Genomic DNA, 113,830 nt, shown 5'->3' with positions numbered 1-113,830 from the left:
CCTGGAGCGCTGGCAGGACGCCCGCGAACAGCTCCGGCTGAACGGCCCGTACGCCACCTCCTTCCCCTGGGACCGGGTGTCGGAGGACCCCCTCGGCCACTTCCTGGCCGTGCGCGAGCAGGTCCGGGCCGCGGCGGCCGGGAAGCCGTCCCGGCATCCACAGGGTGAACGGGGCGGCTTCGTCCGCGGCGGCGACCATTAGGCTCTTGCGTCGTGACCACCGTCCGGCTCCCCCTCTTCCCCCTGAACACGGTGCTGTTCCCGGGGCTCGTGCTCCCGCTCAACGTCTTCGAGGAGCGGTACCGCGCCATGATGCGCGAGCTGCTGAAGACGCCCGAGGACGAGCCGCGCCGGTTCGCCGTCGTGGCGATCCGCGACGGCCACGAGGTGGCCCCGAGCTCACCCGGCCTGCCCGATCCGACCGCCCTGCCCGAGCGAGGGCCGCTGGCGGGCTTCGGCCCCGACCCCGTCAAGGCGTTCCACAAGGTCGGCTGCATCGCGGACGCGGCGACCCTCCGGGAGCGCACCGACGGCTCCTTCGAGGTGCTGGCGACCGGCACCACCCGGGTGAAGCTGCTGTCGGTCGAGGCGTCCGGCCCCTTCCTGACGGCCGAACTGGAGCCGCTGGCCGAGGAGCCCGGCGACGAGGCTCCGCCGCTCGCGGAGGGGGTGCTGCGCTCCTTCCGTCAGTACCAGAAGCGCCTGGCGGGCGCGCGCGAGCGGTCCCTCACCACCGGTACGGAGCTGCCCGACGAACCGGGCGTGGTCTCCTACCTCGTGGCGGCCGCGATGATGCTCGACACCCCGACCAAGCAGCGGCTGCTCCAGGCGCCCGACACGGCCTCGCGCCTGCGCGACGAGCTGAAACTCCTTCGCGCCGAGACGGCGATCATCCGTAACCTGCCGTCCCTGCCGGCGTCGGAACTGACGCGCGGCCCGATGAGTCTCAACTGAGCGGACCGGCATGGCGAAGAAGGCGAAGAAGCAGCAGCAGGGCGGCACGCCCGCGACGGTGGCCCTCACGGCGGCGGGAGCGCCGTTCACGGTCCACGCCTACGATCACGACCCCGCCCATCCCTCCTACGGCGAGGAGGCCGCCGAGGCGATGGGCGTCTCCCCCGACCGGGTCTTCAAGACCCTGGTCGCGGACGTCGACGGCACGCTGACGGTCGCGGTGGTCCCGGTGGCGGGCCAGCTGGACCTCAAGGCCCTGGCGGCGGCGGTGGGCGGCAAGCGGGCGGCCATGGCCGACCCGGCGCTCGCGGAGCGCACCACCGGGTACGTCCGGGGCGGCATCTCCCCGCTGGGCCAGCGCAAGCGGCTCCCGACGGTCCTCGACGCGTCGGCGTCGGCCCACGCGACGATCTGCGTGTCGGCCGGGCGCAGGGGCCTGGAGGTGGAACTCCCGCCGCAGACCCTGGCGGACCTCACGCAGGCGGTCCTGGCCCCCATCGGCCGCCCGTCCTGACGGGCCGCACCCGACCCGGACCGCGGGCGAACGCCCGGCGCGAGCCGCGCTCCGCTCAGACGCCCTGACCGGCCGCACCCGCCCCGGCTTCCGGGCGAACGCCCCCGCCGGGGCAGCGCACGGACGAGGTGCACGGCGACCCCAGCCGCCCGTCCAGACCTGGCCGCACCCGACCCCGTTCGCGGGCGAAGTCCCGGCGCGGGCCACGCTCCACCGAGACGCCCTGACCGGCCACACCCGACCCCGTTCGCGGGCGAAGACCCGGCGCGGGCCGCGCTCCGCCGAGACGCCCTGACAAGCCGCACCCGGCCCGTTCACGGGCGAAGGCCCGCGGGGGCAGGGGCACCGCCGAGACGCGCGGTGGCCGGCAGCGGCCACGGCACGTGCGGACGGGCGGCGGCGCGGGGGCCGGTGGCCTCCCGCCCGGGTCGACGGCGGCGGCTACTTGGCGGGCGGCGGCGCCCCGTACGGCCCGTCCGCGAACTCCGGCTCGGGGTCGCGCGGGCCGAACAGGGCGGTCAGCCCGAGGTGCACCACCAGCGCGGCGAGCGGCCAGGCCAGCAGCGCGCCCTTCGCCCCGAGTTCCAGCGGCGCGGAGAACGTCACCCCCTTGCCCACCTCGCGCGCGTGCGCGATCACGTCCTGCGCGGGTCCGAGCCAGACCCCGACCCGCCAGGCGAGCAGCGAGCCGAGCAGCCCGCCGACGGCCAGCCCCACCACCAGCGGCACGCCGCCGCGCCGCCGCAGCAGGAACACCACCAGGGCACTCACCAGCCCGAAGCCCAGCGCCAGCAGCACGAACGTGCCGTCGACGCCGATCGCCTGCTCGCCCTCGGTGTCCTTGAGGTAGACGACCCAGTTCCCGCCCGTCACGTCCCCGACCAGCGGGACGTGCGGCGCGAGCCACCACCACAGCAGGCCCAGCAGCACGCCGCCGAGCGCCACGGCCACGGCCACCACACCGGCCTCGCGTACTTCCGTCCTCATCCCGGGGCCGTCCTGTCCGTACCAGCCGCCTCCGGCGTGCTCGGCGTGCCCGGCGCCCGGTGCCGCGGGTCCGGCGGCCGGCGGCTGCCACGGGCCCTGGGAGGAGTGCTCGTGCGGTGGAGGCGGCGGAGTCAGCGGTGCGGTCACCCTGTCATCGTGCCAGGTGCGCCTGTGTGCCGCGTCACCGGACGATCCGTTCCGACTCACCGCACGGCCGCCCGGCGGTACGCCCAGGTGGCCACCGCCAGCGAGACGACGCCCACGGCCCCGCACACGGCGAGGTCCCCCAGGACGAACGCCCAGTCGGGGTCCGGCCCGAAGGTCCGCGCGAACGCCTCCACCCCGTAGGTCGAGGGCAGCAGGTCCCGCGCGAACCGCACGAACTCCGGCATCCGGTCCGCCGGCAGCACGCCCAGCAGCAGCGCCGCCGACATGCCCAGCTGCCCGAGCAGTGTGGCCAGCTCCGGCCGGGGCGCGAGCAGCCCGAGGGCCGCCCCCAGACCGGCGAGCGCGGCGCCCGCGAGCGGGATGACGGCCATGAGGATCCACAGATGGGCCAGCGGCAGCCCGAACAGCACACAGCCGAACACCGCCGTGACGACGGTCCCGGGCACGGTGAAGGAGGCGTACGCGCCGGCGGCGCCCAGCACCACGGCCGCCGGCGGCACCGGCAGGGTCGCGTAGTGGTCGAGCCCGCCGCTGGCCCGCAGCTGCCCGAAGTACTGCGCGAGCAGGTTCAGCGCGACGAAGGCCACGACCAGGACCGAGGAGCCGGCGACGACCGCCTGCGCCTCGGCGCCGTCGTCGACGACGCCGCGCATCAGGATCATGATGCCGACGGACTGGAAGGTCGCCACGAACAGCAACGGGATCCGCGCCACCCGCGCCCGCGACAGCTGCGCCCGGTACACGGCCGCCAGCGAGGGCCACAGCCGCGCCCGGGGGGCCAGCTCGGCCGCGCCCGCGGCGGTCTCCTCGGCGGCCAGGGCGCCGCCCGGCAGGACATCGGCGGGTACGACAGTCACGTCGCGCTGCTCCCCTTCGTCGGGTCCACTGCGGCAGTCGGTACGTACGCGGACGGCATGCTGCTCAAGCCGGCCACGTCCGGAGCCCCCCGCCCCCGGAGCACAGGCGCCCGGGGCCTGGGCGCCGGAGGCCGGTGCGCCGGGGGCGTGGGCGCTCGGCGCCCTGGTGTCGCTCACGTCCTCACCAGCCCCTGCTGTGCGGCCCCGCCCAGCGCCAGGTAGACGTCCTCCAGGCTGGGCGTGGTCAGCGTGAAGTCGTCCAGGGCGGCGAAGGCGGCCCCGCCGGTGACGGTCGCCACGACCGCCCGGGCCTCCTCGGGCCCGAGCCGCAGCGTCCAGCGCCGGCCCGACTCGGCGGCGCGGTCGCGCAGCGCGGCCACTTCCGGGACGTGCAGCGGCGCGCTCTCCCGCCACACCAGGTCGACCCGCACCTCGCCGGCGACCCGCTCCTTGAGCCCGGTCGGCGTGTCGCAGGCGATGACCCGCCCCCGGTCCAGGACGGCCACCCGGTCCAGCACCGTCTCGGCCTCGATCACGTTGTGGGTGACCAGCAGCACCGTCGTCCCGTGCTCCGCCCGCCGCCGGTCGACGGCGGACCAGACGGCCCGCCGCGCCACCGGGTCCATGCCGGTGGTGGGCTCGTCCAGCACGAGCAGCGGCCGCTCCCCCACCAGGGCCGCCGCGAAGCACGCCAGGCGCCGCTGGCCCCCGGAGAGCTTCTTCAGCGGCCGTCCGGCCAGGGGCGTCAGTGCGAGTTCGTCCAGGACGGCGTCCCGTTCGGCGCGGGCCCGCCCGGCGTCCAGTCCGCGCAGCCGCCCGGTGGTCTCGGCGGCGAGCGACACGGTCAGTTCGTCCAGGGCCGTCGACTCCTGCCCCAGGTAGGCCAGGATGCGCGCGGCCCGTTCGGGATGGCGCACGATGTCGTGGCCGAGGATCTCCACGCTGCCGCTGTCGGGGCGCATCAGTCCGGTGAGCTGCCGGACGAGGGTGGACTTGCCGGCGCCGTTCGGCCCGAGCAGGCCGAAGATCTCGCCGCGGCGGATGTCCACGTGCACGTCGTCCGTGGCCCGGACCTCTGCCGCGGCGGGCACGCCGCGCCGGCCCCGCACCGCGGGATAGGTCTTGGTCAGCCCGCGCACCGCGCACACGATGTCCCCATCGTGCCGAAATGCCTGTGCCGCGCGCGTACTCACAAAGGACGAGACTACGGGGTCGGCGACCCCGGCCGGTTCCCGGGGCGGCGGACAGCGGGAAAATCCGTCCGCGCGATCCTCAGTCGCCGGCCGGGGCGTGCTCCACGCCCGTGCGGACGCCGATCTCCTTCCAGAAGCCGCCCCGGATGGCGTAGCGGTCCCGCTCGTCGATCTGGTCGTCCTTGTGGGCGAGCAGGCCGAAGCGGGCCGCGTAGCGCAGCAGCTCCCCGTCGACGCGGTGCGGGATCCGGGGGTACATCCCGGACAGTCTCTGCAGGTGGACGGGGTCCCCGAGGCGTTCGACCCAGCGCCGGGCGAAGACCTGCCCGACCTCGTGGGGGTCGCCGCCGACCGTGGTGATGTCCTCCTCGCGGTCGGCCCACCGCTGCTCGGCGGTGGTCAGCTGGGCGAGCGTCGGCATCGAGGCGGCCTCGGGGGGTTCGGGTGCGGGCCGGTCGACCCACCCTTTGTCGGAGGACCAGCGCAGGGTGGCGGAGGCGGGCTGCTGCCGCTCGTGCTGGGTGCCGGGGGCCCGCAGGGCTGCCAGGTCCTTGGGCGTGGGGACGCCTCCTTTGGCGGCGGCGGGCACCCGCTCGCCGGTGCCGTTGGAGACGGGGGCGGCGGCCTGGTGGTCGGGTTGCGGGGCGGGCCGCTCGGGCGGGGCGGACAGGGCGGAGTCGGGCAGGGGCGCGGAGAGGATCGCGGCGATCTCGGGCCGGGGCACGGGCTGCGGGGCGCACGCCCCGGTCTGCTCCTTGGCGCGGACGGCCTTGGTGATCCACGTCCGGTCCAGGACGCGCCGCTCGTCGGCCTCGGCGACCAGGTCCTCGGACTGGTTGTAGTCGCCGTCGGCGGCCTGCACGGCCCACAGGTGGACCGCCACGCCGTGTTCCTTGGCAGCCATCATGCCGGGCAGCAGATCACCGTCGCCGGTGACCAGGACGATGTCGGAGCAGGCGCGGTTGCGGGCCAATTCGGTCAGCTCGGCGTGCATCGCCGCGTCCACGCCCTTCTGCGCCCAGCGGCCGTCACTGCGGGTCAGGGCGCCCAGGCGGACGGTGACCCGGGGCATCACGCGCAGCCGGCGGTGCTCGGGCTGCGGGACGCGGTCGGGGGCACCGTCGAACCAGTAGATGCGCAGCAGGGGCTGCGCGGTGTCCGACTCGGCGCGCTCGCGCAACGCCTGGATGAGGGCGGCGTGGTCGACGGTGATGCGGGATCGCGAGGGCTCCCCGGCGAGGAGGCTCGCCGCGGCTCCCAGCAGATATCCGGCGTCCACCAGGACGATGCAGCGGTCCACGCGACTCACCCGCTTCCCAGGAGGTTTGCTTCGGGGCTCGCTTCGAGTCTGCCCGACGGCGCGGAGGTTAACGGCCGGAACTCGATCTTCGGCGTGGCGTTTCGCCCCGCCCTTCTCCGACTACCCCTGTCACGCACGGTGATTGCCCGACATGCGGTGCGTGTCGGCGTGTGTGAATCTGGTCCCGGCCCTGGCCCCTAGATCCCCCACAGGAGGCATCACCATGGCCAAGAACAAGAACCGTGACCGCAAGCAGCAGCGCCCGACCGACCGCGGACAGCGGGCGGACCGCCGTCCGGCGGCCGAGGCGGAGGCCCAGCCCGAGGTCGAGTTGACCCCCGGCGACGTGGCGACCCGCAAGCGGAAGCGCAGCTTCGGCCACAACTGACGTCTGTGTGAAGGGTTTGCCGACGCAGGTCCGCCGACCCCCACGCACGTGCACGAGGGGCGTACCAGGTACCGGGTACGCCCCTCACGCGTGCCGGGAGACCGGGCCGGGCCCGGCTCAGCCCGCCAGGCAGGACGGGCCGAGCAGCACCTTCAGGTCGCCGAAGAGCGCCGGGTCGGGCTTGACCCGGTGCCGGTCCAGCCGCAGCACGGTGGTCTTGGTCGGCCCCTGGAGCCGGATGCGGACCTCGCTGTCGCCCTTGTGGTGGCTGAGGACCTCACCGAGGCGGCTGACCAGCGGCGGGGTGACCCGGGTGGCCGGGATGGTGAGGACCACGGGCGCGTTGGTGCCGGCGTTGGACAGGTCCGGGACCATCAGCTCCATCGCGACCAGCCGCGGCACGTCCTCGCGCTTGTCGAGGCGGCCCTTGACGAACACCACGGCGTCCTCGACGAGTTGCGTCGAGACGAGCTGGTAGGTCGCGGGGAAGAACATGCACTCGATGGAGCCGGCGAGGTCCTCGACGGTGGCGATGGCCCAGGCGTTGCCCTGCTTGGTCATCTTGCGCTGGAGGCCGGAGATGATGCCGCCGATGGTGACGACCGCCCCGTCCGCGTGCTCGCCGCCGGTGAGCTGGGAGATGCCCGCGTCGGCCTTGTCGGACAGGATGTGCTCCAGCCCGAACAGCGGGTGGTCGGAGACGTACAGACCGAGCATCTCCCGCTCCTGGGCGAGCAGATAGGTCTTGTCCCACTCGTCGGTGGAGAACTCGACGTCGAGTCCGAAGCCCGGCTCGCTGGTCTCCGCCTCGCCCATGCCGCCGAAGAGGTCGAACTGCCCCTCGGCCTCCTTGCGCTTGACCGCGACCACGTTGTCGATCATCGGCTCGTACTGGGCGGTGAGGCCCTTGCGGGTGTGGCCGAGGGAGTCGAAGGCGCCGGCCTTGATCAGGGACTCGGTGGTGCGCTTGTTGCAGACCACCGCCTCCACCTTGTCGAGGTAGTCCGGGAAGGACGTGTACTTTCCCTTGGCCTTGCGGCACCGGATGATCGCCTCGACCACGTTCGTGCCGACGTTGCGGACGGCGGAGAGGCCGAAGAGGATCACGTCGTCGCCCTGCGCGGCGAAGTTGGACATCGACTCGTTGACGTTCGGCGGGAGCACCTTGATGCCCATGCGCCGGCACTCGTTGAGGTAGACGGCCGACTTGTCCTTGTCGTCCTTCACCGACGTGAGCAGGGCGGCCATGTACTCGGCGGGGTGGTTCGCCTTGAGGTAGGCCGTCCAGTACGAGACGAGTCCGTACGCGGCGGAGTGCGCCTTGTTGAACGCGTAGCCGGCGAAGGGGACCAGCACGTCCCACAGCGCCTGGATGGCCTCGTCGCTGAAGCCCTTCTTGCGGGCGCCCTCCTGGAACAGGACGAAGTTCTTCGCCAGTTCCTCGGGCTTCTTCTTGCCCATCACGCGGCGGAGGATGTCGGCCTCGCCGAGCGAGTAGCCGGCGATGATCTGGGCGGCCTTCTGCACCTGCTCCTGGTAGACGATCAGGCCGTAGGTGACGTCCAGGACCTCCTTGAGGGGCTCCTCCAGCTCCGGGTGGATCGGCGTGATCTCCTGCTGCCCGTTCTTGCGCAGCGCGTAGTTCGTGTGGGAGTTCATGCCCATCGGGCCCGGGCGGTACAGGGCCGACACGGCGGAGATGTCTTCGAAGTTGTCCGGCTTCATCAGCCGGAGCAGGGAGCGCATGGGTCCGCCGTCGAACTGGAAGACGCCGAGGGTGTCGCCGCGCTGGAGCAGTTCGAAGGTCGTGGGGTCGTCGAGCGGCAGGCTCAGGAGATCGATGTCGATCCCCTTGTTGGCCTTCACCATCTTGACGGCGTCGTCCATGATCGTGAGGTTGCGCAGGCCCAGGAAGTCCATCTTCAGCAGGCCGAGCGACTCGCAGCTCGGGTAGTCCCACTGCGTGATGGTCACGCCGTCGGTGTGCCTGACCCAGACCGGGACGTGGTCGGTGATGGTCTCGCTGGACATGATCACGCCGGCCGCGTGCACGCCCATCTGCCGGACCAGGCCCTCCACACCGCGGGCGGTGTCGATGACCTTCTTCACGTCCGGCTCGTTCTCGTACATCCCGCGGACCTCGCCGGCCTCGCTGTAGCGCGGGTGGTTCGGGTCGGTGATGCCGGAGAGCGGGATGCCCTTGCCGAGGACGTCGGCGGGCATGGCCTTGGTGATGCGGTCGCCCATCGCGTACGGGTAGCCCAGCACGCGCGCGGAGTCCTTGATCGCGTTCTTGGCCTTGATGGTGCCGTACGTGCCGATCATGGCGACCTTGTCGGCGCCGTACTTCTCCGTCACGTACCTGATCACCTCGACGCGCCGGCGCTCGTCGAAGTCGATGTCGACGTCGGGCATGGAGATGCGCTCGGGGTTGAGGAACCGCTCGAAGATCAGGCCGTGCGGGATGGGGTCGAGGTCGGTGATGCCGAGGGCGTAGGCGACGATCGAGCCGGCCGCGGAACCACGGCCGGGGCCGACCGCGATGCCCTGCTTCTTGGCCCACATGATGAAGTCGGCGACCACGAGGAAGTAGCCCGGGAAGCCCATCGAGATGATGGTGTCCATCTCGTACTCGACCTGCTTCATGCGGTCGTCCGGGATGCCGTCCGGGAAGCGGCGGTGCATGCCGCGCAGGGTCTCCTCGCGGAACCAGCTGACCTCCGTGTAGCCCTCGGGGATGTCGAACTTCGGCATCAGGTCGCGCTTTTCGAACATGCCGGTGGTGTCGACCATCTCGGCGATCAGGCGCGTGTTGGCGCAGCCCTCCTGCCAGGCGTCCGAGGAGTCGATGGCGTACATCTCGTCCGTGGACTTGAGGTAGTAGCCGGTGCCGTCGAACTTGAAGCGGTCCGGGTCGGAGAGGTTCTTGCCGGTCTGGATGCACAGCAGCGCGTCGTGGGCGCCGGCCTCGTGCGCGTAGGTGTAGTGCGAGTCGTTGGTGACCAGCGGGGGGATGCCGAGCTTCTTGCCGATCTCCAGCAGGCCGTCGCGGACCCGGTGCTCGATGTCGATGCCGTGGTCCATCAGCTCCAGGAAGTAGCGGTCCTTGCCGAAGATGTCCTGGTAGTCGGCGGCCGCCTTCAGCGCCTCGTCGAAGTGGCCGAGGCGCAGCCGGGTCTGGACCTCGCCGGAGGGGCAGCCGGTGGAGGCGACGATGCCCTCGGACCACCGGCTGATGGTCTCCTTGTCCATCCGGGGCCACTTCTGCAGCCAGCCCTCGGCGTAGGCGTCGGAGGAGAGCCGGAAGAGGTTGTGCAGGCCGGTGCTGTTCACCGCCCACATGGTCTTGTGGGTGTAACCACCGGAGCCGGAGACGTCGTCCCGCTTCTGGTGCGGCTGGCCCCACTGGATCTTGCGCTTGTTGCGGCGGGACTCGGGCGCGACATAGGCCTCGATCCCGATGATCGGGGTGATCCCGGCCTTCTGCGCGGAGTGGTAGAAGTCGTACGCCCCGTGGAGGTTGCCGTGGTCGGACATGGCGATGTGCGACATGCCCATCTCGTTGCACGCGTCGAACATGTCCTTCAGCCGCGCGGCACCGTCCAGCAGCGAGTACTGGGTGTGGACGTGCAGGTGCGTGAACGGCGGCTTCGACACGGCTGCGGCCTCCAGGGAAGACGTGGGCGGACGGGGCCCGACAGGCTGCGGACAGTCTGGGGGACAGCGTCGAAGTCTATGCCTCGGCACTGACACGCGGAGGGCTGACCCACGTACCTTCTCGGGGTGGTCGCGGGCACTCCCGCCGGCCGCCGCACGTTAGGCAAGGGGCGGACCGGCCGCCCGCAGACGTCCGCACCAGGAGGCACCCAGCGATGTCGTTCCCGCAGGTCAGCGACGAGCGTCGCGGCGAGGAGATCCTCGCCGTCTTCGACACCGCCTTCGGCCGGCTGCTGGCCGCCGACCCGGCCGCGTTCCGCGTGAAGTTCCGCAAGATGGCCGCGTCGGCGTTCGCCTTCTACCGGGGCACGGCGTGCCTCTTCTACCACGACCTGGACGAGGAGAAGGACGGCGGGCGGACCGGGAGGACGCTCGGTCTGCCCTACCTGGACGAGCGCACCTCGCGCGTGTGGATCCACGGCGACCTGCACGCGGAGAACTTCGGCACCTACATGGACGCCACGGGCCGCCTGATCTTCAACGTCAACGACTTCGACGAGGCCTACGTGGGCCCCTTCACCTGGGACCTGAAGCGCTTCGCGGCCTCCGTCGCGCTGATCGGGTACGCCAAGGCGCTCAGCGACGAGCAGATCTCCGAGCTGGTGACCGTCTACGCGGTCGCCTACCGGGAGCGGATCCGCGCGCTGGCGACCGGCGCCAAGAGCGACGAGGTGCCGCCCTTCACGCTGGACACCGCCCAGGGCCCCCTGCTGGACGCCCTGCGCGACGCCCGCTCGCTGACCCGGTTCGGGCTGCTGGAGTCGATGACGCAGATCCGCGACTTCGAGCGCCGCTTCGCGCCCGGCGGCGGCTCCGTGGAGCTGGACGCGGCCACGCGGTACAAGGTCCTCGCCGCCTTCGACGGCTATCTGGAGACCCTCCCGGACAGCTCCCTGGCCCGCCCGGACTCCTACCGCGTGAAGGACGTCGTGGGCCGGCGCGGCATCGGCATCGGGTCGGCGGGGCTGCCGTCGTACAACATCCTGCTGGAGGGGCACAGCGACGCCCTGGAGAACGACGTCGTGATCTACATCAAGCAGGGCCAGACCCCCGCGGTCGCCCGGCACATCACCGACCCGGCGATCCGCGACTACTTCCGGCACGAGGGGCACCGCACGGTGATCTCCCAGCGGGCCCTGCAGGCGCACGCCGACCCGTGGCTGGGCTGGACCGAGCTGGACGGCGCGGGCCAGCTGGTCGCCGAGGTCTCGCCGTACGCGGTGGACCTCGACTGGAGCGACATCGACGAGGCGGAGGAGATCGCCCAGGTGGTGGCGGACCTCGGGCGGGCGACGGCCGCGATGCACGCGGCGGCCGACGACCAGTCCGGCGAGTCCCTGGTGCCGTTCTCCACGGAGCGGGCCATCGACGCGGCGATCGCGGCCGACGAGGAGGGCTTCGCGCCCCTGCTGGTGGACTTCGCGCACGGCTACGGCGCCCGCGCGCGGGCCGACCACCAGATCTTCGTGGACCTGTTCCGCAACGGCCGCATTCCGGGGCTGTGACGAACGGCACCTTTCACAGGCACCCTTTAGGAGCCTCTTACCGGACCGCGTGACACACTCTCCTATCGCTATGGACATATCCGGGATCCCGCTCAGAGCCGTACGCGCGGCGCTGTTCACGGCCGTGGTCGTGACGCTCAGCACCGCGTCGCACGTGCTGCTGTCGCGGGTCCCGCTGCCGGTGGGCACGGTGACCGCGGTCGCCGCCGCAGTGTTCGCCATCGCGTTCGCCCTGGCGGGCCGCGAGCGCTCCTTCCCGCGGATCGCGGCTCTGCTGATCCCGCTGGAGCTGGCCGCCGACACGGTGTTCACCACGGGCCAGCACGCCTGCTACGGCCGGGCGGGCGGCCCGGTCGCGGGCCCGCTGCGCTCGGTCGGCCTGGAGGTGCTCTGCGGCGGCGGCGAGATCGGCGGCCCGCTGGCCCGCGTCGCCAGCGCCACCGGCACCGAGCGGCTCGCCGCCGCGATCGCCCACGCCGACCCGGCCACGGCCTGGCTGCTGCTCGGTGCGCACCTCGGCGTCGGCCTGACGGCCGCGCTCTGGCTGCGCCGGGGCGAGCGGGCCCTCGCGCAGCTGCTGCGTGCCGTGGCGGCGACGACCTTCCGGCCGCTGCTGCTGGCGGTCGCCGCGGTCACGGTGGAGGAGGCCCTGGCCGGGCGCCGGCTGCCCGTGCCCGCGGCTCCCCGCGGGGACGGCGCGCGCGGCCGGATCCTCGCGTACTCCTTGGGACGGCGTGGACCGCCGTGCTCGCCCGTCCTCGTCTGAGGCTTCAGCCGAGCACCCGCAGTCCCCCCTTTTCGTAGTCCGCGCACCGGCGTGTGCGCGTCCCCCACTGGAGAACACCACCATGAGCAAGCGGAACAGCCAGGCGGCCAAGACGGCGGCCCGCGAGCGGCTGCGCGTCGAGCGCGAGCGCGAGGCCAAGCGCGCGAAGACCAAGCGGCAGGTCGTCGTCGCCGGTTCGATCGTCGCCGTCCTGGCGGTGGCCGGCGGCATCGGCTACGCGGTCGTCCAGGCCAACCAGCCCGACGGATGGGACGCCGCGAAGAACGCCAAGCTCGTCAAGCCGGCCAACACCTCCGGCAAGGACGGCACCACGGTCGTCATCGGCAAGGACAGCGCCGAGAAGACCCTCGTCATGTACGAGGACCCGCGCTGCCCGGCCTGCGCCGCGTTCGAGCAGTCCGTCGGCCCGACCGTCGACAAGGACGTCGAGGACGGCAAGTACAAGGTCCAGTTCGTCGGTGCGACGTTCATCGACCGCAACGTGCCGGGAGTGGGCTCCAAGAACGCCCTGAGCGCGCTCGGCGCCGCCCTGGACGTCAGCCCCGAGGCGTTCCTGAAGTACAAGACGGCCCTGTACTCGACGAAGTACCACCCGAGCGAGACCGAGGACAAGTTCAAGGACGACGACTACCTGATCGAGGTGGCTAACTCCGTCGACGGCCTGAAGGGCAACAAGGCGTTCCAGGCTGCGGTGGAGAAGGGGACCTACGACAAGTGGGCCCTGGTCATGAGCGAGAAGTTCGACGCCGACGGCAAGAAGTACGGCTTCCAGGGCACGCCGACGCTGCTCATGGACGGCAAGAAGGTCACCGGCAGCGACGGCAAGAACACCCCGATGACCCCCGCCGACTTCGACAAGGCGATCGACGCCGCGCTGAAGAAGTAGCCGGGCCCTCCCGGCCGGCCCGCGTACCCGGCCCGCCCCGGCACGGGGCGGCTCCGTGCGGGCCGGCCGGCTGGATGTGAGCGGCCACTGCTGGAACAGCGGGCGAACTTCCGGAGTTCGCCCGCCACCGGTCATACCGACCGGTAACCTGATCGGCCGTGAAAAGTCGATACAGATCATCGAACACGTCCGAGGGCCTCAACTCCCTCACTCCGCGCCGCCGTACGGTCGTCAAGGCCGCGGCGGCGACTGCTGTCCTGGCCGGGCCGCTGGCGGCGACCCTGCCGGCGCGCGCCGTCGACCAGGCCCCCGCCTTCCTGCACGGCGTCGCCTCCGGTGACCCCCTGCCGGACGGCGTCCTGCTGTGGACGCGCGTGACGCCCGTCCCGGAGGCGATACCGGGCTCCGGTGCCGGCCCGGACACCGAGGTGAGCTGGACCGTCGCCAGGGACAAGGCGTTCACGAACGTCGTCGCCAAGGGCTCGACCCTCGCGACGGCCGCCTCGGACCACACGGTGAAGGCCGACATCCGCGGTCTGGAGCCGGCCACCGACTACTGGTTCCGCTTCTCCGCCGGCGGCACCGACTCCCCCGCCGCCCGGACGCGCACCGCCCCCGCGCACGACGCGGCCGTCACGGGCCTGCGCTTCGGCGTGGTCTCCTGCGCCAACTGGGAGGCCGGCTGGTTCTCCCCGTACCGGCACCTCGCGGCGCGCGGCGATCTGGACGCCTGGCTGCACCTGGGCGACTACATCTACGAGTACGGCACCGGCGAGTACGGCACCCGCGGCAAGGTCGTCCGCCCGCACGCCCCGGCGCACGAGATCGTCACACTGGCCGACTACCGCACCCGGCACGCCCGTTACAAGACCGACCCGGACCTGCAGGCGCTGCACGCCGCGGCCCCGGTCGTGGCGATCTGGGACGACCACGAGTTCGCCAACGACACCTGGTCGGGCGGCGCGGAGAACCACACGGAGGGCGCCGAGGGCGCCTGGTCGGCCCGTCAGGCCGCAGCCAAGCAGGCCTACTTCGAGTGGATGCCGGTGCGCCCCGCCCTCGCCGGCACCACCTACCGCCGGCTGCGCTTCGGCAAGCTGGCCGACCTGTCGCTGCTGGACCTGCGCTCGTTCCGCTCCCAGCAGGTCAAGGTCGGCAACGGCGAGGTCGACGACCCGGACCGCACCCTCACCGGCCGCGCCCAGCTCGACTGGCTCAAGGCGGGCCTGAAGGCGTCCGACACCGCCTGGCGGCTGGTCGGCAACTCGGTGATGATCTCGCCATTCGCCATCGGCTCGCTCTCGGCCGACCTGCTCAAGCCGCTGGCCAAGCTGCTGGGTCTGCCGCAGGAGGGCCTCGCCCTCAACACCGACCAGTGGGACGGCTACACGGACGACCGCCGCGAGATCCTGGCGCACCTGCGCGCGAACGCGATCCGCAACACGGTCTTCCTCACCGGCGACATCCACATGGCGTGGGCCAACGACGTGCCGGTCGACGCCGGCACCTACCCGCTGTCCCCGTCGGCCGCCACGGAGTTCGTGGTCACCTCGGTCACCTCGGACAACCTCGACGACATCGTGAAGGTCCCGGAGGGCACGGTCTCCGCCGTCGCCTCGCCGGTGATCCGCGCGGCCAACCGGCACGTCCACTGGGTCGACACCGACCGCCACGGCTTCGGCGTCCTGGACCTCACGGCCGAGCGCGCGCAGATGGACTACTACGTCGTCTCCGACCGCGCCCGGCGCGATGCGACCGCCAAGTGGTCGCGCTCCTACCGCACCCGCAGCGGCACGCAGAAGCTCGAACGCGTCTACGACCCGGTCTGAGCCGTCCCTCAGAGGCTGTCGAGGAAGCCGAGTGCCACCCGCCAGGTGGTCTCGGCGGCCTCCGCGTCGTAGTCGGGCAGGTCGGGGTCGGTGTAGAGGTGGCCGGCCCCGGCGTACCGGTAGACCTCGACGTCGGCGCCGGTGCGGCCCATCTGCAGGTACCAGGCGCTGAGCCAGTCGTCCGTCTCGAAGGGGTCGGGCTCGGCCACGTGCAGCTGGACCGGCAGGTCCTCGGCCGTCACGCCCGGGGCGATGTCCGACGTGCCGTGCAGGAGCAGCAGGCCGCGCGCCTTGTCGTCGCCGAGGGCCAGGGTCTGGGCGACGGAGGCGCCGAGCGAGAACCCGGCGTAGACCAGCCCGCGCTCCGAGTAGGGCGCCGCGGCCAGCACCGCCCGCTTCAGCAGCTCGTCCTTGCCGATCCTGTCGTTGTGCTCCATGCCCTCCTCGACCGTGTCGAACGTGCGTCCCTCGAAGAGGTCGGGCGTCCACACCTCGTGCCCGGCCGACCGCAGCCGGTCGGCGGCCTGGTGCACGGCGGGCCGCAGCCCGTACGTCGAGTGGAAAAGCATGATGTTCATGGGGCCATGGTGCCAGCCGGGTGTGACGGCCCGGGATCACGGCAGTACCCACGACGCCGTGGAAGTCACATGTTCATGTTCCCGGGGAGCCGGTTAGGTTCGGTGGCATGGAGAACCTGCTACGACCGCTGATCGTGGTCGGTGGCTCGGTCGTGCTCACGCTGGTGATCGGCTGGGCCACCGACTTCCTTCTGCGCAAGGCCGACCGACGGCACCACGACACCCCGCTGTGGGGTCTGCTCCGCCGTGCCCGCATCCCGTACCAGCTCGTGCTGTGCGCCGCCCTGCTGAGAGGGTCCTACGAGCAGGCGCAGCTGCTGCAGAGCCGTGAGGAGGCCGTCGGCCGGACGCTGACCCTGGTGCTGATCGGGTCCACCGCCTGGCTGGTCATCCGGATCGCGGCGGCGATCGTCGAGACGTCCTACAGCCGCTACGCCCACGCCCGGGCGCACCGGGACCCGGCCCGGGTCCGCCGGGTGCGCACCCAGGTGACGCTCATCATGCGGGTGGTGTCCGCGGTGGTCGGCGTGGTGGCCGCGGCGAGCATGCTGCTGACCTTCCCGGCGTTCAAGGCGGCCGGCGCCTCGCTGCTGGCCTCGGCCGGAATCCTCGGCATCGTCGCCGGTGTCGCCGCGCAGTCCACGCTGAGCAACATGTTCGCGGGCTTCCAGATCGCCTTCGGCGACATGGTGCGCATCGGGGACACGGTGGTGGTGGACGGCGAGTGGGGCACGGTCGAGGAGATCACCCTGACGTTCCTGACCGTCCGCACCTGGGACGAGCGCCGGATCACCATGCCGGTGTCGTACTTCACGTCCAAGCCGTTCGAGAACTGGTCGCGCGGCACTCCGCAGATGACCGGCATCGTGTTCTGGCACGTGGACCACTCGGCGCCCGTGGAGGCGATGCGCGACAAGCTCCGGGACATCCTGCGCGAATGCCCGGCCTGGGACGGCCGCGCCTTCAACCTGTCCGTCACGGACAGCACCCCCAGCACCATGGAGGTGCGGGCGCTGGTGACGGCCAAGGACGCGGACGACATCTGGACCGTCCGGGTCACCGTCCGCGAGGAGATGATCCGCTGGCTGACCGCGGAGCACCCCTACGCCCTGCCCCGGGTGAACACCGCCGACGCGGTCCTGCCTCCGTCCCGCAACGGCCACCGCCATGCCCACGACTCCGTGCCGGCGCAAGCGCGCCGCTTCCACGGCGTGAGCCGCACGGAGCGCTGACAGAGCCGTTCCGCCCGCACCGCGGGAGGGCCGCCCGCGAGCGCGGGCGGCCCTTTCGCGCGTACCGGGTCGGTGTCCCCGTCAGTGTCCCCGTTCGGCGCCGCCGTTGACCTGGATGATCTGGGAGGTGATGTGCCGGGCCCCCGGTGAGGCCAGCCAGTGCAGGGTCCCGGCGACGTCGCCGGGCGTCCCGGCCCGGCCGGTGGAGGTCTCGGCGATGAGCCGCTCCCGCCGATCGGCGGCCATCGCGTCCCCGAAGAACTCGGTGTCCTCGACGTACCCGGGCGCGACGACGTTCACGGTGATGCCGCGCGGGCCCAGCTCCCGCGCCAGCTCGTGGGCGTACGGGTGCAGTCCGGCCTTGGCGGCCGCGTAGGCCCCGCTCCCCGATCCCCGGTAGGCGGCGATCGACCCGAGGAACAGCACCCGTCCGCCGGGCTCGGCCAGGCGCGGCTTCAGCGCCTCGGTGAGCAGGACGGCGGTCAGCAGGTTGAGCCGGAAGTTCACGGTCCAGGTGCGGGCGACGCCGTGCAGCGGGTCGTCGTCCCTCCCGGGGTCCGGTTCGAGCAGTCCGCTGCCCCCGGCGCTGTGGACGAGCACGTCGACGGCGCCCAGCTCCTGCTGCACGAAGGCGGCCACCGCGCGCACGTCGTCCGGCTCGGTGAGGTCGGCCCCGTACGTCAGGGCGCCGGGCACCCCGGCCTTCTCCAGGACGTCGGCCCGCCGGCCGAGCAGCAGCACCCGGTCGCCGTCCGCCGCGAACACCCGCGCCGCCGCGCGTCCGATCCCCGTGCCGCCGCCACTGATCACCACGTTGCGTGCCATGCCGACGACCTTACGACCCGTCAGGCGGCGGGCGCGACATCAGCGCAGGCTGCGCACGTCCAGGTGCCGCAGCACCCGGTCCACCACCTCCGGGTCGGCGCCCGGCTCGCTGCGCGCCGACAGCACCTCGTGGCGTGCCGCGCTGAGCATCTGCTGCTGGATCTGCCGGACCCGCTTCACCCGCCGGGCCCGCTCCCGGTGGGCCTCGCGCCGCTCGTCCTCGGCCAGTTCCGGGCTGATGCGCACCGCGATGTCCGTGGCCCGGCGGAACATCTGCTCGGACAGCTCCTCCGGCAGCTCCTCGTCCTCCTCGATCTCCCGCAGCCGCTGCTTGGCCGCCTTGGCCGCGCGCAGCGCCAGGGCCTTGGCGAACTCCTTCTCGTGGTCGGTGTCGGCCTTCACGCCCAGGCGCCGCACCAGCCAGGGCAGGGTCAGTCCCTGCAGCACCAGCGTCGCCATGATCACCCCGAAGGCGATGAAGATGATCTCGTCGCGGCTGGGGAACGGGGCGCCGCTGTCGGTCTCCAGCGGGATCGCCAGCACCAGCGCCACGGAGGCGACCCCGCGCATCCCCGCCCACCACATCACGACGGTCTCGCGCCAGCTGACCGGGATGTCCTCGTCGTAGTCGCGCCGGGCGTGCAGCCGTTTGGTCAGCCAGGTCGCCGGCAGCAGCCACAGCAGCCGGACGAGCACCACCACGCCCACCACGAGCGCCGACCACCCGAGCAGTTCGCCCCACCGCCCGGACGCGGTGTTGATCGCGTTGTGCAGCTCCAGGCCGACCAGCCCGAAGGCGACACCGGTGACGAGCGTGTCGACGATGTTCCAGAAGGTGTGCCCGGCCAGCCGCGTCATGACGTCGTCGGCGTCCGAGCCGTGCTCGGCGAGGAACAGCGCGGTGGTGAGCACGGCGAGCACGCCGGAGCCGTGCAGTTCCTCGGCCATCACGTAGGAGGCGTACGGCACCAGCAGGGTGAGCCCGATCTGGAGGGTCGCGTCGCCCAGGAGGTCCATCAGCTTGTTGGCGCCCCAGCCCAGCACGAGCCCCACGGCCACCGCCACGACGGCCGACAGCACCAGGTCCAGCCCGGCCTGCCAGGGCGAGAACGTCCCGCTGACGGCGGCGGCGATCGCCACGTGGTAGAGCACGATGGCCGTCACGTCGTTGAACAGCCCCTCGCCCTCCAGGATCGACACCAGCCGGCGGGGCAGGCCCAGCTGCCCGGCGACGGCGGTCGCGGCGACCGGGTCGGGCGGTGCCACCAGCGCCCCGAGCGCGAAGGCGGCGGCGAGCGGCAGGCCGGGCACGATCGCGTCGGCCGCGGCGGCCACACAGGCCATGGTGACGAACACCAGCGCCACGGCCAGCAGGAAGATGGGTCTCTTGTTGGCCGTGAACTGCCGCCAGGAGGTACGCCGCACGGCCGCGTACAGCAGGGGCGGCAGCAGCAGCGGCAGGATGAGGTCCGGCGGGATCTCGACGTTCGGCACGAACTCGAGCAGCGCCAGGGCGATGCCGAGGAGGGTCATGAGCACCGGAGCGGGGACTCCGAGCCGGTCCCCGACCGGCACACTGATCACGGCCCCCAGCAGCAGGACGAACAGCAGGGCCAGCTGATCCACGGTCGGCGCTCCGGGAGGTCAGAGGTGCACACTGATCTCAAGACTGCCACGCGACTGCCTGGGCAAACCGTTGCCGCACCCGCCGCGGCACGGCCCGGGACGGCTCAGAGCGAACGCCGCATCCCCTGATGCGGAATCCCGGCCTCCAGGTACTCCGGCCCGTACGGCTCGTAGCCGAGCCGCGCGTAGAAGCCGAGCGCGTGCGTCTGCGCGTGCAGGTCCATGGCCGCCAGTCCGCGCGCGCGTGCCGCGTCCTCGACGGCCCGCACCAGGGCGGCCCCGACCCCGAGCCCGCGCGCGGGGGCCGCCACCGCCAGCCGGCCGAGGCACCCCACCGAGGGGTCCGCGCCGGTCTGCGCGACGGCCGCCGCGCCGGTCAGCAGCCGCCCGGTGCCGAGCGGCACGCCGTCCTCCCGGACGGCCAGCACGTGCACGGCGCCGGCGTCGTACGCGTCGTACTCGAGGTCCTCGGGCACGCCCTGCTCGCCGACGAAGACCTCCTTGCGCACCGCGAAGCACGCCTCGAGGTCGGCCGGGTCCTCGGCGACCCGCACCGCGTAGCCCGGGGTGCTCACGCGTACGTCTCCTCCCGGACCTGGTCCAGGGCCTGCTGCAGGTCCTCCGGGTAGTCGCAGGAGAACTCGGCCCACCGGCCGTCGCCGGGGTGCTCGAAGCCGAGGCGCACCGCGTGCAGCCACTGCCGGGTCAGGCGCAGGCGCTTGGCGAGCGTCGGGTCCGCGCCGTAGGTCAGGTCGCCGACGCAGGGGTGGCGGTGGGCGGCCATGTGGACGCGGATCTGGTGGGTGCGGCCGGTCTCCAGCTTCACGTCCAGCAGGGACGCCGCGCGGAACGCCTCGATGAGGTCGTAGTGGGTGACCGACGGCTTGCCCTCGGCGGTGACCGCCCACTTGTAGTCGTGCTGGGGGTGCCGGCCGATGGGCGCGTCGATGGTGCCGCTGGTCGGGTCGGGGTGGCCCTGGACCAGCGTGTGGTACCGCTTGTCGACCGTGCGCTCCTTGAACTGGCGCTTGAGCGAGGTGTAGGCGTACTCCGACTTGGCGACGACCATCAGCCCGGACGTGCCCACGTCCAGGCGGTGCACGATGCCCTGGCGCTCGGCGGCCCCGGACGTCGAGATCCGGTACCCGGCGGCGGCGAGGCCCCCGATGACGGTCGGCCCGGTCCAGCCGGGCGAGGGGTGCGCGGCCACGCCGACCGGCTTGACGATGACGACCACGTCGTCGTCGTCGTGGACGATCTCCATGCCCTCGACCGGCTCGGCCACCACCTGCACCGGCGCCGGTGCCTGCGGCATCTCGACCTCCAGCCAGGCGCCGCCGTGCACGCGCTCCGACTTGCCGACCACCGACCCGTCGACCGTGACCTTCCCCGAGGCGGCCAGCTCGGCCGCCTTGGTGCGGGAGAAGCCGAACATGCGGGAGATGGCGGCGTCGACGCGCTCGCCCTCCAGGCCGTCGGGCACGGGCAGGGTACGGATCTCGGGAAGCGTGCTCACCCGTCGAGTATGCCGGACGGGTCCGGCAGGGCCGTACGCGCGCTCAGTCCTTGTGGACGGTCCCGTCGGGGTCGAGCCCCTTGAACGACAGCAGGACGATCAGGATGCCGCCGCACACGATCGCCGAGTCGGCCAGGTTGAAGACGGCGAAGTGCTTGGGCGCGATGAAGTCGACGACCGCGCCCTCGAAGACGCCCGGCGCCCGGAAGATCCGGTCGGTGAGGTTGCCCAGCGCGCCGCCGAGCAGCAGGCCCAGCGCGATCGCCCAGGGCAGGCTGTAGAGCTTGCGGGCCAGGCGGGCGATCACCACGATCACGGCCGCCGCGATCACCGTGAAGATCACGGTGAAGGCCTCCCCGAAGCCGAAGGCCGCGCCCGCGTTGCGGATCGCCTCGAACTTCAGCCAGTCGCCGATGATCTCGATGGGCGGGTGGTGCTCCAGCTTCGCCACCACGATCAGCTTGCTGACCAGGTCCAGGGCGTAGGCGACCGCGGCCACCGCGAACAGGACCGCGATGCGGCGCTTGCCCCGGGGCCGCTCGGAGGCGCTCCGCGGCCCGTCGGCCCCGTCGGCCGCCGGGGCCGAGCCGGTGCCGGCGGCGGGAGCGCCCTCGGAGCCGGCGCGCCCGCCGGGCGCCGCGTCCTCGCCGGGCCGCTCCCGCCCGCTGCCGGCCGCGTCCGGAGTGTCCGGCGTACCGATGATGCGCTCCGCCTCTGCCACGTGAGTCCCTCGCCTAGGTGCCTGACTGAGGACGAGGGTACGACACGCCCGGCGCGATCCACGTGCTCAGGAGGCATTCGGCCCCGGTCAGTACCTGCGCTCCTGCTTCTGCTTGCACTCCACGCAGAGCGTGGCCCGCGGGAAGGCCTGCATCCGGGCCTTGCCGATGGGGTTGCCGCAGTTCTCGCACAGGCCGTAGGTGCCCGTGTCGAGGCGCTCCAGCGCGCGCGTGGTCTGGTCGAGCATCTCGCGCGCGTTGGCCGCCAGCGCCAGCTCGTGCTCGCGCGTGATGTTCTTGCTGCCGGTGTCGGCCTCGTCCTGCCCGGCGCCGTCGCCGGAGTCCCGCATCAGACCGGCCAGCGACCGCTCCGACGACGTGATCTCCTCGCGCAGCCGCGTCTCCTCCGACATCAGCTCCGACCGCGCCTCGTCGACCTCCTCCGCCGTCCACGGGTCCTCCCCCGGACGTACCGCCAGCTCACCGGGCTCGGCCGCGCCGCGCGCCTTGGGCACCGCGGTCTTGGCCGCCGTCGCCGTGCCAGGAGTCTTCTTCGCACCCACCGTGGTCGCTCCCGTCTGCTGCGCGGCGTGGGCCGCGCCCGCCTTCTTGGCCGTGCTGCTCCCGGCCGTGTCCTGTGTGGCCGCGCCGGTCCGGGTGGTGCCCTTCCCGGTCGCGCCCTTCGTGGTGGTGCTCGCACCCCGGGCGTCCTGCTCGGCGACGCCCCGGGCTCCCTTCTCCGCGACGGCCTCCCCGGCCTCCGCCGCCCCCGTGCCCCCCGCGGCCTTCCCGCCCGTGGCCTTCTTCCCCGCCGTCTTCCGGGCGGCGGGCCTCTTCGCAGCGGGCTTCCCGGCCGTGAGATCCCCGGCGTGCTTGGGTGCCGCGGCCTCCCCGGTGGCGGCCCTGCGGTCGGCGGCCTCGCTGCCGGCGGACTCCCCCGAGGACGCCCTCGCGGACGCCGTCCCCCCGGCGGCCGGCCCGCCCTCCGCTGCGCCCGCCGTCGTGGCGGCCGCCTTCCCGGCCGCCGCCTTCGTCGTGCGGACGACCTTCTTCGCACCCTCGGTCGCCTTCCGCGCCGCCCCCTTCACCGCCCGCCCCGCCGGGCCCGTCTGCGCGGACTTCTTCCCGCCGGCGTCCTCGGCCACGCCCTCGGAGGCCCCTGCGGACGCGCCGGACGCCGGCTGCTGTACGGCGGACTTCTTCGCCACCATGGCCGCGGCCCCTTCACATATTGTGATCTTGCTCGTGAATCGTGCTGGGACGATAAATCGACTCGAGTCCCGCGGCAACGGGGCACACCGCCCGATTCGCCCGCCCGCGCACGCCGCGCGGCGGACCTGCATCCGTTGTGCCCAGCTCCCCGCCGGGTAATCCGCCGGTCAGGGCGTCCCAGGATCCGAACACCCATACCCTCTCCAATCGGGTCATCAAACCCATCTCGCCCGCGCGGCGTCTCCCGGTCTCCGCCCGGCCCGGAAAGCGGTCGGCCCGGAAAGCGGTCGGCCACCGGCGGCGCGGCGCCGTACACTGGGCGGAGCGAGAAGCGTGGATGGGGACGAGTAGCGGCGTACGCAGCCCAGAGCGACCCGGGGACGGTGGAAGCCCGGGGGCGAGCGCGACGTGAAGATCACCCCGGAGCCGCCGGAAGAACGCCGCAGCGAGGGCAGCGGCCAGTAGACCCGGCATCGCGACCCCAATGAGGGGGCTCACCGGCGCACACCCCGTGCCGGGGGGCCAAGGAGGGTGGTACCGCGGGAGCGCGCCGAAGGCGGCGCAGGCAGACGTAGCTCTCGTCCCTCCGGACGGAAGGCAGCAAGTCCGCCGGAGGAAGCCCGCTGATGACATCGCCGACGTACCGCCAGGTACCCGCCCAGGTCGACCTGCCCGCCCTCGAGCACGCCGTGCTCGACTTCTGGCGCGAGCAGAAGATCTTCGCCAAGAGCCTGGAGCAGTCCGAGGGCCGCCCCGAGTGGGTGTTCTACGAGGGCCCGCCCACCGCCAACGGCATGCCCGGCGCCCACCACATCGAGGCCCGCGTCTTCAAGGACGTCTTCCCCCGCTTCCGCACCATGCGCGGCTACCACGTCGCCCGCAAGGCCGGCTGGGACTGCCACGGCCTCCCGGTGGAGCTCGCCGTCGAGAAGGAACTGGGCTTCTCCGGCAAGCAGGACATCGAGGCGTACGGCATCGCCGAGTTCAACGAGAAGTGCCGTGAGTCGGTGACCCGGCACACGGACGCCTTCGAAGAGCTCACGACCCGCATGGGCTACTGGACCGACCTCAACGACCCGTACCGCACGATGGACCCCGAGTACATCGAGTCGGTCTGGTGGTCGCTGAAGGAGATCTTCACCAAGGGCCTGCTGGTCCAGGACCACCGCGTCGCCCCCTGGTGCCCCCGCTGCGGCACCGGCCTGTCCGACCACGAGCTGGCGCAGGGCTACGAGACGGTCGTCGACCCCTCGGTCTTCGTCCGCTTCCCGCTCACCTCGGGCCCGCTCGCCGGCGAGGCCTCGCTGCTGGTGTGGACGACGACCCCGTGGACCCTGGTGTCCAACACCGCGGTGGCCGCCCACCCCGGGGTCACCTACGTCGTCGCGACCAAGGGCCCGGAAGGGACGGAGAAGCTCGTCGTCGCCGAGCCGCTGCTCGGCAAGGCCCTCGGCGAGGGCTGGGAGGCCACCGGGCAGACCTTCACGGGCGCGGAGATGGAGCGCTGGACCTACCGGCGCCCCTTCGAGCTGGTGGAGTTCCCGGAGCCGGCGCACTTCGTCGTCAACGCCGAGTACGTCACCACCGAGGACGGCACCGGTCTGGTCCACCAGTCCCCCGCCTTCGGTGAGGACGACCTCAAGGTCTGCCGCTCCTACGGCCTGCCCGTGGTCAACCCGGTCCGCCCGGACGGCACCTTCGAGGAGGACGTCCCGCTGGTCGGCGGCGTCTTCTTCAAGAAGGCCGACGAGAAGCTCACCGCCGACCTCGACGAGCGCGGCCTGCTCTTCCGGCACGTCCCGTACGAGCACAGCTACCCGCACTGCTGGCGCTGCCACACCGCGCTGCTCTACTACGCCCAGCCGTCCTGGTACATCCGCACCACGGCCGTCAAGGACCGCCTCCTCGCGGAGAACGAGGGCACCAACTGGTTCCCGGACACGGTCAAGAACGGCCGGTACGGCGACTGGCTGAACAACAACATCGACTGGGCGCTGTCCCGCAACCGCTACTGGGGCACCCCGCTGCCGATCTGGCGCTGCGAGGACGACCACCTCACCTGCGTCGGCTCCCTCACCGAGCTGACCGAGCTGACCGGCACCGACCAGTCGGGCCTGGACCCGCACCGCCCGTTCATCGACGAGGTCACCTTCGCCTGCCCGCAGGGCGGTTGCGGGAAGACCGCCACGCGCGTGCCCGAGGTGATCGACGCCTGGTACGACTCGGGCTCGATGCCGTTCGCGCAGTGGGGCTACCCGTACAAGAACAAGGAGCTGTTCGAGGCCCGCTACCCGGCGCAGTTCATCTGCGAGGCCATCGACCAGACCCGCGGCTGGTTCTACACGCTGATGGCGGTCGGCACGCTCGTCTTCGACAAGTCGTCGTACGAGAACGTGGTCTGCCTCGGTCACATCCTCGCCGAGGACGGCCGCAAGATGTCCAAGCACCTGGGCAACATCCTGCAGCCGATCCCGCTCATGGACCAGCACGGCGCCGACGCGGTCCGCTGGTTCATGGCCGCCGGCGGCTCCCCCTGGGCGGCCCGCCGCGTGGGCCACAGCACCATCCAGGAGGTCGTCCGCAAGACGCTCCTGACCTACTGGAACACGGTGGCCTTCCAGGCCCTGTACGCCCGTACGTCGAACTGGGCCCCGTCCGCGGCCGACCCGGCCCCGGCGGACCGCCCGGTCCTGGACCGCTGGCTGCTGTCCGAGCTGCACGCACTGACCGACCAGGTCACCCGGGCACTGGACAGCTACGACACCCAGCGCGCCGGCAAGCTGCTGTCCGCGTTCGTCGACGACCTGTCCAACTGGTACGTGCGCCGCTCCCGCCGCCGCTTCTGGCAGGGCGACAAGGCGGCCCTGCGCACGCTGCACGAGGTCGTCGAGACCGTGACGCAGCTCATGGCCCCGCTGACCCCGTTCATCACCGAGCGGGTCTGGCAGGACCTGATCGTCCCGGTCACCCCGGACGCCCCCGAGTCGGTGCACCTGTCGTCCTGGCCGGAGGCGGACCTGTCCGCCATCGACCCGGAGCTGTCGAAGCAGATGGTGCTGGTGCGCCGCCTGGTCGAGCTGGGCCGGGCCACGCGCGCGGAGTCGGGCGTCAAGACGCGCCAGCCGCTGTCCCGCGCGCTGATCGCGGCGACCGGCTTCGAGGCGCTGGACAGCGAACTGCGCGCGCAGATCACGGAGGAGCTGAACGTCGAGTCCCTGGCCACGCTCAGCGAGGTCGGCGGATCCCTGGTGGACACCACGGCCAAGGCCAACTTCCGCGCGCTCGGCAAGCGGTTCGGCAAGCGCGTCCAGGACGTCGCCAAGGCCGTCGCGAACGCGGACGCGGCCGCCCTGTCCCTGGCCCTGCGCGAGGGCACGGCGTCGGTCGAGGTCGACGGCGAGACCATCACGCTGGCCCCCGACGAGGTCATCATCACCGAGACCCCGCGCGAGGGCTGGTCGGTGGCGTCCGACGCGGGTGCGACGGTCGCCCTGGACCTGGAGATCACCGAGGAGCTGCGCCGTGCGGGCCTGGCCCGTGACGCGATCCGCCTGATCCAGGAGGCCCGCAAGAACAGCGGCCTCGACGTGGCCGACCGCATCGCGCTGCGCTGGACCGCCGCGGACCGGGCGACCGTGGAGGCCCTGACCGACCACGCCGGTCTCATCGCCGACGAGGTGCTCGCCACCGACTTCGCCCAGGGCGAGGCGGACGGCACCTACGGCGAGCCGTTCACCGACGAGGGCCTGACCCTCACGTTCCGCCTGCGCAAGGCGTAGCCACCACCGACCGAAGGCCCGGTCCCGCCAAGGATCTTGGCGGGACCGGGCCTTCGGCGTCGCCGGCGCGGAACAGGGGTGCGTGCGCACCCGCCCGGTGCGCGGGACGCGGAACGCGGAACGCGCGTAGCACAAGGGCGAGGCCCCGGGAGGGATCCCGGGGCCTCGCCCTGAACGCTGCCGACCGCTACGCCGTACTACGGGCCATCAGGCCGTCAGTTGTCGTCCTCGTCGATCAGGAAGCCCCGCATGGGCGAGGGCGCCTGACCCATCGGCGACGGGCCCTGCGGGCGCACCGGCGCCATGGGCTGGGTCATCGCCGGGGACATCTGCTGCTGGCCGCCGTAGGACGGAGCGGACGGCGAAGGGGCGCCGCCCATCGTCTGGTTACCGCCGTACGACGGAGCGCTCGCACCGGCCGGAGCCATCGAGGGCGCCGGGGACGGCGGCAGGGACGCGGTCGCCGGGGTGCGCGGCGGGGCCAGCGAGTCGTCGGCCTGGGTCTCCAGCTGGCGCAGCTGCGACTCCAGGTACGACTTCAGACGCGTGCGGTACTCGCGCTCGAAGCCGCGCAGGTCCTCGACCTTGCGCTCCAGCGTGGCGCGGGCGGACTCCAGGGAGCCCATCGCGACGCGGTGCTTCTCCTGCGCGTCCCGCTCCAGGGCGTCCGCCTTGGCACGGGCGTCCCGCTCCAGACCCTCGGCACGCGAACGGGCCTCGCCGACGATCTTGTTGGCCTCGGAACGGGCCTCCGCGATCGCCTGGTCGGCGGTCTGCTGGGCCAGCGACAGGACACGGGCGGCGCTGTCGCCACCGGGAGCCTGCTGACCGGGGCCGCCCATCGGACCGCCCATGGGGCCGCCCATCGGGCCGCCCATCTGCTGCATCGGGGGCTGGCCCATGGGACCCGGACCCTGGCCCATCGGGCCGGGACCCTGGGGGCCGCCCTGACCGCCGGGACCGGCGGGCAGCTGCGGGGCACCGCTCGGCAGCTGGGGCGGACCACCCATGGGGCCACCCATCTGCTGCTGCGGCGGGCCCGATATGCCGGCGGGCACGGGACCACCCGGACCGCGCATGCCCTGCTGCTGTTGCTGCTGGTCCTGCTGCTCCGGAGGCTTGCGCATGTTCTGCTGGTTCTGCGCGGCGGCGCGCGTGGCCGCGGCCAGCTTGGCGCGCAGGTCCTCGTTCTCGCGGAGCAGGCGGGTCAGTTCGGCTTCGACCTCGTCGAGGAAGGCATCGACCTCGTCCTCGTCATAGCCTTCTCGGAGGCGGACGGTCGTGAACTGCTTGTTCCGCACGTCCTCGGGGGTCAACGGCATCTCTTCACCTCAACGTAGTCGTCGGCAGTCGGCAAGACCGTATCTGTCACATCGCTCACATCGCGTTCCGCACGAGTGTGATCAGGATGTAGACGATGATCATCAGTACGAAGAAGGACAGGTCGAGCGCCACGCCCCCGAGACGCAGCGGCGGAATGAACCGCCGCAGAAGCTTGAGCGGTGGATCGGTGACAGTGTAGGTGGCCTCCAGAACGACCACCATCGCCTTGCCGGGTTGCCACGAGCGGGCGAACTGGAAGACGTAGTCCATGACCAACCGGAAGATGAGCACGATGAGGAAGCACATCAGCGCGATGTAGACGACATCCAAGACCACGCTCATGACCTCTTGCTTCCCTCTCCCCTGTGCCCTGCTGTGTTGCGATGTGTACTGATGTTTCCGGTGGTGCGTCTCAGCTCTGGTTGAAGAACCCGCCCTCTGCGATGCGGGCCTTGTCCTCCGCCGTGACATCGACGTTAGCAGGCGACAACAGGAACACCTTCTGCGTCACCCGCTCGATACTGCCGTGAAGACCAAACACCAAACCGGCCGCAAAGTCGACAAGTCGCTTCGCGTCTGTGTCATCCATCTCAGTCAGATTCATGATCACCGGGGTGCCCTCACGGAAGTGTTCCCCGATGGTACGGGCCTCGTTGTAGGTCCGCGGGTGAAGTGTGGTGATCCGGTAAGGCTCTCGTTCGGACACGACCTTGGGCATGATCACCGGTGCGTTCTTCTCCAGATTTGGGCGTTCTTGTGTGATGGATGCCACGGGCGCGATGCGCGCCGGGCGGCTGGATTCCGCGGGGAGCGAAGCGGAGCGGGCGGCCGGTTCGCGAGGGGCGGGCGGCTGTACGACTCGTACCTCTTCGTCCCTTTGGGGCTGATGTGAGACATGCGGCTGGTGGGACGGCTCGTGCCGTCGGTGGTCCCGCTCGGGCTCCGGGTCCAGTTCGGGTTCGAAGTCGTCGTCGGGGTCGAATCCGCGGCCGTCGTACCCATCGTCCTCCACGAGGCCGAGGTAGACCGCCATCTTGCGCATCGCGCCGGCCATGCTCTGAGTCCTCCGCTCTGTGGTGGATCGGCTGACGACTGCCAAGTGCCTGCGATCCACGTGGTCCTTGAATCCACCTTTCGGCGGCAATGACCATATTTTCTGCTGTGGTCCGACTTCTTGGCGACGTTACCGGAGCCTGGGGCGGACTCCGAGTACCGCGCTGCCGACGCGCACATGTGTCGCTCCGGCCGCCACGGCCTGCTCGAGGTCCGCACTCATCCCTGCCGAGACCATGGTGGCAGCCGGATGACTCCGGCGCAGGTCGGTCGACAAATCCATCAACCGCCCGAACGCCGCCTGTTCGCGTCCCGCGTACTCCCCCGTGAGCGGCGCGACGGTCATCAGCCCGGCGAGCCGGAGCCCGGGGGCGCCGGCGACCAGATCCGCCAACTCCCCGATGCCGTCGGGTGCCACGCCGCCGCGCTCGCCCCGGGCGCTCTCCCCGGCGTCGAGCGCGACCTGGAGCAGGCAGCCCGGTTCACGCCCGGACCGGACGGCCTCCCTGGAGAGCGCGCCGACCAGCTTGGCCCGGTCCACCGACTGCACGAAATGCGCGTAATTCACCACGGAACGTACCTTGTTGGTCTGGAGTTGACCAACGAAGTGCCAGGTGAGCGGCAGATCCGAGCAGGCGGCGGCCTTCGGGGCGGCGTCCTGGTCACGGTTCTCGGCGACGTGCCGCACGCCGAGTTCCGCGAGGAAGCGGACGTCGCTCGCGGGGTAGGTCTTGGTGACCACGATCAGGGTCACCTCCTCGCGTGCCCGCCCCGCGGCCGCGCACGCCTCGGCGATACGCCGCTCCACCTTCGCCAGATTCGCGGCGAGTTCGTCCTTGCGCTCGGTCATGCCCTCAGTCCAGCCACACATAGCCCGCGAGCCGACCGGTGGTGCGGTCGCGGCGGTAGGAGAAGTGGTCGCGCGATTCCAGCGTGCACACCGGCGACTGCTCGCGGTCGCGCACCCCGAGCCGTTCCAGCTGGGCGTGCACCCCGGCGCTCACGTCGACCGCCGGCGTGCCCCAGCGCGTCTCGGCGTACGCCGCCGGCTCGACGGCGGACACCTCGGCGCGCATCTCGCCGGGCACCTCGTAGCACCGGCCGCAGACGGTGGGTCCCGTGCGGGCGACGATCCGGGAGGGCTCGGCGCCCAGGTCGGTCATCGCGCGCACCGCGGCCGGGACCACCCCGGCGACCATGCCCGGCCGGCCCGCGTGGGCCGCGGCGACGACCCGGGCCACCGGGTCGGCGAGCAGGACCGGCACGCAGTCGGCGGTGAGCACGGCCAGGGCGAGGCCCGGGCGCACGGTGACGACCGCGTCGACCGGCGGGAGGCCGGCCGACGCTCCCGGGGGGCCGTCGACCACCGCCACGTCCGCGCCGTGCACCTGGTTCATCCAGACGACCCGGCCGGGTTCGACGCCCAGGGACTTGGCGGCCAGTTCCCGGTTGGTGCGTACGGCGCCGGGGTCGTCGCCGACCGCTCCGCCGAGGTTGAGCTCCTCATACGGAGCGGCGCTCACCCCGCCCCACCGGTCGGTGAAGGCGAAGTGCGCGCCGCTCACGCTCTCGCGCTGTCCTATCACGTCAGAAGGATCACTTGAGGAAGTCCGGTACGTCCAGTTCCTCGGCCGCGCTGTCCGAGTAGGACCGCGGCGCCGGCGGCACCGGCGGAGCCACCGGGATGTCCTCGACCGGCTTCGGCGCGGGCTCCGGGTCCTCCTTCGGGGTCACGCTGCCGAGCGACCCGAAGGACGGGCGGCTCTCCGCCTGGCGGACCGGGGCCGGCTCCTCGCGCTTGGCGGCGGAGGACCCGAGGACGTTGTCCCGGCGGGCCGGGGGCTGGCCCCCGTCGAAGCCGGCGGCGATCACGGTGACCCGCACCTCGTCGCCGAGGGCGTCGTCGATCACCGCGCCGAAGATGATGTTGGCCTCGGGGTGGGCGGCCTCGCTGACCAGCTGGGCGGCCTCGTTGATCTCGAACAGGCCGAGGTCGGAGCCGCCGGAGATGGAGAGCAGGACGCCGCGGGCGCCGTCGATGGACGCCTCCAGCAGCGGCGAGGAGATCGCCATCTCGGCGGCGGCCACCGCGCGGTCGTCGCCGCGGGCCGAGCCGATACCCATCAGGGCCGAGCCGGCCTCGGACATGACCGACTTGACGTCGGCGAAGTCGAGGTTGATCAGGCCCGGGGTGGTGATGAGGTCGGTGATGCCCTGGACACCGGAGAGCAGGACCTGGTCGGCCGACTTGAAGGCGTCCAGGACCGAGACCTGGCGGTCCGAGATGGACAGCAGCCGGTCGTTCGGGATGACGATGAGGGTGTCGACCTCTTCGCGGAGCTCGGCGATGCCGTCCTCGGCCTGGTTCGCGCGGCGCCGGCCCTCGAAGGTGAACGGGCGCGTGACCACGCCGATGGTGAGGGCGCCCAGCGAGCGGGCGATGTTGGCCACGACGGGCGCGCCGCCGGTGCCGGTGCCGCCGCCTTCACCGGCTGTCACGAAGACCATGTCGGCCCCCTTGAGGACCTCCTCGATCTCCTCGCGGTGGTCCTCGGCCGCCTTGCGGCCCACGGCCGGGTTGGCGCCTGCGCCGAGTCCGCGGGTGAGTTCCCGGCCGACGTCCAGCTTGACGTCGGCGTCGCTCATCAACAGAGCTTGCGCGTCGGTGTTGATGGCGATGAACTCGACGCCCTTGAGACCGACCTCGATCATCCGGTTGATGGCATTGACACCACCGCCGCCGACACCGATGACTTTGATGACTGCGAGGTAGTTCTGCGGTGCTGCCACGTCGAAGGCCTCTCGCCTCGAGTTACGTGTCGCCCGGTCACCGTGGCGCCCTGCGCCCCGCGACCCGACGACTGATGCCGAATGGGACGGTCCGTATCGCCGACCCGAACCCTAACCCTGAAGTTTAGGGTTACCAGTGTGTCTGTTCCTTGGAGTCTTCTGAACAGGACACTAAGTCGACAAGTGGCGCACGTTCAACGAACACGCCGAACCTCCCGTTTTTCTTTTCACCCTATGTGATCAGCCGTAGCAGTGCCCAACCAGGGTGCTGGCCTGCGCGGATGTGCGTCAACTCCCCGATGACGCCGGGGCGGTGGGCACACTCACATCGAAGTACCCCGCTTCGGGCGTTGCTTTCATCAAAGCGGTGAGGGTACGGGCCTTCGCGGCACCCTTCTCGCTGCTGCCCCACGCGACCGTGCGCCCGTCCCGCAACTCCAGCGAGATGTCGTCGTAGGAACGGACCTTGACGGTTCGCGTGTCGCGCGCGACGGCGGCCGGAACGGCGCGTGCGACGGCGACGGCCTCGCGCACCAGCCGGGACTCGCCGAAGCGGCGCAGGCTCGCGGCGGCGGAACCCGACCTGGACAGCGTCAATTCCAGTGCGGGTACACCTTTTGGCGCCTCGGAAACCGTGGCGAAACGGACACCTTCGTCGTCCACTTCGACGAACTTGCCGCCTTTGCGGACCATCAGAACGGGAGTCCGCTCGACCACTTTCAGGTCGATTCCGTGGGGCCAGGAACGGACCACGTCGACCGAGTCGATCCGGGGCAGTTCCCGGCGCAGCCGCGTCTCGATCGCGTCCGTGTCGACGGAGATCAGCGGATCGCCGAGCGGGACGCCCGCGGCCGATCTGACCTGAGCCGGTGTCAGCACCCGGGTGCCGGACACCGAGACGTGCTCGGCGCGCAGCCAGTCGGAGCCGTAGAACAGCCAGACGCCCGGGATGCCGAGGAAGACCAGGGCGAGACCCAGAATGACGATCACACGAACGTGGCGCCGCCGCAGGCGCCTTGCGGGCGGCGGGCCGGACGACCTCTGCTGGCGTTCACCGCGCTCGGCGGTGGTCGATCCGGCCACGCTCCCCTGCCTTCCGTCATACGGTCCTAGCGGTGTGCACGCGCGGCGGCGATCGCCTCGTACACCATGCCGACGAGCAGGTCGTCGGCGTCCCGGCGGCCGAACTCGGCGGCGGCACGGGACATCTGGTACAGCCGGTGCGGGTCGGCGAGCACGGGCAGGACGTTGTGCTGGACCCACTCGGGGGTCAGCTCCGCGTCGTCGACCAGCAGTCCGCCGCCGGCCTTGACCACCGGCTGGGCGTTGAGCCGCTGTTCGCCGTTGCCGATGGGCAGCGGGACGTAGGCGGCCGGGAGCCCGACGGCGGAGAGTTCGGCGACGGTCATCGCGCCCGCCCGGCAGAGCATCATGTCGGCCGCGGCGTACGCGAGGTCCATCCGGTCCAGGTAACTTACCGGGATGTACGGGGGCATTCCCGGCATCTGGTGGACCTGCGGCAGTTCGTTCTTCGGTCCGACCGCGTGCAGGATCTGGATCCCGGCCTGCTGCAGCCAGGGCGCGACCGTCTGCACGACCTCGTTGAGGCGGCGCGCGCCCTGGGAGCCGCCGGAGACCAGCAGCGTGGGCAGGTTCGGGTCGAGCCCGAACGCGGCGCGGGCCTCGGGGCGTACGGCGGCGCGGTCCAGGGTGGCGATGGAGCGCCGCAGCGGGATGCCGATGTACCGGGCGCCGCGCAGCTTGCTGTCCGGGGTGGACACCGCGACCTGGCTGGCGTACCGCGAGCCGATCTTGTTGGCCAGGCCCGGGCGGGCGTTGGCCTCGTGGATGACGATCGGCACGCCCAGGCGCTTGGCCGCGAGGTAGCCGGGCAGGGCCACGTAGCCGCCGAAGCCGACGACGGCGTCGGCCTTGGTGCGTTCCAGGATCTGCTCGGTCGCCTTGATGGTGCCGCGCAGCCGGCCCGGGACGGTGATCAGCTCGGGGGTGGGCTTGCGCGGCAGGGGAACGGCCGGGATCAGCGCCAGTTCGTACCCGCGCTCGGGTACGAGACGGGTCTCGAGCCCGCGTTCCGTGCCCAGGGCCGTGATCCCCACGGTCGGATCCTGCCTGCGCAGGGCGTCCGCGAGGGCGAGCGCGGGCTCGATGTGGCCCGCGGTTCCTCCGCCGGCGAGTACGACATGCACCGAAATTCACCGCTCTCCGGACGGACGCGCCGCCGAGGCGCGCCGTCGCATCGTGTTCCATCTCCGGGGACTCCGACCGGAACGGGTGCCCCCAGCCCCCCGCTTTCTACCAAAGCGGGGTTGCCGCATCGCAAGCGCCGCCCGCGCAGCGGGCTCGTCGCGTGCGAAAGCGATCATCAGCCCGATGGCGAACATGGTCGGCAGCAGGGCGGATCCCCCGTAGGAGAACAGCGGGAGGGGGACACCGGCGATCGGCAGCAGACCGAGCACCGCACCGATGTTGATCACGGCCTGGGCCGTGATCCAGGTGGTCACGCCTCCCGCGGCATACCTGACGAAGGGGTCCTCCGTGCGTCCGGCCACGCGGATACCCGCATAGCCTAGAGCCGCGAAGAGAGCGAGGACCGACAGCGTCCCCGCGAGGCCCAGTTCCTCACCGGTGACGGCGAAGATGAAGTCGGTGTGGGCTTCGGGTAGTTGGCCCCATTTCTCCACACTCGCGCCCAGCCCGGAACCGAAGATCCCGCCCGAGGCCAGGGCGTAGATGCCGTGCACGGCCTGCCAGCAGTCGACCGGGCCGGACTGCGGCTCGGTGGCGCCGAGGCACTGCAGGCGGGCCATGCGGTTGGGGCTGGTCTTGATGAGGATCAGGCCGAGCACGGCGGCGACCGACAGCACACCGGCGAACAGCCGCGTCGGCGCCCCGGCCAGCCACAGCAGGCCGAACAGGATGGCCGTCAGGATGATCGCGGTGCCCATGTCGCCGCCGATCATGATGAGGCCGAGGAGCATGAACGCGGCCGGGACGAGCGGCACCAGCATGTGCTTCCACTGGTTCAGCAGCCTCTTGTCCTGCTTGCGGGCCAGCAGGTCGGCGCCCCACAGCACCAGGGCGAGCTTGCCGAACTCACTGGGCTGGATCTGGAAGGAGCCGCCGAGGGCGATCCAGTTCTGGTTGCCGTTGACCGAGACTCCTATCCCCGGCACCTGCACCAGGGCCATGAGGCACACGGCGCCGGCGAGGATGGGGTAGGCCAGCGCGCGGTGCAGCCGCACCGGCATGCGGGAGGCGGCGAGCAGCAGTCCGGTGCCGATCGCGGCCGCGAGCAGCTGCTTGCGGAAGAAGTAGGAGCCCGGCAGGGACATCTGCAGCGCGGTGATCTGGGAGGCCGAGTAGACCATCACCAGGCCCAGCACGGTGATCAGGGCGCTGCCGCCGAGGATGAGGTAGTAGGCGGTGAGCGGCCGGTCCCAGCCCCGGCGTGCCCGGTCGTAGAAGGCCAGGACGGGGTTGTCCCGCAGGGGGCGGGAGGGGGCGGGGCGCTTGGGGGTGCGCGCCACGGGGGGCCGTCCGGTGCGGCTGGTGGGCATCCGCGCTCACCCCGCCGTGCCGGAGGGGATCGCTCTGCCGTGCGGGCCGTCAGGCCGCTGCTCGGGCACCAGCCGCATCCGTGTCACGCGTCCCTCCCAGGTACGCCCGGCGTTCCCGCCGGGCGAGGCGGAACCCGGGTCAGCCCTCGGCGGAGCCGAGTTCGCGGACGGCGTCCGCGAAAGCGTCCCCGCGCTTGTTGTAGTTGACGAACATGTCCATGGACGCGCACGCCGGTGCCAGCAGCACCGTGTCGCCGGGGCGGGCGAGCCGCCGGGCCTCCTCGACCGCCGCGCGCATCGCCCCAGTGTCGGTCCGGTCGAGGTCGACGACGGGTACTTCCGGGGCGTGTCGCGCCAGGGCTTCGCGGATGAGGGCGCGGTCGGCGCCGATGAGGACGGCACCGCGCAGCCGGGCCGCGGACTTGGCGACCAGCTCGTCGAAGGTGGCGCCCTTGGCGAGCCCGCCCGCGATCCACACGATGGACTCGTAGGCCGCCAACGAGGCTTCCGCGGCATGCGTGTTGGTGGCCTTGGAGTCGTCCACCCAGGCCACGCCGTCGACTTCGGCGACGTGCGCGATGCGGTGCGCGTCGGGCGTGAAGGCCCGCAGACCGTCCCGGACGGCCTTGGCGGGGACGCCGTAGGCGCGGGCGAGGGCCGCCGCCGCGAGGGCGTTGGCGATGTTGTGCGGGGCCGGCGGGTGGACGTCGGCGACCTCCGCGAGCTCCTGGGCGTTCTTCTGCCGGTTCTCCACGAAGGCGCGGTCGACCAGGATGCCCTCGACGACGCCGAGTTGGGAGGGGCCGGGGGTGCCGAGGGTGAAGCCGACGGCCCGGCAGCCCTCCTCCACGTCGGCCTCGCGGACCAGGTCCTCGGTGGCCTTGTCGGCGACGTTGTACACGCAGGCGACCCGACTGCCCTCGTAGATACGGCCCTTGTCCTTGGCGTAGGCCTCCATGGAGCCGTGCCAGTCGAGGTGGTCGGGCGCGAGGTTCAGCACGGCGGCCGAGTGGGCGCGCAGCGAGGGCGCCCAGTGCAGCTGGTAGCTGGACAGTTCCACGGCGAGGACGTCGTACGTCTCCTCGCCGAGGACCGCGTCCAGCAGCGAGACGCCGATGTTGCCGACGGCGGCGGTGCGCAGCCCGGCCGCCTTCAGGATCGAGGCGAGCATCTGGACCGTGGTGGTCTTGCCGTTGGTGCCCGTGACGGCGAGCCAGGGGGCCGCGTCGGGGCCGCGCAGGCGCCAGGCCAGTTCGACGTCGCCCCACACCGGGACGCCCGCCTGCCCGGCCGCCGTGAACAGCGGCTTGTCCGGCTTCCAGCCGGGTGCGGTGACGATCAGCTCGGTGCCCTCCGGCAGGCTGTCGCCGTCACCGAGGCGCACGGTGATCCCGAGCGCCTCCAGTTCGGCGGCCTGCGCCCGCGCGCGCTCGTCCGCGCCGTCGTTGACGACCGTGACGCGCGCGCCGAGGCGGTGCAGCACCTTGGCCGCCGGGACGCCCGAGACACCGAGTCCGGCGACGGTGACGTGCTTGCCCTGGAAGTCGAAGGGCTCCGAGGAGGTCACTTGTCCGCTGCCCATCCTGCGTAGAAGAGGCCCAGTCCGACGATCACACAGATGCCCTGGATGATCCAGAAGCGGACCACCACCAGGACTTCGGACCAGCCCTTGAGTTCGAAGTGGTGCTGGAGCGGCGCCATCCGGAAGACGCGCTTGCCGGTGAGGCGGAACGAACCGACCTGGATCACCACGGACATGGTGATCAGGACGAACAGGCCGCCGAGGATGGCGAGCAGCAGCTCGGTGCGCGAGCAGATCGCGAGGCCGGCGAGCACACCGCCGAGCGCGAGCGAACCGGTGTCACCCATGAAGATCTTGGCCGGCGAGGTGTTCCACCACAGGAAGCCGAGGCAGGCGCCCATCAGCGCGGAGGCGACCACCGCGAGGTCGAGCGGGTCGCGCACCTCGTAGCACGCGCCGGGGTTGGTGAGGGTCTGCGCGTTGGCGCAGGACTCCTGGAACTGCCAGACGCCGATGAAGGTGTAGGCGCCGAAGACCAGCACCGAGGCGCCGGTGGCCAGACCGTCCAGACCGTCGGTCAGGTTCACGCCGTTCGACATCGCGAGGATCATGAACAGCGCCCAGACGACGAACAGCACGGGGCCGATCGTCCAGCCGAAGTCCGTGATGAACGACAGCTTCGTGGAGGCCGGGGTGTTGCCGCGGTTGTCCGCGAACTGCAGGGACAGCACGGCGAAGCCGATGCCGACGATCAGCTGGCCGGCCATCTTCGCCTTGGCCCGCAGGCCCAGCGAACGCCGCTTGACGATCTTGATGTAGTCGTCCAGGAAGCCGACCAGGCCCATGCCGACCATCAGGCCGAGCACCAGCAGGCCCGAGAAGGTGGGCGCCGCGTCGACGTCCGGGTCCACGTACCCGGTGATCACCTTGGCCAGGAAGTAGGCGGCGACGGTCGCCAGGATGAAGGCGATGCCGCCCATCGTCGGCGTACCGCGCTTGCTGGCGTGCTCGCGCGGGCCGTCGTCGCGGATGTACTGGCCGTATCCCTTGCGCGCGAGGAGCTTGATCAGCAGCGGGGTGCCGATCAGCGTGAGGAAGAGACCAATGACTCCCGCGAACAGGATCTGCTTCATCATCGGGCGGAAACCTCACCCTCGGCACCGGTCTCGAGCAGCGCCTGCGCCACACGCTCGAGCCCGACCGAACGGGACGCCTTCACGAGCACGACGTCCCCCGGGCGCAGCTCGCTGCGCAACAGGTCGACCGCCGCCTGTGCGTCGGACACGTGCACCGACTCCTCACCCCACGAACCCTCGTTATATGCGCCCAGTTGCAGCCAGGCGGCTTCCCTGCCACCGACCGCGACGAGCTTGCTGACGTTGAGCCGGACGGCGAGCCGTCCGACCGCGTCGTGCTCGGCGAGAGCCTCGTCCCCGAGCTCGGCCATCTTGCCGAGCACCGCCCACGTGCGACGCCCCTTGCCGATGGCCACCAGCGCGCGCAGCGCGGCCTTCATGGACTCGGGGTTCGCGTTGTAGGCGTCGTTGACGACCGTCACGCCGTCCGGGCGCTCGGTGACCTCCATCCGCCAGCGGGAGAGGGAGCCCGCCTCGGAGAGCGCGAGGGCGATCTCGTCTGCGGACATGCCCAACTCGTGGGCGACGGCGGCCGCGGCGAGCGCGTTCGACACGTGATGCTCACCGTACAGGCGCATGGTCACATCACTTGCACCGGAGGGTGTGTGAAGCCGGAACGAGGGCTGTCCGGTGTCCGTGAGTCGCACGTTCTCGGCACGAACGTCCGCTTCGCCGGACTCGCCGAAGAACAGCACCTTCGCCTTCGTTCGGGAGGCCATGGCGCGGACGTAGGGGTCGTCCGCGTTGAGGATCGCCGTGCCGCCGTCGGCCTCGGCGGGGAGGGACTCCACGAGCTCGCCCTTGGCCTGGGCGATCTGCTCGCGGCCGCCGAACTCGCCGATGTGGGCGCTGCCGACGTTGAGGACCAGGCCGACCTTCGGGGGTGTCAGGCCGGTGAGGTACCGGATGTGCCCGATGCCGCGGGCGCCCATCTCCAGGACGAGGAATCTGGTCTCCTCGGTGGCGCTGAGGGCGGTCAGCGGCAGCCCGATCTCGTTGTTGAGCGAGCCGGGCGTGAACACCGTGGGGGCCTTGCGCTGCAGCACCTGCGCGATGAGGTCCTTGGTGCTGGTCTTGCCGGCCGAGCCGGTGAGGGCGACGAGGGTGGCGCCGAGGCGGGCCACGACGTGCCGGGCGAGGGCGCCGAGAGCGCTCTGCACGTCGTCCACGACGATGGCGGGCACGCCGACGGGACGGGTGCCGAGGACGGCCACCGCTCCCGCCTCGACGACGGCCGCCGCGAAGTCGTGGCCGTCCACGCGCTCACCGGCGAAGGCCACGAACAGGCAGCCCGGCCCCGCTTCGCGGGAGTCCCGGACCACCGGGCCGGTGACCTCGGCGGACGGATCCGGTATGTCGTGCGTCTGCCCGCCGACGACTTCTGCGATCTCGGCGAGGGAGAGGGCGATCACAAGTTCATCCCCTGGGTCTTCTGGATTTTCATCCCTGGGTCTTCCGGATGGCTTCGCGCAGCACCTGGCGGTCGTCGAAGGGACGGACCACCCCGGCGATGTCCTGGCCCTGCTCGTGGCCCTTGCCCGCGACCAGCACGGTGTCGCCGGGTTCGGCGCGGGCCACGGCGGCGGCGATCGCGGCGGCCCGGTCCTCGAAGACCTGCACCTCGCCGCGCTCGTGCGCCGGCACGGACGCCGCGCCCTGGAGCATCGCGGCGAGGATCGCGAGGGGGTCCTCGGAGCGGGGGTTGTCGGACGTCAGCACGGCGGTGTCGGCGAGCCGGGCCGCGGCGGCGCCCATCGGCTCGCGCTTGGTGGTGTCCCGGTCGCCGCCGCAGCCGAGGACGATGTGCAGCCTGCCCTCGGTGACCTTGCGCAGGGCGCGCAGCACGGACTCGACGGCGTCGGTCTTGTGCGCGTAGTCGACGACGGCGAGGTACGGCTGGCCGGCGTCCACGCGCTCCAGGCGGCCCGGCACGCCCGGGACGGCGGCGACGCCGTCGGCGGCGGCCTGCGGGTCGAGCCCGGCGACGGCCAGGGCGACGATCGCGGCGAGGGTGTTGGCCACGTTGAACGGGCCGGGCAGCGGCGACGTGGCCGCGATCCGCTCGCCCTTGGGGCCCACGACGGTGAACGTCGAGTCCAGCCGGCCGATCCGGACGTCCTCGGCGCGCCAGTCGGCGTCGGGGTGGCCCTCGGCGGAGTAGGTGACGACCGGGACGGTGGCCTCGTTGGCCAGCCTGCGGCCGTACTCGTCGTCCACGTTGACCACGCCGAGCTTGCCGCGTTCGGGCGTGAACAGCTGCGCCTTGGCCCGGAAGTAGTCCTCCATGTCGGAGTGGAACTCCATGTGCTCCGGGCTGAGGTTGGTGAAGACGCCGATGTCGAAGACGCAGCCGTCGACCCGGCCGAGGACCAGGGCGTGGCTGGAGACCTCCATGGCGACCGCCTCGACGCCGCGCTCGCGCATGACGGCGAACAGGGCCTGCAGGTCGGTGGCTTCGGGGGTGGTGCGCTCGGACTTGATGCGCTCGTCGCCGATGCGCATCTCGACGGTGCCGATCAGGCCGGTGGAGCGGACCGTCCTGAGCCCGCCCTCGACCAGGTAGGCGGTCGTGGTCTTGCCGGAGGTGCCGGTGATGCCGATCTGGAGCAGGTCCCGGCCGGGGTGGCCGTAGATCGTGGCGGCCAGTTCGCCCATCCGTCCGCGCGGGTCGTCGACGACCAGGACCGGCAGCCCGGACGCGGCGGCGCGCTCGGCGCCGGTCGGGTCGGTCAGCACGGCGGCGGCGCCGAGGCCCGCGGCCTGGTCGACGAAGTCCGCTCCGTGCAGGCGGGCGCCCGGCAGGGCGGCGTACAGGTCGCCGGGGCGGACGGCGCGCGAGTCGTGGGTGATGCCCGTGACCTCGGCGGCGCCCTGCGGCGCGGAGGCACCCACCTGACGGGCCAGTTCCGCGAGGGGTGTGGCGGAGACCTGCACCGGCCTGGGCGGCCCGGGATATGTCACGGGATGGCCCTTCTGGGTGGTTTGGGACTGATCAGCGTGTGGCACGGCGGTGAGCGTACCGGGCGTACCCGCCTCCGGGCGAAGCGAGGGGCCGGGGCTGTTCTGGTTCCCGGGGCCGGGAGTGATCGTCGTCACGAGGTGGTTCCTGGTCTGTTCCGTGCTGACCTGGGCCTGCTGCCCGTCAGCGCTTGAAGGTGACGGGGAGTTTCGCGGGCGCGGCGCCGGTCGGCGGGACCTGGAGGGACTTCAGTGCGAACTCCATGACCTGCTTGTAGACCGGCCCGCAGATCTGCCCGCCGAAGTAGCTGCCCTGGGTGGCGTTCTGGATGGCGCAGTAGACGGTGATGCGGGGTTTGTCGGCGGGTGCGAACCCGGCGAACGACGAGGTGTAGCCGTGGTACTTGCCGGTGGCCGGATCCACGCGGTTGGCGGTGCCGGTCTTGCCCGCGACGCGGTACCCGGGGATCCGCGCCTTGGTACCGGTGCCCTCCTGGTCGTCGACGACGGACTCCAGCATCCGGGCGAGGGTCTTCGCCGTCCTGGCGCTGACGACCCTTGTCTTCTCCGGCTCGGGGGCGGGGGTGTAGCGGCCGTCGGGCCCCTTGGTGCCGCGGACGAGCGTGGGCTCGACGCGCACGCCGCCGTTGGCGATGGTCGAGTAGACGGAGGCCGCCTGCATCGCGTTGATCGACACGCCCTGGCCGAAAGGGATCGTGTACTGCTGGGAGGTGGACCACTTGGCGGGCGGGGCGAGGATGCCCGGGGTCTCGCCGGGGAAGCCCAGGCCGGTGTAGTGGCCGAGGCCGAACTTGCGCAGGTAGTCGTAGAGGACCTGGTTGGACCGGGCCTGGGTTGTGCCGAGCTGGCCGGTGGCCAGGATGGTGCCGATGTTGCTGGACTTGGCGAGGACGCCGTTCAGGGTCAGGTACCAGGTGGGGTGGTCGATGTCGTCCTTGAAGAGCCGGTCGCCGCGGTGCAGCCGGTTGGGCACGACGACGTGGGTCATCGGCGTGGCGACGCCCTCCTCCAGCACGGCGGCCATCGACATGACCTTGGCCGTGGAGCCGGGCTCGAAGGCGTCCTGGACGGCCGCGTTGCCGAGCGCGGCGGGGTCGGCGTCGGACAGGTCGTTCGGGTCGAAGCCGGGTGAGTTCGCCATGGCGAGGATCTGCCCGGTGCGGGTGTCCTGGACGATGACGTAGCCGCGGTCGGCCGCCGACTCCTTCACCTGGTCGCTGATGGCCTTCTGGGCGGCCCACTGGATGTCCCGGTCGATGGTGAGCTCGACGTCGCTGCCCGGGACGGCGGGCGTCTCGGTGGCGCCCCCCGCGGTGGGGACGAGCCGGCCGCCGGACTGGGCGTAGCGGATCTTGCCGTCCTTGCCGGCCAGCCGCTTGTCGAGCTGCAGTTCGATGCCGCCGCCGGGCTTGCCCTCGGCGTTGACCCAGCCCAGTATCCCGGCGGCGAGGTCGCCGTTGGGGTACACCCGCTTGCTGGTGGCGACCGAGAAGACGCCGCCGAGGACGTTGCGGGCGGACGTGTCGGTCTCCGCCTTCTTGGCGAGCGCGGACTTCAGGTCCTTGATCTGCTTCCAGACCTGCGGGGTCTGCCGGGAGGCCAGCTTCACGTAGCGCAGGGCCTTGTTCTCCGGCCGGAGCTTGCCGACCAGGTCCTCCTGGTCCTGGCCGAGGATCGGTGCGAGGAGGGCCGCCGCCTGCTCGGGCCCGTCGTCGATCTTCAGCATGTCCGGGGCGAACATCGTCGGGTCGGCGGTGATGTCGTAGGCGTCCTCGCTGGTCGCCAGCGCCACTCCGGAGCGGTCGGTGATCTCGCCGCGGTCGGCGGCCAGCACCTGCCCCACGTAGCGGTTCTGCTCGGCCTTGGCGGCGTACGTGCTCGCGTCGACGGCCTGCACCTGGAACAGCCGCACGACGAAGGCGGTCAGGACCAGGGTCAGGGCGAGTCCCACCAGGCGCAGGCGGGGGCGGGGGCTGCCTAGGCGGAGCTGCTTGGGGGGCGCCGGGCGGCGTCCCGGTGAGGGCCGCCGCGCGGGGCGGGCGCCCGGGCCGGGACGGCGCCGGGCGTCGGGGCGGGCGGGCCTGGCGGGGCCGGGCACACGGCGGCGTGGCGGTTCCCTGTCGGACACTTCCGTCACCTGCCGGGGGTCTGGGTGGGGCCGTCGGTCATGGCCTCGGGGGCGAGGACCGGGGGGATGCGGGTGTCGGTGCGCCGGACGCCGGACGCGGGGCCGGGGACGCCCTTGACCTTGCCGTCGGGTCCGAGGAAGGCGGGGTCGCCGCCGGGGACCATGCCGAGCTCGCGGGCGCGGCGCTGGAGGGCCTCGGGGGCGGAGTAGGCGTCGATGTCCCGCTGGAGGGCCTGCTCCTCGTCGGTGAGGCTCTTGGTCTCGCGCTGGAGGTCGTCGAGCTTGAACGCGCCTTCGCTGAGGGCGGAGTTCAGCACCAGCAGGCAGATGAGACCGCCGCCGAGCAGGAGCACCACCAGGAGGACGAAGGGCGTACGGGCCGCCTGGCCCGGGCCGTTGGGGAAGAGCCGCGCGAGACGGGCCGCTCTGCCCTTCAGTTCGGGTGTGCTGCTCACTCACGCTCCTCCGTCCGGGGCGGCCACCCGCGGCTCACCCGACGTCCTCCCTGATGCGCTGGGCTCCGCGCAGTCGCGCGGGCGCGGCACGCCGGTTCTCGGCGATCTCCTCCTCGGTGGGGAGTTCGGCACCCCGGGTCAGCAGCTTGAGCCGCGGCTGGTAGCGCTCGGGCACGACGGGCAGCCCGGGCGGCGCGGTGGTGGCGGCGCCGGCCGCGAAGACCTGCTTGACCAGCCGGTCCTCCAGCGAGTGGTACGACAGCACGGCGATCCGTCCGCCCACGGCGAGGGCCTTCACCGCGGCCGGGATCGCCCGCTCCAGCACGGACAGTTCGCCGTTGACCTCGATGCGCAGGGCCTGGAAGGTGCGCTTGGCCGGGTTGCCGCCGGTGCGCTTGGCGGCCTGCGGCAGGGCGTCGCGGATCAGCTCGACCAGCCGCGCGCTGGTGCTGAACGGCTCCTTCTCGCGCTCGCGCACGATGGCGGAGACGATCCGCTTGGCCTGCTTCTCCTCGCCGTAGGCCCGCAGGATGCGCACGAGTTCGCCCGGCGGGTAGGTGTTGAGGACCTCGGCGGCGCTCACGCCGGTCGTCTGGTCCATGCGCATGTCGAGGGGGGCGTCCTGCGCGTAGGCGAAGCCGCGGTCGGCCTCGTCGAGCTGCATGGAGGACACGCCCAGGTCGAACAGGACGCCCTGCACGCGCGCGATGCCGAGCCGGTCGAGCACGTCGGGCAGTTCGTCGTAGACGGCGTGCACCAGGGTGGCGCGGTCGCCGTGGGGTGCCAGGCGCTCGCCGGACAGGCGCAGGGCCTCCTTGTCGCGGTCGAGGGCGACGAGCCGGACGCCGGGGAACCGCTCCAGCAGGGCCTCGCTGTGGCCGCCGAGGCCCAGGGTGCAGTCGACGACGACCGCGTCCGGGCCCTCCAGGGCGGGTGCCAGCAGATCCAGGCACCGCTGGAGCATCACCGGGACGTGTCGACTCTGGCTCAAGGGGCCCTCTCAGATCCGGCGGGCCCGTACGCACCGCCGGGTCCCCGCCCTCCCCTGGGCTGGGGACCCCCGGTGAGGGGGAGGCCCGCCGGCGCCGGGGGCGTCAGCCGACCGGGAGCGGGAGGAGGCCGAGCCGTACGTACGCGCCGCGCACGCGGGGAGACCTCCGGTCGTCGCCGGGGTCTCCGGGAAATCAGTCAGCGAGGAGGTCCCGCCTCCCGCTTCGCGTCACTTTAGTCCACGGTGTCTCGCGGTCAATCAACCGGCCTGCGCGTCGCAGCCGTCGGCGCCGCGACCCGCCGGGCCACCGCTGTGCATTACCTCACAACCCCGCCCGACTGGCATTTTTTGTCCACTCTCACAACAGGTCCGCGGGGGGTGCGACCAGTAACGTCATGACTATGACGACTTCTGCATCGGTCCCCACGGGTTCGGAGAACACCGCGAAGAGCGGCGGCACGGTCACGGACCGTCTCGTCGAGGCGAACGCCCGCTACGCCGCCTCCTTCACCGACCCGGGGATGGACGCCCGCCCCGTTCTGAACGTCGCCGTCGTGGCCTGCATGGACGCCCGTCTCGACCTGCACAAGGCCCTCGGCCTGCAGCTCGGTGACTGCCACACCATCCGCAACGCGGGCGGTGTCGTCACCGACGACGTGATCCGCTCGCTCACCATCAGCCAGCGCAAGCTCGGCACCCGCAGCGTGGTGCTCATCCACCACACCGGCTGCGGCCTGGAAAGCCTCACCGAGGACTTCCGCAACGAGCTGGAGGCCGAGGTCGGCCAGCGTCCGGCGTGGGCGGTGGAGTCCTTCCGCGACGTCGACCAGGACGTGCGGCAGTCGATGCAGCGCGTGCGGACCTCGCCGTTCGTGCCGCACACCGACGACGTGCGCGGTTTCGTCTTCGACGTGCGCACCGGCCTGCTGCGCGAGGTCGACCCGGCCTCCTGACCGGGACCTCCCGCCCGGGTGACGGGCCCGCCCGCCCCCGGACCACGGCGACCGCCGCTGTCGAGATCCTGTCAGTCAGATGTTCGAATGGCCTCAAGGCCGACATATCGCGGCCAGTTGTCCACAGTCGAGTGACACGAATCGGTAACGGCAGCAAGAATGCGGGAGTGGCGTCGCGCGGGGCTTTGCGCGCGTGGTGCCCGTGGTTCGGGGTGGGCCGGCCCGCGTCATGCGGCGTCGGCCCGGGAAATTGGGGTATCCCGTGCTCCCCGGGAGCGCGGGAAAGGCCGAGGAGGGCCGGGTGACGACCTATGACGATCGAGCGAGCCTCACTGATCTGACCGCCGTGGTGGAGCGCGTGCGGGATTCGGTGGAAGGCGTGATCGAGGGCAAGCCCGAGGTCGTACGGCTCTCGCTGACCGTGCTGCTCGCCGAGGGACATCTGCTCATCGAGGACGTCCCGGGTGTCGGCAAGACGATGCTGGCCAAGGCACTGGCGCGGTCCATCGACTGCTCGGTGCGGCGCATCCAGTTCACGCCGGACCTGCTGCCGTCGGACATCACCGGCGTGTCCATCTGGGACCAGCAGCGGCGCGACTTCGAGTTCAAGCCGGGTGCGATCTTCGCGCAGGTGGTGATCGGCGACGAGATCAACCGCGCCTCGCCCAAGACGCAGTCCGCGCTCCTGGAGTCCATGGAGGAGCGGCAGGTCACCATCGACGGCAAGACCTACGAGCTGCCCGGCCCCTTCATGGTGGTGGCGACGCAGAACCCGGTCGAGATGGAGGGCACCTACCCGCTGCCGGAGGCGCAGCGCGACCGCTTCATGGCCCGCGTCTCGGTCGGCTACCCGAGCGCGGAGGCCGAGCTGCAGATGCTGGACGTGCACGGCGGCGTCTCCCCGCTGGAGGACCTCCAGCCCGTGGCGCACGCGCACGAGATCCTCAAGCTGATCGAGGCGGTGCGCGGGGTGCACGTGGCCGAGCCGGTCCGGCGCTACGTGGTCGACCTGGTCGGTGCCACGCGCACGCATCCCGACCTGAGACTGGGCGCCTCCCCGCGCGCGACGCTCCACCTGCTGCGCGCGGCGAAGGCGTCCGCCGCCCTGAGCGGCCGGGAGTACGCGCTGCCGGACGACGTGCAGGCCCTGGCCGTCGCCGTCCTGGCGCACCGCCTGCTGCCCACCGCCCAGGCCCAGCTCAACCGCCGCACGGCCGAGCAGGTCGTCGAGGAGATCATCCAGCACACCCCGGTTCCGTCCGCGCCGCACCAGAGCGGCTACGGCGCCGTGGGCCGCACCGCGCCGGCCTATCCCTCGCACCCGCCGCGGAGGCTGTGATGAGCACCGCGGGGACGGGGCAGGCGGTGGCCGACCGGGGCGACAAGGGCGGCGTCCGCACCGCCCTGGCCGGTCTGACCACCCGCGGACGCTCCTTCCTGGCCGCCGGGGTCGCGGCCGCCGTGTGCAGCTATGTGCTCGGGCAGGGCGACCTGCTGCGGGTCGGCCTGCTCCTGGCGGTGCTGCCGCTGGTGTGCGCGGCGGTGCTCTACCGCACCCGCTACCGGGTCGCGGGCAGCCGCCGCCTGTCCCCCGCGCGCGTGCCCGCCGGCAGCGAGGCCCGGGTACACCTGCGGATGGACAACGTCTCCCGGCTGCCCACCGGCCTGCTGATGCTCCAGGACCGCGTGCCGTACGTGCTCGGCCCGCGGCCCCGTTTCGTGCTCGACCGGGTGGAGGCGGGCGGCCGGCGCGAGGTGTCCTACCGCGTCCGCTCCGACCTGCGCGGCCGCTACCCGCTGGGCCCCCTCCAGCTGCGCCTGACCGACCCGTTCGGCATGTGCGAGCTGACCCGCTCCTTCTCCTCGTACGACACGCTGACGGTGATCCCGCGGGTGGAGCCGCTGGCGCCGGTGCGGCTGAGCGGCGAGGCGAAGGGGTACGGCGACGGGCGGCAGCGCTCGCTCGCCCTGGCCGGCGAGGACGACGTGATCCCGCGCGGGTACCGCTACGGCGACGACCTGCGCCGGGTGCACTGGCGCTCCACCGCCCGCTACGGCGAGCTGATGGTGCGCCGCGAGGAGCAGCCCCAGCGCGCCCGCTGCACGGTGCTGCTCGACACCCGGGGCATCGCCTACCGGGGCGCCGGACCGGACTCCGCCTTCGAATGGGCCGTCACGGGCGCCGCGTCCGTGCTGGTGCACATGCTGGAGCGGGGGTACTCGGTGCGGCTGCTGACCGACACCGGCAGCACGGTGCCCGGCGAGGGCGGTGACGGCTTCGCGGGCGTCAGCCAGGAGTCGGCGGACGCGGCCGGGCTGATGATGGACACCCTCGCGGTGATCGACCACTCCGACGGGGCGGGCCTGTCCCGCGCCTACGACGTGCTGCGCGGCGGCAACGAAGGGCTGCTGGTGGCCTTCCTCGGCGATCTCGACGAGGAGCAGGCCGCGGTGCTGGGCCGGATGCGCCAGCGCAGCCCCGGGGCGGTCGCCTTCGTCCTGGACAGCCGCACCTGGGTGCGGGAACCGAGCGACGTGCCCGGCCCGTCGGAGGTACGCGGGGAGCGGCTGCGCATGCTGCGCGAGGCGGGCTGGACGGCCCTGGACGTGCCGCGGGGCGCCACCCTGGACGAGCTGTGGCGGCAGGCGGACCGGGAGCGCCGGGGCGTGGCCGCCACGGGCGGCGGGGAGGGACCGTGATGAGCGGGCGGATACGACTGACGCTGGGGGCCTGGGCGGCCACGCTGATGGCCGCGTGCGCCCTGCTGCCCCTGGTGCAGCCGGCGACGTGGATCGTGCAGGCGGCGTTCCTGCTGGCCGTGCAGGCGGCCGTGGGCGCGGCGGCCCGCAGGGTGCCGCTGCCCCGGCCGCTGACCGTGACCGCACAGGCCGTGGTGACGGTCTCGCTGCTGACCTTCCTGTTCGCCCGCGAGCAGGCCCTGGGCGGGCTGATCCCCGGCCCGCAGGCCCTGGACCGTTTCGCGGTCCTGCTCCAGCAGGGCGGCGACGACATCGCGCGGTACGCGATCCCGGCGCCCCTGGACTCCGACGGCATCCGGCTGATGCTGCTGGGCGGGGTGCTGGTCGTCGGGCTGCTGGTGGACACCCTGGCGGTGACCTTCCGCAGTGCCGCCCCGGCCGGGCTTCCGCTGCTCGCGCTGTACTCGGTGGCGGCCGGGCTCTCCGACGGCGGCGCGGACTGGCTGTGGTTCGTGGTGGCCGCCGCGGGCTATCTGATGCTGCTGCTCGCCGAGGGCCGCGACCGGCTCTCCCAGTGGGGCCGGGTGTTCGGCGGGCCGGGGCACACGGCCGGGGCCGAGCAGAGCGGCGCCGTCGCCCCGGTCCGCACCGGCCGGCGCATCGGCGTGGTCGCGCTGGGCATCGCCCTGGTGGTGCCGCTGGGCCTGCCCGCGATGAACGGCGGCCTGCTGGACTCGGTGGGGACGGGCGCCGGCGGCGGCGCGGGCGGCGGGGGCACGATCTCCGCCGTGAACCCCCTGGTGTCGCTGCGGGACAACCTGAACGCGGACGAGGACCGGCAGGTGCTGTCCGTGCGGACGAAGATGCCGGACGTCGCGGACCTGTACCTGCGCATCGTGTCCCTAGACGACTTCGACGGCACCACGTGGAAGCCGTCCCGCCGGTCCATCACGGCCGTCCCGGACGGGACGTTCCCCACGCCCGTGGGGCTCGGCCCCGACGTGAAGCGGTCGGAGGTCGCCACCAGGATCTCGGCGGCCGACTGGTACGCGCAGGACTGGCTGCCCATGCCGTACCCGCCGAGCGGCGTGCGGATCGGTGGCGAGTGGCGCTACGAGCCCCAGGGCATGACCCTGGTCGGCGACCACGGGCAGAACACCCGCGGGCTGACGTACGAGGTGAAGAGCCTCGATGTGCAGCCGACCGCGAAGCAGCTGGCCTCGGCCGGGCCGCCGCCCGCGGACATCGTGCGCGACTTCACCGAGCTGCCCGACTCGCTGCCGTCGTCGGTTCCGCGCACCGCCCGCAAGGTCACCGCGGGCGCGGACGACCCGTACGCCCGGGCGGTCAAGCTGCAGGACTGGTTCGCGGTGACCGGCGGCTTCGAGTACGACACGCAGGTGCAGGTCGGCAGCGGCTCGCAGGCGATCGCCCGCTTCCTGCGCGACAAGCAGGGCTTCTGCGTGCACTTCTCGTTCGCCATGGCGGCCATGGCCCGCTCGCTGGGCATACCGGCCCGGGTCGCGGTGGGCTTCGCGCCGGGTTCCCCGCAGGCGGACGGTTCGGTGTCGGTGGGGCTGCGGGACGCACACGCCTGGCCCGAGCTGTACTTCGAGGGCGTGGGCTGGACCCGTTTCGAGCCCACGCCGAACCGGGGCTCGATGCCGTCCTACACCCTGCCGGACACCCCGGACAGCTCGGTGCCGGAGACTTCGCGCCCGTCGGAGTCGGCGTCGGCGGCGCCGTCCGCGGCGCCTTCGCGGAGTGAGAGCTGCACGCCGGAGCAGAAGAAGCTGGACGGCGGCTGCGCGAGCGAGTCCCCGCAGGCGGCGCTGCCCGCGGGCGGCGACGGCCCCAGGTGGTACGCGCTCGCGCTCTGGGCACTCGCCGGGCTGGCGGTCCTGGCGCTGCCGCTGGCGCCGATGCTGTGGCGGTTGCGGACCCGTGCCGTCCGGCTCGGCGCGCACGGGCGGGGCGAGGCGGACGCGGTACCGCACACGCTGGCCGTCTGGCAGGAGCTGATCGACACGGCGTGGGACTTCGGCATCGTGCCGGAGGAGTCCCGGACCCCGCGCAAGGCGGCCGCCCGCATCGTCCGGCTCGGACAGCTGGACGAGGCGGCCGCGGCCTCGGTGCACCGGGTGGCGGACGCGGTGGAGCAGGTCCTCTACGCACCACGGCCCCGGCCGGTGGCGGGCCTCACGGAGGACGTCCGCCGGGCGGCGGCGGGCCTCGGTGCGGCGGCAGGGCGTGCCGCCCGGCTGCGCGCCCTCCTGGCCCCCCGCTCCACGGCCCGGCTGGTGTGGGCGGCGTCGGCGTGGTGGTCGCGCGTACGGGAGCGCGCTCTGGCGCTGCGCCCGACCTGGCGGAAGACGTCGGGGCAGCAGGGCTGAGGCGACGCGGAGGAAGTCTTCCGGGGCCGGGGCCGGGACCGCCGGGCGCGAGAACGCGCCGGGCCGGGCCGGCCCCGGCCCCGGTCGCCGGAGCGACCGGCTCGGCCTCGTGACAGCAGTTTCCGGCCCGGCCCGGTGGCAGCGGCCCCTGCGCAGAGGGTCCCGGCCGCCGCGGCGACACGGCTCTGCTCCGAGGACCGGGGGGAGGGGCGGCTCGGCAGCGGACATGCCTCAGGGTGCTGACATGCGTCAGGGGGTGACCACCGCGGCGGTGGTCACCCCCTGACGCATGAGATCACGTGGGGCGGGTCGGGCCGGTCGAGGGGCTAATGGCCGCCCTGCTCGTCCCGGCGCTTCTGCCAGCGTTGTTCGATGCGGTCCATCATGGAGCGCCGCGAACGGCCCTGACGGCGGGCCTGCGGCCCTCCGGCGGCACCGGCGGCCTGCTGCTCGCCCGGCTTGGGCGCCTTGCGCCAGCCGGTCACCGCGAGCACGGCACAGCCCAGCATCACGAGGAAGCCCACGACACTGAGCCAGACCTGCTTGGCGACCATACCGGCCATGAGGAGCGCAATTCCTACGAGGAAGCCCGCGACCGCCTGGTAGACCCGCCGCCGGGTGTACGTACGCAGCCCGCTTCCCTCGAGCGCCGACGCGAACTTGGGATCTTCGGCGTACAGCGCTCGCTCCATCTGCTCGAGCATGCGCTGCTCGTGCTCCGAGAGCGGCACGGAGTCCTCCTCATCGTGCAGTCGCCGGGGGCGACCCGGGGGGTCCCTTCAGGATAGGCAGGGAATCGCCCCCGTGAAACCCGCCCCTCTGCGCCAATTGCCAACCGGCACCCGCCATGGACGTCCGGCTCGCTGAGGCTTCCATTCCCCGGCGGCCGACCCGTCATGCCGGAACGGTCTCCCTCGATCATACGGCGCCAAGCCCCCATTCGGGGGGCCTGTGGCGTACTCCATGCGCAGCCGCGCCGCTGATCAGCGGCGGTGCCTCAGGAGGATGTCCCGTTCCCGGCGGTACCGGGAGCCTCACCTGCATCGCCTGTTTCAACGGCCCCGGTGGTCTCATCGGTCCCGGGGATCTCGGCCAGGACGTGGAGCTGCGTGGCGACGGAACGGAAGGCGGGGAGCCCGGCCGCGGCCTCCTCCAGCTTCAGCAGCGCCTCCAGGGCCCCCGGCTCGGTGTCCACCAGGACGCCGGGCACGAGGTCGGCGAAGACCCGCACGCCGTGCACGGACCCGACCCGCAGGCCCGCACCCTCGACCAGGCCGGTGAGCTGCTCGGCGGTGAAACGGCGCGGCACGGGGTCACCCGAGCCCCATCGTCCGTTCGGGTCGCCGAGGGCCTGCCGGGCCTCCTTGAAGTGCCCCGCGAGGGCCCGGGCGAGCACGGCACCGCCCAGACCGGCGGCCAGGAGGCTGAGCACGCCGCCGGGGCGCAGGGCGGCCACGGCGTTGCGGATGCCCTCGGCCGGGTCGTCGACGTACTCCAGGACGCCGTGGCACAGCACGACGTCGTAGCCACCGCGCTCGGCGACGTCGAGAAGGCCGTGGGCGTCGCCCTGCACGCCCTTGACCCGGTCGGCGACGTCCGCCTCGGCGGCGCGGCGCTCCAGGGCGAACAGCGCGTTGGGGCTGGGGTCGACGACCGTGACCCGGTGACCGAGGCGTGCGGCGGGCACCGCGAAGTTGCCGCTGCCGCCTCCGGTGTCGAGGACGTCGAGCGACTCCCGACCCGTGGCCTTGACCCGGCGGTCGAGGGCGTCCTGGAGGACCTCCCAGACCACGGCGGTACGGAGTGAGGCGCGGGGGCGCATCGGGTCCGGCACGGCAGTTGACTCCTCGGCGCGGCACCGCCTCTTGCACGGCGGCGCGAACGGGGTGCCTCCCCCGGTGCCGTACGAGCGGGCGGGGAAGACCTCAGGCGTCCCCCACCCTATTGCCTCGGACGTCACGACCGGCATGCCCGGCTCCGGGAGGAGCGCGGCGCGAGGTCACCGGCCGGTGGCCCGGGGTCCGTCAGCCCGCGTCCGGCATGTCCCGCTCCGCGTGCGGCCCGTCCGGCCGGTCCTGGTCCGGGCGGGGCTGCGGGAGCACCGGCTGGAGGACCAGCATGCGCTCCACGAGGCGGAGGAACATCGACACGTCCCGTATGAGGTCGTCGGCGTCCCGCTCGCCGGCCGCACCCGGGATGCCCGCCTCGGCCCGGGCGCGGCGCCGGGCGCCGGAGGCGAAGAGGGCGCTCCACTCCGCCAGTTCGGGTGCGATCTCCGGGAGCACCTCCCAGGCACTTCGGATCTTGGCCCGGGCCCGGGGTGACGTCTCGGGCCGGCCCCGGGCGGCGAGCACGGCGGCGGCGGTGCGCAGCGCGGCCAGGTGGGCCGTCGCGTAGCGCTCGTTGGGGGTTTCCAGGACGGTGGCCTCGTCGAGACCCGTGCGCGCCTGGGCGAGCAGGTCGAGGGCGGCCGGCGGGGCCGAGGCCCTGCGCAGCACGGGGTGGACGTCGCTCGCCGGGCCGGTCAGTGAGGGGGCAGGGCCGGAGGCGCGGCGCCGGCGGGCGGCTGCTGCGTGGTAGCTGGCCATGACGAACCTCCTGTCGTCTGTGTGACGGCACGTCAGTGCCGTATGCCCCCATCGTGCGGTATGGCACTGACAATCCGATCCGACCTGCGGTTTTGCCTCGCTCGCCGGTTCGGAGTAGTTTTTGCACTGACCAGTCAGTTCAAATTATGGGGAGTCTCGTGGGGGAACGGACGGGAGGGGTGCGGATCGTCGCCGACGGCCTGGGGGTCAAGGGGCCACGGGGCTGGGCGGTCCGCGGGATGTCCGTCGACGCCGCGCCGGGATCGCTCGTCACGGTCGAGGGCCCGTCCGGGTCCGGCCGCACGTGCCTGCTGCTGGCGCTGACGGGGCGGATGAAGGCCGCGGAGGGCACGGCGGAGGTGGGTGGGGCGCGACTGCCCCAGCAGGTGTCGGCGGTGCGCCGCTTCAGCGCGCTGGCACACGTGCCGGGGGTCACCGACCTCGACCCCGCCCTGACGGTCGGCGAGCACCTGCGCGAACGGGCGCTGCTCCAGCAGTGGTTCGGCGGCTCGCTGCGCGGGCTGCTGCGCCCTCGCCGTGACCGGGCGGCGGAGTCGCAGCGCCGTGTCGACGAGGCACTGGAGGCCTCGGGTCTCGATCTGGAGGCGCTGCCCAAGGGGCCGCGCACGGCGGTGCGCGACCTGGAGCGGCTGGAGGCGCTGAGGCTGTCGGTCGCCCTGGCGCTGATCGCCCGGCCGCGTCTGCTGGGCGTCGACGACGCGGACCTGAAGCTGGCCGAGGCCGAACGGGCCGAGCTGTGGACCCTGTTGAGGTCTGTAGCCGACGCGGGGACCACGGTGGTGGCGGTGTGCAGCGAGGCACCGGAGGGAACCGTGCGGCTCTCCACGCGTACGGGCGACGGCGGCGAGGGCGGCGGCGGGGACGACGAGGCCGTGCGGGCCGCCGGTGACGGACCGGACGCCGGCACCACCGCTGCCGAGGCCGCCGGCACCACCGCTGCCGGAGCCACCGGCACCACCGAACCCGAGCCCACCGCGACCACCGGATCCGCGGACGGCACGCCCACCGCGGACGGCACGGAGACCGCGGGCGGCTCCCGCACCGCCGAGGACGGCCCGGGTGGCCGGGAAGAGGGGAAGGGCGATGCGCTCGCCGAAACTCGCCGCGCTTGAGCTGCGCCGCTTCGGCCGGGGGAAGCTGCCGCGGGCCGCACTGGTCGCGCTGCTCGTCCTGCCGCTGCTGTACGGGGCGTTGTACCTGTGGTCGTTCTGGGACCCGTACGGCCGGCTGGACCGGATCCCCGTGGCGCTGGTGAACGACGACAGGGGCGCGACCGCCGACGGCAAGAGGATCACAGCGGGCGACGACATCACCGAGCGGCTGCACGACAGCAAGACCTTCGACTGGCGCGAGGTGAGCGCCGAAGAGGCCCGCCGGGGCGTCGAGGACGGCACCTACTACCTGTCGCTCACGATGCCCGCCGACTTCAGCGCGCGCATCGCCTCCAGCTCCGGCGAGTCGCCCGAGACCGGTGCCCTCCGGGTGCGCACCAACGACGCCAACAACTACATCGTCGGGCAGATCTCCCGGACGGTCTTCAGCGAGGTCCGGCAGGCCGCGTCCACGAAGACCTCGCGGAAGTTCCTGGACAGGATCTTCGTGTCGTTCTCCGACATCCACGGCGAGACCGTGAAGGCGGCGGAGGGCGCCGACCGGCTCAAGGGCGGTATCGGCAAGGCCGAGAAGGGCTCCAAGGACCTCGCCGACGGGCTGCGGGACGCCAAGGACGGCAGCGGTGAGCTGTCCGCCGCCCTGACGAAGCTCACCAAGGGGGCCGGTGCCGTGGAGGACGGCACCCGGGGCGTCGCGGACGGCACGCAGAAGCTCGCCGACCGGATCAACGGCCCGGCGGGCAGGGTGAGCCCGTTCCTCAAGGACAACGAGAAGATCATCGGTGACACGGCTCGGCTGGTCGCCGATTCCTCGGGCGTGGTGCGCAAGCACCTGAGCACCCTGGTGAAGAGCGCACCCACCGCCGCCAAGGGCGCCCGCGCCGCCTCCGCGACACTGAGCGACGTGTACGCCCGGCGCTGCGACGACCCCGCGCTGCCCGACGCGGCCTGCGCCGACCTGGAGAAGGCCAAGGACGCCGCCGCCGACGTCACCCTCGTCGCGGACGACCTCGACACGCTGATCGCGGACCAGGACGGCGACCTCGACAAGCTGGACAAGAACCTCGCCACCCTGCAGAAGCAGTCCCGGGCGCTCGCCGACCGCGCACCGCACCTGGCCGAGGACCTCGACGACGCCGTCAAGAAGATCAACAAGCTGAACGAGGGCGCGGCGAAGGTCGCCGCGGGGGCGAAGAAGCTGCACACGGGACTCGGCAAGGCCAAGACCGGTGCCGCCGACCTGGACGAGGGCGTCGGGGAGCTGAAGACGGGCGCGGACGACCTCAACGGCGGCATCTACAAGCTCGTCGGCGGCTCCGGCAAGCTCGCCGGGGGCCTGCACGACGGGGCGGAGAAGATCCCCGACTACGACAAGCAGGACCGCGACCGGCGCACCGAGGTCATGGCCGACCCCGTGCGGCTGGCCTCGCACGACCTGCACAAGGCGCCGAACTACGGCACCGGCTTCGCCCCGTACTTCATCCCGCTGTCGCTGTGGGTGGGCGCGATGGTGGCGTACATGCTGATCACGCCGATGAACCGGCGCGCCCTCGCGGCGGGCGCCCCGGCCTGGCGGATCGCGCTGGCGGGCTGGCTCCCGGTGGTGGCGATCGGGGTGCTGCAGACCGTCGCGCTGATGTCCGTGCTGCACTGGGCCGTCGGCCTGCAAATGGTCCGGGCGGCCGGGACGGTGGCCTTCCTGTTCCTGGTGACGGCGTGCTTCGCGGCGATCGTGCAGTGGCTGAACGCGCGCTTCGGGGCGGCGGGGCGGATCCTCGTCCTGGCGCTGCTGATGCTGCAGCTCACCTCGGCGGGCGGCACCTACCCGGTGCAGACCAGCCCCGGCTTCTTCAACGCGCTGCACCCGTACCTGCCGATGAGCTACGTCGTGGAGGCGCTGCGCCGGCTCATCACGGGCGGGGGTCTCGGGCCGGTGTGGCAGGCGTGCGCGGTGCTGACCGCGTTCACCGCCGGCGCCCTCGCGCTGACCGCCGTGGCGGCCCGCAGGCGCCAGGTGTGGACGCTGGACCGGCTGCACCCGGAGCTGACCCTGTGAGTGCCTCCGCCACTTCTCCCGGAGAGGTTCCTGTGACAATCAGGGCCATGGAAAGCAGCAGTGCCGCGTCGGGCGGCAGCACGCGCCGCGAGGCCACCCGGCAGAAGCTCTACGAAGCGGCCGTCACGCTCATCGCCGAGCAGGGGTTCTCCGCCACGACCGTGGACGAGATCGCCGAGCGTGCCGGAGTCGCGAAGGGCACGGTGTACTACAACTTCGCGAGCAAGTCCGTCCTCTTCGAGGAACTGCTGCGGCACGGCGTCGGCCTGCTCACCGCCTCCCTGCGGGACGCGGCCGAGCAGACCGCCGGCCGGGGCGGCAGCAAGGTCGACGCCCTGGACGCGATGATCCGCGCGGGACTGGTCTTCATCGACCGCTACCCGGCCTTCACGCAGCTGTACGTGGCGGAGCTGTGGCGCACCAACCGGGCCTGGCAGTCGACGCTGATGGTGGTCCGGCAGCAGGCCGTCGCGGTGGTGGAGAACGTGCTCCGCGAGGGCGTCGGCAACGGCGAGTTCAGCGAGGAGATCGACGTGCCGCTGACGGCGGCGGCGCTGGTCGGCATGGTCCTGGTGGCGGCCCTCGACTGGAAGTCGTTCCAGCCGGAGCGCTCCCTGGACGACGTGCACGCGGCGCTGTCCCGCCTGCTCCAGGGCCGCGTGAGCGGCTGCCGCTGACCGCCACCCCCACCCCGGACATCGGCCCCACCGGAGGACGCCGGCGTCACGCGAAGGCGCCGGTACGGGTCGGCCGCGTCCCCCGCGGGCCGTCCCGTACCGGCGCCTTCTGTGCTCCCCCGTGCGTCCCCCCGCGGGATCCCCCTCGCGGTCGTCCCCCGGTGCTCCCGGACGGCCCGGTCCTCCCGGGTCCTCCGGTCGTGCTCCCCCGTGCCTCGCTCCCGCCGGCTCCGCCGGCGGAAGGAGCGGATCGCGGGCCGGCTCCGTTCCGGCGCCCCGTGCCGCCGGTGCCGGAGCCGTGCCCCTCTCCGTGCCTCCACTCTCGCGTCCCGGCAGGTGGCGGCCCATCCGCGCGGCTACTCAACTCCCGGCATAGGTAGGGGTACTCACGGCTGCGCAGCGGCCCCCACCAAGCGCGGGGGCCGCCTGGTGGCGATCACGTCCGCGCCCGTACTCGGAGGCGGCCCGCGAAACCCGCGCGGACCAGGGCGGATAAAGTCCCTGCCATGGCACGGATTGCGGTGATCGGCGCCGGGATGGGCGCGATGGCGGCCGCCGCCCGGCTGGCCGTCGCGGGCCACCGGGTGGCGGTGTACGAGCGGACGGACACCTACGGCGGGGCGCTGCGCCGCTTCGCACGCGACGGGTTCTCCTTCGACACGGGCCCCGGCCTGCTGCCGCTGCCCGCCGTCTACCGCGACCTGTTCGTCAAGACCGGCAAGGAGCCGCTGGAGGCGTGCGCCGAACTGGTCCAGGTGGACCCGTCGTCACGCCACGTGTTCGCGGACGGTACGGCGGTGTCCCTGCCGAACGCCTCGCGCGCCGGTGTGGTCGCCGCCCTGGACGAGGGGCTCGGCGCGGGCGCCGGGCAGCGGTGGGGCGACTTCCTGGTCCGGGCGCGCGAGGCGTGGGACCGGACCCGGCGGCCGCTCCTGGAGGAGCCGCTGTGGCCGAACTGGCAGGTGCTGGCCGAGCGCGAGCCCTACCCGGCGGTGCCGCACAAGCGCCTGCTGCGCACCCGCAGGGCGGGCACCCTCGCCGAGGTCGGCGCCTGGGAACTGCGCGACCCGCGGCTGGCCGCACTGCTGGAGGGCCACGCCCTCACCCAGGGCCTGGACCCGCGCACCACGCCCGCGAGCGCGGCGGTCCTGCCGTACATGGAGCACGCGTTCGGCGTCTGGTACGTGCGCGGCGGGATGCGGGAGCTGGCACGGGCCGTGTACGAGCGGTGCCTGGCCCGCCGGGTCGCGTTCCACTTCGGTGTCGAGGTGAGCGGGGTCCTGGAGAAGGACGGCCGGGTCGCGGGGATCGAACTGGCCGACGGGACGGCCGTGGACGCCGACCACGTGGTGGCCGGGGTCTCCCCCGGCACGCTGGACCGGCTGGCGGGCCGGACCCCGCGCGACGACGGCGGGGTGGCCCCGCAGCCGGCGGCGGCGGCGCGGCTGACCGTCCTGCTCGCCCTGCGCGGCGCCCGCCCCGAGGGCACGGCCCACCGCACGGTGGTGCACGCCCCGGACCGCGCGGCCGAGCTGGACGCCCTCTTCGGCGCGGCGGAACCCGCCGGTCAGCCGACGGTGACGGTGCTGCGGCCGGGCGACGAACGGTCGGCCCCCGAGGGCCACGAGGCGGTCACCGTCACCGCGGTCGTCCCCGCGCAAACCGACCGGTCCTGGGAGGACCTGGCCGAACGGATGGTGGCCGCGGCCGGACGTGCCGTGCCCGGGCTGCGTGAGCGCGTGCTCTGGCGGGAACTGCGCACCCCGGCCGACATCGCGGACGCGACGGGCGCGGAGGGCGGCGCGGTGCCGGTCCCGGCGCTGGCGGCGGCCGGCGGGCGGCTGCTGCACCCGTCCAACACCACCGCCGTGCGGGGCCTGTTCGCCGTCGGCGGCTGGGCGCACCCCGGCGGCGGGCTGCCGCACGCGGGCATGTCGGGGGCGCTGGTGGCCGGACTGATCGTGGAGGGGCCCAGGTTCCGCGGCTCGCAGTGACCCGCGGCCGCGGCCTCAGAAACGGTACTGCTCGTCGAAGCCGTTGCCCTGCGGCTGCTGCCCGCCGCCCTGGTACGGGTAGTGCTGCTCGGGCGGCAGCTCCTGGCCGTACTCGTCGGTGCTGCGCTGCTGCGGCACCCACACCCCGCCGGGCGGTGTCTCCCCGCCGTAGGTGCCGGGGTAGGCGTCCTGCCCGTAGCCCTGCTGGCCGTAGTACTGCTGGTCGGCGTAGCCGGTGTCGTAGCCGGTCCCGGCGTAGTGCGACGAGCCGATGTACGGGTCCGAGTAGGCCGCGTACTGCTGCTGGCCGGTGCTGTCGTAGCCCTGCTGCTGGCCGTAGCCCGAGTAGTCGTAGGCGTAGGACTGGTCGGCGCCCTGGGCCGCGTACTGGTCGTGGGACTGGCCCGGGTGGCCGGTGTCGCCGTAGACGCCGTAGGTGCCGGTGTCGTCGGGCAGGGGCTGCGGCTCGTAGACGTCGGTGCTCGCGTCGTCGGCCGCGCGGCCCTGGCGCATCGGCGTGAAGACGTCGTCGTGGTCGTCGTCCTGGCCGTAGCCGTCGATGTCCCGGCCGCGGCCGGCGCCTTCGTCGCCGTAGCCGCCCTCGGCCTCCAGGCCGGAGACCTCCAGGGTCGGCTCCTGGCGCCCGCGCTCACCGCGGCGGCGCTTGCTGCCGCCGAGCACCGGCGCGCTGACCGCCCAGCCGGCCGCGAAGCCGCTGCGGAACGACAGGGTGACGTAGGTCTGCCCGACCGCGAAGGCGGCCGCGCCCAGCCCGATCACCACGACCGACGGGATCAGGACACCGACGACGACACCGAGGAACCCGACGAAGGCCAGCAGACGCCAGCGCAGCCGCGCCTTGTACTGCAGGAGCACCTCGCCCAGCAGCCACAGCGCGACGATGCCGAACGCGATGTAGAGGACCGCCCAGCCCATGTACGCCCCTCTCCCAGTGGCCGTTACGCAGTGTGTCGTATGCCGGTGCGAACGGTCTAGGCCTGCGGTGGGTGGTGCAGGCCCAGGTTCTCGTAGATTTCCAGGGTCGCCGTGGAGTTGTTGAGCGTGATGAAGTGCAGCCCGGGCACGCCTTCGGCGAGCAGCCGCGCACAGAACTCCGTGGCGAACTCGATCCCAATGGAGCGTACAGCGGCCGGATCGTCTTGTGCTGTGAGGATCCGCTCTTTCAGGACGGCGGGGAACGCGGCGTTGGTCAGCGAGCCGATGCGCTCCAGCGTCCGCACGCTGGCGATCGGCATGACCTCGGGGATGATCGGCGTCTCACAGCCGGCGGCCGCGACGCGGTCCCGTAGCCGGAGGTAGTCCTCCGGCTGGAAGAACATCTGCGTGATGGCGTAGTCGGCGCCCGCGCGGCACTTGTCGACGAAGTGGCGGACGTCGGTCTCCCAGTCCGCGGAGCGCGGGTGCATCGCCGGGAAGGCGGCCACGCCGACGCAGAAGTCGCCGGACGCCTTGATCAGTTCGACGAGTTCGGCGGCGTACGCCAGGCCCCGGGGGTGGGGCACCCAGTCGCCCATCGGGTCGCCGGGCGGGTCGCCGCGCAGGGCGAGCATGTTGCGGATCCCGGCGTCCGCGTACTGGCCGATGATGTTGCGCAGGTCGGCCACCGAGTGGTCGACCGCGGTGAGGTGGGCGATCGGCGTGAGGGTGGTGTCGGAGGCGATCGCCTCGGTCGCCTTGACCGTCCCGGCGCGGGTGGAACCGCCCGCGCCGTAGGTCACGGAGACGAAGTCGGGCGCCACCGCCTCGACCCGGCGCAGCGCGTTCCACAGGTTCCGCTCGCCCTTCGGGGTCTTGGGCGCGTAGAACTCGAACGAGTACGTCGTCTTCCCGGTCGCGAGCATGTCGCGCACGGTGCGAGCGTGGTCCGATCTGACGGATGCGGTGCCGAGGGCCATACCGGCAGGTTAGCCAGGGGTGGTCGGTCCCCCAACCGGGCGCGGGGTTTTGCACCTCTTGTCCCCTTGTTGTCCATCCTCCTGTCCACCCCTTGGACAGGAGGAAGGCGGGATCAGCGCTCCCGCAGGCGCGTGGCGAACTCGGCCGCCGCCGCACCCGGGTCGCCCGCCTCGGTGATCGCCCGCACGACGACGACCCGCCGGGCGCCCGCGTCCAGGACCTGGTCGAGGTTGCCGAGGTCGATGCCGCCGATGGCGAACCAGGGGCGGTCGGTGCCGAGACCGGCCGTGTACCGGACGAGGTCCAGGCCGGGGGCGTGCCGGCCGGGCTTGGTGGGGGTCGGCCAGCAGGGGCCGGTGCAGAAGTAGTCCACGCCCTCCTGGCCGGCGGCCGCGGCGGCCTCCGGCTCGGCGTGGGTGGAGCGGCCGATCAGGACGTCGTCGCCCAGGATCGCGCGGGCCGCGGGGACCGGGAGGTCGCCCTGGCCCAGGTGCAGGACGTCGGCGCCGGCGGCGTGGGCGACGTCCGCCCGGTCGTTGACCGCGAGCAGCTTGCCGTGCCGGGCGCAGGCCTCGGCGAACACCTCCAGGTGCTCCAGTTCCTCGGCCGCCTCCATGCCCTTGTCGCGCAGCTGCACGATGTCGACGCCGCCGGCCAGTACGGCGTCCAGGAACGCGGGAAGGTCGCCCTGGCGCTTGCGGGCGTCGGTGCAGAGGTAGAGCCGGGCGTCGGCGAGCCGGGCCCGGGCGGTGGCGGCTGCGGAGGGTGCGGTGCCGGTCATACGAGTCCCCCTCGGTGTCGGTGGCGCGGGCCCCGCCCGCGCGCCCGTGCGGAGCATGCGGGGGCCGGGGGGCCCGGGTGGTCGGCGCGGGCGGCCTCGCCCGTACGCCGCGGGTGGGCGGGCGCGGCGCCCGGCCGGTCGGCGCGCGGGCGGTGCCGCGTGCGCGCCCGGTGCGTGCGGGCGGGAGGCCCGGGTGGGCCGGTGCGGTCCCGTCATCGGGGCGCCCTCGCCGCCGGGCGGTTCCCGGCCGTGCGGGCGCGTCCCGTCCGGGCCCGACCCGGGCACCTTACGCGCAGCCGGCCGGGCCGTCGGCAACCGGGCGGCCGTAGAGGGGTCCGCCCGCCCCGGCCGTGCATGCGCGCAGCCGGCGGGGTGCGCCCTCCCGGGCCCTGGCAGGACACGGCCGGATTCCGGGGGCCTTTGGGGCATGGCCCGCACCCGGGCGCCCGGAGAGGGCACGGCGGGTCCGCGCCGGCACCTGAGAAGGTCCGGCCGGAATCCAGCTGCCCGTAAGGAGACCCGGCCGGGATCCGCCGGCCGTCAAACGGCGCGGCCCGGTCCCGGGCCGTGACCCCGGGGGTCACGGCCCCGCACCGGGCTGCTGTTCAGGTCCGGTCCCGCTCACGCGACACCGGACGGTTCTCCCGTGGAGTCCGGGTCAGACCGCGAGCGCCTGGGCGCGGCGCTTCACCTCCGTGCCGCGATTCTCGCTGAGCGCCTGCGCCGGGGTGCCGGGCAGGCTGGGGTCGGGGGTGAAGAGCCACTCCAGCATCTCTTCGTCCGTGAAGCCGTCGTCCCGCAGGAGCGTCAGGGTGCCGGTGAGGCCCTTGACGACCTTGTCCCCGTCGATGAAGGCGGCGGGGACGTGCAGCGCGCGGTTCTCACCGCGGCGTACGGCGATGAGCTGGCCCTCCTTGACCAGCTGCCGCACACGCGTCACCTCGACGCCGAGCTGCTCGGCGATGTCGGGGAGGGTGAGCCAGGCGGGGACGAGAGCATCGATCTTTGCGTCAATCTCGGTCACGGGAACAAGCCTGCCATCCGCCACCGACAGTCGGAAGCCGACCCGGTCCACCCGGGCGGAACGGCCCGCTCCGCTCCGGCCGCGTCCTCAGGCCGTGGCGGCCTTCATCGGCCTGGCCGGGTCCGCCAGCAGCACCGGGTTCATCGGCGTGCCCGACTCGATCAGGCGGCGGCCCTGCGCCAGGTCCCGGGGGCGGCCGACCGCCAGCAGGGCGACCAGCCGCTCGCCCCGCAGCCAGCACACCGTCCAGGCCGGCCCGGACGGGTCGCCCCGCCACAGCAGCGCGTCGGCGGCCGCGTGGTGCCCGGCGTACTGCACGAACCGGCCGAACTGCTCGGACCAGAAGTACGGCACCGGGTCGTACACCGCGGGCGGTGCGCCCGAGGCGCGGCCGACGATGTTCGCGGCGACCGTGCGCGGCCCCTGCAGGGCGTTGTCCCAGTGGTGCACCAGCAGGCGCTCGCCGTAGCGGCCCGAGGGGAAGGAGGCGCAGTCGCCGACCGCGTACACGTCCGGTACGCCGGTGCGCAGGTGCGCGTCGGCGACGACCTCGCCGTGGGCGCCGAGGGCCACACCGGATCCGGACAGCCAGGCCGTGGCGGGTCGGGCGCCGATGCCCACCACCACCGCCTCCGCGGGCAGCCGCGAGCCGTCGTCCAGGACGACCGCGCCGGGCTCGACCCGCTGCACGCGCGCGTGGGTGCGCAGGGAGGCGCCCGCGTCGGCGTACCAGCGGGCCATCGGCGCGGCGACCTCGGGGGGCAGGGCGTCGGCGAGGGGACGGCCGGCGGCCTCCACGACGGTCACCGAGCAGCCGGCCTCGCGCGCGGCCGTGGCGAACTCCGCGCCGATCCAGCCCGCGCCGACGACCACGATCTCGTGCCGGGCGGCCAGCACCGGCCGCAGCCGCTCGGCGTCGTCCAGGGTGCGCAGCAGGTGCACACCGGGCACGTCCTGCGTGCCGGGCAGCCGGACCGGTTCGGCGCCGGTCGCGACGACCAGGACGTCGTAGGGCACCGGTCCCACCTCGGTGTCCAGTTCGTGGTCGCCGGGGCGCAGGCCCAGCACCTCGCAGCCGAGGCGCAGTCCGATGCCCAGGGCCTCGAAGTCCACGTCGAAGGCGGAGCCCTCGGCCTTGCCGAGCAGGACGGCCTTGGACAACGGCGGGCGGTCGTAGGGCTGGTGGGGTTCCGCGCCGATCAGGGTCACGGTGCCGGTGAAGCCCTGCTCGCGCAGGGCGACCGCGGTCTGCACCCCGGCCATGCCCGCGCCCGCCACGACCACGCGCCGCGGCGCGGACGGGCCTGGTTCCTGCGTCTGCTCGCTCACCTGATCACCATAGACACCTGACGCTTCGTCAGTCAGTGCTCGTGCGCCGTGACCTGCTCCACAACGCTCGTGCCGCTGCCCGGCCGGGACTCCCACTCCCAGGTCTCCTCCAGCCGCACCCGCCCGTCGGGCAGCTCCACGACCGTCGAGACGCAGTGCCCCGAGGCGGTGGTGCCGTCCCGCCGGAGCTGGACGTAGCGGAAGTCGAGCCTGTCACCCTCCCGGATACCCACGAGATGCCCGCGTACGACGTCCCCGCCCGCGTAGTCGGCCCAGACCTGGCCCTCCCGCTCGTGGTAGGTGAACCGGGTGGACGTCCCGACCTGGCCGGGTGCCTGGTCGGCGACCGGGGCGAGGACGAGACCGTCGAGGGATCGGGCCATGCGCGGAGGCTCCCTTACTGCGGGGTGCGGGATCGGGCTAGGGTGGCCAACGTAGAGCACTCGCGGGAGCCCGGACGCACCGGGCTGAGAGGGAGGCTGGCGGCCTCCGACCGTACGAACCTGATCCGGGTCATGCCGGCGAAGGGAGGGGCTGGACGCCCATGTCGCGCACGTCCACCACACCGGACGTCCTCGTCGTCGGGGGCGGGATCATCGGCCTGGTCACGGCCTGGCGGGCCGCGCAGCGCGGGTTCACCACGGCCCTGGTGGATCCCGAACCCGGCGGCGGGGCCGCCCAGGTCGCCGCCGGGATGCTGGCCGCCGTCACGGAACTGCACTACGGCGAGCAGACCCTGCTGGGGCTGAACCTCGCCTCCGCCCGCCGCTATCCGGACTTCGCGGCCGAGCTGACCGAACTGACCGGGCACGACCTCGGCTACCGCCGCTGCGGCACCCTGGCCGTCGCCCTCGACGCCGACGACCGGGCGCACCTGCGTGAACTGCACGCCCTCCAGCAGCGGTCGGGGCTGGACTCGCAGTGGCTGTCGGGTCGCGAGTGCCGCCGGCTGGAGCCGATGCTCGCGCCGGGGGTGCGCGGCGGGCTGCGGGTCGACGGCGACCACCAGATCGACCCCCGGCGCCTGGCCGGGGCGCTGGTCGCCGCGTGCGAGCGGGCCGGGGTGGCCCTGCACCGCGCCTGGGCCGAGCGGCTCACCGTCGTACGGGAGCGGGCCGCGGGTGTGGTCACCGACGACGGGACCGCGCTGGGCGCGGGGCGGGTGGTGCTGGCCGGGGGCAGCCTCAGCGGCCGGCTCGCGGGCGTCCCGGACGAGGTGCTGCCGCCCGTACGGCCCGTGAAGGGCCAGGTCGTGCGGCTGACCATGCCGGCGCGGCACGGGCCGTTCCTGAGCCGCACCGTGCGCGCGGTCGTGCGCGGCAGCCACGTCTACCTCGTGCCGCGCGAGAGCGGCGAGCTGGTGATCGGGGCGACCAGCGAGGAGCTGGGCTGGGACACCACCGTCACCGCGGGCGGCGTCTACGAGCTGCTGCGCGACGCCCACGAGCTGGTGCCGGGCATCACCGAACTGCCGCTGACCGAGACCCGGGCCGGGCTGCGCCCCGCCTCCCCGGACAACGCCCCGCTGCTCGGCCCGACGGCTCTCAACGGACTGCTGCTGGCCACCGGCCACCACCGCAACGGCGTGCTGCTCACACCGGTGACCGGGGACGTCCTGGCGCACGCCCTGACCACGGGCGAACTGCCCGCCGAGGCCCGCCCCTTCACCCCCGAGCGCTTCCGCACCGCCCCCGCACTCACGGAGCAGCCCGCATGAACATCTCCGTCAACGGCGAGCCCCGCCGCGTCCGGCCCGGCACGGCCCTCGACGCCGTCGTGAGGTCCCTCACCACCTCGCCCTCGGGGGTGGCCGCCGCCCTCAACGAAACCGTCGTCCCGCGCACGCAGTGGACCGCCACGCCGCTGTCCGAGGGGGACCGCGTGGAAGTCCTCACCGCCGTCCAGGGAGGCTGACCATGGCCGACGATCCGTTCGTCCTCGGGGGCACGTCCTTCACCTCCCGCCTGATCATGGGGACCGGCGGGGCGCCCAGCCTCGACGTGCTGGAGCGCTCCCTGATCGCCTCCGGCACGGAGCTGACGACGGTGGCGATGCGCCGGGTGGACGCCTCCGTGCACGGCTCGGTGCTGTCCGTCCTGGACCGGCTCGGCATCAGGGTGCTGCCCAACACGGCGGGCTGCTTCACCGCCGGCGAGGCCGTCCTCACCGCCCGCCTCGCGCGCGAGGCCCTCGGCACGGACCTGGTCAAACTGGAGGTCATCGCCGACGAGCGCACCCTGCTGCCGGACCCGATCGAGCTGCTGGACGCGGCCGAGACACTGGTCGACGACGGTTTCACGGTGCTGCCGTACACCAACGACGACCCGGTGCTCGCGCGGAAGCTGGAGGACGTGGGCTGCGCGGCGGTCATGCCGCTCGGCTCGCCGATCGGGTCGGGACTGGGCATCCGCAACCCGCACAACTTCGAGCTGATCGTGGAGCACGCGCGCGTGCCGGTGATCCTCGACGCGGGCGCCGGGACGGCGTCGGACGCGGCGCTGGCGATGGAGCTGGGGTGCGCGGGCGTGATGCTGGCCTCGGCGGTGACGCGGGCGCAGGAGCCGGTGCTGATGGCCGACGCGATGCGGCACGCCGTGGAGGCGGGCCGGCTGGCCCACCGGGCGGGCCGGATCCCGCGGCGGCACTTCGCCCGGGCCTCGTCGCCGGCCGGCGGCATGGCCGCCCTGGACCCCGAACGCCCCGCGTTCGGGTAGGGGCGCGCGCGGCCCCGGGGCACGTCACAGGTCCGCTGCAGTACCGCTGCGAAAACGGCCGAGGAGACGGGCCTGTCGGTCACGGCTCGTACACTCGCCTGCGTGGACACGACCCTTCAGGACCCCTTGGTCGGGCAGGTGCTCGACGGCCGGTACCGCGTCGACGCGCGGATCGCGGTCGGCGGGATGGCCACGGTCTACCGGGCCGTGGACACCCGCCTCGACCGGATCCTCGCGCTCAAGGTGATGCACCCCTCGCTCGCGGTCGACGCCTCGTTCGTCGAGCGCTTCATCCGCGAGGCCAAGTCGGTGGCCCGGTTGTCCCACCCGAACGTGGTGCAGGTCTTCGACCAGGGCACCGACGGCGCGTACGTCTACCTCGCGATGGAGTACGTCGCCGGGTGCACCCTGCGGGACGTGCTGCGCGAGCGGGGGGCGCTGCAGCCGCGTGCCGCCCTGGACATCCTGGAGCCGGTGCTGGCCGCCCTGGGCGCCGCCCACCGCGCCGGGTTCGTGCACCGCGACATGAAGCCCGAGAACGTGCTGATAGGGGACGACGGCCGGGTGAAGGTCGCCGACTTCGGCCTGGTCAGGGCCGTCGACACGGTGACCAACACCACCGGCACCGTCCTCGGCACGGTGTCCTACCTCGCCCCGGAGCAGATAGAGAACGGCACCGCGGACCCCCGCGTCGACGTCTACGCGTGCGGCGTGATGCTGTACGAGATGCTCACCGGGGAAAAGCCGCACGACGGGGACTCCCCCGCCGTGATCCTCTACAAGCACCTGCACGAGGACGTCCCGCCGCCCTCGGCCGCCGTGCCGGGCCTGGCCTACGAGCTCGACGAGATGGTCGCCTCGGCGACCGCCCGCACCCCGGACGTCCGCCCCCACGACGCGGTGGCGCTGCTCGCGCAGGTCCGCGAGGGACGGGCCCGGCTCACCGGCGACCAGCTGGACGCGGTGCCGCCGCAGGCGCTGGCACCCCACCACGACAACGCCGACGACCGCACGAGCGTGATCCCCCGTGCGCTGACGACTCCCCGCCCGGGATCCGCCGGCGGGGACGGCGGGGCGCCCGAGGCGGAGCTGAACCGCACCAGCCGTCTGGCGTCCCCGCCCCCGGACCCGCCGGCCCGCCGCCGGGCGGTGCGGCGCGGCCCGACGGCGGTCGTGGTGGCCCTCCTGCTGGTGCTGGGCGTCGGCACGGGCGTGTGGTACATCAACTCCGGCCAGTTCACCGAGGTCCCGCCGCTGCTGGCGAAGACCCAGGACCAGGCCGAGGACCGGTTGCGGGACGCCGGGCTGGAGCTGGGCAAGGTGAAGCACGCCCACAGCGACACCGTCGAGCGCGGCCGGATCATCAGCAGCGACCCCAGGACCGGGGCGCGCATCCGCGGCAACGACGCGGTGAGCATCACCGTCTCCGACGGCCCCGAGACCGTGCGGGTGCCCGCCCTGGCCGGCCGGAAGCTGGCCGAGGCCCGGTCCCTGCTGAAGGACGACGGCCTGGAGCCCGGCATGGTGACCCGGGAGTTCAGCGACGACGTGCCGCGCGGCGCCGTCGTCTCCGCCGAGCCGGCGGACGGCACCAAGGTGCGCGCGGGCACGGCCGTGGCCCTCGTCGTCAGCAAGGGCAGCCCCGTCGACGTCCCCGACGTCACCGGTGACGACCTGGCCGACGCGCAGGCGGAGCTGGAGGAGGCCGGGCTGAAGGTGAAGGTCGCCGAGGAGCGGGTCGCCTCCGCCGAGTTCGAGCAGGGCGAGGTCGCCGCGCAGAGCCCGAAGGCCGACGGCCGGGTGGCCGAGGGCGACACGGTGACGCTGACGGTGTCCAAGGGCCCCGAGATGATCGAGGTTCCGGACGTGGTGGGCGACAGCGTCGACGACGCCACCCGCGCGCTGGAGGAGGCGGGCTTCGAGGTGGACGAGGACCGCGGGCTGCTGGGCCTGTTCGGCGACACCGTCAAGGGGCAGTCCGTCGAGGGCGGCGAGCGCGCGCCGGAGGGCTCGACGATCACGATCGAGATCGGGTGACGGCCGCGGGCGCGGAGCCCGCGGCCGGGGCGGGGTCGCGGGCATGCCACCCTGGACGGGTGACTCCTCAGCTGTCCGGCCCGGCCCGCAACCCTGTGGGCGGCCATGTCCCCGTGGCCGGCGGTCTCCACCGCGTCGGCCTGTCGTACGCCCGTGACCTGCAGGCGGAGGCCGTTCAGGTCTTCGTGGCCAACCCGCGCGGCTGGGCCACCCCGGCCGGGAACCCCGGACAGGACGAGGCGTTCCGCGCGGCCTGCGAGGACGGCGGGATCCCCGCGTACGTGCACGCTCCCTACCTGATCAACTTCGGTTCGCACACGGAGGCGACGGTCGAGCGGTCCGTCGAGTCCCTGCGGCACTCGCTGCGGCGCGGGCGGGCGATCGGGGCGCGGGGCGTGGTGGTCCACACCGGCAGCGCCACCGGCGGCCGGGAGCGCCAGGTGGCGCTGCGGCAGGTCCGGGAGCACCTGCTGCCGCTGCTGGACGAACTCACCCACGACGACGACCCGTTCCTGCTGCTGGAGTCGACCGCCGGGCAGGGCGCCTCGCTGTGCTCGCGGACCTGGGACTTCGGCCCGTACTTCGAGGCGCTGGACGCCCATCCGAAGCTCGGCGTGTGCCTGGACACCTGCCACGTGTTCGCCGCCGGGCACGACCTGACCGGCCCCGACGGCATGCACCGGACGCTGGACCTGCTGGTGGACACGGTCGGCGAGGGCCGGCTGAAGCTGATCCACGCCAACGACTCCAAGGACGTGGCCGGCGCCCACAAGGACCGGCACGAGAACATCGGCGTCGGCCACATCGGCGAGGACCCGTTCCGCGCGCTGATGACGCATCCGGCGACCGAGGGCGTGCCGCTGGTCATCGAGACACCGGGCGGCAGGCAGGGGCACGCGGCGGACGTGGAGCGGCTGAAGAAGCTGCGCGACGGCTGACCGAGGCCGCGCGACGGCCGGCGGAGGCCGCGGCGGTCTCAGAGACCGGGACCGTCCCCCGGTTCCTCCTGGTACGAGTAGCGCTGCTCGCGCCAGGGGTCGCCGATGTTGTGGTAGCCGCGCTCCTCCCAGAAGCCGCGCCGGTCGGCGGTCATGTACTCCACGCCGCGCACCCACTTGGGCCCTTTCCAGGCGTACAGGTGGGGCACGATCAGCCGGACCGGGAAGCCGTGCTCGGCGGTGAGCAGCTCGCCGTCCTTGTGGGTGGCGAACACGGTCTGCTCGGCGGCGAAGTCGGACAGCCGCAGGTTGGAGCTGAAGCCGTACTCGGCCCACACCATCACATGGGTGACGTCGGCGGCGGGCGGGGCGAGGTCGAGGATCGTCCGGGCGGGGATGCCGCCCCACTCGGCGCCCAGCATGCTGAACTTGGTGACGCAGTGCAGGTCGGCCACCACGGTGGTGTGGGGCAGGGCCGTGAACTCCTCGTGCGTCCAGCAGTGCTTGCCGCCGCCGGCGGTGGCGCCGAAGACCCGGAACTCCCAGCGCTCGGGCCGGAACTTGGGGACGGGGCCGTAGTGCGTGACCGGCCAGCCGCGCTGTACGCGCTGTCCCGGGGGCAGCGCGGGCTGCGTGGCTCCTGCCGAATCGCGCCCTTCTCCCGATTCGTGTCCCAGCGGCTGACCCATGACTCCATCCTGACAGACCCGGGGTGATGCCCCTGACCGGGCCTACCTCAAACTCGGGCGAATTGGACTAAGCATGCCCTAACTTACTAAGTGAACACTTACTGGACGATCATCGTCCGCAGTGGAATCATGCGGCGCACCTGCCAGTCCCCCGCGTGGAAGGAGCCTCTGCGATGCAGGGCGACCCCGAGGTCCTCGAATTTCTCAACGAGCAGCTGACCGGCGAGCTGACGGCGATCAACCAGTACTGGCTGCACTACCGGATCCAGGACAACAAGGGCTGGACCAAGCTCGCCAAGTACACGCGTGAAGAATCCATCGACGAGATGAAGCACGCGGACAGGATCACCGAGCGGATCCTGATGCTGGACGGCCTGCCGAACTACCAGCGGCTCTTCCACGTGCGCGTCGGCCAGACGGTCACCGAGATGTTCCAGGCCGACCGCCAGGTCGAGGTCGAGGCGATCGACCGTCTCAAGCGCGGCATCGAGGTGATGCGCGCCAAGGGCGATGTGACCTCCGCGAACATCTTCGAGGACATCCTCGCGGACGAGGAGCACCACATCGACTACCTGGACACGCAGCTGGAACTCATCGAGAAGCTGGGTGAGGCGCTGTACATCGCGCAGCAGATCGAGCAGCCGAGCTGAGCGACGCCGTCAGGCGGCGTCTTCCAGCTCCGTGAGGACGGGCTCGCCGCGGTCGGCCAGCTCGCGGCGCGGGCATGCGCCCCTGCCGAGGATCGCCTGGATCCGGCGGACGCACGACCCGCAGTCCGTGCCCGCCTTGCAGGCGGAGGCGATCTGGCGGGGGGTGCAGGCGCCGTCGTCCGCGTGCTGCTTGACCTGCTGCTCGGTGATGCCGAAGCAACTGCAGACGTACACGCGGTCCACCTCCCGACGGGGTCGTTCTGAATGCCGTCCCCGCTGATCGGTGAGGCAAACCTAACCTTACCCGTCGGGCCCGGGGCGGAAAAGCGGTGAGGGGCGCGGATCGTGTGATCCGCGCCCCAGTGCTTGCCCCGGTAACAGGCGGACCCGTTACTGGTCCCTGTACATCTCCGCCACGAGGAACGCCAGGTCCAGCGACTGGCTGCGGTTGAGCCGCGGGTCGCAGGCCGTCTCGTAGCGCTGGTGCAGGTCGTCGACGAAGATCTCGTCGCCGCCGCCCACGCACTCGGTGACGTCGTCGCCGGTGAGCTCCACGTGGATGCCGCCCGGGTGGGTGCCGAGCGCCTTGTGGACCTCGAAGAAGCCCTTGACCTCGTCGAGCACGTCGTCGAAGCGGCGGGTCTTGTGGCCGGAGGCCGCCTCGAAGGTGTTGCCGTGCATCGGGTCGGTCACCCAGGCGACGGTGGCGCCGGAGGCGGTGACCTTCTCGACCAGCTCGGGGAGCTTGTCGCGGACCTTGTCGGCGCCCATGCGGACGATGAAGGTCAGCCGGCCGGGCTCGCGCTCCGGGTCGAGGCGGTCGATGTACTGCAGCGCGTCCTCGGCCGTGGTCGTCGGACCCAGCTTGATGCCGATGGGGTTGCGGATCTTCGAGGCGAACTCGATGTGCGCGTGGTCCAGCTGCCGGGTGCGCTCACCGATCCACACCATGTGGCCGGAGACGTCGTACAGCTGTCCCGTGCGCGAGTCGACCCGGGTCAGGGCGGACTCGTAGTCCAGCAGCAGCGCCTCGTGGGAGGCGTAGAACTCGACCGTCTTGAACTCCTCCGGGTCGGCCCCGCAGGCGTGCATGAAGTTGAGCGCCTGGTCGATCTCGCGGGCCAGCTGCTCGTAGCGCTGCCCCGACGGGGACGACTTCACGAAGTCCTGGTTCCAGGCGTGCACCTGGCGCAGGTCGGCGTAGCCGCCGGTGGTGAAGGCGCGGACCAGGTTCAGCGTGGAGGCGGAGGCGTGGTACATCCGCTTCAGCCGCTCGGGGTCCGGGACGCGGGCCTCTTCGGTGAAGTCGAAGCCGTTGACGGAGTCGCCGCGGTAGGTCGGCAGGGTCACGCCGTCGCGCGTCTCGGTCGGCTTGGAGCGCGGCTTGGAGTACTGGCCGGCGATGCGGCCGACCTTCACCACGGGCACGGAGGCGGCGTAGGTGAGCACCGCGCCCATCTGGAGCAGGGTCTTGAGCTTGTTGCGGATGTGGTCCGCGGACACCGCGTCGAAGGCCTCGGCGCAGTCGCCGCCCTGGAGGAGGAACGCCTCTCCCTTGGCGACGGACGCCATCCGGGCGCGCAGCTGGTCGCACTCGCCCGCGAAGACGAGCGGCGGATACGACTCGAGGTCCGCGATCACTGCGCGCAGAGCCTCGGTGTCGGGGTACTCGGGCTGCTGCGCCGCGGGCAGGTCTCGCCAGGTGTTGCCAGCGGTGGGGCTGGTCTTAGCGTTCACGGTCACGCCCTCAACCCTACGGGGTCCGGCACGGGCCTCCCGACCCGTGCCCAGCAAATGAGACGCGGGGTACACCCCTCGGACGTGCGGTAGGGTGCGGGACATGTTCGCGCACTCGATCCAGAACTGGTGGTGGACCGCTCATCCGGCGGCCCGCTGACTGCGCGTATCCCACACTTCGCGAAGGCCGCCCGAGGGGCGGCCTTCGGTGTTCCCGGGGTCCGTTCCTCCTCCGAGTACCTCTGAGAAGGAGCACGGACCCATGAACCTGCTCGGCTTGCCGGACGACCCCCGTCCGTTCGCCCTGCTCCGCCGCCGCACCCCGGGCCACGACCACGACCTGGTCGAGGTCCTGATCGGCCCCGTCACCGCCCACGACCGGCTGGCGGACCTGCCCGGCGAGAGCCTCGCGCTGGTGCCGTTCCGGCAGATCCGCGAGCGCGGCTTCGACGTGCGCGACGACGGCACACCCCTGCTGGCCCTCACGCCCGAGGAGACGTACACCGTCCCGCTCGCCGAGGCGCTGGAGCAGCTCCCGGCGCACGGCGTCCGGGTCCGCGGCGGGGGCTTCGACGTCGGCGACGAGGAGTACGCGCGGATCGTCGGGCGGGTGCTGGAGGAGGAGATCGGCCGGGGCGAGGGCGCCAATTTCGTCATCCGGCGGACCTACGAGGGCGAGATCCCCGGCTTCGGCAGGGCCGACGCGCTCGCGCTGTTCCGGCGGCTGCTGGAGGGCGAGCGGGGCGCGTACTGGACGTTCGTCGTGCACACCGGGGACCGCACCCTGGTGGGGGCCAGTCCCGAGGTGCACGTGCGGAGGTCCGGCGGCACGGTCGTCATGAACCCGATCAGCGGCACCTACCGCTATCCGGCGGGCGGCCCGACCCCGGAGCACCTGCTGGACTTCCTCGCCGACGGCAAGGAGATCGAGGAGCTGTCGATGGTCGTCGACGAGGAGCTCAAGATGATGTGCACCGTCGGCGACATGGGCGGGGTGGTGATCGGACCCCGGCTGAAGGAGATGGCGCACCTCGCCCATACGGAGTATGAGCTGCGCGGCAGGTCGACGCTGGACGTGCGGGACGTCCTGCGGGAGACGATGTTCGCGGCGACCGTCACCGGCTCGCCGGTGCAGAACGCCTGCCGCGTGATCGAGCGGCACGAGAGCGGCGGGCGCGGCTACTACGCCGGGGCGCTGGCCCTGATCGGCCGGGACGCGGGCGCGGCCCAGACCCTGGACTCCCCCATCCTGATCCGCACCGCCGACATCGACGCGGACGGGCGGCTGCGGGTGCCGGTCGGCGCCACGCTCGTGCGCGGCTCGGACCCGGCGAGCGAGGTCGCGGAGACCCACGCGAAGGCGGCGGGCGTGCTGGCGGCCCTGGGCGTGCTGCCCGCACGGCCGCGGGTGGAGCACACGCGGCCCCGCCTGGCCGACGACCCGCGCGTGCGGGCCGCGCTGGACGGACGCCGGGCGTCGCTGGCGCCCTTCTGGCTGCGCATGCAGGAGCGCGCGCCGGAGCCGGCCGGGCACGCCCTCGTCGTCGACGGCGAGGACACCTTCACCGCGATGCTCGCGCACGTGCTGCGCTCGGGCGGCCTGGAGGTGACCGTGCGCCGGTACGACGAGCCCGGGCTCGCGGAGGCGGTGCGGGGGCACGAGGGGCCGGTGGTGCTGGGGCCCGGGCCGGGCGACCCGTCCGACCCCGGGGATCCGAAGATGCGGTCGCTGCGCGCCCTGACCGCGGAGGTGCTCCGCGCCGGGCGGCAGGGCGTGCTCGGTGTCTGCCTCGGGCACGAGCTGATCGCGGCCGATCTGGGGCTGGAGATCGTCCGCAAGGATGTGCCGTACCAGGGGGCGCAGACGGAGATCGAGCTGTTCGGGCGGCGCGAGACGGTCGGCTTCTACAACAGCTTCACCGCGCGCTGCGACGACGAGGCGGCGGCCCGGCTGGCCGCCCGCTCGGTGGAGGTCGCCCGGGCGGCGAACGGCGAGGTGCACGCCCTGCGCGGGCCGGGGTTCGCCGGTGTGCAGTTCCACCCCGAGTCGGTGCTCACGCTGGACGGGGCGCGGATCGTCCGGGAGCTGATCAGGCAGCTGCGGGGCACGGGCGCGCCCTCGGTGTGACGCGGCCGGCCGGGGCCCAGGGGCTCCGGCCGGTGCCTCACTCGTCGTCGAGGCCGCGTTCGATCGCGTACCGGACCAGCTCCACGCGGTTGTGCAGCTGCAGCTTGCCCAGGGTGTTCTGGACGTGGTTCTGGACCGTGCGGTGGGAGATCACCAGGCGCTCGGCGATCTGCTTGTAGCTCAGACCCTTGGCGACCAGGCGCAGCACCTCGGTCTCGCGCTCGGTGAGCCGGGGCGCCTTCGGCTCGTCGGTGTCCGGCGCGGGCCCGGGCTCGGAGGCCAGGCGGCGGTACTCGCCGAGGACCAGGCCGGCCAGACCCGGGGTGAAGACGGGGTCGCCGACGGCGGTGCGGCGGACGGCGTCCTGGAGCTCCTCGGTGGAGGCCGACTTCAGCAGGTAGCCGGTCGCGCCGGACTTCACCGCCTCCAGGACGTCGGCGTGCTCGCCGCTCGCGGAGAGCACCAGTACCCGCAGGGTGGGGTCGGCGGCCACGACCTCCTTGCACACCTGCACGCCGGGCTTGCCGGGCAGGTTCAGGTCCAGGACGAGGACCTGGGGCGCGGCGGCCCGGGCCCGGCGCACGGCCTGGTCGCCGTCGCCCGCGGTGGCGACCACGTCGAAGCCCGACTCGGCCAGGTCGCGGGCGACGGCGTCGCGCCACATGGGGTGGTCGTCGACCACCATCACCTTGATCGGGTCCCGTCCGTCCCCGGTGCTCGACGTCATCGCCGTCCCGCCTTCCCCCGCGTGTCCGCCACGCTCTTCGGTACCTTCAACTCGACTTCCGTGCCCTGCCCCGGCACGGAGATCAGCTCGGCGCTTCCGCCGAGGTCGCGCAGCCGGCCGCGGATCGACTGGGCGACGCCGAGCCGCCCCTCGCCCTCGGCCTGGGCGAGCCGCCCCTCCGGGATGCCGGGACCGTCGTCCCGGACGGTGACGATCACCTCGTCCGGTTCGTCCTCGACCAGGATCCAGGCGCGGGCGTCCTCGCCCGCGTGCCGCCGGACGTTGTCCAGGGCGGCGCCGACCGCGGCGGCGATCTCCCGGGCGGCGGCGGGCGCGAGGAGCACGGGCGCGCCGGGCTCGGCGAGACTCACCGTGGCCCGGGCGTACGGCGCGAGCAGGGCGCGCAGGTCCGCGGGCCCCTCGTCCCCGGGCTCCTCCTCGACGGCCCGGACGAGCGCTCCCTCGGCGGCGTCCTCCGAGACCCGGGAGACCGGCACGAGCCCGCCGGAGACCAGGGTGCGCAGCGCGACCTCCTGCTCCCCGGCCATCCGGCCCAGCTCGGCCGCCTCGCCGCCGATGACCGCGCCCCGGCGCTGCACCATCGCCAGCACCTGCAGCACGCTGTCGTGGATGTCCCGGGCCAGGCGCTCGCGCTCGCGGGTGGCGGCCTCGATCTCCAGGGCGCGGGCGAGGGTGCGCTCGGAGGCGCGGGCCACCTCCACGACGTAGCCGATGGCGACGGAGGCGATGCAGACCAGCAGGACGTTGTGGACGGTGTCGCGGGCCGGGCTGCCGCGCTCGGCCAGGTTGGCCACGGCCACCAGCGAGGAGGCCAGGGCCGCCCAGCGCCAGCCGCCCTTGATGGCGAAGGCCAGCACGGCGCCGGCGGTCCAGATCGAGGGCAGCGTCGGGCCGCCCGCCTGGACCCTCTCGTGCGCGTCGGCGACGGGCGTGAGCAGGATGCCGGTGAGGGCGACGGTGAGGTCGGCGGCCAGGAAGCCCCTGGTGCAGCGGGCGGCGCCGCTGACCCGGGGCAGCGTGGCCAGGGTCCACACCGCCAGCACGACGTAGTAGCCGACGGCGACCCAGGGGCGCGGGAACTCGTCGTGGGCGCTGGCGAACAGGCCGATGGCGTACAGCATGGTGAGCACGCGGTAGGCGGTCAGCGCCCGCCACAGCGGCTGCTCGACCGACATCCTCATGACACGCTCGCGCCTGGCCATCTCCCCCACCCCCCGGCCCCGGCCCCGACTAGGGCTCGGTACGCCGCTGCTCCGCCTGCTTTTCCTTCTCGGCCTGTTCCTTCTCCGCCTTGGCGAGCGCGGCCCTGGCCGCCTTCTGGGCCTCCTTCTCCGCCTTCGCCGCCTCCGCGAGCTGCCGCTTCATGGCCGTGGCGTACATGTCGACGTACTCCTGGCCGGACAGCTTCATGATCTCGTACATGACCTCGTCGGTCACCGCGCGCAGCACGAAGCGGTCGTGCTCCATGCCCTGGTAACGGCTGAAGTCCAGGGGCCTGCCGATACGGATGCCGGGCCGCATCAGCTTGGGCACGACCTTGCCGGGCGGCTGGATCTTCTCCGTGTCGATCATGGCGACGGGGACGACGGGCGCGCCGGTGGCGAGCGCCACGCGCGCGAGACCGCCGGGCTTGCCCCGGTACAGCCGCCCGTCGGGCGAGCGCGTGCCCTCGGGGTAGATGCCGAACAGCTCGCCGCGCTCCAGCACCTCGATGCCGCTCCTGATGGCGGCCTCACCGGCGCCGCGCGCACCGGAGCGGTCCACGGGCAGCTGGCCGACGCCCTTGAAGAAGGCGGCCGTCAGCCGGCCCTTGACCCCGGGCGTGGTGAAGTACTCGGCCTTGGCGATGAAGGTGACCTTGCGGTCCAGCACCGCGGGCAGGAAGAACGAGTCCGAGAAGGAGAGGTGGTTGCTCGCCAGGATCGCGGGGCCCTCGGCGGGAATGTGCTCCAGACCTTCCACCCAGGGCCTGAAGGCGACCTTCAGCGGTCCCCCAACAGCGACCTTCATCGCGCCGTACAACAACCGAGTGCCTCCTGTATGTGTCGGTCAGACCTTAACCCGGAGTGCCGTCGAAGGACCCGACGGCCCTGGTCGGTGTCAGTGCGGTCGCGTACGGTGAAGGTCCCGCGAACGCCGTGCGACCCCTTCCATGACGTTCCGTGACATCAGTGATCGTGTCCGTCCCTTCTCACGACCTGGAGGCCGAAGGTGCCGGTCCTCGCCGGAGCCGAGCCGTTCCACCACGAGGGCGGGGAGGTCGCCGTCCTCCTCTGCCACGGCTTCACCGGATCACCGCAGTCGCTGCGCCCCTGGGCGGAGCACCTCGCCGAGCACGGCCTGACCGTCTCCCTGCCGCTGCTGCCCGGCCACGGCACCCGCTGGGAGGACCTGCGGATCACCGGCTGGCAGGACTGGTACGCGGAGGTGGACCGCGCGCTGCGCCTGCTGTGCGAGCGCCGCGAGAAGGTCTTCGTGGCCGGACTGTCGATGGGCGGCGCCCTGGCCCTGCGGCTGGCCGCCAAGTACGGCGACGCCGTGAGCGGCGTGATGGTCGTCAACCCGGCCAACAAGGTGCACGGACTGGCCGCGCACGCGCTGCCCGTGGTCCGCCACCTCGTCCCCGCGACGAAGGGCATCGCCAGCGACATCGCCAGGCCGGACAGCAGGGAGCTCGGCTACGACCGGGTCCCGCTGCACGCGGCGCACTCGCTGCGCCGGTTCTTCCGGATCGTCGACGGGGAGCTGCCCCAGGTCACCCAGCCGGTGCTGCTGCTGCACAGCCCGCAGGACCACGTGGTGCCGCCCGCCGACTCGGCCAGGATCCTCAGCCGCATCTCCTCGACGGACGTGACGGAGATCCTGCTGGAACAGAGCTACCACGTCGCCACGTTGGACCATGACGCGGACCGGATCCACGAGGAGAGCCTCGCGTTCATCGGCCGGCTCGCGTCCGGCCTCGTCCAGGAGCCCGGTCTCGGCAAGGAAGGGACGACCGCAGGTGGCTGAACACGACTCCGACCGCGAGGGGCGGGAGCCGGACGAGAAGGGCGTCCCGTTCGACGAGGACGCCGCGTGGGCCGCGATCGTCGCCGGGTACGGCGAGGAGCCGCCGGACCCGCCCGGCGCGAAGCCGTTCAAGCCGGTCGAGGACCTGGCGCTGCTGGAGGCCGGGACCAACGACGACCGGGTGGAGACGGCCGGGGCCGCCGGGGAGTCGGTGAAGCCCGCCGAGCCGGAGGAGACCGACCAGCCCGCGCCGAAGCCGGTCAAGCCGCTCGGCGGCTCGGTGTCGTTCGCGCCCGGCGTGGGCCCGCGCGACTACAGCGTGTCCGAGCCCGCCGAGGACGACTTCGACGAGGACGACGAGGGCCACTTCGTGCCCCCGGAGCCGCCGCCCCTGCCGACCGCCGACGCCACGGCGAAGTTCGCCTGGCTCGGTGTGCTGGGCGGCCCGGTGCTGCTGCTGCTCGCCGTGCTGCTCGGCTGGGAGATGACCTGGTGGCTGGCCACGCTGGGGATCGGCGGTTTCCTCGGCGGCTTCGTGACGCTGGTGACGCGGATGCGCACGGACGACGAGGAGGACGAGGACCCCGGGCGCGGGGCGGTCGTCTAGCGGCCCGGGCGCGGGGCGGTTCCAGACGCCCGGGCGCGGGGCGGTTCTAGGCGCCCGGGCGCGGGGCGGTCGTCCGGACGGCGGGCACTTTGAGGGCGGCCAGGACCGGCAGATGGTCCGTGGCCGCCCTCAGGTCCGCGTCCGTCACGCCGGGCAGCGCCGACGGCACTCCGCAGCCGAGCACCTCGATGCCGTCCGTGGCGAAGATCGCGTCGATGCGGTCGTGGGGGTCGGCGGGGGTCCAGGTGTGCTCACCGCCCCAGGGTGCGGCGGCCCGGCAGTCGGTCAGCCGCCCGGCCAGCCGGCGGAAGGCCGGGCCCTCGGGGCGTTCGTTGAGGTCGCCCCCGGCGATCATGTGCTCCGCGCCCATCCGGGCCAGCCGGTCCAGGAGCATCCCGGACTGCGCGTACCGCTCGTCCTTCTGCAGGGACAGGTGGCAGCTGAGCACGCCCAGGCGGGTGCCGGCGACGCGGACGACCGCGGTGGCGAAGCCGCGGCGGTGCAGCCCGGGGGTGGGGGGCAGGAGGATGTCCTCGGTGCGTTCGACACCCACCCGGAGCGAGCCGAGGATCGCCGGTCCGGTGGTGGTGGCGCCCCCGGTGACGATCACCAGGTCGCAGGCGCGGGCCAGCCGGGCGAGCTTCTTGCGCCAGCGGAAGAAGCGGGGCGCCTCCTGGAGGAGGACGAGGTCGGGCTCGCACGCCCGGATGACACGGACGAGGGCGTCCGTGTCGTCGCGCAGGGAGCGGATGTTGTAGCCGAGGACCCTGATGACTGCGGAACCGTCGGGTTCCGTACGCGAGTTGGGGAGCAGCGACATGTGATCAATCTACGCCCGGGAGCCCGGGGCGCAGGGACCGTGCGCGCGTGCCGGTCGTGCGTGGTGCGTCGCGCCGTTCCCCGCGCCCCCGAGGCGCGTCCCGTGCGGGCTGTCACATGATCGGGTCGGGTTCCCTCGCCAGGTCGGCCGCGCCCACCAGGCCGGCCTTGTTGCCCAGTTCCGCGGCGCGGACCTCGGCCACCGGGCGCCAGTTGCCGCCCACGAGCCAGCGCTTGTAGGACTTGCGGATCGGGCCCAGGACCAGTTCGCCCTCGTCGGACAGGCCGCCGCCGACGATGAACGCCGAGGGGTCGAAGAGGGAGGCGAGGTCGGCGAGGCCCGCGCCGACCCAGCGGGCCAGTTCGCGGTAGGAGTCGACGGCCACGCGGTCGCCCTGGCGGGCGGCCATGGAGATGTGCTTGCCCTCGATGCCGTCGGGGGTGCCGTTGCCGAGCGCGAGCAGGGTCTCGGCGTTCTCCGGGGTGGCGTTGGCGCGCTGCTTGGCGTAGCGCACGAGGGCGCGGCCGGAGGCGTACTGCTCCCAGCAGCCCTGTGAGCCGCAGCCGCACAGCAGGCCGTCCGGCACCATGCGGATGTGGCCGAACTCGGCGGCCACGCCGAAGTGTCCGCGGCGCAGCTTGTTGCCGATGATGATGCCGCCGCCGAGCCCGGTGCCCAGCGTGATGCAGATGACGTTGCGGTGGCCCTTGCCCGCGCCGAACTTGTACTCGCCCCAGGCCGCGGCGTTCGCGTCGTTCTCCACGACGACGGGGAGGCCCACGCGGGCCTCGACCTTCTCCTTGAGCGGCTCGTTGCGCCAGTCGATGTTGGGCGCGAAGTAGACCTCGGAACGCTGCCGGTTGACGTAGCCGGCGGCGCCGATGCCCACGCCGACGATCTCGTGACCGACGTGCGCGCCGTCCACCGCCGAGGCGATGGCGTCCACGATGCCCTCGGGCGTGCCCGGGGTCGGCACCTTGTGGGTCGAGAGGATGTTGCCTTCCTCATCGACCACGCCGGCCGCGATCTTCGTGCCGCCGATGTCGACGCCGATGGTGAGTCCCATGAATCCCTCAGTTTCGGTCGAGCCCCGCTACGGCCAACGGTACCCGAGGCCCCGACCCCGGTTCGCGGTCGTCCGCGGGCCGGGCACGCCCGGCGGCGGCACCCGGGGTGCCGCTCGCCCGCGGAACGCGGGGTTCAGTCGAGGTCGATGCGCTCGCCGGGGCCGTCGTCGTCTCCGCGGTCCCGGCGTTCGTCCTGGTCACGCGGGTCGCCCTCGGCGTCGCGGCCGGTCCAGCGCCGCTCCTGGCCCTGGACGGCGGTGCGGTAGGCGGCGAGCAGTTCGTTGCCGGCGGCGGCGAGGTGGTCGAAGACGTCCGGGTTGCGTTCGATGACCGGTTCCACCGCGGACCTGGCCTGCTCGACGACCTGCCGGACGGCCTGCTGGGCCGCCGGGCCCGCGAGCCCGCCCAGCAGCGGGGACTGGAGGCCCGACAGCTTGTCCGCGACGGCGTCGACGAGCTTCTTCAGCTCCTCTGCCGCGGAGCCCGGGGGGGTGCCGTGCTCCGCGCGGCGGCGGGCCTTCTCCGCCTCGAGGTCCTCGGCGCACGCCTTCGACCAGGCGTCGGCGTCGAACGCCCGCGCCTCGTCCGCGGCCTCGTCGCGCGCGGCGTCGAACGGGGGGAGCTCTTCGCTCATGACGGACTCCTGACTACGGTTCGTCCCTCCGACGTTACCCGAACGGCCGTACCGGGTTCACGGACCGGACGGACCGCCCGCACCGGACCGGTCTCACCGCCCCCGAGGCCACAGCTGCGGGTCGGGAGCGAAGCGGATGCGCAGCTCGCCCTCGCGCAGCGCCGCCCCGTCGACCGTGCAGCGGCGCAGGGCGGAGGGCAGCGGGACGATCCTGCGGAAGGCGCCCGCGGTGACCACGAGTTCGTCGCCGCGCCGGACGAGGTCCAGCTCCTCGCGTACGGCGCCGGGCAGGGGGATGTGCCAGACGAGGACCCCGTCGTCCGCGAGCCGGTCGGCCACGGGCCACTCGACGGCGGGGGCCGCGCTCCCGGCGCCGGGTACGCCGAGGGCGGCCAGGTCGTCGGCGCCGCGGGGGTCGCGGCCGAGGTGCGCGACGGTGCGGACGTCGTGGACCTGCCGCCACTCCTCCAGCGTCTTGCGCTGCTGGGCGACCGGGCCGGCCAGCCAGGCGTCGGGCGAGACCTCGGGCAGGACGCGGTTGGCGACGACCGCGTCGACGCGCAGTCGGCGCAGCGCGAGTCCCGGTCCGGCGGCGCGCAGGGCGTCGGCGCCGGCCGGGCCCGGCTCGGCGACCAGGCGGACGGTGGTGTCCCGGTCGGCGAGGACGGCTTCGACGGCGGCCAGTTCCGTGTCCCAGCGGGCCGCCGTCTCGTAGAGCCATTCGGCGGGCATGGGCACCCCGGCCAGGCGGCCGAGGACGGGGCGCAGGGCGCGGGCGGCCCGCCGCTCCGGCGGCACCAGGCGGCGCAGGTAGCGGCGGAGTTCCTCGGGCAGGGCGAGCAGGGCGAGGGCCTGCGGGAGCGGGGGCAGGTCGACGACGAGCAGGTCGTGGGCCTCGCCCGGCGCCGCGTCGCGCAGGGCGCGCAGCAGGGCGAGTTCCTCCGCGCCGGGCAGCGGGGTGAGTTCCTCGGGGTCGAGGCGGGAGGCGCCGAGCAGGTCGAGGGCGGAGGCGGCGCGGCCCTGCAGCGCGGAGAGGTCGCGGCGGAAGTCCCGCGCCGGGTCGGGACGCCGGACGGTGAGGCGCGGGGCGGCTTCGACGGGGGCCGGTCCGGTCGGCACGCCGAGGGCGGCTCCGAGGCTGTCGGTGCGGTCGCCGCCGAGGAGGAGGGTGCGGGTGCCCCCGGCCGCCGCGGCCAGGGCGGTCGCGGCCGCGAGGGTGCTACGACCGCTGCCGCCGGGACCGGTGATCAGGAGGGTGCGCATGGGGGTGAACGCTACCGGCCGCGGGCACCGTGCCCGGCGTGGCCGCGAGGTCCGCGGGCACCGTGCTTGCCGTGGCCGTGCCCGGCGTGGCCGCGAGGTCCGCGGGCACCGTGCTTGCCGTGGCCGTGCCCGGCGTGGTCGCGAGGTCCGCGGGCACCGTGCTTGCCGTGGCCGTGCCCGGCGTGGCCGCGAGGTCCGCGGGGGCGCCGAGGCCGACCGCGCCGCCGGGGCGCTCCACCACCCCGTCCGCGGGCAACGCGGCACATACCCCTGCCGACCCACCCTGCCGACCCACCCGCCGTGCCGGACCCGCGGCTGCGCCGCACCGGCGCGACCGGTCACGGCGGGTCCGCACCCGGCCCGGCGCGGGCGCCCTGCGGCGCGGCCCTACTCGCCCGCCTCGACCCGCTTCTTCAGCCCGGCCAGCGCCCGGTCGATGATGACCTTCTCCGCCTTGCGCTTGATCATGCCGAGCATGGGGATCTTGACGTCGACGGTGAGGGCGTAGGTGACCTCCGTGCCGCCCGTCCCCGCCGGCTTCAGCAGGTAGGTGCCGTCGAGGGAGCGCAGCATCTGCGACTTCACCAGGGTCCAGGACACCTCGTCGGCGCCCGTCCAGGTGTACGCGAGGACCTGGTCGTCCTTGATCGCGCCCGCGTCCATGACGAGGCGGACCTGCTCGGCGCGGCCCTGCTCGTCGGTCTTGAGGACCTCCGCCTCCTTCACCTCACCGGTCCAGTCCGGGTAGCGGGCGAAGTCGGCGATGACCGCCATGACGTCGGCCGGGGCCGCCTCGATGGTGATGCTCGAGCTGGTGTGTTCCGCCATCGCCGTGGCTCCTCCAGATGCGGGCCGGTATGGAAGGTGGTGCGCACGTGTGTGCAGCGTGAAGGCTACCGCGCACGGGACCGCCCGATCTCACCCGACCTGGGGCGCCTTCACCACTGCAGCGCCCAGGGTGTGCCGGTCCCCGCGAAGTGCCCGACGTTCACACATTCGGTTGCCCCGATCCGCATGCGCCGCACCAGCGGCTGGTGGACGTGTCCGAAGAGGGAGTACCGGGGGCGGGTGCGGCGGATGGCGTCGAGCAGGGCCCGGCTGCCGCGTTCGAAGCGGCGCGCGACCGTGTCGTAGACCAGCTCGGGGACCTCGGGCGGGATGTGCGTGCACAGCACGTCGACCTCGCCGACGGCCTCGATCTTCGCGGCGTACTCCTCGTCGCTGATCTCGTAGGGCGTGCGCATCGGGGTGCGCAGCCCGCCGCCGACGAAGCCGAAGACCCGGCCGCCGATCTCGACGCGCTGCCCGTCGAGGACCGTCGTGCCGGGCCCGGCGTACTCCGGCCACAGGGACGGGATGTCGACGTTGCCGTAGGTCGCGTACGTCGGATCGGGGAAGGCGGCGAACAGCTCGGCGTACTGCTTGCGGACGGCCTGCTCGATCACGGCCCCGCGGTCCTCTCCCACACCGGCCCACAGCCGGGCGCCGAACGCGCGGGCCTCCTCGAAGCGCCGGGCGGTGCGCAGGGCGACGATGCGGTCGGCGTTCTCCACGCCGAACAGGTCCGGGAAGATGCCGCGCGAGTGGTCGGCGTAGTCGAGGAAGAGGACGAGATCGCCCAGGCAGATCAGGGCGTCGGCGCCCTCGCCGGCCCGGGCCAGATCGCGTGCGTTGCCGTGCACGTCGCTGACCACGTGCACGCGGGTGCGGGGGCGTCCGGCTGGTGTGGGTGCCATGACGATCAAGGGTAGGCCGGGCGCCGCGGCTGTGAACAGTGGCGGTCCTACCTGCGGTTACTGGCCAGTCGTTTTCGCTGTGGACTACTGTGCGCGAAGGAATACCCAACCGTGTGACGCAGCGAACATCTCGACGGGACCCCCTGTCGGAGAAGCCATACCGGCGGGTAACGTCCGGGCAGTCCAGTCGTGCTCTGCATTTCAACAAGTGAATGCCTGAGTACCTGCCCGAGCCTTGGACCGCACCGTCGCAGCACACACCGTCGTGGCGCCGGCGCCCTATGAGGAGCAGCAGTCTTGCGCGAGTTCAGCCTTCCGGCTTTGTACGAGGTCCCTGCGGACGGAAATCTGACCGACATCGTCCGCAGAAACGCCGCGCAGCACCCGGACGTCGCCGTGATCGCCCGCAAGGCCGGCGGCAGCTGGCAGGACGTCACGGCCACCGCGTTCCTCGCCGAGGTGCACCGGGCGGCCAAGGGACTCGTCGCCGCCGGGATCCAGCCGGGCGACCGGGTGGGCCTGATGTCGCGCACCCGCTACGAGTGGACGCTGCTGGACTTCGCCATCTGGAGCGCGGGCGCGGTGACCGTGCCGGTGTACGAGACCAGCTCCCCGGAGCAGGTGGAGTGGATCCTGGGCGACTCGGGCGCGACCGCCTGTGTCGTGGAGAGCGACGCCCACAGCGCGGCCGTCGAGTCGGTGCGCGACCGGCTCCCCGCGCTCAAGCACATGTGGCAGATCGAGGGCGGCGGCGTCGACGAGCTGGGCCGGCTCGGCCAGGAAGTCACGGACGAGACGGTGGAGGAGCGCAGCTCGATCGCCCGGGCCGACGACCCGGCGACCATCGTCTACACCTCCGGCACCACCGGCCGCCCCAAGGGCTGTGTGCTCACCCACCGCAGCTTCTTCGCCGAGTGCGGCAACATCGTGGAGCGGCTGCGTCCGCTGTTCCGCACGGGCGAGTGCTCGGTGCTGCTCTTCCTGCCGCTCGCGCACGTCTTCGGGCGGCTGGTGCAGATCGCGCCCATGATGGCGCCGATCAGGCTCGGCTGCGTCCCGGACATCAAGAACCTCACCGACGAGCTGGCCTCGTTCCGCCCGACGCTGATCCTCGGCGTGCCGCGCGTCTTCGAGAAGGTCTACAACTCGGCGCGGGCCAAGGCGCAGGCCGACGGCAAGGGGAAGATCTTCGACAAGGCCGCCGACACGGCGATCGCCTACAGCAGGGCGCTGGACACCCCCTCGGGCCCGTCCCTCGGGCTGAAGATCAAGTACAAGGTGTTCGACAAGCTCGTCTTCAGCAAGCTGCGCGCGGTCCTGGGCGGCCGGGGCGAGTTCGCCATCTCCGGTGGCGCCCCGCTCGGCGAGCGGCTCGGGCACTTCTTCCGCGGCATCGGCTTCACGGTCCTGGAGGGCTACGGCCTGACCGAGTCCTGCGCGGCCACCGCGTTCAACCCGTGGGACCGGCAGAAGATCGGCACGGTCGGGCAGCCGCTGCCCGGCTCGGTGGTCCGCATCGCCGACGACGGCGAGGTGCTGCTGCACGGCGAGCACCTGTTCAAGGAGTACTGGAACAACCCCGGCGCGACCGCCGAGGCGCTGGCCGACGGCTGGTTCCACACCGGTGACATCGGCACGCTCGACGAGGACGGCTACCTCAGGATCACCGGCCGCAAGAAGGAGATCATCGTCACCGCGGGCGGCAAGAACGTCGCCCCGGCGGTGATCGAGGACCGCATCCGGGCGCACGCCCTGGTCGCGGAGTGCATGGTGGTGGGCGATGGGCGGCCGTTCGTCGCCGCGCTGGTCACCATCGACGAGGAGTTCCTGGGCCGCTGGTGCAGCGAGCACGGCAAGCCGGCCGGCTCCACCGCGGCGTCGCTGTGCGACGACCCGGACCTGCTGGCCGCGGTCCAGTCGGCGATCGACGACGGCAACGCCGCGGTGTCCAAGGCGGAGTCGGTGCGCAAGTTCCGCGTCCTGTCGCACCAGTTCACCGAGGAGTCGGGCCACCTGACACCCTCGCTGAAGCTGAAGCGGAGCGTGGTGGCGAAGGACTACGCGCACGAGATCGAGGCGATCTACGCCAAGTGACGCCCGGCGCCCGCGGGGCGGGGCACCGTGCGGAGGCTGCTCACAGCAGCTCTTCGAGGCGCTCCGCCAGCAGGTCCCAGCGCCACTTCTCCTCGACCCACTCGCGGCCCCGCTCGCCCATCCGGCGGCGCAGCTCCGCGTCGCCGAGGAGGGCGGTGATCCGGTCGGCGGCGTCCTCGGGGGAGCCGCCCCGCACCACCCAGCCGGTCTCGCCGTCGAGGACCGCGTCCGGCGCTCCGCCCGAGTCCCCGGCCACGACCGGCAGGCCCGTCGCCGAGGCCTCCAGGTAGACGATGCCCAGGCCCTCCACGTCGAGGCCGCCCCGGCGCGTGCGGCACGGCATGGCGAAGACGTCGCCGGCGCCGTAGTGGGCGGGCAGCTCGGACCAGGGGACGGAGCCGGTGAAGCGGACCGAGGCGGCGACGCCCGTCTCGCGGGCCAGCCGCCGCAGGTCCTGCTCGTACGGCCCGCCGCCGACGATCAGCAGGACGGTGTCCGGCTCGGCCGCCAGGATCCGGGGCATCGCCTCGATCAGGGTGTCCTGCCCCTTGCGCCGCACCAGCCGGGAGACGCAGACCACCACGGGCCGGTCCGTCAGGCCCAGCCGGGCGCGCACCTCCTCGCCGCCCGATGCGGGGTGGAAGGTCTTCTCGTCGACGCCCGGCGGCAGTTGCACCATGCGGGAGGCGGCCTCGGGCGTCAGCGCGGTCGCGATCCGCGAGCGGGTGTACTCGCCGAGGTAGGTGATCGTGTCCGTGGCGTCCCCGATGCGCCGCAGCAGCTGGCGGGCAGCGGGCAGTTGGGCCCAGCCGGCCTCGTGCCCGTGCGTGGTGGCCACCAGCCGCTCGGCGCCCGCCCGGCGCAGGGCCGGGGCCATCAGGCCGAGCGGGGCGGCCGCGCCGAACCACACGGAGGTGCACCCGTGTTCGCGCAGCAGCTCCACGGCCCGCCCGGTCGCCCCCGGCGTCGGCAGCAGCATGGTCGTGCGGTCGCGCACGACGGTGAAGGGCTGCTCGGCGTCGAAGGCGCGGGTCGCCTCGATCCCCTCGCGGCCGCGCTTCCACGTCGAGGCGTAGACGACCAGCCGCTGCGGATCCAGGCGCAGCGCCATGTTGTGCAGGAACGCCTGGATGCCACCGGGCCGGGGCGGGAAGTCGTTGGTCACGATCAGGGTCTTGCGCACGCCGCCGACCCTACCGAACGGCCCCCGCACGGCCACGCGCGGCGGCGGGTGTGGCACGCTCACAGGCGGCGGGCCATCATGCCCCCAGCGACACGGCGGCCGAGCGGACAGGAATCACGTGGAGACGACGGGCACGAGGCGGTCCCTGGCATGGCTGCCGGTGATCTGGTGTCTCACGAGGACGCTGCTGCTGCTGTGGGTGCTGAAGGTGTACGTCTTCCCCGGCCCGGACGTCACCAGTGACGTGCACGTGATCTACCGGGGCTGGAACGACGTCCTGCGCAGCGGAACGTTCCCGCTGGAGGACGTCACCTGGCAGTACCCGCCCGCCGCCGCCCTGGCGATCCTCTCCCCCGCCCTGCTGCCCTTCCTCGACTACGCGACGGCGTTCTTCGTCCTGGTCTGCGTCACCGACCTGGCCGTCCTGGCGCTGCTGGCGTACGCCGGGCGCCGCCCGGGCCGGTCCCCGCGCGGTGCCTGGGTGTGGACCGCCGGCGTACCCCTGCTCGGCCCGACCGTCTACGCCCGCTACGACGTGATGGTCACGGCGGTGGCGGTCGCCGCGCTGCTCGCGGGCGCCCGGCACCCGAGGGCGCTGGGGGCTCTGGCGGCCTTCGGGGCGCTGCTGAAGGTGTGGCCGGCGATGCTGCTGCTGGCCGCCCGCCGCCGCAGCGCCTGGGTGACGGCCCTCGGGACGGGCCTGCTGGTGTCGGCGCTGTTCCTGCTGACCGTGCCGGGGCCGTTCGCGTTCCTGACCTTCCAGCGGGACCGGGGCACGGAGGTGGAGTCGCTGGGCGCGCTGGTCTTCCACGTGGCCCGGCATTTCGGCTGGCAGGGCGAGGTCAAGCTGAACTACGGCTCCATCGAGTTCCTCGGTCCGTACGTGAGCGAGGTGAGCACGGGGGCGCTGTTCTTCACCGGGGCCGCGTTCGGCTGGCTGGTGCTGTGGCGGCTGCTGGCCCGGCGCTTCGAGGAGCACACCCTGGCCGACGCGGCCTTCGTGGCGGTGCTGATGTTCACCACCACCAGCCGCGTGATCAGCCCGCAGTACATGGTGTGGCTGGTGGGGCTGGCGGCGGTGTGCCTGTGCTTCCCCGGCAGCCGGATGCGCCTGCCCGTGGCGCTGGTGCTGGTGGCGTGCTTCGTGACGGTGCTGGAGTTCCCGCTGTACTTCGCCGACGTGGTGGCGAGCAACGGTCTCGGCCTGACCCTGCTGTTCCTGCGCAACGGCCTGCTGGTGGCCGCCACGCTGATCGCGGCCCGGGCCCTGTGGCGGGCGACGGTCCCCGGGGCGGCTCCCGGCCGGGTGCCCGCCGGTACGGCCGGCGAGCGGTCCGCGGTCCTCACCGAGCCGGAGCCCGCCGGCGCGCGCCGCGAGGCGGGCGACCTGCTCCCGCCCGGTCAGCCCAGCTGATCCCGCAGGTAGGCCTGCCACTCCCGGGTGAAGGCCTGCGTCGTGGTGCCCAGCACGTCCCGCATCGCCTCCTCCACCGCGCCCTCCCGTGTCCCGTGCTCCCCGACGGCCCGGTAGAAGGCGCGCAGCCGGGACTCGCCCCAGCGGCCCGCGATCATGAGGCACGCCGTCCAGCCGCTCTCGTAGGACCGGGCCAGGCGGCTGGCGTCGCCGGTGAAGCCGAAGTCCTCGTCGGGCGGGAGCCCCGCCGGGACCTCGCCCCGGCGCACGGCCCGGGACAGCTCGGGGGCGGCCTCGGCGGGGGCGCGGCCCGCGGTGCGGTAGCCGACCCAGTCGGCGTACCCCTCGGACAGCCACAGGGGCGTGGCGGCGCCGGTGTGGGCGCGGGTGGCGACGTGCGTGGTCTCGTGGGTGACGACGACCTGCTCGCCGGGGCCGCCGAGGAGGGCGAACGCCTCCGGGTTGACGATGATGCGGTCGGCCGGGGACCGGCCCCGGCTGCCGGTCTCCCCCGTGGTGACCGCCGCGATGCCCCGGTAGGAGGAGGCGGGCGAGCCCAGCAGGCCGGCCATCGCCGCCAGCGAGTCCGGCACGAGGAGGACGACCCGCCGGGTCCAGTCCGTGCCCCAGGCGTCGGTGACGGCGGGCACCGCGCGGTCGGCCAGTCCGGCGAAGTCGCGCAGCGCGCCGGCGGACCGCCCGACGCCCAGGACGAGACTGCGCTCGCCCCGGACCAGCCGCACGGTTCCCTGGTCCCAGAGCTGCTGCGGGGCCTTCCTCGCGGGCCGCTCGGCGTCGACGGACCAGTCCCCGTCCGCGTCCCGGCTCAGCCGCAGGGTGCGCCGGGCCGTCACCGGCGCCGGGTCGTACCCGGCGAGGCGGTAGCGCAGCTCGGCGTCGGCGGTGGCCGTGCCGCCCGTGCGGCGCAGGTCGGTCACGCGGTAGGACCAGGCGGTCAGGGGCACCGCGCGCAGCCGGGCGACGTCGGCTCCCGTGCCGGTGCGCGCGTAGGCCCGTGCGTCGCGGTCGAGGACGGCCGCGGCCCGGCGGTCCAGCAGCCGCTGGACGTCGATGGCGGTGCTGTCGGCCGTGGACGGCCCGCCGCAGCCGGCCAGGGCGACCAGCAGCAGCACGAGCACGAGTACCGCGGACCCCGACCTTCGACCAGCCACCTCCTGATCGTACGGGCGCCGGGCCGGTCCGGTCAGACCCTGGTGACCGAGGAGACCGGCATCATCCCGACCGGGTCGTAGCGCACCGGCGCTCCCGGGTAGGGCGCGTGGATCACCTGGCCGTTGCCCATGTACATCCCGACGTGGCTGGCGTCGGACCGGTAGACGACCAGGTCGCCGGGGCGCGCCTCGGACAGCGGGACCTGCCGTCCCGCGAACCGCTGGGCCTGGGAGGTGCGCGGCAGCGCCACCCCGGCCTGCGCGTACGACCACTGCATCAGGCCCGAGCAGTCGAAGCCGGTGGGCCCGTTGGCACCCCAGACGTAGGGCTTGCCGAGGGCGCTGCGGGCGGCGGCGACGGCCGCGGCCCCGCGTCCGGAGGCGGCGGCGCCGCCGGGGGCGGGCAGGTCGGTGCGGCCGGCGCGGGAGGCGCGGTCGTAGGCCTCGCGTTCGCCGTCGGACAGCGAGTTGAGCAGCCGCCGGGCCGTGACGAGCTTGTGCTCGACGGTCTTCTTGTGAGCGGCGACGGCCTTGCGGCTGCGCTGAAGTTCGCGGAGTCTGTCCGCCGTCTCCTCGCGGTCCTGGGCGAGTTCGCGCAGGGCGCCCTGCAACTCCTTGAGTTCACCGGCCTGGTGGGCGGTGAGGCGGTCGAGCCGGGCGGCCTTGTCGAGGTACTGGTCCGGGTCGTCGGAGAACAGCAGCTCGACGGCCGGGTCGACGCCGCCCGCGCGGTACTGGGCTCCGGCGAGCGAACCGAGCGATTCGCGCAGGGAGTTGACGCGCTGCTGCTGGCGGGCGATCCGGTCCCGGGCGGTACCGACCTCCTCGCGCAGCGCGTCGGCGCGTTCGTCGGCCTCGTTGTAGGCCTCGGTCGCCCGTTCCGCCTGCTCGAAGAGGCGGTCCACCGTGGCCCGGGTGTCGTCGGGCGGTGCGGCGGCGGCCGGGACCGCGCTCAGGGCGGCGGCCGCCACGGACAGCAGGCCGAACGCGGCACCGGCGCCCCGGTCGGGCCGGGACGGTGCAAGGCGGCGATGGGACCCCACGGGAAGCCGCTCTCCTTCCGCTGGCGGAGTGGAACGCGGCAGACAGTAGCCCCGCGGCGGGTGACCGCCAACGACCGTCCGGGGGTTCGCGGCGCGACGCCCCGCCGCAGACGCAGGTCACCGGCGGGGCGCGGGCTCACGCGGGGCTGTCGGGATTCCCCCGAACGTCGGACATGATCTCCCGGCCCGGGGGAAGCCGGACCGGTTCGCGCGGCGCGGGTGTCAGACCCGGACGCCGAACATGAAGGGGCCGCCGATGGTGTTCATCGACTCGTAGCGGACGACCGTGCCGGTGCGGGGGGCGTGGATGATCTGCCCGTTGCCGGCGTAGAGGCCGACGTGGTGCAGGTCGTTGAAGAAGAACACCAGGTCGCCGACCTTGAGCTGGCTGACCGAGTAGATCTTGGTGCCGGCCCCGGTCTGGGCCTCGGAGGTGCGCGGGATCTGCACGCCGGCGGCCGCGTAGGCCCGGGAGGTGAGGCCGGAGCAGTCGAAGGAACTCATGCCGGTGGCGCCGTAGACGTAGGGCTTGCCGAGCTGGCTCTGGGCGAAGGCGAACGCGGCGGCGGCGCGGCCCGAGCCGGGCGGCACGTCGACGTCGAGGGCGTCGCGCTCGCTGGCGCGGCTGGCGCGGTCCTCCTCGTCGGCCAGCGCGGCCTTCTCGGCGGCGGTGAGGCTGTTGAGCAGCTTCTGCGCGGCGGCGAGCTTGCCCTGCACCTCCTGCTTCTTCTTGCCGAGTTCGGTGCGGGTGGAGGCGAGGTCCTTGAGCTTCTCGGCGGCCTCGGCGCGCTCCTGGGCGAGTTGGCGCTGCTTGTCCTGGACCTTCTTCAGCGCCTCGACCTGCTGGCTGCTCAACTGGTCGAGCGTGGAGGCCTTGTCGAGGTAGTCGTCCGGGTCCGCGGAGAGGAACAGCTGGACGGACGGGTCGATCGTGCCGGTGCGGTACTGGGAGGCGGCGGCGAGGCCGAGGCTGTCGCGCAGCTCGTTGAGCTCCTCCTGGCCGCGGGCGACGCTGTCCTGGATGGTGGAGATCTCCTTCTGGAGCTTCTCCTGCCTCTCCTTGGCGCCGTTGTACTTCTCGGTGGCCTTCTCGGCCTCCTCGTAGAGCTTGTCGACCTTGGTCTTGACCTCGTCCTTGCTCGGCTTCTCACTGGGGGCCGCGTTGGCGGCCTGCGAGCTGAAGGCGACGGCAGCGGCGGCGGCGGTGGTCAGCACGGTCACACGTGCGCGGCTGGGCTGCTTCGGACGACGGTGGGACGCCACGGGTGACAAGCTCCTTCTGGCCCCTCCGCCGTCTCTCCCGATGAGTGATCACCCGAGCGGAGGTTGGGCCCGACCCTAGTGACCTTCCTGTGATCAGTTCAAATCCTCAGATGAAAATTCGCGTCACGGTAAGCCATCTTTTCCCCTGGACTCACAGGCGGTGAGACCCACTTGACGCACCGTGGCCCCCACGCCTCACCAATACGGGCATCTCGCCCGGACGTTGCGCAGGGGACGTACGCCCCCGAGCGTCACGAAAGGCGCTTGAGGAGCATCGCGGAGGCCACCGGCCGGGCTCCGGCGCGGGCGACCCCGTCGGCCACCTCGCGGTCGGTGGAGGCCACGATGACGGGGCGGCCCGGGGGTTCGGCGCGCACCAGCTGCCGGATCAGCTCGTCGGCGGTGACCCCCGGCTTCGAGAACAGCACCCGCACCCCGCGCGGCGGCGCGAGCAGCACCGGCGCGGCCAGTTCGGCACCGTCGAAGACGCAGGTGACCTCGGCGCCGCTCTGCGCGGCCAGCTGGGAGAGCTGCCCGAGCAGCCTGAGGCGCTGCTTCTCCAGCGGCATCTGCGGATAACCCGTTTTGGTGACGTTGTAGCCGTCGACGACGAGATGCGCCTGGGGCAGCGCGAGCAACTGGTCGAGGACCTGCGGGTCGTTCTCGGACAGGGCGCGGGCGGCGATGTCCTTGGGGGTCATCCGGCCCGGCTCGACCGCGTCGACGGTCTCGGCGGGACGCACCGACACCGGCGGCAGGGCCAGCTCGCGGCGCAGCCCCTGGGTGGCGTCCAGCAGGGTGTCCAGCAGCAGCCGCACCCGCATGTCCTCCACGCTGCGGCCCTCGCGCGCCGCCCGGCGGGCGGCCTCCAGCGCGGCCTCGGTCTCGCCGAGCCGGGACTTCAGCCGCCGGGCCTCGCTCTCGGCGGCGGACACCTGGGCGTGCCCCTCGGCGCGGACGGCCTCGATCTCGCCGTGCGCCTTGCGCAGGGCGGCCTCGCCGCGCCTGACGTCGCTGAGCGCGGCGCGCAGCTTGCGGTGCAGCGCCTCGCTCTCCTTCCTGGCCGACTCCAGGTCCGCACGCAGCCGCTCGGTCTCGGTCCGGGTCTGCTCCCGGGCCCGGTCGAGCTCGGCGCGCAGCCGGTCCAGCTCGGCCCGGTTCTCCTCGTCGGCCCGCTCGGCGTCGGCCCGCTGGGCCTCCTCGCCGGCGGCGGCCACCAGCTTCACCCAGCCGGGCGGGCGCAGCACGTAGGCCGCGGCCGCCACGTCGAGCGGGTCCGCGGCCGGGGGCGGGGAACCGGAGTCCAGGGCACCGGCCAGCTCGGGCTGGGCCTCTCTGAGCTTCTCCCCGATGCGCTGGCGGAACAGCGGGTCGGTCTCCAGCGCCGAGGCCATGGCGTTGCCGGCGAACTTCGCCCGCCGGTTGGGGGCGAAGCGGGCGTACTGCCGCAGCTGGGCGGGCAGCTCGCCGACCGTCAGCGATCCGAAGCCGTCGGAGACGATCTGCACGACCCTGCGGCGCACGCCGTCGGGCAGCGGACGGTCGAGCACCTCGGCGGCGCCGTCGTCCGGCCCCCCGCCCGCGGTCTCCACCATCCGTCACACCCCAATGCTGTGCGGGGCCCTCCCCCGCTCTCGACGTCGCTCGAGAGCGGGGGGACCCCCATCGTCAGGAGCCGGCGCCCGGCCTGTCCACGAGTTCCACCTGGTCCACCGCGTTGCACCAGCGGCAGCGCACCGACTCGATGGTCTCACTGAGCACCTCGCGCTCCTCGACCTTCGGCTCTCCGGCCAGGTCGAGGTGGACGTACTCGACGACCTTCGACGAGCGGGTCACGTCGAAGCGCGTGAGGTTGCCGCAGAGGGTGCAGCGCCACCGCGTCCCGGCGGTCGGCAGGGGAACCGTCATCGTGACCTGTTCTCTTTCCTCTAGTGTCCGTGACGCCACCGGCATCCCCGGTGCGTGTGGCTCGTAACCCTACGGCCTGGGGGGTGCCCGCCGCCCACGTGTCCACGGCGGCGAGGCGGTCTGCCCGGTTGCGTCCCCTTACGTCATGCTCTGTAGTCATGATCCGCAAGTGGAGTGCGTCGTTCGTCCGGGCCGGCAGGGCGGCCGGGAGGTCGTCGGCACCGGTGACGTACTCGCTGATCGCCCTGTGCTGCCTGGTCTTCCTGGCCGGACCCGGTTCGGGCCTGAATCCGGCCTACGGCACGGGTGACGACCTGCTCGCCGCGCAGCGCGCCTACTTCCGCCGCTGGGGCGTGATCCCCGCGGAGCTGTTCGACGGCTCCGCGGGCACCGGCGGCTCGGTCCTCACCCCCGTGACCGCGCTGTTCGTCCACGGCAGCTGGGTGCACCTGCTCGGCAACATGCTCTTCCTCTACGTCTTCGGGGCGATGACCGAGGAACGGATGGGCCGGGTGCAGTTCCTGCTGTTCTACACCGGCTGCGGCTGCCTGGCCCTGTTGGGCTACGCCGTCGCCAACGCCCACTCGGGCCAGTCCCTCGTCGGCGCCTCGGGAGCGATCTCCGCCGTCCTCGGCGCGTTCCTGTACCTGTTCCCGCGCGCCCGGGTGACCAGTCTCCTGCCGTTCCTGTTCTTCCTGCCGGTGCGCTTCCCGGCGTGGATCGTGCTGCCGTTCTGGGCGGCCCTGCAGTGGCTGGCCGCCGGGCGCGCCTCGGACGGGCCGGGGGTGGCCTACCTGGCCCACCTGATCGGGTTCGGGCTCGGCTTCGGCTACGCGTCCGTCCGCTACGGCCGCCCGACCGGCCCTACTAGAGTGAGGACCGCCCCTGCTCCGGCTCCCGAGGGAGAGAACCAGCCGTGATCACCGCGATCGTCCTCATCAAGACCAGCGTGGACCGGATCCCCGAGATCGCCGAGTCGATCGCGGCGCTGGAGAACGTCAGCGAGGTCTTCTCCGTCACCGGCACCTACGACCTGATCGCGATGGTCCGGGTGAGCCGGCACGAGGACCTGGCCGAGGTGATCCCCGGCCGGATCAGCAAGATCCCCGGGGTGGAGGGCACGGACACGCACGTGGCGTTCCGCACGTACTCGCAGCACGACCTGGAGGCCGCGTTCTCCATCGGCCTGGACGCGTAGGCCCCCGGGCGGTCCGGGGGCCGGTTGTTCGGCCGGGTCGATCCGTGCGGGGCCGGTCCGCCGGCCGTGGCGGATGAAGAGTTCTTCATCCGGGCTTCACGGAACGCGCCGGGCCGGGTCCGCAGGATCGTGCGGGACGCCCTGGCGGGCACCCTCGGCGAGGGCGCGCACGAGGTCCCGGGCGTGGACGCCTGCCTGCTCACGGACGCCACGGAAGGGGCCCTGCGGATGATCGTGCTCGGGTCCCGGCTACCGCCGCTCGCGGCCCGCGGCACTCACGCCGAGGTGTCCGGCACGCAACGGCCGTCCTCGGTGCGGTAGTTCCACTTCGCCCCGTCGGTCACCAGCTCCCGCACGGCCCGCACGAACCGCTCCACGTGCTCGTCCGGCGTGCCCGCGCCGAAGCTGACCCGGATGGCGTTGAGCGACTTCTCCCCCGGCGCGGCCTCCGGCGCCCCGCACTCGCCCTGCTGCTGCGGGTCGCCGCCGAGCAGCGTGCGCACCAGCGGGTGGGCGCAGAACAGGCCGTCCCGGACGCCGATGCCGTACTCGGCGGAGAGCGCGGCGGCGAAGTGGGAGCTGTTCCAGCCGTCCACGACGAAGGAGAGGACGCCGACGCGCGGGGCGTCGTCGCCGAACAGGGACAGGATCCGGACCTGGGGCACCTCGGCGAGCCCCGCGCGCACCGTGTCGATCAGGTACTGCTCGCGGGCGACCAGCGTGTCGAAGCCGGCCTCGGTGAGGGCCTTGCAGGCGGAGGCGATGGAGTAGGCGCCGATGACGTTCGGGGAGCCGGCCTCGTGGCGGGCGGCGCTGTCGTGCCACTCCACGTCGACGCCGCCGTCCTCCCGGCGCGTGACCTTGCGCGAGGCGCCGCCGCCCGCGAGGTACGGCTCGGCCGCGCGCAGCCAGTCGGACCGCCCGGCCAGCACGCCGGAGCCGAAGGGCGCGTACAGCTTGTGCCCGGAGAAGGCGACCCAGTCGACGTCGAGGTCCGCGACGGAGACGGGGTGGTGCGGGGCCAGCTGGGCGGCGTCCAGCACGATCCGGGCGCCGTGGGCGTGCGCGGTGGCCGCGAGCTCCCGTACGGGCCACAGCTCGCCGGTGACGTTGGAGGCGCCGGTGACGCACACGAGGGCGGGGCCTTGGGGGTCGTGGCCGGCCAGGGCCCGCTCCAGGGTCTCCACGGCCTGCCGGGGGCTGTCCGGGGCGTCCAGGAAGGTCACCCGGGCGCCGCGCCAGGGCAGCAGGGAGGCGTGGTGCTCGGTCTCGAACACGAAGACCCGGCAGTCGTCGGGCAGGGCGGCGGCGAGGAGGTTGAGGGAGTCGGTGGTGGACCGGGTGAACACCACCTGGTCGCCGTCCCGGCAGCCGAGGAACTCCGCGACGGTGCGCCGGGCGTTCTCGAACAGGTCGGTGGACAGCTGGGACAGGTACCCGGCGCCGCGGTGGACGCTGCCGTAGTAGGGCGCGTACGCGGCGACGTCGTCCCAGACCCGCTGGAGCGCCGGGGCGCTGGCCGCGTAGTCGAGCGCGGCGTAGGTGACCTCCCCGCCGGTCACCAGCGGGACGGTGACATCCCGCCCCAGAACGGGCAGCGGGGCGCAGACGGACCGGTCGGCGGCAACAGTGGAGACGGACATACGGAACTCCCGTGAGGTCAGGCGGAACCACCCGCGCGCCCGGAGGGCTGCCGGCGGGGGTGGGGAAGGAAGAGGGGATGCGGAGGCGGGGCTCTGCGGCCCTATCGCATTCGCTGACTCACGGAGAACTCCTCGACGACCAGGACCCCTGGTATCGCGAGGGGTCCGCGCTTGCCGCAGACCTCGCTGCCTGCGGCCCGGTCTTCACCCGGGGCACCCCGCCACGGACGGAGGGTTGCCGGACAGTCGGCCGGGGCCTCATGACTGTCACTCATGACCTGTCAGGAACGTACGCGAAAAGATCGGCGTCCCGCAACCCGGGTCCGGATCGCGGGACGCCCTCGTCGTCGTACAGGCCCTAGGCGTGGGTGGCGGCCACCCAGCGCTCCAGGGTGCGCTTGGCGGACCCGGAGTCGATCGACTCGGCCGCCTTCGCCATGCCGGCGCCGATCTGCTCGGCCAGCGTCCCCGTGCCCGGCTCCAGCGCCACCAGGGCCGCCGCCGAGTTGAGCAGCACGGCGTCGCGCACCGGGCCCGTCTCGCCGTCCAGGAGGCGACGGGCGACCTCGGCGTTGTAGGAGGCGTCGGCGCCGCGCAGGGCCTCGACCGGGACCAGGTCGATCCCCACGTCCCGCGGGTCGAAGGCCTCCTCGGTCACCGTGCCGTCCCGGACGATCCACACCCGGGAGGTGGACGTGGTGGTCAGCTCGTCGAGCCCGTCGTCGCCCCGGAAGACCAGGGACGAGTGGCCCCGCCCGGCGAAGACGCCCGCGACGATCGGCGCCATGCGCGGGTCGGCCACACCGACGGCCTGCGCACGGACCTTGGCGGGGTTGGTCAGCGGGCCCAGGACGTTGAAGATCGTCCGGATCCCCAACTGGCCGCGGGCCGCACCCGCGTAGCGCATCGACGGGTGGAACTTCGCGGCGAAGCAGAAGGTGATCCCGGCCTCCTCGGCCACGCCGGCCACCCGGTGCGTCGGCAGCTCCAGGTTGACGCCGAGCTTCTCCAGGACGTCCGAGGCCCCGGACGCGGAGGAGGCGGCGCGGTTGCCGTGCTTGACGACCTTGGCGCCCGTGCCGGCGATGACGATGGCCGACATGGTGGAGATGTTGACGGTCTTCGCCCCGTCACCGCCCGTGCCGACGATGTCGACGGCCGGCCCGGGCACCTCGATCACGTTGGCGTGCTCGTACATCGCCCGGACGAACCCGGAGATCTCCTCGACGGTCTCGCCCTTGGCGCGCAGCGCCACCACGAATCCGGCGATCTGCGCGTCCGTGGCCTCACCGCGCATGATCAGGTCCATCGCCCACGCGGTGTCGTCGGCGGTCAGGTCCCGGCCCTGCAGCAGGCCGTTCAGCAGCGTGGGCCAGGAGCGGCCCGCCGCGGTGTCGCCTCCAGCGGGGGTCACAGCGCTCATAAGCCGCTCCAGGGTCAGGTGTCCCGCACCGCGGGACGGAATGTCTCGACGCGTCCACCCTATCCAGCCCCGGACAGGGCGAAGGGCCCCGTCCGAACACCGGACGGGGCCCTTCAGTGGCGTGGCGAAGCAGTGATCAGTGGTGGCCGTGGCCGCTCGTGATCTCCCGGTACTCCTCGACGGTGGGCTTCGGGATCTGGGAGCCCTCGCCGTAGTAGGCGTCGCTGAGCTTGGCGCGCAGCTTCTCGGAACCCTTCACCTTGCGCTCGACACCGTTCTCGTCGACCGTCGGGCCGATCTCGGCCGGCTTGTACTGCTCGTGCGCCGTGAGCGTGTACATCTGCTCCTGGCTGAGCGGCTCGTGCACCTCGATGAACTCACCGTGCGGCAGGCGCTTGATGATGCCCGACTCGCGGCCGTGCAGCACCTTCTCCTTGTCCCGGCGCTGCAGGCCGAGGCAGATGCGCTTGGTGACGACGAAGGCGATGACCGGGCCGAGGAAGAACCCGATCCGGACGAACCAGGTGACCGCGTTGATCGACAGGTGGAAGTGGGTCGCGACGATGTCGTTGCCACCGCCGATCAGCATGATCACGTAGCCGGTGATCCAGGCGACACCCACGGCCGTGCGCGTCGGGGCGTTGCGCGGGCGGTCCAGGATGTGGTGCTCGCGCTTGTCCCCGGTGACCCAGGACTCGATGAACGGGTACAGGGCGATGATCGCGAGGAACAGGCCGAACAGGACCAGCGGGATGAACACGCCCAGGACCAGCGTGTGACCCCAGAAGTTGATCTCCCAGCCCGGCATGGCGCGGACCAGGCCCTCGGCGAAGCCCATGTACCAGTCGGGCTGGGCACCGGTCGACACCTGGTCGGGTCGGTAGGGGCCCAGGACCCAGATCGGGTTGACGGTCGCGATGCCGGCGATGGCCGCGATGACACCGAAGACCAGGAAGAAGAAGCCTCCGGCCTTGGCCATGTAGACCGGCAGCAGCGGCATGCCGACGACGTTCTTGTTGGTCCGTCCGGGGCCCGCGAACTGCGTGTGCTTGTGGTAGAAGACCAGGATCAGGTGGGCGACCACGAGCCCGAGCATGATGCCCGGCAGCAGCAGGATGTGGATCGAGTAGAACCGGGCGACGAAGTCGGTGCCCGGGAACTCCCCGCCGAACAGGAACATCGAGATGTACGTGCCGACGATCGGCACGGACAGGATCGCGCCCTGCGTGAAGCGGACACCGGTGCCGGAGAGCAGGTCGTCCGGGAGCGAGTAGCCGGTGAAACCGGTGAACATGCCGAGGACGAACAGCAGGAAGCCGAACAGCCAGTTGATCTCGCGCGGCTTGCGGAACGCGCCGGTGAAGAAGACGCGCATCATGTGCACGAACATGCCGGCGAGGAAGATGATCGCCGCCCAGTGGTGGATCTGCCGGATGAGCAGACCGCCGCGGACGTCGAAGCTGATGTCCAGCGTGGAGGCGAAGGCCTCCGACATCAGCTGCCCCTGGAGCGGGACGTAACTGCCGTGGTACTCCACCTCGTTCATCGACGGGTGGAAGAACAGCGTCAGGTACACACCGGTCAGGATGATGATGATGAAGCTGTAGAGGCAGATCTCACCCAGCATGAAGGACCAGTGGTCCGGGAAGATCTTGCGCATGTTGGCCTTGGCCAGGGAGTAGATCCCCAGGCGGCCGTCGGCCCAGTCGGCGACCCGCTCTCCGGCGGGCGCCTTGCGGCGGTCGTCGTTGTTACTCATCCGCGCTCCCAGAAGGCAGGACCGACGGGCTCTTCGAAGTCGCCGAGCGCCTCGAGGTAGCCCTCGTCGTTCACGCCGATGCGCAGCTGCGGCAGGGCGTGACCGGCGGGACCGAAGATCACTCGGGCACCGTCGGACAGGTCGAAGGTGGACTGGTGGCAGGGGCAGAGCACGTGGTGCGTCTGCTGCTCGTACAGGGAGATCGGGCAACCGACGTGGGTGCAGATCTTCGAGTACGCGACGATGCCTTCGTGCGACCACTCGAGCTCGCGCTTGTCCTTGATGTCGTCCGGCTCGATCCGGACGATCATCAGGGCGGCCTTGGCGATCTCGTTCTGGAAGGAGTGGTCGTCCTCCTCCAGGCCCTCGGGCTTGGCGAAGGTCAGCGAACCGACCGTGACGTCCGACGGACGCAGCGGCTCGTTGGTGTTCATGTTGACCAGCAGCTTGCCCTTGGACCACAGCGTGTGGCGGAGCTTGTCGCCGGGCAGCGGGCCGAGGTCGCGCAGCAGCACGATGCCGGAGAGCGGGACCAGCGTCAGCGCGCCGAGCATGGTGTTGCGGATCAGCTTGCGGCGGCCGAGCGCGGACTCCTTGGCGCCCTGCTTGAAGTCGGCGAAGACCTTCTCGCGGACCTCGGGCGCCGCCTCGATCGGGTGACGCTCGTCGGCGATCTCCACGTCGGACATCAGGGTGCGGGCCCAGTGGACCGCGCCCGCGCCGATGCAGAACAGCGCGATGCCGAGCGTGACGCCCAGCGCGAAGTTCAGCGCGCTGATGTGGCCCAGCGGGAAGATGTACACCGACTTGTCGACCGGGATCGCCACGAACGCGGCGATGAAGGCGATGGTCGCCAGCATCGACACCGTGAACATCAGGGCGACCGAACGCTCGGACCGCTTGGCGGCCCGCTCGTCGACGTCCTGGATCCGGTGCTCGTGGGGAGGCAGGCCCGGGTCGGCGAACGGGTGCTTCTCGTCCGCGACGGTCACCACACCGTGCTCGTCGTGTCCTGCGGACTGCGCGGCAGGCAGGTTCTCTTCTGGAATGTCTTGGCTACTCATGACTTCTTGGCCTTTGCGGTCCGGGCGGCGACCCACACGGCGACGGCGATCAGTCCGCCGAGACCGAAGATCCAGCCGAACAGACCCTCGCTGACCGGCCCGAGACCGCCCAGCTCGAGGCCGCCGGGGCTCTCGGTCTTCTCGCTGTTGACCGCGTCGAGGTACGCGATGATGTCCTTCTTGTTCTTCTCCGTCAGCGTGGTGTCGGGGAAGGACGGCATGTTCTGCGGGCCGGTCTGCATGGCCTCGTAGATGTGCTTCGGGGTGACGCCCTCGAGGCTCGGCGCGTACTTGCCGTGCGTGAGCGCGCCGCCCTTGCCGGTGAAGTTGTGGCACTGCGCGCAGTTCGTGCGGAACAGTTCACCGCCCTTGGCGATGTCGGCACCCTCGGGGCCGTACTGCTCCTCCGTCGGAACGGACGGACCGGCGCCCAGCGAGGCGATGTACGCCGCGAGCTGGTCGATCTCGGCCTGCGAGTAGATGTTCTTCTTCTCCGGGACCTGGGGGCCCTGGGAGGTGGCGGCCGGCATACGGCCCGTTCCCACCTGGAAGTCGACGGCCGCGGCGCCCACACCCACCAGGCTCGGCCCGTCGGTGGTGCCCTGACCGCCGGTGCCGTGGCAACTGGCGCAGCCGACGGCGTAGAGCTTCTTGCCCTCCTCGATGGTGAGGGACTGGGCAGTTTCGTCGGCCTGCGCCTTGTCCGCGGGTGCGAACACGGCGTACAGCCCCCCGGTGCATGCCAGCGCGAGGAGTAGGACCACGAGCGCCGCCAACGGGTGGCGTCGTCGTGCGGAGAGCTTTTTCACGGATTACCCCGGTGTCAGGATCTTCTGCGTCGATGCTTCTGGGATGCGCGCTTCGTCGAGCACGCGCGGTTGGGGCCCTGCTACTTGATCATGTAGATCGTGGCGAAGAGGCCGATCCAGACGACATCGACGAAGTGCCAGTAGTAGGACACGACGATCGCAGCGGTCGCCTGCTCGTGGGTGAACCTCCGGGCCGCGTAGGTCCGGCCAAGGACCAGCAGGAAGGCGATGAGACCGCCTGTCACGTGCAGGCCGTGGAAACCGGTGGTCAGGTAGAACACCGAGCCGTACGGGTCCGACGAGAGGGACAGGCCCTCGTGCTTGACCAGCTCGGTGTACTCGAACACCTGACCGCCGATGAAGATCGCACCCATCACGAACGTGACGATGAACCACATCCGGAGCTTCTTCACGTCACCGCGCTCGGCGGCGAAGACGCCGAGCTGGCAGGTGAGCGAGGAGAGCACCAGGATCGTGGTGTTCGTCGCCGAGAACGGGAAGTTCAGGGTGTCGGCCTTCTCCTGCCAGAAGTCAGGACCGGTCACCGATCGCAGGGTGAAGTACATCGCGAAGAGGGCCGCGAAGAACATCAGCTCGGAACTCAACCAGATGATGGTTCCGACGCTGGTGAGGTTCGGCCGGTTGACCGACGGGTGCGCGTGCCCGGTTTCTACTGTCGTTGCTGTCGCCACGACCGACATTATGTCGTTCGCTTATCCCGCCCTCACTCCGGGGGGTGCCGTTCGGAGTGTCTTCACCGTTCGTGACCGTTCGTACCGGTGTTGACGTGGTGTTCAAGGGAGTAGCATCCGGCCCAACGGGCCTGTCCTTACGACGCTGACGTCACGGAGGAACAATGCAGCCGACCGCCACGGTGCTGGTCTACAGCGACGACTCCCACACCCGCGAGCAGGTACGGCTCGCCACGGGACGGCGGCCGGCGCCCGACGTGCCCCTGGTGGAGATCGTGGAGTGCGCGACCCCCGCGGCGGTGGTGAAGGAGCTGGACAAGGGCGGGATCGACGTCTGCGTCCTGGACGGCGAGGCCGTGCCCATGGGAGGCATGGGCGTGTGCCGGCAGATCAAGGACGAGATCTTCGACTGCCCGCCGGTGCTGCTGCTGATCGCCCGGCCGCAGGACGCGTGGCTGGCGACGTGGAGCCGCGCGGAGGCGGCGGTGGCGCTGCCGGTGGATCCGGTGGAGTTCGCCTCCGCGCTGGCGTCCCTGCTGCGGGAGAAGGCCGCTCTGCACGCCTAGGGCCTGTCGTTCGGATCATGACGCAGACGCGGGGCCCGGCACGCGCATCTGCCGCGTTGTCGTCACTCGCCGATGCTCCGCATCGACTCCCTCCTCCGCCTTGCAGCTGCACGCACCAGACCCCGCTCACCGGCATTCACAGGTGCTGCCGATGCCCTGCGCCAAGATCCAAACGACAGACCCTAGGGGCCCGGGCGGGCCCGCCGGTCAGACGCTCTGGGGCGTCAGGCGGGCCGTGTCGGCCTGTGCGGGTCCGTCGGACGCCCCGCCGGTCAGGGCGCTGCCGGTGCGCCACTTCGCCCAGTCGAGATTCCAGTCGCCGTAGCCGTTGCCGAACGGGGCCATCGTGTCGCCGCCGGAGTTGACCACCTCGACGATGTCGCCCTCGCGGACGGTCTCGTAGAACCAGGCGGCGTTCTCGGTGCTCATGCCGGTGCAGCCGTGGCTGACGTTGGCGAAGCCCTGGGAGCCGACCGACCAGGGGGCGGCGTGGACGTACTCGCCGCTGTTGGTGACCCGGACCGAGTGGTGCACGATCAGGTCGTAGAAGTCCGAGGCGCCGATGCTGGCGCTGGTCATGCGGACGGTGCCCTCCTTGGCGAGGACGACCTTGACGCCGTTGCGGGTGTCGTAGCCGGGCATGCCCGTGGTGACGGGTATCTCGCGGATGACCTCGTCGTTGCGGTAGACGGTCATCCGGTGGGCCGCGGCGTCCGTGAGGGCCACCAGCTTGTCGCCGGTGGTCAGGGTCAGCGGCTCGGACCTGCCGCCCCATATGCGGTCGCCGACCTTGATGCCCTCCAGGTTGCTGCGGACCTGGACGGTGGCGTTGGCCGGCCAGTACTCCTTGGGGCGGTAGTGGAGCTTCTTGTCGTCCACCCAGTGCCAGGCGCCCTCGGTGGCGGGCGTGGAGGTGACCTTGAGGGCGCGCTCCACGACGGCCCGCTGGGCGGGGTCCTTCACGGGCTGGCTCAGCTCGGCCGTGACGGGCTGGCCGACGCCGTAGGTGCCCTTCTTCGGGCCGAACGCGACGTCCAGGCGCTTCTTGGTGGTGGGCTTGCCGGTGGTGAAGGTGATCACCTTGCGGCCCGGTGCCCCGTCCTCGTTCTCGGTGCTCACCCGGACCGTGTAACCGGCGTCGGCGGCCAGCGGGGAGGTGCTGTGCCAGCGGCGTCCGTCGGCGGCGAGTTCGCCCGCCACGTAGCGCCCTGAGGCGTCGTAGGCCGTCACGTCGGTGATGCGCCCGTCGGAGTCCTCGGCGACCACTTCCAGCGGCTTGTCCGGGTCGGCCTTCCTGTTGCCCTCGGTGGGGGCGTTGAAGGAGATCTGGTCCGCCGCGTCGTAGGGGCGGGCGGAGAGCGGGTCGCCGTCCGAGCCGCAGGCGGTGACGCCCGCACAGAGGGCTATCACCAGCAGCGTGCAGCTGACGACGGGGCGGGAGTTCGCTGTGTGGCTCATGCCCTCACGCTAGGAAGCAGCGTCAACCGCGGCACGCCGAACGACTCGTACGAGTGACACGCATTGCGGTGGACGGCGGACACGGCAGCAGGGGCCCGGACGCTCCTCACGGGAGTGTCCGGGCCCCTGCGGTGCTCGGTGCGTACTGCTTACTGGGTGCGGTTCTCACCGCGGTAGTACTCGAACACCCAGCCCCAGATGGCGACCAGGATGACCGGCAGCGAGAAGTACATCAGCCACCAGCCGATGGCGACCGCCAGGAAGGCGAGGGCGCCACCGATGCCCAGGAAGAGCGGCTGCCAGCTGTGCGGGCTGAAGAACCCGACCTCGCCGGCGTCGTCCGCGACGTCCGCCTCCTTGTTGTCCTGCGCGCCGACGTCCACCCGCTTGGCCGTGAAGCCGAGGTAGAAGCCGATCATGATGCACAGGCCGAACGCCAGGAAGAGGGCCGTGGTGCCGGCGGGCTCCTGCGACCAGAAGCCGTAGACGACCGCCATGATGAGCACGAAGGCGCTCAGCCACATGAACATCTTGCCCTGGATCTTCACTTGCCGGCCTCCTTGCCGCCAGCGAGGGCCTTGTCGCCGTGGCCCACGTTCTCGAGCTGGTCGAGAGCTGCGATCTCCGGGTGGTGCAGGTCGAACGCCGGGGATTCACTGCGGATCCGCGGCATGGTGATGAAGTTGTGCCGCGGCGGCGGGCAGGAGGTGGCCCACTCCAGGGAGCGGCCGTAGCCCCACGGGTCGTCGACGCCGACCGGCTTGCCGTACTTGGCCGTCTTCCACACGTTGTAGAAGAACGGCAGGATCGACATGCCGAGCAGGAACGAGCTGATCGTCGAGATGGTGTTCAGCGCGGTGAAGCCGTCGGCCGCCAGGTAGTCGGCGTACCGGCGCGGCATGCCCTCGGCGCCCAGCCAGTGCTGCACCAGGAACGTGCCGTGGAAGCCGATGAACAGCGTCCAGAAGGTGATCTTGCCCAGGCGCTCGTCCAGCATCTTGCCGGTCCACTTCGGCCACCAGAAGTGGAAGCCGGAGAACATCGCGAACACCACGGTGCCGAAGACGACGTAGTGGAAGTGGGCCACCACGAAGTACGAGTCGGAGACGTGGAAGTCCATCGGCGGCGAGGCCAGGATGACACCGGTCAGACCACCGAAGGTGAAGGTGATCAGGAAGCCGGTCGCCCACAGCATGGGCGTCTCGAAGGACAGCGAGCCCTTCCACATCGTGCCGATCCAGTTGAAGAACTTCACACCGGTCGGGACCGCGATGAGGAACGTCATGAAGGAGAAGAACGGCAGCAGCACACCGCCGGTGACGTACATGTGGTGCGCCCACACCGTCACGGACAGACCCGCGATCGCGATGGTCGCGCCGATCAGACCCGTGTAACCGAACATCGGCTTGCGGGAGAAGACCGGGATGACCTCACTGATGATGCCGAAGAACGGCAGCGCGATGATGTACACCTCTGGATGCCCGAAGAACCAGAACAGGTGCTGCCACAGCAACGCGCCGCCGTTGGCGGAGTCGAAGATGTGGGCGCCGAACTTGCGGTCCGCCTCCAGCGCGAACAGGGCCGCGGCCAGGACCGGGAAGGCGAGCAGGACCAGCACACCGGTCAGCAGCACGTTCCAGGTGAAGATCGGCATGCGGAACATCGTCATGCCGGGTGCGCGCATGCAGATGATCGTGGTGATGAAGTTGACCGAGCCGAGGATGGTGCCGAAGCCGGAGAAGGCCAGGCCCATGATCCACATGTCGGCACCGATGCCCGGCGAGCGGACCGCGTCCGACAGCGGGCTGTAGGCGAACCAGCCGAAGTCGGCCGCACCCTGCGGGGTGAGGAAACCGCCCACCGCGATGAGCGAGCCGAACAGGTACAGCCAGTAGGCGAACATGTTCAGCCGCGGGAACGCCACGTCCGGCGCGCCGATCTGCAGCGGCATGATCCAGTTCGCGAAGCCCGCGAACAGCGGCGTCGCGAACATCAGCAGCATGATCGTGCCGTGCATCGTGAACGCCTGGTTGAACTGCTCGTTCGACATGATCTGCAGACCAGGCCGGGCGAGCTCGGCGCGCATGAACAGCGCCATCACGCCACCGATGACGAAGAACACGAAGGACGTCGCCAGGTACAGCGTGCCGATCGTCTTGTGATCCGTCGTCGTCAGCCACTTGACCACGACACTGCCGCGGTTCTGGCGCCGGACCGGCTGCTCGTCCTCGTAGTGGGACCCAGCAGCCGCGGCACCCTTGGGGTCATTCAGGATGCTCACAGTACGTTCGACTCCCGGTTCTTCTCGTGGCCCGCCTGCTCGATGCCGGACGGGACGTAACCGGTCTGCCCCTTCTTCACGAGGTCCTTGAGGTGCTGCTCGTAGCGCTCGGGGGAGACGACCTTCACGTTGAACAGCATGCGCGAGTGGTCGACGCCGCAGAGCTCGGCGCACTTGCCCAGGAAGGTGCCCTCCTTGTTGGGGGTCACCTCGAAGGCGTTGGTGTGGCCCGGGATGACGTCCTGCTTCATCAGGAAGGGCACCACCCAGAAGGAGTGGATGACGTCACGGGACGTCAGGATGAAGCGGACCCTCTTGCCCTCGGGGAGCCAGAGCGTCGGACCCGGGTTGTTCGTCTGCGGGTTCCGGGTGCCCGGGGTGCCGCAGTCGTAGGTGCCGCCGGCGTTCGCCGGGAATTCCTTCTTGAACCGGTCCGGGATCGCGTCCAGGTCCTTGGAGGTCTTCGCGTCACCGGACGTGCCGGCGACGGGCTCGATGTAGTTGAAGCACCAGCTCCACTGGAAGCCGACCACGTTGACCGTGACGTCGGGCTTCTTCTTGAGGCTGAGCAGCTCGGACTCGTCGCGGGCGGTGAAGTAGAACAGCACCGAGACGATGATGAGCGGGACCACGGTGTACAGCGCCTCGATGGGCATGTTGTACCGGGTCTGCGGAGGTACCTCGACCTTGGTGCGGCTGCGCCGGTGGAAGAAAGCACTCCACAGGATCAGACCCCACACCAGCACGCCGACGGCGAGCGCAGCCGCCCAGGACCCCTGCCACAGGGAGAGGATCCGCGGAGCCTCTTCCGTGGTCGGGGTGGGCATACCAAGGCGGGGGAAGTCTTCCCAGTTGTACGAGCAACCGGTGGCTGTCGCCAAGACCAGGCCCGCGGTCAGTGCCTGCAGCAGCTTCCGCCGCATCGGGCGCCGCGGCGAGCGGTCGGAGCCGTTGGGACTCACGTAGCGCCTTCCCGAGAGTCTCGCCCGCGCGGATCGGCTGCGGCCTGGCCTTCTCGCTGGTCGGTCGCCGCCCTGCGTCGGGCAGGGGTTTGGATGTTTATGCGGACCAAACCCTAGCCGACGCCCTCCGGGGGTTCTCGGGGAGGGGTGCCTACTCACTCGGGTGGTTCGCTGATTTGGCGGCTGCGGGTGGATTGTGGCTTTTCGCGCGGTTCCCCGCGCCCCCGGGGTTCGTTCCGCTTCCGGGCGTTCTAGCGTTGCGGTGTGGGTTACTTCGATGCCGCCTCCGCCGCTCCGCTCCATCCCGTCGCCCGGCAGGCCCTGCTGGCCTCCCTCGACGAGGGGTGGGCGGATCCCGCGCGGTTGTACAGGGAAGGGCGGCGGGCGCGGCTATTGCTCGACGCGGCACGGGAGGCCGCCGCCGAGGCGGTGGGGTGCCGTCCCGACGAGCTGGTGTTCACCTCCTCCGGGACCCGTGCCGTGCACACCGGGATCGCGGGCGCGCTGGCCGGCCGGCGGCGGGCCGGACGCCACCTGATCGTGTCAGCGGTCGAACACTCCTCGGTACTCCATTCGGCCGAGCTGCACGAGGCGGAGGGCGGTTCGGTCGGTCAGGTGACGGTGGACCGGCACGGGGCGGTGGATCCCGCGGCCTACGCCGAAGCCCTGCGCCCCGGGACGGCCCTGGCGTGTCTTCAGTCGGCCAACCACGAGGTGGGCACCGAGCAGCCGGTCGAGGAGGTGGCCCGCCTGTGCCGGGAGGCCGGGGTGCCGTTGCTGGTGGACGCGGCGCAGTCGCTCGCCTGGGGCCCGGTCGACGGGGACTGGTCGCTGCTGACGGGCAGTGCGCACAAGTGGGGCGGACCGTCCGGGGTCGGGCTGCTCGTGGTCCGCAAGGGGGTGCGCTTCGCGGCGCAAGGGCCCGCGGACGAGCGGGAGTCGGGGCGGGCGCCCGGTTTCGAGAACATCCCGGCCGTCGTGGCGGCGGCCGCGTCGCTGCGCGCCGTGCGGGCCGAGGCCGCCAAAGAGGCGCGGCGGCTGCGGGAGCTGACGGACCGGATCCGGACCCGGGTGCCGCGGCTGGTTCCCGACGTCGAGGTGGTCGGCGACCCGGTGCGCCGCCTGCCCGGGGTCGTCACCTTCTCCTGCCTCTACGTGGACGGCGAGGCCCTGCTGCACGAGCTGGACCGAGCCGATTTCTCCGTTTCGTCCGGATCGTCCTGCACGAGCAGCACCCTGACCCCCAGCCACGTCCTGCGGGCCATGGGCGTGCTGAGTGAGGGGAACGTGCGGGTTTCGCTGCCGATGGGGGCGGCCGAGGAGGATGTGGAGAGGTTCCTGGAGGTGCTGCCCCGGGCCGTGGCGGCGGTGCGGGAGAAGCTGGGGGCGCCGGTCTCGGAGACGGTGGTGCGGGAGGACGTGCTGGTCGTGGACTCCCTGGGCAAGAGGTGCCCGATCCCGGTCATCGAACTCGCCCGGGTCATCGGTGACGTACCCGTGGGGGGCCTGGTCCGGGTCCTGTCGGACGACGAGGCGGCCCGCCTGGACATCCCGGCGTGGTGCGCGATGAGGAACCAGGAGTACGTGGGCGAGGAACCGGCGGACCGGGGAACGGCGTACCTGGTCCGCCGGGCGAGCTGAGCCGCCCGGGGGCGCGGGGCCGCGTCCGCGCCGCCGGCCCGCCGCGGGTGCGCGACCGATCCTCGCGCACCCGCGGCCGCGGCGGTCAGGCCAGGTGCCCGCGGACCTCTTCCGCGGCCTCGTCCCCGTAGGCCTTGGTGAACCGCTCCATGAAGTGGCCGCGCCGCAGCTGGTACTCCTGCGTGCCGACCGTCTCGATGACGAGGGTCGCCAGCATGCACCCGACCTGCGCGGCCCGCTCCAGGGAGACGCCCCAGGCCAGGCCGGAGAGGAACCCGGCGCGGAAGGCGTCGCCGACGCCCGTCGGGTCGGCCTTGCGCTCCTCGTCCGGCGTGCCGACCTCGATGGGGTCCTCGCCGGCCCGCTCGATGCGCACGCCCCGCGCGCCGAGGGTGGTCACCCGGTGGCCGACCCGGGACAGGATCTCGGCGTCCGTCCAGCCGGTCTTGGTCTCGATGAGGCCCTTCTCGTACTCGTTGGAGAAGAGGTAGGTCGCCCCGTCCAGCAGGATGCGGATCTCCTCGCCGTCCATGCGGGCGATCTGCTGGGAGAAGTCCGCGGCGAACGGGATGGCCCGCGTGCGGCACTCCTCGGTGTGGCGGAGCATCGCCTCCGGGTCGTCGGCGCCGATGGAGACCAGGTCCAGACCGCCGACCCGGTCCGCGACCGTCTTGAGCTCGATGAGGCGGGCCTCGCTCATGGCGCCGGTGTAGAAGGAGCCGATCTGGTTGTGGTCGGCGTCGGTGGTGCACACGAAGCGGGCGGTGTGCAGCGTGTCGGAGATGCGGACGGAGTCGGTGTCGACGCCGTGCCGCTCCAGCCAGGCGCGGTACTCGTCGAAGTCCGCGCCCGCGGCGCCGACCAGGACCGGCCGGGTGCCGAGCTGTCCCATGCCGAAGGCGATGTTCGCGGCGACGCCGCCGCGGCGGACGTCCAGCTTGTCGACCAGGAACGACAGCGAGACCGTGTGCAGCTGGTCCGCTACGAGCTGGTCGGCGAAGCGGCCGGGGAAGGTCATGAGGTGGTCGGTGGCGATGGAGCCGGTGACTGCGATGCGCACGGCGTGGATTCTCCTGAGGGAGGCGGACCTTGACGTCTCACGCTATCGGGTGGGCGTGGCCGCTCTGAAGGCAACGAAACTACCCGATAGTAGATCTTTCTCCGTGCACCGGGCCGTGCATACGGTGCCGTCATGACGAACCTCGACTTCCAGACCACCGTTCCGGTCGACATCGAAGGCGATCTGGCGTCGCTGCCGGGTGAGGGAGCGCGGATGGCTCCGCACTGGGCGGCTCCCGAGCGGGTCGCCTCCCGTCCGGTCTCCCCGGCCCGGATCCACGGCGTGCGGGTGCCCGTCGCGTCGGCGCGGCTGCTCGACGCGATGTCGGACTACGGCGACTGAACGGCGCACGCACGGGAACCGCGAGCTCCCCCGCTGCGTCCCATCGCTGTCCCCCGTAAAGGGGAGACGGGATACGACCCACCAGCGGCCCTGATCCGGCCGGGCAGGGTCCCCTGGGACAGCTGTGCAGCCGAAGGAGCGATGCGGTGAACACCGAGCGACCCGAGAACGACGACGCCGCGAGGGAACCGGGCGCCACCGCCGACGACGCGGCAAAGCCCGGCAAGCCGACCCCTTCGAGCACGACCGGTGCGTCGGAGGGTGCCGGGGCTTCGGAAGGCCCGGGGACTTCGGAGGGTGCCGGGACTCGGGATGAGGCCGGTACTTCGGAGGGTGGCACGGCTTCGGAGGGTGCCGAAGCCTCCGAGGCTGCCGGGGTCTCGGACGGGGCCGTCCGGTCGGAGCGGGCCTCCGGGCCCGGTGGAGCGGCGGAGGGCCGGGCGGCCGGAGTGAAGGAGCAGGACGCCGAGGGGACCCCTGCGGTCACCGTCACGGGCGCAACCGGGCCGAGCGCGGAGCCGGCCGGAGACGGCGGAGCGAGCGCACAGGCCGCGGGCGACGCCGCAGCGAACCAGGAGTCTGCGGACGGTGCCGAAGCGGGCGGGGAGCGCGCGGACGAAACTGGCGCGGACGCCGGGCGCGCCGGCGACGGCGGGGCGAGCGCGGCGCCCACGGGCGACGGCGAGCAGGGCGCGGCGCGCCTCGGCGCAGCCGGAGTGGACGCCGAGCGTGCCGGCGACGGCGGGGCCGGGCGAGCGTCCTCCGGGGCGGCCCCCGCCAGGTCCGGCCCTGGCTCCGGCGGGACCGGCCCTGGCTCCGGCGGGTCCGGTTCCGGTGATGCCGAGGGGCAGGATCTTGCCCTTCTGCGGGGGCACGGGGACGGGGACCGGGGACCGCACGGCGGCAGCTGGCCCCGTACGCCCGTGCTCATCGCCTCCGTCGCCGCGGCCGTCCTGCTGATCGGCGGGGGCGGGGCCTGGCTCGCCGCGAACACCTCGGGCGGCACGGACGGCAAGGCCGCCCCGAGTGCGCCCGGCGGGGACGGCACTCCCCCGCCGCTCGCCCTCGACGGGTACTCGGAGGCAGCGCCGGGCGACGGCAACGGCATCGCGCCGGGCGAGCCCAACCCCTACGGCGCCACCTACCGCGTCGACGGCACGCTGCCCGAGGGCCCCCGCGAAGCACCGGTGTACCGGGCCCGCGGCGAGGTCTCGAAGGAGGACGTGGCCCGGCTGGCGAAGGCGCTCGGGGTCGAGGGCACGCCGGTCGCACAGGGCGAGGCGTGGAAGGTCGGGGGCCAGGACGGTTCCGGACCGGCGCTGCAGGTGAACCGGCAGGCGCCCGGTGCCTGGACGTTCAGCCGGTACACGCCCGGCACCGACAACTGCAAGGGAGTGGACACCTGCAAGAGCCCGCAGGCGGCCGGTGACGAGCCGGTCGGCGAGGCGGAGGCGGAGCGGGCCGCCGCGCCCGTGCTGAAGGCGGTGGGCCAGGACGGCGCGACGCTCGACGCGAGCCAGGTCATGGGCGCCCAGCGGGTGGTGAACGCCGAGCCCCGGGTCGGCGGCCTGCCCACGCACGGCTGGACGACCGGGATCACGGTCGGCGCGGACGGCGAGGTCGTCGGCGGCAGCGGCCGGCTGCGGACGCCGGTGCAGGGGGACACGTACCCCGTGGTCGGCGCCGAGCGGGCGCTGGAGCTGATGCAGGGGCAGCCGAGGGGCGACCAGCGGACGGGCATCGGCGGCTGCGCCGGCCCCGTTCCGCTGGAGGACGGCACGGAGGAGCCCTGCCCCACACCGTCGGACGGCGGGCCGGCGAAGGACACGGTGATGGTCGAGGGCGCCGTGTTCGGGCTGGCCGCGCACCACGTGGACGGGCGTCAGGCGCTGGTGCCGTCCTGGCTGTTCGAGGTGCGGGCGCCGGGTGCGCGGGACCCGTTCACGGTGACGTACCCGGCGGTGGAGCCGAAGTACCTGGCCTCCCCCGCGCCGGCCGAGCCGGAG

The 113,830-nt window shown here is 72.5% G+C and carries 102 protein-coding genes, 1 pseudogene and 2 riboswitches (2 of these 105 running past the window's edge); of the genes and pseudogenes, 37 read left to right on the top strand and 66 right to left on the bottom strand.

Annotated features, from left to right (window positions below):
* The 3 genes in view from ACFYWG_RS15535 to ybaK are tightly spaced (at most 11 nt apart) and all read left to right on the top strand, a layout consistent with a single transcriptional unit that may run on beyond the window.
* On the top strand, positions 1-202 hold the 3' end of the coding sequence (locus ACFYWG_RS15535) for a hypothetical protein (RefSeq protein ID WP_376323804.1). It extends 824 nt beyond the left edge of the window; only the last 202 of its 1,026 coding nucleotides appear in the window; its start codon lies beyond the left edge, outside the window; it ends in the stop codon at positions 200-202.
* Positions 203-213: 11 nt separating this feature from the next.
* A complete protein-coding gene (locus ACFYWG_RS15530) occupies positions 214-954 on the top strand; it encodes an LON peptidase substrate-binding domain-containing protein (RefSeq protein ID WP_383503568.1) in 741 nt (246 codons plus the stop codon).
* A 10-nt stretch (positions 955-964) separates the two neighbouring features.
* Positions 965-1,468 (top strand): Cys-tRNA(Pro) deacylase, encoded by a 504-nt coding sequence (gene ybaK / locus ACFYWG_RS15525; RefSeq protein WP_385418002.1) that lies wholly within the window; start codon positions 965-967, stop codon positions 1,466-1,468.
* 441 nt (positions 1,469-1,909) lie between these two features.
* On the opposite strand, the gene ACFYWG_RS15520 is transcribed toward ybaK, so the two are convergent.
* The 4 genes from ACFYWG_RS15520 to ACFYWG_RS15505 all read right to left on the bottom strand — a co-directional run bounded on the left by ACFYWG_RS15520 (position 1,910) and on the right by ACFYWG_RS15505 (position 5,973).
* A complete protein-coding gene (locus ACFYWG_RS15520; RefSeq protein WP_389201662.1) occupies positions 1,910-2,602 on the bottom strand; it encodes an AAA family ATPase in 693 nt (230 codons plus the stop codon).
* Between the two features lie 56 nt (positions 2,603-2,658).
* Entirely contained in the window at positions 2,659-3,480 is an 822-nt protein-coding gene (locus ACFYWG_RS15515; RefSeq protein WP_376323797.1) for an ABC transporter permease, read from the bottom strand.
* A gap of 173 nt (positions 3,481-3,653) precedes the next feature.
* Positions 3,654-4,628: an ABC transporter ATP-binding protein gene (locus ACFYWG_RS15510; RefSeq protein ID WP_389201830.1), complete on the bottom strand. Its 975-nt coding sequence runs from the start codon at positions 4,626-4,628 to the stop codon at positions 3,654-3,656.
* A gap of 124 nt (positions 4,629-4,752) precedes the next feature.
* A complete protein-coding gene (locus tag ACFYWG_RS15505; RefSeq protein ID WP_383503566.1) occupies positions 4,753-5,973 on the bottom strand; it encodes an NYN domain-containing protein in 1,221 nt (406 codons plus the stop codon).
* A 223-nt stretch (positions 5,974-6,196) separates the two neighbouring features.
* On the opposite strand from ACFYWG_RS15505, the gene ACFYWG_RS15500 reads away from it, so the two are divergent.
* Positions 6,197-6,361, top strand: coding sequence for a hypothetical protein (locus ACFYWG_RS15500; RefSeq protein WP_369196239.1), 165 nt, complete (start codon positions 6,197-6,199; stop codon positions 6,359-6,361).
* A 117-nt stretch (positions 6,362-6,478) separates the two neighbouring features.
* On the opposite strand, the gene dnaE is transcribed toward ACFYWG_RS15500, so the two are convergent.
* Complete coding sequence (gene dnaE, locus ACFYWG_RS15495) at positions 6,479-10,018, bottom strand: DNA polymerase III subunit alpha (protein WP_376323791.1); 3,540 nt, start codon at positions 10,016-10,018, stop codon at positions 6,479-6,481.
* Between the two features lie 215 nt (positions 10,019-10,233).
* On the opposite strand from dnaE, the gene ACFYWG_RS15490 reads away from it, so the two are divergent.
* From ACFYWG_RS15490 to ACFYWG_RS15475, 4 genes are all read left to right on the top strand, one after another.
* Positions 10,234-11,583 carry a DUF2252 domain-containing protein gene (locus ACFYWG_RS15490; RefSeq protein WP_376323789.1) on the top strand — a complete coding sequence of 450 codons (1,350 nt, stop codon included), beginning with the start codon at positions 10,234-10,236 and terminating at the stop codon, positions 11,581-11,583.
* A 70-nt stretch (positions 11,584-11,653) separates the two neighbouring features.
* Entirely contained in the window at positions 11,654-12,349 is a 696-nt protein-coding gene (locus ACFYWG_RS15485; protein ID WP_389201657.1) for a hypothetical protein, read from the top strand.
* An 82-nt stretch (positions 12,350-12,431) separates the two neighbouring features.
* Positions 12,432-13,256, top strand: coding sequence for a DsbA family protein (locus tag ACFYWG_RS15480; protein WP_383503564.1), 825 nt, complete (start codon positions 12,432-12,434; stop codon positions 13,254-13,256).
* A 158-nt stretch (positions 13,257-13,414) separates the two neighbouring features.
* Entirely contained in the window at positions 13,415-15,085 is a 1,671-nt protein-coding gene (locus tag ACFYWG_RS15475) for an alkaline phosphatase D family protein (RefSeq protein ID WP_389201655.1), read from the top strand.
* An 8-nt stretch (positions 15,086-15,093) separates the two neighbouring features.
* Here ACFYWG_RS15475 and ACFYWG_RS15470 read toward each other — a convergent pair whose 3' ends face one another.
* Positions 15,094-15,663 carry a dienelactone hydrolase family protein gene (locus ACFYWG_RS15470; RefSeq protein ID WP_376323781.1) on the bottom strand — a complete coding sequence of 190 codons (570 nt, stop codon included), beginning with the start codon at positions 15,661-15,663 and terminating at the stop codon, positions 15,094-15,096.
* Positions 15,664-15,770: 107 nt separating this feature from the next.
* On the opposite strand from ACFYWG_RS15470, the gene ACFYWG_RS15465 reads away from it, so the two are divergent.
* The gene (locus ACFYWG_RS15465; RefSeq protein ID WP_383503562.1) at positions 15,771-16,895 is read left to right on the top strand and encodes a mechanosensitive ion channel family protein; all 1,125 of its coding nucleotides are present in this window, start codon (positions 15,771-15,773) and stop codon (positions 16,893-16,895) included.
* An 81-nt stretch (positions 16,896-16,976) separates the two neighbouring features.
* Here the strand turns inward: ACFYWG_RS15465 and ACFYWG_RS15460 are convergent, their stop codons facing one another.
* The 6 genes from ACFYWG_RS15460 to ACFYWG_RS15435 form a co-directional block, all read right to left on the bottom strand.
* Positions 16,977-17,720 carry an SDR family NAD(P)-dependent oxidoreductase gene (locus tag ACFYWG_RS15460; protein ID WP_383503561.1) on the bottom strand — a complete coding sequence of 248 codons (744 nt, stop codon included), beginning with the start codon at positions 17,718-17,720 and terminating at the stop codon, positions 16,977-16,979.
* A 39-nt stretch (positions 17,721-17,759) separates the two neighbouring features.
* Positions 17,760-19,346 carry a Na+/H+ antiporter gene (locus tag ACFYWG_RS15455; RefSeq protein WP_383503560.1) on the bottom strand — a complete coding sequence of 529 codons (1,587 nt, stop codon included), beginning with the start codon at positions 19,344-19,346 and terminating at the stop codon, positions 17,760-17,762.
* 104 nt (positions 19,347-19,450) lie between these two features.
* Positions 19,451-19,921, bottom strand: a complete 471-nt coding sequence (locus ACFYWG_RS15450) for a GNAT family N-acetyltransferase (protein WP_389201651.1) — start codon at positions 19,919-19,921, stop codon at positions 19,451-19,453.
* Positions 19,918-20,862, bottom strand: a complete 945-nt coding sequence (locus tag ACFYWG_RS15445) for an RluA family pseudouridine synthase (RefSeq protein WP_383503558.1) — start codon at positions 20,860-20,862, stop codon at positions 19,918-19,920. The genes ACFYWG_RS15450 and ACFYWG_RS15445 overlap by 4 nt, the downstream gene beginning before the upstream one ends.
* Before the next feature lie 43 nt (positions 20,863-20,905).
* Positions 20,906-21,583, bottom strand: coding sequence for a signal peptidase II (gene lspA, locus ACFYWG_RS15440; RefSeq protein WP_383503557.1), 678 nt, complete (start codon positions 21,581-21,583; stop codon positions 20,906-20,908).
* A gap of 87 nt (positions 21,584-21,670) precedes the next feature.
* Positions 21,671-22,792: a TraR/DksA C4-type zinc finger protein gene (locus ACFYWG_RS15435; RefSeq protein ID WP_389201649.1), complete on the bottom strand. Its 1,122-nt coding sequence runs from the start codon at positions 22,790-22,792 to the stop codon at positions 21,671-21,673.
* 627 nt (positions 22,793-23,419) lie between these two features.
* Here ACFYWG_RS15435 and ileS point away from each other — a divergent pair.
* Positions 23,420-26,572 (top strand): isoleucine--tRNA ligase, encoded by a 3,153-nt coding sequence (gene ileS / locus ACFYWG_RS15430; protein ID WP_389201646.1) that lies wholly within the window; start codon positions 23,420-23,422, stop codon positions 26,570-26,572.
* Positions 26,573-26,787: 215 nt separating this feature from the next.
* On the opposite strand, the gene ACFYWG_RS15425 is transcribed toward ileS, so the two are convergent.
* From ACFYWG_RS15425 to rsmH, 16 genes are all read right to left on the bottom strand, one after another.
* Positions 26,788-27,894, bottom strand: a complete 1,107-nt coding sequence (locus ACFYWG_RS15425; protein WP_383507752.1) for a DivIVA domain-containing protein — start codon at positions 27,892-27,894, stop codon at positions 26,788-26,790.
* 55 nt (positions 27,895-27,949) lie between these two features.
* On the bottom strand, positions 27,950-28,237 hold the full coding sequence (locus ACFYWG_RS15420) for a YggT family protein (protein WP_376323762.1): 288 nt from the start codon (positions 28,235-28,237) through the stop codon (positions 27,950-27,952).
* A gap of 70 nt (positions 28,238-28,307) precedes the next feature.
* Positions 28,308-28,949, bottom strand: a complete 642-nt coding sequence (locus tag ACFYWG_RS15415) for a cell division protein SepF (RefSeq protein ID WP_389201643.1) — start codon at positions 28,947-28,949, stop codon at positions 28,308-28,310.
* A 129-nt stretch (positions 28,950-29,078) separates the two neighbouring features.
* Positions 29,079-29,798 (bottom strand): YggS family pyridoxal phosphate-dependent enzyme, encoded by a 720-nt coding sequence (locus ACFYWG_RS15410; RefSeq protein ID WP_383507755.1) that lies wholly within the window; start codon positions 29,796-29,798, stop codon positions 29,079-29,081.
* Positions 29,799-29,802: 4 nt separating this feature from the next.
* The gene (pgeF, locus tag ACFYWG_RS15405) at positions 29,803-30,534 is read right to left on the bottom strand and encodes a peptidoglycan editing factor PgeF (RefSeq protein ID WP_383507758.1); all 732 of its coding nucleotides are present in this window, start codon (positions 30,532-30,534) and stop codon (positions 29,803-29,805) included.
* A gap of 10 nt (positions 30,535-30,544) precedes the next feature.
* On the bottom strand, positions 30,545-31,738 hold the full coding sequence (gene ftsZ, locus ACFYWG_RS15400; protein ID WP_376323755.1) for a cell division protein FtsZ: 1,194 nt from the start codon (positions 31,736-31,738) through the stop codon (positions 30,545-30,547).
* A gap of 288 nt (positions 31,739-32,026) precedes the next feature.
* Positions 32,027-32,821, bottom strand: a complete 795-nt coding sequence (locus ACFYWG_RS15395; RefSeq protein WP_383507761.1) for a cell division protein FtsQ/DivIB — start codon at positions 32,819-32,821, stop codon at positions 32,027-32,029.
* Between the two features lie 26 nt (positions 32,822-32,847).
* Positions 32,848-33,945, bottom strand: a complete 1,098-nt coding sequence (murG, locus tag ACFYWG_RS15390) for an undecaprenyldiphospho-muramoylpentapeptide beta-N-acetylglucosaminyltransferase (protein WP_376323751.1) — start codon at positions 33,943-33,945, stop codon at positions 32,848-32,850.
* A gap of 6 nt (positions 33,946-33,951) precedes the next feature.
* Positions 33,952-35,316, bottom strand: a complete 1,365-nt coding sequence (gene ftsW / locus ACFYWG_RS15385; RefSeq protein WP_383507764.1) for a putative lipid II flippase FtsW — start codon at positions 35,314-35,316, stop codon at positions 33,952-33,954.
* A gap of 139 nt (positions 35,317-35,455) precedes the next feature.
* Positions 35,456-36,898, bottom strand: a complete 1,443-nt coding sequence (gene murD / locus ACFYWG_RS15380) for a UDP-N-acetylmuramoyl-L-alanine--D-glutamate ligase (protein ID WP_389201639.1) — start codon at positions 36,896-36,898, stop codon at positions 35,456-35,458.
* The gene (gene mraY / locus ACFYWG_RS15375; RefSeq protein WP_333931308.1) at positions 36,880-37,971 is read right to left on the bottom strand and encodes a phospho-N-acetylmuramoyl-pentapeptide-transferase; all 1,092 of its coding nucleotides are present in this window, start codon (positions 37,969-37,971) and stop codon (positions 36,880-36,882) included. Before mraY ends, murD begins: the two co-directional genes overlap by 19 nt.
* Positions 37,971-39,386 (bottom strand): UDP-N-acetylmuramoyl-tripeptide--D-alanyl-D-alanine ligase, encoded by a 1,416-nt coding sequence (gene murF / locus ACFYWG_RS15370; RefSeq protein ID WP_376323745.1) that lies wholly within the window; start codon positions 39,384-39,386, stop codon positions 37,971-37,973. Before murF ends, mraY begins: the two co-directional genes overlap by 1 nt.
* 28 nt (positions 39,387-39,414) lie before the next feature.
* A complete protein-coding gene (locus tag ACFYWG_RS15365; protein WP_376323743.1) occupies positions 39,415-40,935 on the bottom strand; it encodes a UDP-N-acetylmuramoyl-L-alanyl-D-glutamate--2,6-diaminopimelate ligase in 1,521 nt (506 codons plus the stop codon).
* A gap of 181 nt (positions 40,936-41,116) precedes the next feature.
* Positions 41,117-43,081: a peptidoglycan D,D-transpeptidase FtsI family protein gene (locus ACFYWG_RS15360; protein WP_389201636.1), complete on the bottom strand. Its 1,965-nt coding sequence runs from the start codon at positions 43,079-43,081 to the stop codon at positions 41,117-41,119.
* Positions 43,082-43,086: 5 nt separating this feature from the next.
* Positions 43,087-43,536, bottom strand: a complete 450-nt coding sequence (locus ACFYWG_RS15355) for a septum formation initiator family protein (protein ID WP_376323739.1) — start codon at positions 43,534-43,536, stop codon at positions 43,087-43,089.
* A gap of 34 nt (positions 43,537-43,570) precedes the next feature.
* Positions 43,571-44,527 (bottom strand): 16S rRNA (cytosine(1402)-N(4))-methyltransferase RsmH, encoded by a 957-nt coding sequence (gene rsmH, locus ACFYWG_RS15350; RefSeq protein WP_383507776.1) that lies wholly within the window; start codon positions 44,525-44,527, stop codon positions 43,571-43,573.
* Between the two features lie 401 nt (positions 44,528-44,928).
* On the opposite strand from rsmH, the gene ACFYWG_RS15345 reads away from it, so the two are divergent.
* From ACFYWG_RS15345 to ACFYWG_RS15330, 4 genes are all read left to right on the top strand, one after another.
* Complete coding sequence (locus tag ACFYWG_RS15345) at positions 44,929-45,480, top strand: beta-class carbonic anhydrase (protein WP_376323735.1); 552 nt, start codon at positions 44,929-44,931, stop codon at positions 45,478-45,480.
* A 301-nt stretch (positions 45,481-45,781) separates the two neighbouring features.
* On the top strand, positions 45,782-46,819 hold the full coding sequence (locus ACFYWG_RS15340; RefSeq protein ID WP_383507780.1) for an AAA family ATPase: 1,038 nt from the start codon (positions 45,782-45,784) through the stop codon (positions 46,817-46,819).
* Entirely contained in the window at positions 46,819-48,180 is a 1,362-nt protein-coding gene (locus ACFYWG_RS15335) for a DUF58 domain-containing protein (RefSeq protein WP_389201633.1), read from the top strand. The genes ACFYWG_RS15340 and ACFYWG_RS15335 overlap by 1 nt, the downstream gene beginning before the upstream one ends.
* A complete protein-coding gene (locus ACFYWG_RS15330; protein ID WP_389201631.1) occupies positions 48,180-50,573 on the top strand; it encodes a DUF3488 and DUF4129 domain-containing transglutaminase family protein in 2,394 nt (797 codons plus the stop codon). The genes ACFYWG_RS15335 and ACFYWG_RS15330 overlap by 1 nt, the downstream gene beginning before the upstream one ends.
* A 326-nt stretch (positions 50,574-50,899) precedes the next feature.
* On the opposite strand, the gene ACFYWG_RS15325 is transcribed toward ACFYWG_RS15330, so the two are convergent.
* The 3 genes from ACFYWG_RS15325 to ACFYWG_RS15315 all read right to left on the bottom strand — a co-directional run bounded on the left by ACFYWG_RS15325 (position 50,900) and on the right by ACFYWG_RS15315 (position 53,161).
* Entirely contained in the window at positions 50,900-51,304 is a 405-nt protein-coding gene (locus ACFYWG_RS15325; protein ID WP_376323727.1) for a DUF3040 domain-containing protein, read from the bottom strand.
* 266 nt (positions 51,305-51,570) lie between these two features.
* Entirely contained in the window at positions 51,571-52,407 is an 837-nt protein-coding gene (locus tag ACFYWG_RS15320; RefSeq protein WP_383507788.1) for a methyltransferase, read from the bottom strand.
* Positions 52,408-52,597: 190 nt separating this feature from the next.
* On the bottom strand, positions 52,598-53,161 hold the full coding sequence (locus ACFYWG_RS15315; RefSeq protein WP_389201628.1) for an SAV_6107 family HEPN domain-containing protein: 564 nt from the start codon (positions 53,159-53,161) through the stop codon (positions 52,598-52,600).
* Between the two features lie 146 nt (positions 53,162-53,307).
* On the opposite strand from ACFYWG_RS15315, the gene ACFYWG_RS15310 reads away from it, so the two are divergent.
* The 4 genes from ACFYWG_RS15310 to ACFYWG_RS15295 all read left to right on the top strand — a co-directional run bounded on the left by ACFYWG_RS15310 (position 53,308) and on the right by ACFYWG_RS15295 (position 59,021).
* Entirely contained in the window at positions 53,308-54,294 is a 987-nt protein-coding gene (locus ACFYWG_RS15310; protein WP_389201626.1) for an ATP-binding cassette domain-containing protein, read from the top strand.
* Complete coding sequence (locus ACFYWG_RS15305) at positions 54,266-56,350, top strand: YhgE/Pip family protein (RefSeq protein ID WP_383507795.1); 2,085 nt, start codon at positions 54,266-54,268, stop codon at positions 56,348-56,350. Before ACFYWG_RS15310 ends, ACFYWG_RS15305 begins: the two co-directional genes overlap by 29 nt.
* Positions 56,351-56,397: 47 nt before the next feature.
* Positions 56,398-57,027, top strand: a complete 630-nt coding sequence (locus ACFYWG_RS15300; protein WP_369196203.1) for a TetR/AcrR family transcriptional regulator — start codon at positions 56,398-56,400, stop codon at positions 57,025-57,027.
* Between the two features lie 506 nt (positions 57,028-57,533).
* A complete protein-coding gene (locus tag ACFYWG_RS15295) occupies positions 57,534-59,021 on the top strand; it encodes a phytoene desaturase family protein (RefSeq protein ID WP_389201623.1) in 1,488 nt (495 codons plus the stop codon).
* A 15-nt stretch (positions 59,022-59,036) separates the two neighbouring features.
* Here ACFYWG_RS15295 and ACFYWG_RS15290 read toward each other — a convergent pair whose 3' ends face one another.
* From ACFYWG_RS15290 to ACFYWG_RS15265, 6 genes are all read right to left on the bottom strand, one after another.
* On the bottom strand, positions 59,037-59,957 hold the full coding sequence (locus ACFYWG_RS15290; RefSeq protein ID WP_389201621.1) for a hypothetical protein: 921 nt from the start codon (positions 59,955-59,957) through the stop codon (positions 59,037-59,039).
* 56 nt (positions 59,958-60,013) lie between these two features.
* Entirely contained in the window at positions 60,014-60,937 is a 924-nt protein-coding gene (gene metF, locus ACFYWG_RS15285) for a methylenetetrahydrofolate reductase [NAD(P)H] (protein WP_383503522.1), read from the bottom strand.
* A gap of 113 nt (positions 60,938-61,050) precedes the next feature.
* A complete protein-coding gene (gene thiE, locus ACFYWG_RS15280; protein ID WP_383503521.1) occupies positions 61,051-61,719 on the bottom strand; it encodes a thiamine phosphate synthase in 669 nt (222 codons plus the stop codon).
* A gap of 658 nt (positions 61,720-62,377) precedes the next feature.
* Positions 62,378-62,743: an Rv2175c family DNA-binding protein gene (locus ACFYWG_RS15275; protein ID WP_328772257.1), complete on the bottom strand. Its 366-nt coding sequence runs from the start codon at positions 62,741-62,743 to the stop codon at positions 62,378-62,380.
* An 87-nt stretch (positions 62,744-62,830) separates the two neighbouring features.
* Positions 62,831-64,072 carry an NAD(P)/FAD-dependent oxidoreductase gene (locus ACFYWG_RS15270; RefSeq protein WP_383503520.1) on the bottom strand — a complete coding sequence of 414 codons (1,242 nt, stop codon included), beginning with the start codon at positions 64,070-64,072 and terminating at the stop codon, positions 62,831-62,833.
* Positions 64,073-64,104: 32 nt separating this feature from the next.
* Entirely contained in the window at positions 64,105-64,455 is a 351-nt protein-coding gene (locus ACFYWG_RS15265; protein ID WP_389201618.1) for a hypothetical protein, read from the bottom strand.
* Positions 64,456-64,507: 52 nt separating this feature from the next.
* Positions 64,508-64,619, top strand: a riboswitch (TPP riboswitch).
* On the opposite strand from ACFYWG_RS15265, the gene thiO reads away from it, so the two are divergent.
* From thiO to ACFYWG_RS15240, 5 genes are all read left to right on the top strand, one after another.
* Positions 64,617-65,789, top strand: a complete 1,173-nt coding sequence (gene thiO / locus ACFYWG_RS15260) for a glycine oxidase ThiO (protein WP_389201616.1) — start codon at positions 64,617-64,619, stop codon at positions 65,787-65,789. (Overlaps the previous riboswitch by 3 nt.)
* Positions 65,786-65,986, top strand: coding sequence for a sulfur carrier protein ThiS (gene thiS, locus ACFYWG_RS15255; protein ID WP_389201614.1), 201 nt, complete (start codon positions 65,786-65,788; stop codon positions 65,984-65,986). The genes thiO and thiS overlap by 4 nt, the downstream gene beginning before the upstream one ends.
* A gap of 2 nt (positions 65,987-65,988) precedes the next feature.
* Positions 65,989-66,786, top strand: a complete 798-nt coding sequence (locus ACFYWG_RS15250; RefSeq protein WP_376323701.1) for a thiazole synthase — start codon at positions 65,989-65,991, stop codon at positions 66,784-66,786.
* A 102-nt stretch (positions 66,787-66,888) separates the two neighbouring features.
* Positions 66,889-68,823, top strand: a complete 1,935-nt coding sequence (pknB, locus tag ACFYWG_RS15245) for a Stk1 family PASTA domain-containing Ser/Thr kinase (RefSeq protein WP_389201610.1) — start codon at positions 66,889-66,891, stop codon at positions 68,821-68,823.
* 59 nt (positions 68,824-68,882) lie between these two features.
* Entirely contained in the window at positions 68,883-69,761 is an 879-nt protein-coding gene (locus tag ACFYWG_RS15240; protein WP_383503517.1) for a deoxyribonuclease IV, read from the top strand.
* A gap of 38 nt (positions 69,762-69,799) precedes the next feature.
* On the opposite strand, the gene ACFYWG_RS15235 is transcribed toward ACFYWG_RS15240, so the two are convergent.
* Positions 69,800-70,450 (bottom strand): sulfite oxidase-like oxidoreductase, encoded by a 651-nt coding sequence (locus ACFYWG_RS15235; RefSeq protein WP_389201607.1) that lies wholly within the window; start codon positions 70,448-70,450, stop codon positions 69,800-69,802.
* A 173-nt stretch (positions 70,451-70,623) separates the two neighbouring features.
* Here ACFYWG_RS15235 and bfr point away from each other — a divergent pair, with 173 nt between their 5' ends.
* Positions 70,624-71,100, top strand: a complete 477-nt coding sequence (gene bfr / locus ACFYWG_RS15230; RefSeq protein WP_376323693.1) for a bacterioferritin — start codon at positions 70,624-70,626, stop codon at positions 71,098-71,100.
* A gap of 9 nt (positions 71,101-71,109) precedes the next feature.
* Here bfr and ACFYWG_RS15225 read toward each other — a convergent pair whose 3' ends face one another.
* Positions 71,110-71,334 carry a bacterioferritin-associated ferredoxin gene (locus ACFYWG_RS15225; RefSeq protein WP_376323691.1) on the bottom strand — a complete coding sequence of 75 codons (225 nt, stop codon included), beginning with the start codon at positions 71,332-71,334 and terminating at the stop codon, positions 71,110-71,112.
* 156 nt (positions 71,335-71,490) lie between these two features.
* Positions 71,491-72,843, bottom strand: a complete 1,353-nt coding sequence (locus ACFYWG_RS15220) for a class II 3-deoxy-7-phosphoheptulonate synthase (RefSeq protein ID WP_376323689.1) — start codon at positions 72,841-72,843, stop codon at positions 71,491-71,493.
* Between the two features lie 97 nt (positions 72,844-72,940).
* Between ACFYWG_RS15220 and ACFYWG_RS15215 the strand changes: the two genes are divergently transcribed.
* A complete protein-coding gene (locus ACFYWG_RS15215) occupies positions 72,941-72,997 on the top strand; it encodes a trp operon leader peptide (RefSeq protein WP_079033853.1) in 57 nt (18 codons plus the stop codon).
* A 102-nt stretch (positions 72,998-73,099) separates the two neighbouring features.
* Positions 73,100-74,965, top strand: a complete 1,866-nt coding sequence (locus tag ACFYWG_RS15210; protein ID WP_389201603.1) for an anthranilate synthase family protein — start codon at positions 73,100-73,102, stop codon at positions 74,963-74,965.
* 37 nt (positions 74,966-75,002) lie between these two features.
* Here ACFYWG_RS15210 and ACFYWG_RS15205 read toward each other — a convergent pair whose 3' ends face one another.
* The 3 genes from ACFYWG_RS15205 to ACFYWG_RS15195 are packed head-to-tail and all read right to left on the bottom strand — an operon-like array spanning position 75,003 to position 77,723.
* Complete coding sequence (locus tag ACFYWG_RS15205; protein WP_376323685.1) at positions 75,003-75,692, bottom strand: response regulator; 690 nt, start codon at positions 75,690-75,692, stop codon at positions 75,003-75,005.
* Complete coding sequence (gene macS, locus ACFYWG_RS15200; RefSeq protein ID WP_383503515.1) at positions 75,689-76,915, bottom strand: MacS family sensor histidine kinase; 1,227 nt, start codon at positions 76,913-76,915, stop codon at positions 75,689-75,691. The genes ACFYWG_RS15205 and macS overlap by 4 nt, the downstream gene beginning before the upstream one ends.
* A 28-nt stretch (positions 76,916-76,943) precedes the next feature.
* On the bottom strand, positions 76,944-77,723 hold the full coding sequence (locus ACFYWG_RS15195) for a lysophospholipid acyltransferase family protein (RefSeq protein WP_376323681.1): 780 nt from the start codon (positions 77,721-77,723) through the stop codon (positions 76,944-76,946).
* Between the two features lie 201 nt (positions 77,724-77,924).
* Between ACFYWG_RS15195 and ACFYWG_RS15190 the strand changes: the two genes are divergently transcribed.
* Positions 77,925-78,722 (top strand): alpha/beta hydrolase, encoded by a 798-nt coding sequence (locus ACFYWG_RS15190; RefSeq protein ID WP_376323680.1) that lies wholly within the window; start codon positions 77,925-77,927, stop codon positions 78,720-78,722.
* Positions 78,715-79,329, top strand: a complete 615-nt coding sequence (locus ACFYWG_RS15185; protein WP_376323678.1) for a hypothetical protein — start codon at positions 78,715-78,717, stop codon at positions 79,327-79,329. Before ACFYWG_RS15190 ends, ACFYWG_RS15185 begins: the two co-directional genes overlap by 8 nt.
* A 46-nt stretch (positions 79,330-79,375) precedes the next feature.
* On the opposite strand, the gene ACFYWG_RS15180 is transcribed toward ACFYWG_RS15185, so the two are convergent.
* The 6 genes from ACFYWG_RS15180 to ACFYWG_RS15155 form a co-directional block, all read right to left on the bottom strand.
* On the bottom strand, positions 79,376-80,149 hold the full coding sequence (locus ACFYWG_RS15180; RefSeq protein WP_389201599.1) for an endonuclease/exonuclease/phosphatase family protein: 774 nt from the start codon (positions 80,147-80,149) through the stop codon (positions 79,376-79,378).
* 112 nt (positions 80,150-80,261) lie between these two features.
* Positions 80,262-81,215 carry an ROK family glucokinase gene (locus tag ACFYWG_RS15175; protein ID WP_376323675.1) on the bottom strand — a complete coding sequence of 318 codons (954 nt, stop codon included), beginning with the start codon at positions 81,213-81,215 and terminating at the stop codon, positions 80,262-80,264.
* Positions 81,216-81,349: 134 nt separating this feature from the next.
* A complete protein-coding gene (locus ACFYWG_RS15170) occupies positions 81,350-81,850 on the bottom strand; it encodes a DUF5304 domain-containing protein (RefSeq protein ID WP_389201596.1) in 501 nt (166 codons plus the stop codon).
* 93 nt (positions 81,851-81,943) lie between these two features.
* Positions 81,944-83,113: an ArsA family ATPase gene (locus ACFYWG_RS15165; RefSeq protein ID WP_389201594.1), complete on the bottom strand. Its 1,170-nt coding sequence runs from the start codon at positions 83,111-83,113 to the stop codon at positions 81,944-81,946.
* A gap of 387 nt (positions 83,114-83,500) precedes the next feature.
* Entirely contained in the window at positions 83,501-83,941 is a 441-nt protein-coding gene (locus ACFYWG_RS15160) for an SRPBCC family protein (RefSeq protein ID WP_383503510.1), read from the bottom strand.
* A gap of 110 nt (positions 83,942-84,051) precedes the next feature.
* Complete coding sequence (locus ACFYWG_RS15155) at positions 84,052-84,807, bottom strand: metallophosphoesterase (protein WP_376323917.1); 756 nt, start codon at positions 84,805-84,807, stop codon at positions 84,052-84,054.
* A gap of 339 nt (positions 84,808-85,146) precedes the next feature.
* Between ACFYWG_RS15155 and ACFYWG_RS15150 the strand changes: the two genes are divergently transcribed.
* Positions 85,147-86,943, top strand: a complete 1,797-nt coding sequence (locus ACFYWG_RS15150) for an AMP-dependent synthetase/ligase (protein ID WP_389201592.1) — start codon at positions 85,147-85,149, stop codon at positions 86,941-86,943.
* 40 nt (positions 86,944-86,983) lie between these two features.
* Here ACFYWG_RS15150 and ACFYWG_RS15145 read toward each other — a convergent pair whose 3' ends face one another.
* Positions 86,984-88,126 (bottom strand): glycosyltransferase family 4 protein, encoded by a 1,143-nt coding sequence (locus ACFYWG_RS15145; RefSeq protein ID WP_376323666.1) that lies wholly within the window; start codon positions 88,124-88,126, stop codon positions 86,984-86,986.
* Between the two features lie 118 nt (positions 88,127-88,244).
* Here ACFYWG_RS15145 and ACFYWG_RS15140 point away from each other — a divergent pair, with 118 nt between their 5' ends.
* Positions 88,245-89,540: a glycosyltransferase 87 family protein gene (locus tag ACFYWG_RS15140; protein WP_385421161.1), complete on the top strand. Its 1,296-nt coding sequence runs from the start codon at positions 88,245-88,247 to the stop codon at positions 89,538-89,540.
* On the opposite strand, the gene ACFYWG_RS15135 is transcribed toward ACFYWG_RS15140, so the two are convergent.
* The 5 genes from ACFYWG_RS15135 to ACFYWG_RS15115 all read right to left on the bottom strand — a co-directional run bounded on the left by ACFYWG_RS15135 (position 89,528) and on the right by ACFYWG_RS15115 (position 94,926).
* On the bottom strand, positions 89,528-90,712 hold the full coding sequence (locus ACFYWG_RS15135) for a hypothetical protein (RefSeq protein WP_389201589.1): 1,185 nt from the start codon (positions 90,710-90,712) through the stop codon (positions 89,528-89,530). The two genes, ACFYWG_RS15140 and ACFYWG_RS15135, sit on opposite strands and share 13 nt — an antisense overlap.
* A gap of 32 nt (positions 90,713-90,744) precedes the next feature.
* Positions 90,745-91,755 carry an NlpC/P60 family protein gene (locus ACFYWG_RS15130; RefSeq protein ID WP_383503505.1) on the bottom strand — a complete coding sequence of 337 codons (1,011 nt, stop codon included), beginning with the start codon at positions 91,753-91,755 and terminating at the stop codon, positions 90,745-90,747.
* Between the two features lie 222 nt (positions 91,756-91,977).
* Positions 91,978-93,018 carry an NlpC/P60 family protein gene (locus tag ACFYWG_RS15125; protein ID WP_376323658.1) on the bottom strand — a complete coding sequence of 347 codons (1,041 nt, stop codon included), beginning with the start codon at positions 93,016-93,018 and terminating at the stop codon, positions 91,978-91,980.
* A gap of 251 nt (positions 93,019-93,269) precedes the next feature.
* Entirely contained in the window at positions 93,270-94,613 is a 1,344-nt protein-coding gene (locus ACFYWG_RS15120; protein ID WP_389201586.1) for an NYN domain-containing protein, read from the bottom strand.
* A 73-nt stretch (positions 94,614-94,686) separates the two neighbouring features.
* Positions 94,687-94,926: a hypothetical protein gene (locus ACFYWG_RS15115; protein WP_114251597.1), complete on the bottom strand. Its 240-nt coding sequence runs from the start codon at positions 94,924-94,926 to the stop codon at positions 94,687-94,689.
* 158 nt (positions 94,927-95,084) lie between these two features.
* On the opposite strand from ACFYWG_RS15115, the gene ACFYWG_RS15110 reads away from it, so the two are divergent.
* The 3 genes and pseudogenes from ACFYWG_RS15110 to ACFYWG_RS15100 all read left to right on the top strand — a co-directional run.
* On the top strand, positions 95,085-95,846 hold the full coding sequence (locus ACFYWG_RS15110) for a rhomboid family intramembrane serine protease (protein WP_383503504.1): 762 nt from the start codon (positions 95,085-95,087) through the stop codon (positions 95,844-95,846).
* On the top strand, positions 95,843-96,124 hold the full coding sequence (locus ACFYWG_RS15105) for an Lrp/AsnC family transcriptional regulator (RefSeq protein WP_376323652.1): 282 nt from the start codon (positions 95,843-95,845) through the stop codon (positions 96,122-96,124). Before ACFYWG_RS15110 ends, ACFYWG_RS15105 begins: the two co-directional genes overlap by 4 nt.
* 138 nt (positions 96,125-96,262) lie before the next feature.
* Positions 96,263-96,445: pseudogene (locus ACFYWG_RS15100) on the top strand (glycerate kinase); the annotation flags it as partial.
* Here the strand turns inward: ACFYWG_RS15100 and ACFYWG_RS15095 are convergent.
* From ACFYWG_RS15095 to ACFYWG_RS15070, 6 genes are all read right to left on the bottom strand, one after another.
* A complete protein-coding gene (locus ACFYWG_RS15095; RefSeq protein WP_389201583.1) occupies positions 96,400-97,767 on the bottom strand; it encodes an aminotransferase class V-fold PLP-dependent enzyme in 1,368 nt (455 codons plus the stop codon). The pseudogene ACFYWG_RS15100 and the gene ACFYWG_RS15095 overlap by 46 nt on opposite strands.
* A 162-nt stretch (positions 97,768-97,929) precedes the next feature.
* Positions 97,930-98,046, bottom strand: a riboswitch (SAM riboswitch).
* Between the two features lie 79 nt (positions 98,047-98,125).
* Positions 98,126-99,190, bottom strand: a complete 1,065-nt coding sequence (trpD, locus tag ACFYWG_RS15090) for an anthranilate phosphoribosyltransferase (protein ID WP_376323649.1) — start codon at positions 99,188-99,190, stop codon at positions 98,126-98,128.
* A 136-nt stretch (positions 99,191-99,326) separates the two neighbouring features.
* Complete coding sequence (locus ACFYWG_RS15085; RefSeq protein ID WP_376323647.1) at positions 99,327-100,949, bottom strand: cytochrome bc complex cytochrome b subunit; 1,623 nt, start codon at positions 100,947-100,949, stop codon at positions 99,327-99,329.
* Positions 100,946-102,013, bottom strand: a complete 1,068-nt coding sequence (locus ACFYWG_RS15080; protein ID WP_376323645.1) for a Rieske 2Fe-2S domain-containing protein — start codon at positions 102,011-102,013, stop codon at positions 100,946-100,948. The genes ACFYWG_RS15085 and ACFYWG_RS15080 overlap by 4 nt, the downstream gene beginning before the upstream one ends.
* Positions 102,010-102,822: a c-type cytochrome gene (locus tag ACFYWG_RS15075; RefSeq protein WP_376323643.1), complete on the bottom strand. Its 813-nt coding sequence runs from the start codon at positions 102,820-102,822 to the stop codon at positions 102,010-102,012. Before ACFYWG_RS15075 ends, ACFYWG_RS15080 begins: the two co-directional genes overlap by 4 nt.
* Positions 102,823-102,902: 80 nt before the next feature.
* Positions 102,903-103,523: a heme-copper oxidase subunit III gene (locus ACFYWG_RS15070; protein WP_376323642.1), complete on the bottom strand. Its 621-nt coding sequence runs from the start codon at positions 103,521-103,523 to the stop codon at positions 102,903-102,905.
* 155 nt (positions 103,524-103,678) lie between these two features.
* On the opposite strand from ACFYWG_RS15070, the gene ACFYWG_RS15065 reads away from it, so the two are divergent.
* Entirely contained in the window at positions 103,679-104,080 is a 402-nt protein-coding gene (locus ACFYWG_RS15065) for a hypothetical protein (RefSeq protein ID WP_376323641.1), read from the top strand.
* A gap of 207 nt (positions 104,081-104,287) precedes the next feature.
* On the opposite strand, the gene ACFYWG_RS15060 is transcribed toward ACFYWG_RS15065, so the two are convergent.
* The 4 genes from ACFYWG_RS15060 to coxB form a co-directional block, all read right to left on the bottom strand.
* Positions 104,288-105,538, bottom strand: a complete 1,251-nt coding sequence (locus tag ACFYWG_RS15060; RefSeq protein WP_389201579.1) for an Ig-like domain-containing protein — start codon at positions 105,536-105,538, stop codon at positions 104,288-104,290.
* A 149-nt stretch (positions 105,539-105,687) separates the two neighbouring features.
* A complete protein-coding gene (locus ACFYWG_RS15055) occupies positions 105,688-106,086 on the bottom strand; it encodes a cytochrome c oxidase subunit 4 (protein WP_376323637.1) in 399 nt (132 codons plus the stop codon).
* Positions 106,083-107,819, bottom strand: a complete 1,737-nt coding sequence (gene ctaD / locus ACFYWG_RS15050; protein ID WP_376323635.1) for a cytochrome c oxidase subunit I — start codon at positions 107,817-107,819, stop codon at positions 106,083-106,085. The genes ACFYWG_RS15055 and ctaD overlap by 4 nt, the downstream gene beginning before the upstream one ends.
* A complete protein-coding gene (gene coxB, locus ACFYWG_RS15045; protein WP_376323633.1) occupies positions 107,816-108,781 on the bottom strand; it encodes a cytochrome c oxidase subunit II in 966 nt (321 codons plus the stop codon). Before coxB ends, ctaD begins: the two co-directional genes overlap by 4 nt.
* A gap of 264 nt (positions 108,782-109,045) precedes the next feature.
* Between coxB and ACFYWG_RS15040 the strand changes: the two genes are divergently transcribed.
* A complete protein-coding gene (locus tag ACFYWG_RS15040) occupies positions 109,046-110,422 on the top strand; it encodes a cysteine desulfurase/sulfurtransferase TusA family protein (RefSeq protein ID WP_389201576.1) in 1,377 nt (458 codons plus the stop codon).
* 85 nt (positions 110,423-110,507) lie between these two features.
* On the opposite strand, the gene ACFYWG_RS15035 is transcribed toward ACFYWG_RS15040, so the two are convergent.
* On the bottom strand, positions 110,508-111,482 hold the full coding sequence (locus ACFYWG_RS15035; RefSeq protein WP_376323629.1) for a carbohydrate kinase family protein: 975 nt from the start codon (positions 111,480-111,482) through the stop codon (positions 110,508-110,510).
* Between the two features lie 132 nt (positions 111,483-111,614).
* Between ACFYWG_RS15035 and ACFYWG_RS15030 the strand changes: the two genes are divergently transcribed.
* Both ACFYWG_RS15030 and ACFYWG_RS15025 read left to right on the top strand, forming a co-directional pair.
* Positions 111,615-111,824, top strand: coding sequence for a hypothetical protein (locus ACFYWG_RS15030; RefSeq protein WP_376323627.1), 210 nt, complete (start codon positions 111,615-111,617; stop codon positions 111,822-111,824).
* A 923-nt stretch (positions 111,825-112,747) separates the two neighbouring features.
* On the top strand, positions 112,748-113,830 hold the 5' portion of the coding sequence (locus tag ACFYWG_RS15025; protein ID WP_389201573.1) for a hypothetical protein. It continues 321 nt past the right edge of the window; 1,083 of the gene's 1,404 nt are visible here — the first part of the coding sequence; it begins with the start codon at positions 112,748-112,750; its stop codon lies off the right edge, out of view.

It is taken from the genome of Streptomyces sp. NPDC003456 (assembly GCF_042878735.1).
Taxonomy (GTDB): domain Bacteria; phylum Actinomycetota; class Actinomycetes; order Streptomycetales; family Streptomycetaceae; genus Streptomyces.
This window is presented reverse-complemented; position numbering and strand designations above follow the sequence as displayed.

Excerpts from the sequence above, each read along its gene's own strand:
- ybaK (WP_385418002.1), top strand. The coding sequence starts at position 965 with ATGGCGAAGAAGGCGAAGAAGCAGCAGCAGGGCGGCACGCCCGCGACG.
- ACFYWG_RS15500 (WP_369196239.1), top strand. The coding sequence starts at position 6,197 with ATGGCCAAGAACAAGAACCGTGACCGCAAGCAGCAGCGCCCGACCGAC.
- ACFYWG_RS15490 (WP_376323789.1), top strand. The coding sequence starts at position 10,234 with ATGTCGTTCCCGCAGGTCAGCGACGAGCGTCGCGGCGAGGAGATCCTC.
- ACFYWG_RS15485 (WP_389201657.1), top strand. The coding sequence starts at position 11,654 with ATGGACATATCCGGGATCCCGCTCAGAGCCGTACGCGCGGCGCTGTTC.
- ACFYWG_RS15480 (WP_383503564.1), top strand. The coding sequence starts at position 12,432 with ATGAGCAAGCGGAACAGCCAGGCGGCCAAGACGGCGGCCCGCGAGCGG.
- ACFYWG_RS15470 (WP_376323781.1), bottom strand. The coding sequence starts at position 15,663 with ATGAACATCATGCTTTTCCACTCGACGTACGGGCTGCGGCCCGCCGTG.
- ACFYWG_RS15465 (WP_383503562.1), top strand. The coding sequence starts at position 15,771 with ATGGAGAACCTGCTACGACCGCTGATCGTGGTCGGTGGCTCGGTCGTG.
- ACFYWG_RS15460 (WP_383503561.1), bottom strand. The coding sequence starts at position 17,720 with ATGGCACGCAACGTGGTGATCAGTGGCGGCGGCACGGGGATCGGACGC.
- ACFYWG_RS15435 (WP_389201649.1), bottom strand. The coding sequence starts at position 22,792 with ATGGTGGCGAAGAAGTCCGCCGTACAGCAGCCGGCGTCCGGCGCGTCC.
- ileS (WP_389201646.1), top strand. The coding sequence starts at position 23,420 with ATGACATCGCCGACGTACCGCCAGGTACCCGCCCAGGTCGACCTGCCC.
- ACFYWG_RS15425 (WP_383507752.1), bottom strand. The coding sequence starts at position 27,894 with ATGCCGTTGACCCCCGAGGACGTGCGGAACAAGCAGTTCACGACCGTC.
- ACFYWG_RS15420 (WP_376323762.1), bottom strand. The coding sequence starts at position 28,237 with ATGAGCGTGGTCTTGGATGTCGTCTACATCGCGCTGATGTGCTTCCTC.
- ACFYWG_RS15415 (WP_389201643.1), bottom strand. The coding sequence starts at position 28,949 with ATGGCCGGCGCGATGCGCAAGATGGCGGTCTACCTCGGCCTCGTGGAG.
- ACFYWG_RS15410 (WP_383507755.1), bottom strand. The coding sequence starts at position 29,798 with ATGACCGAGCGCAAGGACGAACTCGCCGCGAATCTGGCGAAGGTGGAG.
- ftsW (WP_383507764.1), bottom strand. The coding sequence starts at position 35,316 with ATGCCCACCAGCCGCACCGGACGGCCCCCCGTGGCGCGCACCCCCAAG.
- murD (WP_389201639.1), bottom strand. The coding sequence starts at position 36,898 with ATGGGCAGCGGACAAGTGACCTCCTCGGAGCCCTTCGACTTCCAGGGC.
- mraY (WP_333931308.1), bottom strand. The coding sequence starts at position 37,971 with ATGAAGCAGATCCTGTTCGCGGGAGTCATTGGTCTCTTCCTCACGCTG.
- ACFYWG_RS15345 (WP_376323735.1), top strand. The coding sequence starts at position 44,929 with ATGACGACTTCTGCATCGGTCCCCACGGGTTCGGAGAACACCGCGAAG.
- ACFYWG_RS15335 (WP_389201633.1), top strand. The coding sequence starts at position 46,819 with ATGAGCACCGCGGGGACGGGGCAGGCGGTGGCCGACCGGGGCGACAAG.
- ACFYWG_RS15330 (WP_389201631.1), top strand. The coding sequence starts at position 48,180 with ATGAGCGGGCGGATACGACTGACGCTGGGGGCCTGGGCGGCCACGCTG.
- ACFYWG_RS15315 (WP_389201628.1), bottom strand. The coding sequence starts at position 53,161 with ATGGCCAGCTACCACGCAGCAGCCGCCCGCCGGCGCCGCGCCTCCGGC.
- ACFYWG_RS15310 (WP_389201626.1), top strand. The coding sequence starts at position 53,308 with ATGGGGAGTCTCGTGGGGGAACGGACGGGAGGGGTGCGGATCGTCGCC.
- ACFYWG_RS15305 (WP_383507795.1), top strand. The coding sequence starts at position 54,266 with ATGCGCTCGCCGAAACTCGCCGCGCTTGAGCTGCGCCGCTTCGGCCGG.
- ACFYWG_RS15300 (WP_369196203.1), top strand. The coding sequence starts at position 56,398 with ATGGAAAGCAGCAGTGCCGCGTCGGGCGGCAGCACGCGCCGCGAGGCC.
- ACFYWG_RS15295 (WP_389201623.1), top strand. The coding sequence starts at position 57,534 with ATGGCACGGATTGCGGTGATCGGCGCCGGGATGGGCGCGATGGCGGCC.
- ACFYWG_RS15290 (WP_389201621.1), bottom strand. The coding sequence starts at position 59,957 with ATGGGCTGGGCGGTCCTCTACATCGCGTTCGGCATCGTCGCGCTGTGG.
- metF (WP_383503522.1), bottom strand. The coding sequence starts at position 60,937 with ATGGCCCTCGGCACCGCATCCGTCAGATCGGACCACGCTCGCACCGTG.
- thiE (WP_383503521.1), bottom strand. The coding sequence starts at position 61,719 with ATGACCGGCACCGCACCCTCCGCAGCCGCCACCGCCCGGGCCCGGCTC.
- ACFYWG_RS15265 (WP_389201618.1), bottom strand. The coding sequence starts at position 64,455 with ATGGCCCGATCCCTCGACGGTCTCGTCCTCGCCCCGGTCGCCGACCAG.
- thiO (WP_389201616.1), top strand. The coding sequence starts at position 64,617 with ATGTCGCGCACGTCCACCACACCGGACGTCCTCGTCGTCGGGGGCGGG.
- thiS (WP_389201614.1), top strand. The coding sequence starts at position 65,786 with ATGAACATCTCCGTCAACGGCGAGCCCCGCCGCGTCCGGCCCGGCACG.
- ACFYWG_RS15250 (WP_376323701.1), top strand. The coding sequence starts at position 65,989 with ATGGCCGACGATCCGTTCGTCCTCGGGGGCACGTCCTTCACCTCCCGC.
- ACFYWG_RS15235 (WP_389201607.1), bottom strand. The coding sequence starts at position 70,450 with ATGGGTCAGCCGCTGGGACACGAATCGGGAGAAGGGCGCGATTCGGCA.
- bfr (WP_376323693.1), top strand. The coding sequence starts at position 70,624 with ATGCAGGGCGACCCCGAGGTCCTCGAATTTCTCAACGAGCAGCTGACC.
- ACFYWG_RS15210 (WP_389201603.1), top strand. The coding sequence starts at position 73,100 with ATGAACCTGCTCGGCTTGCCGGACGACCCCCGTCCGTTCGCCCTGCTC.
- ACFYWG_RS15205 (WP_376323685.1), bottom strand. The coding sequence starts at position 75,692 with ATGACGTCGAGCACCGGGGACGGACGGGACCCGATCAAGGTGATGGTG.
- macS (WP_383503515.1), bottom strand. The coding sequence starts at position 76,915 with ATGGCCAGGCGCGAGCGTGTCATGAGGATGTCGGTCGAGCAGCCGCTG.
- ACFYWG_RS15195 (WP_376323681.1), bottom strand. The coding sequence starts at position 77,723 with ATGAAGGTCGCTGTTGGGGGACCGCTGAAGGTCGCCTTCAGGCCCTGG.
- ACFYWG_RS15180 (WP_389201599.1), bottom strand. The coding sequence starts at position 80,149 with ATGTCGCTGCTCCCCAACTCGCGTACGGAACCCGACGGTTCCGCAGTC.
- ACFYWG_RS15175 (WP_376323675.1), bottom strand. The coding sequence starts at position 81,215 with ATGGGACTCACCATCGGCGTCGACATCGGCGGCACGAAGATCGCGGCC.
- ACFYWG_RS15170 (WP_389201596.1), bottom strand. The coding sequence starts at position 81,850 with ATGAGCGAAGAGCTCCCCCCGTTCGACGCCGCGCGCGACGAGGCCGCG.
- ACFYWG_RS15165 (WP_389201594.1), bottom strand. The coding sequence starts at position 83,113 with ATGCGCACCCTCCTGATCACCGGTCCCGGCGGCAGCGGTCGTAGCACC.
- ACFYWG_RS15160 (WP_383503510.1), bottom strand. The coding sequence starts at position 83,941 with ATGGCGGAACACACCAGCTCGAGCATCACCATCGAGGCGGCCCCGGCC.
- ACFYWG_RS15120 (WP_389201586.1), bottom strand. The coding sequence starts at position 94,613 with ATGGTGGAGACCGCGGGCGGGGGGCCGGACGACGGCGCCGCCGAGGTG.
- ACFYWG_RS15115 (WP_114251597.1), bottom strand. The coding sequence starts at position 94,926 with ATGACGGTTCCCCTGCCGACCGCCGGGACGCGGTGGCGCTGCACCCTC.
- ACFYWG_RS15110 (WP_383503504.1), top strand. The coding sequence starts at position 95,085 with ATGATCCGCAAGTGGAGTGCGTCGTTCGTCCGGGCCGGCAGGGCGGCC.
- ACFYWG_RS15095 (WP_389201583.1), bottom strand. The coding sequence starts at position 97,767 with ATGTCCGTCTCCACTGTTGCCGCCGACCGGTCCGTCTGCGCCCCGCTG.
- trpD (WP_376323649.1), bottom strand. The coding sequence starts at position 99,190 with ATGAGCGCTGTGACCCCCGCTGGAGGCGACACCGCGGCGGGCCGCTCC.
- ACFYWG_RS15085 (WP_376323647.1), bottom strand. The coding sequence starts at position 100,949 with ATGAGTAACAACGACGACCGCCGCAAGGCGCCCGCCGGAGAGCGGGTC.
- ACFYWG_RS15080 (WP_376323645.1), bottom strand. The coding sequence starts at position 102,013 with ATGAGTAGCCAAGACATTCCAGAAGAGAACCTGCCTGCCGCGCAGTCC.
- ACFYWG_RS15070 (WP_376323642.1), bottom strand. The coding sequence starts at position 103,523 with ATGTCGGTCGTGGCGACAGCAACGACAGTAGAAACCGGGCACGCGCAC.
- ACFYWG_RS15065 (WP_376323641.1), top strand. The coding sequence starts at position 103,679 with ATGCAGCCGACCGCCACGGTGCTGGTCTACAGCGACGACTCCCACACC.
- ACFYWG_RS15060 (WP_389201579.1), bottom strand. The coding sequence starts at position 105,538 with ATGAGCCACACAGCGAACTCCCGCCCCGTCGTCAGCTGCACGCTGCTG.
- ACFYWG_RS15030 (WP_376323627.1), top strand. The coding sequence starts at position 111,615 with ATGACGAACCTCGACTTCCAGACCACCGTTCCGGTCGACATCGAAGGC.